Annotated in this window: 106 protein-coding genes (2 of these 106 running past the window's edge); 48 read left to right on the top strand and 58 right to left on the bottom strand. The window is 73.7% G+C overall.

Annotated elements, in window-relative coordinates; translation table 11 throughout:
- From AC07B0_RS23520 to AC07B0_RS23500, 5 genes are all read right to left on the bottom strand, one after another.
- Positions 1–497: the 5' portion of an SDR family NAD(P)-dependent oxidoreductase gene (locus AC07B0_RS23520; protein WP_356883613.1), read on the bottom strand. It extends 289 nt beyond the left edge of the window; 497 of the gene's 786 nt are visible here — the first part of the coding sequence; the start codon lies at positions 495–497; its stop codon lies beyond the left edge, outside the window.
- 10 nt (positions 498–507) lie between these two features.
- Complete coding sequence (locus AC07B0_RS23515; RefSeq protein WP_356883614.1) at positions 508–1,455, bottom strand: LLM class F420-dependent oxidoreductase; 948 nt, start codon at positions 1,453–1,455, stop codon at positions 508–510.
- Between the two features lie 428 nt (positions 1,456–1,883).
- Positions 1,884–2,711 (bottom strand): hypothetical protein, encoded by an 828-nt coding sequence (locus AC07B0_RS23510; protein ID WP_356883616.1) that lies wholly within the window; start codon positions 2,709–2,711, stop codon positions 1,884–1,886.
- A gap of 23 nt (positions 2,712–2,734) precedes the next feature.
- Entirely contained in the window at positions 2,735–4,078 is a 1,344-nt protein-coding gene (locus tag AC07B0_RS23505; RefSeq protein ID WP_478898854.1) for a sensor histidine kinase, read from the bottom strand.
- Positions 4,075–4,740: a response regulator transcription factor gene (locus AC07B0_RS23500; RefSeq protein ID WP_356883620.1), complete on the bottom strand. Its 666-nt coding sequence runs from the start codon at positions 4,738–4,740 to the stop codon at positions 4,075–4,077. Before AC07B0_RS23500 ends, AC07B0_RS23505 begins: the two co-directional genes overlap by 4 nt.
- Before the next feature lie 90 nt (positions 4,741–4,830).
- Here AC07B0_RS23500 and AC07B0_RS23495 point away from each other — a divergent pair, with 90 nt between their 5' ends.
- The 6 genes from AC07B0_RS23495 to AC07B0_RS23470 all read left to right on the top strand — a co-directional run bounded on the left by AC07B0_RS23495 (position 4,831) and on the right by AC07B0_RS23470 (position 9,815).
- Positions 4,831–5,334, top strand: coding sequence for a hypothetical protein (locus AC07B0_RS23495; protein WP_356883622.1), 504 nt, complete (start codon positions 4,831–4,833; stop codon positions 5,332–5,334).
- A complete protein-coding gene (locus AC07B0_RS23490; RefSeq protein ID WP_469383406.1) occupies positions 5,319–6,440 on the top strand; it encodes a peptidoglycan-binding protein in 1,122 nt (373 codons plus the stop codon). The genes AC07B0_RS23495 and AC07B0_RS23490 overlap by 16 nt, the downstream gene beginning before the upstream one ends.
- 65 nt (positions 6,441–6,505) lie before the next feature.
- Complete coding sequence (locus tag AC07B0_RS23485; protein WP_469383411.1) at positions 6,506–7,189, top strand: ABC transporter ATP-binding protein; 684 nt, start codon at positions 6,506–6,508, stop codon at positions 7,187–7,189.
- Between the two features lie 62 nt (positions 7,190–7,251).
- Complete coding sequence (locus tag AC07B0_RS23480; protein ID WP_478898853.1) at positions 7,252–8,499, top strand: ABC transporter permease; 1,248 nt, start codon at positions 7,252–7,254, stop codon at positions 8,497–8,499.
- Positions 8,500–8,713: 214 nt separating this feature from the next.
- Entirely contained in the window at positions 8,714–8,857 is a 144-nt protein-coding gene (locus tag AC07B0_RS23475) for a hypothetical protein (RefSeq protein ID WP_478898870.1), read from the top strand.
- 514 nt (positions 8,858–9,371) lie between these two features.
- Positions 9,372–9,815, top strand: a complete 444-nt coding sequence (locus AC07B0_RS23470; RefSeq protein WP_478898852.1) for an NUDIX hydrolase — start codon at positions 9,372–9,374, stop codon at positions 9,813–9,815.
- 38 nt (positions 9,816–9,853) lie between these two features.
- Here AC07B0_RS23470 and AC07B0_RS23465 read toward each other — a convergent pair whose 3' ends face one another.
- Both AC07B0_RS23465 and AC07B0_RS23460 read right to left on the bottom strand, forming a co-directional pair.
- On the bottom strand, positions 9,854–10,696 hold the full coding sequence (locus AC07B0_RS23465; protein WP_356883094.1) for a trypsin-like serine peptidase: 843 nt from the start codon (positions 10,694–10,696) through the stop codon (positions 9,854–9,856).
- Between the two features lie 288 nt (positions 10,697–10,984).
- Positions 10,985–12,211 carry an amidohydrolase family protein gene (locus AC07B0_RS23460; RefSeq protein ID WP_478898851.1) on the bottom strand — a complete coding sequence of 409 codons (1,227 nt, stop codon included), beginning with the start codon at positions 12,209–12,211 and terminating at the stop codon, positions 10,985–10,987.
- A gap of 132 nt (positions 12,212–12,343) precedes the next feature.
- On the opposite strand from AC07B0_RS23460, the gene afsR reads away from it, so the two are divergent.
- The 3 genes from afsR (at position 12,344) to AC07B0_RS23445 (ending at position 16,831) form a co-directional block, all read left to right on the top strand.
- On the top strand, positions 12,344–15,463 hold the full coding sequence (gene afsR, locus AC07B0_RS23455; RefSeq protein WP_356883098.1) for an SARP-family global regulator AfsR: 3,120 nt from the start codon (positions 12,344–12,346) through the stop codon (positions 15,461–15,463).
- Between the two features lie 183 nt (positions 15,464–15,646).
- On the top strand, positions 15,647–15,835 hold the full coding sequence (locus AC07B0_RS23450) for a hypothetical protein (protein ID WP_356883100.1): 189 nt from the start codon (positions 15,647–15,649) through the stop codon (positions 15,833–15,835).
- A gap of 267 nt (positions 15,836–16,102) precedes the next feature.
- On the top strand, positions 16,103–16,831 hold the full coding sequence (locus AC07B0_RS23445) for a class I SAM-dependent DNA methyltransferase (protein WP_478898850.1): 729 nt from the start codon (positions 16,103–16,105) through the stop codon (positions 16,829–16,831).
- On the opposite strand, the gene AC07B0_RS23440 is transcribed toward AC07B0_RS23445, so the two are convergent.
- Together AC07B0_RS23440 and AC07B0_RS23435 are read right to left on the bottom strand one after the other, a co-directional pair.
- The gene (locus AC07B0_RS23440) at positions 16,832–18,778 is read right to left on the bottom strand and encodes an exo-alpha-sialidase (protein ID WP_478898849.1); all 1,947 of its coding nucleotides are present in this window, start codon (positions 18,776–18,778) and stop codon (positions 16,832–16,834) included.
- Between the two features lie 34 nt (positions 18,779–18,812).
- Entirely contained in the window at positions 18,813–20,492 is a 1,680-nt protein-coding gene (locus AC07B0_RS23435) for a FadD3 family acyl-CoA ligase (protein WP_356883106.1), read from the bottom strand.
- 95 nt (positions 20,493–20,587) lie between these two features.
- Between AC07B0_RS23435 and AC07B0_RS23430 the strand changes: the two genes are divergently transcribed.
- The 5 genes from AC07B0_RS23430 to AC07B0_RS23410 all read left to right on the top strand — a co-directional run bounded on the left by AC07B0_RS23430 (position 20,588) and on the right by AC07B0_RS23410 (position 24,375).
- Complete coding sequence (locus AC07B0_RS23430; RefSeq protein ID WP_356883108.1) at positions 20,588–21,739, top strand: lipid-transfer protein; 1,152 nt, start codon at positions 20,588–20,590, stop codon at positions 21,737–21,739.
- 10 nt (positions 21,740–21,749) lie between these two features.
- Positions 21,750–22,238, top strand: a complete 489-nt coding sequence (locus AC07B0_RS23425; protein WP_469380713.1) for a Zn-ribbon domain-containing OB-fold protein — start codon at positions 21,750–21,752, stop codon at positions 22,236–22,238.
- Positions 22,235–23,011: an enoyl-CoA hydratase/isomerase family protein gene (locus AC07B0_RS23420; RefSeq protein ID WP_356883112.1), complete on the top strand. Its 777-nt coding sequence runs from the start codon at positions 22,235–22,237 to the stop codon at positions 23,009–23,011. Before AC07B0_RS23425 ends, AC07B0_RS23420 begins: the two co-directional genes overlap by 4 nt.
- A gap of 258 nt (positions 23,012–23,269) precedes the next feature.
- Positions 23,270–23,713 carry an SRPBCC family protein gene (locus tag AC07B0_RS23415; RefSeq protein WP_478898848.1) on the top strand — a complete coding sequence of 148 codons (444 nt, stop codon included), beginning with the start codon at positions 23,270–23,272 and terminating at the stop codon, positions 23,711–23,713.
- A 104-nt stretch (positions 23,714–23,817) separates the two neighbouring features.
- Positions 23,818–24,375 (top strand): hypothetical protein, encoded by a 558-nt coding sequence (locus tag AC07B0_RS23410; RefSeq protein WP_356883116.1) that lies wholly within the window; start codon positions 23,818–23,820, stop codon positions 24,373–24,375.
- Positions 24,376–24,515: 140 nt separating this feature from the next.
- Here the strand turns inward: AC07B0_RS23410 and AC07B0_RS23405 are convergent, their stop codons facing one another.
- The 3 genes from AC07B0_RS23405 to AC07B0_RS23395 form a co-directional block, all read right to left on the bottom strand.
- On the bottom strand, positions 24,516–25,010 hold the full coding sequence (locus AC07B0_RS23405; RefSeq protein ID WP_356883118.1) for a peptidylprolyl isomerase: 495 nt from the start codon (positions 25,008–25,010) through the stop codon (positions 24,516–24,518).
- Between the two features lie 69 nt (positions 25,011–25,079).
- The gene (gene afsK, locus AC07B0_RS23400) at positions 25,080–27,488 is read right to left on the bottom strand and encodes a protein serine/threonine kinase AfsK (protein WP_478863616.1); all 2,409 of its coding nucleotides are present in this window, start codon (positions 27,486–27,488) and stop codon (positions 25,080–25,082) included.
- A gap of 253 nt (positions 27,489–27,741) precedes the next feature.
- Positions 27,742–28,569: a VOC family protein gene (locus AC07B0_RS23395; protein WP_478898847.1), complete on the bottom strand. Its 828-nt coding sequence runs from the start codon at positions 28,567–28,569 to the stop codon at positions 27,742–27,744.
- Positions 28,570–28,968: 399 nt separating this feature from the next.
- Here AC07B0_RS23395 and AC07B0_RS23390 point away from each other — a divergent pair, with 399 nt between their 5' ends.
- Positions 28,969–29,616: a TetR family transcriptional regulator gene (locus AC07B0_RS23390; RefSeq protein WP_053681170.1), complete on the top strand. Its 648-nt coding sequence runs from the start codon at positions 28,969–28,971 to the stop codon at positions 29,614–29,616.
- A gap of 48 nt (positions 29,617–29,664) precedes the next feature.
- Here AC07B0_RS23390 and AC07B0_RS23385 read toward each other — a convergent pair whose 3' ends face one another.
- From AC07B0_RS23385 to AC07B0_RS23375, 3 genes are all read right to left on the bottom strand, one after another.
- Positions 29,665–30,150: a nitroreductase family deazaflavin-dependent oxidoreductase gene (locus tag AC07B0_RS23385; RefSeq protein WP_356883124.1), complete on the bottom strand. Its 486-nt coding sequence runs from the start codon at positions 30,148–30,150 to the stop codon at positions 29,665–29,667.
- Positions 30,150–31,565: an acyl-CoA dehydrogenase family protein gene (locus AC07B0_RS23380; RefSeq protein ID WP_478898846.1), complete on the bottom strand. Its 1,416-nt coding sequence runs from the start codon at positions 31,563–31,565 to the stop codon at positions 30,150–30,152. The genes AC07B0_RS23385 and AC07B0_RS23380 overlap by 1 nt, the downstream gene beginning before the upstream one ends.
- Before the next feature lie 139 nt (positions 31,566–31,704).
- The gene (locus AC07B0_RS23375) at positions 31,705–31,947 is read right to left on the bottom strand and encodes a hypothetical protein (protein WP_478898845.1); all 243 of its coding nucleotides are present in this window, start codon (positions 31,945–31,947) and stop codon (positions 31,705–31,707) included.
- 166 nt (positions 31,948–32,113) lie between these two features.
- Here AC07B0_RS23375 and AC07B0_RS23370 point away from each other — a divergent pair, with 166 nt between their 5' ends.
- Positions 32,114–33,319, top strand: coding sequence for a thiolase C-terminal domain-containing protein (locus AC07B0_RS23370; RefSeq protein ID WP_467295025.1), 1,206 nt, complete (start codon positions 32,114–32,116; stop codon positions 33,317–33,319).
- Positions 33,320–33,715: 396 nt separating this feature from the next.
- Here the strand turns inward: AC07B0_RS23370 and AC07B0_RS23365 are convergent, their stop codons facing one another.
- Positions 33,716–33,970 carry a hypothetical protein gene (locus AC07B0_RS23365; RefSeq protein WP_478898869.1) on the bottom strand — a complete coding sequence of 85 codons (255 nt, stop codon included), beginning with the start codon at positions 33,968–33,970 and terminating at the stop codon, positions 33,716–33,718.
- Here AC07B0_RS23365 and cyaB point away from each other — a divergent pair.
- The 4 genes from cyaB (at position 33,969) to AC07B0_RS23345 (ending at position 37,502) form a co-directional block, all read left to right on the top strand.
- A complete protein-coding gene (gene cyaB, locus AC07B0_RS23360; protein ID WP_469380706.1) occupies positions 33,969–34,532 on the top strand; it encodes a class IV adenylate cyclase in 564 nt (187 codons plus the stop codon). The two genes, AC07B0_RS23365 and cyaB, sit on opposite strands and share 2 nt — an antisense overlap.
- A 74-nt stretch (positions 34,533–34,606) precedes the next feature.
- Positions 34,607–34,966 (top strand): hypothetical protein, encoded by a 360-nt coding sequence (locus AC07B0_RS23355; RefSeq protein ID WP_469380704.1) that lies wholly within the window; start codon positions 34,607–34,609, stop codon positions 34,964–34,966.
- 443 nt (positions 34,967–35,409) lie between these two features.
- On the top strand, positions 35,410–36,072 hold the full coding sequence (locus AC07B0_RS23350; protein ID WP_356883140.1) for a pyridoxine/pyridoxamine 5'-phosphate oxidase: 663 nt from the start codon (positions 35,410–35,412) through the stop codon (positions 36,070–36,072).
- Between the two features lie 41 nt (positions 36,073–36,113).
- Positions 36,114–37,502, top strand: coding sequence for a tetratricopeptide repeat protein (locus AC07B0_RS23345; protein WP_478898844.1), 1,389 nt, complete (start codon positions 36,114–36,116; stop codon positions 37,500–37,502).
- On the opposite strand, the gene AC07B0_RS23340 is transcribed toward AC07B0_RS23345, so the two are convergent.
- The 3 genes from AC07B0_RS23340 to AC07B0_RS23330 form a co-directional block, all read right to left on the bottom strand.
- Positions 37,478–37,960, bottom strand: coding sequence for a Zn-ribbon domain-containing OB-fold protein (locus AC07B0_RS23340; protein WP_478898843.1), 483 nt, complete (start codon positions 37,958–37,960; stop codon positions 37,478–37,480). The two genes, AC07B0_RS23345 and AC07B0_RS23340, sit on opposite strands and share 25 nt — an antisense overlap.
- Positions 37,961–38,082: 122 nt before the next feature.
- The gene (locus AC07B0_RS23335) at positions 38,083–38,535 is read right to left on the bottom strand and encodes a DoxX family membrane protein (RefSeq protein WP_478898842.1); all 453 of its coding nucleotides are present in this window, start codon (positions 38,533–38,535) and stop codon (positions 38,083–38,085) included.
- Positions 38,536–38,726: 191 nt separating this feature from the next.
- On the bottom strand, positions 38,727–39,497 hold the full coding sequence (locus AC07B0_RS23330; RefSeq protein ID WP_356883146.1) for a maleate cis-trans isomerase family protein: 771 nt from the start codon (positions 39,495–39,497) through the stop codon (positions 38,727–38,729).
- A 129-nt stretch (positions 39,498–39,626) separates the two neighbouring features.
- Here AC07B0_RS23330 and AC07B0_RS23325 point away from each other — a divergent pair, with 129 nt between their 5' ends.
- The 4 genes from AC07B0_RS23325 (at position 39,627) to AC07B0_RS23310 (ending at position 45,358) form a co-directional block, all read left to right on the top strand.
- Complete coding sequence (locus AC07B0_RS23325; protein ID WP_356883148.1) at positions 39,627–40,490, top strand: hypothetical protein; 864 nt, start codon at positions 39,627–39,629, stop codon at positions 40,488–40,490.
- A 91-nt stretch (positions 40,491–40,581) separates the two neighbouring features.
- A complete protein-coding gene (locus AC07B0_RS23320) occupies positions 40,582–41,745 on the top strand; it encodes a flavin-containing monooxygenase (RefSeq protein ID WP_356883150.1) in 1,164 nt (387 codons plus the stop codon).
- Positions 41,746–41,915: 170 nt separating this feature from the next.
- Complete coding sequence (locus tag AC07B0_RS23315; RefSeq protein WP_356883152.1) at positions 41,916–44,150, top strand: acetate--CoA ligase family protein; 2,235 nt, start codon at positions 41,916–41,918, stop codon at positions 44,148–44,150.
- Positions 44,151–44,548: 398 nt separating this feature from the next.
- Positions 44,549–45,358, top strand: coding sequence for an enoyl-CoA hydratase/isomerase family protein (locus tag AC07B0_RS23310; protein ID WP_469380693.1), 810 nt, complete (start codon positions 44,549–44,551; stop codon positions 45,356–45,358).
- A 90-nt stretch (positions 45,359–45,448) separates the two neighbouring features.
- On the opposite strand, the gene AC07B0_RS23305 is transcribed toward AC07B0_RS23310, so the two are convergent.
- Positions 45,449–46,231, bottom strand: coding sequence for a VOC family protein (locus AC07B0_RS23305; protein ID WP_356875756.1), 783 nt, complete (start codon positions 46,229–46,231; stop codon positions 45,449–45,451).
- Between the two features lie 135 nt (positions 46,232–46,366).
- Positions 46,367–47,335, bottom strand: a complete 969-nt coding sequence (locus tag AC07B0_RS23300; RefSeq protein ID WP_478898841.1) for a hypothetical protein — start codon at positions 47,333–47,335, stop codon at positions 46,367–46,369.
- A 101-nt stretch (positions 47,336–47,436) separates the two neighbouring features.
- Here AC07B0_RS23300 and AC07B0_RS23295 point away from each other — a divergent pair, with 101 nt between their 5' ends.
- Positions 47,437–48,042, top strand: a complete 606-nt coding sequence (locus AC07B0_RS23295) for a flavin reductase family protein (RefSeq protein WP_467296650.1) — start codon at positions 47,437–47,439, stop codon at positions 48,040–48,042.
- A gap of 64 nt (positions 48,043–48,106) precedes the next feature.
- On the opposite strand, the gene AC07B0_RS23290 is transcribed toward AC07B0_RS23295, so the two are convergent.
- Genes AC07B0_RS23290 through AC07B0_RS23280 form a run of 3 tightly spaced genes read right to left on the bottom strand, consistent with a single transcriptional unit; the run spans position 48,107 to position 51,338 of the window.
- Positions 48,107–49,174: a Zn-dependent alcohol dehydrogenase gene (locus AC07B0_RS23290; RefSeq protein ID WP_469380689.1), complete on the bottom strand. Its 1,068-nt coding sequence runs from the start codon at positions 49,172–49,174 to the stop codon at positions 48,107–48,109.
- Positions 49,171–50,370: an acyl-CoA dehydrogenase family protein gene (locus AC07B0_RS23285; protein ID WP_356875762.1), complete on the bottom strand. Its 1,200-nt coding sequence runs from the start codon at positions 50,368–50,370 to the stop codon at positions 49,171–49,173. Before AC07B0_RS23285 ends, AC07B0_RS23290 begins: the two co-directional genes overlap by 4 nt.
- 56 nt (positions 50,371–50,426) lie before the next feature.
- Positions 50,427–51,338 (bottom strand): SDR family NAD(P)-dependent oxidoreductase, encoded by a 912-nt coding sequence (locus tag AC07B0_RS23280; protein ID WP_467296615.1) that lies wholly within the window; start codon positions 51,336–51,338, stop codon positions 50,427–50,429.
- Between the two features lie 110 nt (positions 51,339–51,448).
- Between AC07B0_RS23280 and AC07B0_RS23275 the strand changes: the two genes are divergently transcribed.
- Together AC07B0_RS23275 and AC07B0_RS23270 are read left to right on the top strand one after the other, a co-directional pair.
- On the top strand, positions 51,449–52,375 hold the full coding sequence (locus tag AC07B0_RS23275; RefSeq protein WP_478898840.1) for a cyclase family protein: 927 nt from the start codon (positions 51,449–51,451) through the stop codon (positions 52,373–52,375).
- Between the two features lie 330 nt (positions 52,376–52,705).
- Entirely contained in the window at positions 52,706–53,287 is a 582-nt protein-coding gene (locus AC07B0_RS23270; RefSeq protein ID WP_469380686.1) for a hypothetical protein, read from the top strand.
- Between the two features lie 45 nt (positions 53,288–53,332).
- On the opposite strand, the gene AC07B0_RS23265 is transcribed toward AC07B0_RS23270, so the two are convergent.
- The 8 genes from AC07B0_RS23265 to AC07B0_RS23230 form a co-directional block, all read right to left on the bottom strand.
- Positions 53,333–54,559, bottom strand: coding sequence for a cytochrome P450 family protein (locus tag AC07B0_RS23265; RefSeq protein WP_478898839.1), 1,227 nt, complete (start codon positions 54,557–54,559; stop codon positions 53,333–53,335).
- Positions 54,549–55,610, bottom strand: coding sequence for a cytochrome P450 (locus tag AC07B0_RS23260; protein WP_478898838.1), 1,062 nt, complete (start codon positions 55,608–55,610; stop codon positions 54,549–54,551). Before AC07B0_RS23260 ends, AC07B0_RS23265 begins: the two co-directional genes overlap by 11 nt.
- A gap of 104 nt (positions 55,611–55,714) precedes the next feature.
- On the bottom strand, positions 55,715–55,789 hold the full coding sequence (locus AC07B0_RS23255; protein WP_467296648.1) for a tryptorubin family RiPP precursor: 75 nt from the start codon (positions 55,787–55,789) through the stop codon (positions 55,715–55,717).
- Positions 55,790–56,038: 249 nt separating this feature from the next.
- Positions 56,039–56,464: a hypothetical protein gene (locus AC07B0_RS23250; RefSeq protein WP_469380680.1), complete on the bottom strand. Its 426-nt coding sequence runs from the start codon at positions 56,462–56,464 to the stop codon at positions 56,039–56,041.
- Positions 56,465–56,666: 202 nt separating this feature from the next.
- Complete coding sequence (locus AC07B0_RS23245) at positions 56,667–57,116, bottom strand: ATP-binding protein (RefSeq protein WP_356875776.1); 450 nt, start codon at positions 57,114–57,116, stop codon at positions 56,667–56,669.
- A gap of 327 nt (positions 57,117–57,443) precedes the next feature.
- Positions 57,444–58,454 carry an acyl-CoA dehydrogenase family protein gene (locus AC07B0_RS23240; protein WP_478898837.1) on the bottom strand — a complete coding sequence of 337 codons (1,011 nt, stop codon included), beginning with the start codon at positions 58,452–58,454 and terminating at the stop codon, positions 57,444–57,446.
- A 6-nt stretch (positions 58,455–58,460) separates the two neighbouring features.
- Entirely contained in the window at positions 58,461–59,615 is a 1,155-nt protein-coding gene (locus tag AC07B0_RS23235; protein ID WP_356875780.1) for an acyl-CoA dehydrogenase, read from the bottom strand.
- On the bottom strand, positions 59,615–60,823 hold the full coding sequence (locus AC07B0_RS23230; protein ID WP_356875782.1) for an amidohydrolase family protein: 1,209 nt from the start codon (positions 60,821–60,823) through the stop codon (positions 59,615–59,617). The genes AC07B0_RS23235 and AC07B0_RS23230 overlap by 1 nt, the downstream gene beginning before the upstream one ends.
- Positions 60,824–60,962: 139 nt before the next feature.
- Between AC07B0_RS23230 and AC07B0_RS23225 the strand changes: the two genes are divergently transcribed.
- On the top strand, positions 60,963–62,510 hold the full coding sequence (locus AC07B0_RS23225) for a class I adenylate-forming enzyme family protein (protein ID WP_478898836.1): 1,548 nt from the start codon (positions 60,963–60,965) through the stop codon (positions 62,508–62,510).
- Between the two features lie 67 nt (positions 62,511–62,577).
- Here the strand turns inward: AC07B0_RS23225 and AC07B0_RS23220 are convergent, their stop codons facing one another.
- Entirely contained in the window at positions 62,578–63,093 is a 516-nt protein-coding gene (locus AC07B0_RS23220) for an EF-hand domain-containing protein (RefSeq protein ID WP_356875786.1), read from the bottom strand.
- Positions 63,094–63,398: 305 nt separating this feature from the next.
- On the opposite strand from AC07B0_RS23220, the gene AC07B0_RS23215 reads away from it, so the two are divergent.
- Together AC07B0_RS23215 and AC07B0_RS23210 are read left to right on the top strand one after the other, a co-directional pair.
- Positions 63,399–63,974 carry a sigma-70 family RNA polymerase sigma factor gene (locus tag AC07B0_RS23215; protein WP_356875788.1) on the top strand — a complete coding sequence of 192 codons (576 nt, stop codon included), beginning with the start codon at positions 63,399–63,401 and terminating at the stop codon, positions 63,972–63,974.
- Positions 63,971–65,230 carry a maleylpyruvate isomerase N-terminal domain-containing protein gene (locus tag AC07B0_RS23210; RefSeq protein WP_478898835.1) on the top strand — a complete coding sequence of 420 codons (1,260 nt, stop codon included), beginning with the start codon at positions 63,971–63,973 and terminating at the stop codon, positions 65,228–65,230. The genes AC07B0_RS23215 and AC07B0_RS23210 overlap by 4 nt, the downstream gene beginning before the upstream one ends.
- A gap of 66 nt (positions 65,231–65,296) precedes the next feature.
- Here AC07B0_RS23210 and purU read toward each other — a convergent pair whose 3' ends face one another.
- Both purU and AC07B0_RS23200 read right to left on the bottom strand, forming a co-directional pair.
- Complete coding sequence (purU, locus tag AC07B0_RS23205; protein ID WP_356875792.1) at positions 65,297–66,172, bottom strand: formyltetrahydrofolate deformylase; 876 nt, start codon at positions 66,170–66,172, stop codon at positions 65,297–65,299.
- 14 nt (positions 66,173–66,186) lie between these two features.
- On the bottom strand, positions 66,187–66,633 hold the full coding sequence (locus tag AC07B0_RS23200) for an SCO4402 family protein (RefSeq protein ID WP_356875994.1): 447 nt from the start codon (positions 66,631–66,633) through the stop codon (positions 66,187–66,189).
- A 252-nt stretch (positions 66,634–66,885) separates the two neighbouring features.
- On the opposite strand from AC07B0_RS23200, the gene AC07B0_RS23195 reads away from it, so the two are divergent.
- On the top strand, positions 66,886–68,256 hold the full coding sequence (locus tag AC07B0_RS23195; protein WP_478898834.1) for an ABC transporter substrate-binding protein: 1,371 nt from the start codon (positions 66,886–66,888) through the stop codon (positions 68,254–68,256).
- A gap of 211 nt (positions 68,257–68,467) precedes the next feature.
- On the opposite strand, the gene AC07B0_RS23190 is transcribed toward AC07B0_RS23195, so the two are convergent.
- From AC07B0_RS23190 to AC07B0_RS23180, 3 genes are all read right to left on the bottom strand, one after another.
- On the bottom strand, positions 68,468–68,899 hold the full coding sequence (locus AC07B0_RS23190; protein ID WP_467296595.1) for a hypothetical protein: 432 nt from the start codon (positions 68,897–68,899) through the stop codon (positions 68,468–68,470).
- Positions 68,896–70,467 (bottom strand): hypothetical protein, encoded by a 1,572-nt coding sequence (locus AC07B0_RS23185; RefSeq protein ID WP_478898833.1) that lies wholly within the window; start codon positions 70,465–70,467, stop codon positions 68,896–68,898. Before AC07B0_RS23185 ends, AC07B0_RS23190 begins: the two co-directional genes overlap by 4 nt.
- An 82-nt stretch (positions 70,468–70,549) precedes the next feature.
- A complete protein-coding gene (locus AC07B0_RS23180; protein ID WP_356875800.1) occupies positions 70,550–71,932 on the bottom strand; it encodes an NsdA family TPR-like regulatory protein in 1,383 nt (460 codons plus the stop codon).
- Between the two features lie 214 nt (positions 71,933–72,146).
- On the opposite strand from AC07B0_RS23180, the gene AC07B0_RS23175 reads away from it, so the two are divergent.
- From AC07B0_RS23175 to AC07B0_RS23165, 3 genes are all read left to right on the top strand, one after another.
- On the top strand, positions 72,147–72,833 hold the full coding sequence (locus AC07B0_RS23175) for a bifunctional DNA primase/polymerase (RefSeq protein ID WP_356875802.1): 687 nt from the start codon (positions 72,147–72,149) through the stop codon (positions 72,831–72,833).
- Between the two features lie 133 nt (positions 72,834–72,966).
- Positions 72,967–73,794 carry an ABC transporter ATP-binding protein gene (locus tag AC07B0_RS23170; RefSeq protein WP_356875804.1) on the top strand — a complete coding sequence of 276 codons (828 nt, stop codon included), beginning with the start codon at positions 72,967–72,969 and terminating at the stop codon, positions 73,792–73,794.
- Positions 73,791–75,401: a transporter gene (locus AC07B0_RS23165; protein ID WP_356875806.1), complete on the top strand. Its 1,611-nt coding sequence runs from the start codon at positions 73,791–73,793 to the stop codon at positions 75,399–75,401. Before AC07B0_RS23170 ends, AC07B0_RS23165 begins: the two co-directional genes overlap by 4 nt.
- Positions 75,402–75,467: 66 nt before the next feature.
- Here the strand turns inward: AC07B0_RS23165 and AC07B0_RS23160 are convergent, their stop codons facing one another.
- The 5 genes from AC07B0_RS23160 to AC07B0_RS23140 form a co-directional block, all read right to left on the bottom strand.
- A complete protein-coding gene (locus tag AC07B0_RS23160) occupies positions 75,468–76,745 on the bottom strand; it encodes a transglycosylase family protein (protein WP_478898832.1) in 1,278 nt (425 codons plus the stop codon).
- 112 nt (positions 76,746–76,857) lie between these two features.
- A complete protein-coding gene (locus AC07B0_RS23155) occupies positions 76,858–78,501 on the bottom strand; it encodes a CHAP domain-containing protein (RefSeq protein ID WP_478898831.1) in 1,644 nt (547 codons plus the stop codon).
- 268 nt (positions 78,502–78,769) lie between these two features.
- Positions 78,770–78,979, bottom strand: a complete 210-nt coding sequence (locus AC07B0_RS23150) for a hypothetical protein (RefSeq protein WP_478898830.1) — start codon at positions 78,977–78,979, stop codon at positions 78,770–78,772.
- Positions 78,980–79,206: 227 nt separating this feature from the next.
- Entirely contained in the window at positions 79,207–79,335 is a 129-nt protein-coding gene (locus AC07B0_RS23145; protein ID WP_469380657.1) for a hypothetical protein, read from the bottom strand.
- 145 nt (positions 79,336–79,480) lie between these two features.
- Positions 79,481–79,840: a hypothetical protein gene (locus tag AC07B0_RS23140; RefSeq protein WP_356875816.1), complete on the bottom strand. Its 360-nt coding sequence runs from the start codon at positions 79,838–79,840 to the stop codon at positions 79,481–79,483.
- Between the two features lie 155 nt (positions 79,841–79,995).
- Between AC07B0_RS23140 and AC07B0_RS23135 the strand changes: the two genes are divergently transcribed.
- Entirely contained in the window at positions 79,996–80,991 is a 996-nt protein-coding gene (locus tag AC07B0_RS23135; RefSeq protein WP_467296580.1) for a helix-turn-helix transcriptional regulator, read from the top strand.
- 182 nt (positions 80,992–81,173) lie between these two features.
- Here AC07B0_RS23135 and AC07B0_RS23130 read toward each other — a convergent pair whose 3' ends face one another.
- Positions 81,174–82,046, bottom strand: coding sequence for an alpha/beta fold hydrolase (locus tag AC07B0_RS23130; RefSeq protein WP_356875820.1), 873 nt, complete (start codon positions 82,044–82,046; stop codon positions 81,174–81,176).
- A gap of 274 nt (positions 82,047–82,320) precedes the next feature.
- Positions 82,321–83,013, bottom strand: a complete 693-nt coding sequence (locus AC07B0_RS23125) for an iron-dependent transcriptional repressor DtxR (RefSeq protein ID WP_356875822.1) — start codon at positions 83,011–83,013, stop codon at positions 82,321–82,323.
- A 232-nt stretch (positions 83,014–83,245) separates the two neighbouring features.
- Between AC07B0_RS23125 and AC07B0_RS23120 the strand changes: the two genes are divergently transcribed.
- Together AC07B0_RS23120 and AC07B0_RS23115 are read left to right on the top strand one after the other, a co-directional pair.
- Positions 83,246–84,001, top strand: a complete 756-nt coding sequence (locus AC07B0_RS23120; RefSeq protein WP_478866695.1) for an SIS domain-containing protein — start codon at positions 83,246–83,248, stop codon at positions 83,999–84,001.
- Positions 84,002–84,148: 147 nt separating this feature from the next.
- Positions 84,149–85,393: a serine hydrolase domain-containing protein gene (locus tag AC07B0_RS23115; protein ID WP_478898829.1), complete on the top strand. Its 1,245-nt coding sequence runs from the start codon at positions 84,149–84,151 to the stop codon at positions 85,391–85,393.
- A gap of 18 nt (positions 85,394–85,411) precedes the next feature.
- Here the strand turns inward: AC07B0_RS23115 and AC07B0_RS23110 are convergent, their stop codons facing one another.
- The 3 genes from AC07B0_RS23110 to pdxH form a co-directional block, all read right to left on the bottom strand.
- Positions 85,412–86,743 carry a PAS domain-containing protein gene (locus AC07B0_RS23110; RefSeq protein ID WP_467296573.1) on the bottom strand — a complete coding sequence of 444 codons (1,332 nt, stop codon included), beginning with the start codon at positions 86,741–86,743 and terminating at the stop codon, positions 85,412–85,414.
- 143 nt (positions 86,744–86,886) lie between these two features.
- The gene (locus AC07B0_RS23105) at positions 86,887–87,492 is read right to left on the bottom strand and encodes a PH domain-containing protein (protein ID WP_478898828.1); all 606 of its coding nucleotides are present in this window, start codon (positions 87,490–87,492) and stop codon (positions 86,887–86,889) included.
- A gap of 423 nt (positions 87,493–87,915) precedes the next feature.
- Positions 87,916–88,539, bottom strand: coding sequence for a pyridoxamine 5'-phosphate oxidase (pdxH, locus tag AC07B0_RS23100; protein WP_356875997.1), 624 nt, complete (start codon positions 88,537–88,539; stop codon positions 87,916–87,918).
- 238 nt (positions 88,540–88,777) lie between these two features.
- On the opposite strand from pdxH, the gene AC07B0_RS23095 reads away from it, so the two are divergent.
- Positions 88,778–89,884: a citrate synthase 2 gene (locus AC07B0_RS23095; RefSeq protein ID WP_356875833.1), complete on the top strand. Its 1,107-nt coding sequence runs from the start codon at positions 88,778–88,780 to the stop codon at positions 89,882–89,884.
- A 147-nt stretch (positions 89,885–90,031) separates the two neighbouring features.
- Here AC07B0_RS23095 and AC07B0_RS23090 read toward each other — a convergent pair whose 3' ends face one another.
- From AC07B0_RS23090 to AC07B0_RS23060, 7 genes are all read right to left on the bottom strand, one after another.
- A complete protein-coding gene (locus AC07B0_RS23090) occupies positions 90,032–90,619 on the bottom strand; it encodes a TetR/AcrR family transcriptional regulator (protein ID WP_356875835.1) in 588 nt (195 codons plus the stop codon).
- The gene (locus AC07B0_RS23085) at positions 90,607–91,347 is read right to left on the bottom strand and encodes an enoyl-CoA hydratase family protein (protein ID WP_478898827.1); all 741 of its coding nucleotides are present in this window, start codon (positions 91,345–91,347) and stop codon (positions 90,607–90,609) included. The genes AC07B0_RS23090 and AC07B0_RS23085 overlap by 13 nt, the downstream gene beginning before the upstream one ends.
- Before the next feature lie 209 nt (positions 91,348–91,556).
- Positions 91,557–92,717, bottom strand: coding sequence for an acyl-CoA dehydrogenase family protein (locus tag AC07B0_RS23080; protein WP_478898826.1), 1,161 nt, complete (start codon positions 92,715–92,717; stop codon positions 91,557–91,559).
- A complete protein-coding gene (locus AC07B0_RS23075) occupies positions 92,714–94,633 on the bottom strand; it encodes an acetyl/propionyl/methylcrotonyl-CoA carboxylase subunit alpha (protein WP_478898825.1) in 1,920 nt (639 codons plus the stop codon). Before AC07B0_RS23075 ends, AC07B0_RS23080 begins: the two co-directional genes overlap by 4 nt.
- Before the next feature lie 8 nt (positions 94,634–94,641).
- Positions 94,642–96,240, bottom strand: a complete 1,599-nt coding sequence (locus AC07B0_RS23070) for an acyl-CoA carboxylase subunit beta (protein WP_467296560.1) — start codon at positions 96,238–96,240, stop codon at positions 94,642–94,644.
- Complete coding sequence (locus AC07B0_RS23065; protein WP_478898868.1) at positions 96,237–97,904, bottom strand: acyclic terpene utilization AtuA family protein; 1,668 nt, start codon at positions 97,902–97,904, stop codon at positions 96,237–96,239. Before AC07B0_RS23065 ends, AC07B0_RS23070 begins: the two co-directional genes overlap by 4 nt.
- Positions 97,905–97,963: 59 nt before the next feature.
- Positions 97,964–98,791 carry a TIGR03084 family metal-binding protein gene (locus AC07B0_RS23060; RefSeq protein WP_478898824.1) on the bottom strand — a complete coding sequence of 276 codons (828 nt, stop codon included), beginning with the start codon at positions 98,789–98,791 and terminating at the stop codon, positions 97,964–97,966.
- Positions 98,792–99,060: 269 nt separating this feature from the next.
- Here AC07B0_RS23060 and AC07B0_RS23055 point away from each other — a divergent pair, with 269 nt between their 5' ends.
- The 7 genes from AC07B0_RS23055 (at position 99,061) to AC07B0_RS23025 (ending at position 104,980) form a co-directional block, all read left to right on the top strand.
- Positions 99,061–99,687, top strand: a complete 627-nt coding sequence (locus AC07B0_RS23055; protein ID WP_478898823.1) for a Crp/Fnr family transcriptional regulator — start codon at positions 99,061–99,063, stop codon at positions 99,685–99,687.
- 140 nt (positions 99,688–99,827) lie between these two features.
- Positions 99,828–100,655, top strand: coding sequence for a hypothetical protein (locus tag AC07B0_RS23050; protein ID WP_478898822.1), 828 nt, complete (start codon positions 99,828–99,830; stop codon positions 100,653–100,655).
- Positions 100,652–100,891, top strand: coding sequence for a hypothetical protein (locus AC07B0_RS23045; RefSeq protein ID WP_478898821.1), 240 nt, complete (start codon positions 100,652–100,654; stop codon positions 100,889–100,891). Before AC07B0_RS23050 ends, AC07B0_RS23045 begins: the two co-directional genes overlap by 4 nt.
- Positions 100,882–101,634 (top strand): hypothetical protein, encoded by a 753-nt coding sequence (locus tag AC07B0_RS23040; RefSeq protein ID WP_478898820.1) that lies wholly within the window; start codon positions 100,882–100,884, stop codon positions 101,632–101,634. The genes AC07B0_RS23045 and AC07B0_RS23040 overlap by 10 nt, the downstream gene beginning before the upstream one ends.
- On the top strand, positions 101,631–101,921 hold the full coding sequence (locus AC07B0_RS23035; RefSeq protein WP_478898819.1) for a helix-turn-helix domain-containing protein: 291 nt from the start codon (positions 101,631–101,633) through the stop codon (positions 101,919–101,921). Before AC07B0_RS23040 ends, AC07B0_RS23035 begins: the two co-directional genes overlap by 4 nt.
- Complete coding sequence (locus AC07B0_RS23030; protein ID WP_478898818.1) at positions 101,918–103,060, top strand: hypothetical protein; 1,143 nt, start codon at positions 101,918–101,920, stop codon at positions 103,058–103,060. The genes AC07B0_RS23035 and AC07B0_RS23030 overlap by 4 nt, the downstream gene beginning before the upstream one ends.
- 291 nt (positions 103,061–103,351) lie before the next feature.
- On the top strand, positions 103,352–104,980 hold the full coding sequence (locus AC07B0_RS23025; RefSeq protein ID WP_478898817.1) for an alpha/beta fold hydrolase: 1,629 nt from the start codon (positions 103,352–103,354) through the stop codon (positions 104,978–104,980).
- Between the two features lie 33 nt (positions 104,981–105,013).
- Here the strand turns inward: AC07B0_RS23025 and AC07B0_RS23020 are convergent, their stop codons facing one another.
- The 3 genes from AC07B0_RS23020 to AC07B0_RS23010 form a co-directional block, all read right to left on the bottom strand.
- The gene (locus AC07B0_RS23020; RefSeq protein ID WP_356875851.1) at positions 105,014–105,373 is read right to left on the bottom strand and encodes an iron chaperone; all 360 of its coding nucleotides are present in this window, start codon (positions 105,371–105,373) and stop codon (positions 105,014–105,016) included.
- Complete coding sequence (locus AC07B0_RS23015; RefSeq protein WP_478898816.1) at positions 105,373–106,398, bottom strand: EamA family transporter; 1,026 nt, start codon at positions 106,396–106,398, stop codon at positions 105,373–105,375. The genes AC07B0_RS23020 and AC07B0_RS23015 overlap by 1 nt, the downstream gene beginning before the upstream one ends.
- Positions 106,399–106,541: 143 nt before the next feature.
- Entirely contained in the window at positions 106,542–109,409 is a 2,868-nt protein-coding gene (locus tag AC07B0_RS23010) for an FAD-binding and (Fe-S)-binding domain-containing protein (protein ID WP_478898815.1), read from the bottom strand.
- Between AC07B0_RS23010 and serC the strand changes: the two genes are divergently transcribed.
- The 3 genes from serC to AC07B0_RS22995 form a co-directional block, all read left to right on the top strand.
- Positions 109,381–110,499, top strand: coding sequence for a phosphoserine transaminase (serC, locus tag AC07B0_RS23005; RefSeq protein WP_467296548.1), 1,119 nt, complete (start codon positions 109,381–109,383; stop codon positions 110,497–110,499). The two genes, AC07B0_RS23010 and serC, sit on opposite strands and share 29 nt — an antisense overlap.
- Before the next feature lie 315 nt (positions 110,500–110,814).
- Complete coding sequence (locus AC07B0_RS23000) at positions 110,815–111,645, top strand: hypothetical protein (protein ID WP_478898814.1); 831 nt, start codon at positions 110,815–110,817, stop codon at positions 111,643–111,645.
- Positions 111,638–112,100, top strand: the 5' portion of a protein-coding gene (locus tag AC07B0_RS22995) for a class F sortase (protein WP_469380629.1). Its footprint extends 170 nt past the window's final position; the window shows 463 of its 633 coding nt (coding positions 1–463); the start codon lies at positions 111,638–111,640; its stop codon lies beyond the right edge, outside the window. The genes AC07B0_RS23000 and AC07B0_RS22995 overlap by 8 nt, the downstream gene beginning before the upstream one ends.

The raw sequence follows: 112,100 nt of genomic DNA, 5'->3' as shown, positions 1-112,100 counted from the left end.
ACCCGGGTCAGCCCGAGGATCGCCGCCTTGGTCGCCGCGTACGTGCCGACGTACGCCATGCCCGTCAGACCCGTGTACGAGGAGGTGTTGACGATGGTGCCCCCGCCGGCCGCCTCGATCTCGGGGGCGACCGTCTTGATGCCGAGGAAGGCCCCGACCTGGTTCACCTGGACCACCTGCTGGAACTCCTCCAGCGGGGTCGCGGTCAGCTCGTTGAAGCGCAGGATCCCCGCGTTGTTGACCAGGCCGCTCACCGGCCCGAAGGCCTCCCCCGCCGCGGCGACGGCGGCCGCCCAGTCCTCCTCGCGGCTCACGTCCAGGCGTACGTACCGCGCCCGGTCCTCGCCGATCTCCTTGGCGACGGCGGCCCCCTGCTCGTCCAGCACGTCACCCAGCAGCACCTTGGCGCCCTCGGCGGCGAAGAGGCGCGCCTCCTGCTCGCCCTGGCCGCGCGCCGCACCGGTGATGATGACGACGCGCCCGTCCAGCTTGCCCATGCGTACGCCCCTAGTCGTTGAGGAGCGGGGCCACCTCGGCCCCGAAAGCGGTGATCTGGTCCACGAGTTCGTCACGGTCGCGGCTGCGGAAGCGGACCTGGATCTGGTCGACGCCGAGCGCCGCGTACTCCCGGAGGGACTCGGCGAGCGCCTCCGCCTTGCCGGTCAGGGCGCGGCGGCCGGTGTCCCACGCGGGCTCCCCGACGTACAGCGCCTCGGTGATCGCGCCGACCTCCAGGGGACCGGTGACCCCGGCCGCCGCCCTCAGTTCGCGGATCCGGGCGACCTGCGCGGGGATCTTCTCCCGCGGATCGCCCTGCGGCAGCCAGCCGTCACCGCGCACGGCCGCCCGGCGCACCGCGGCCGGCGAGGAGCCGCCGATCCAGACGGGGATCCTCGCCTGGGCGGGCCGGGGCAGCTGGCCGAGGTCCCGGAAGGCGAACCGCTCGCCCGCGAACTCCGGGTACTCCTCGGGGCCCAGGGCGGCCCGCAACGCGTCCAGGGTCTCGTCGAGGACGGCGCCGCGGCGCTCGAAGTCGACGCCGAGGACCTCGAACTCCTCCTGGACGTGCCCGGCCCCGACCCCGAGGATCAGGCGGCCCCCGGAGAGGTGGTCGAGCGTCGCGTACTGCTTGGCGGTGACCAGCGGGTGGCGCAGGCCGACGATCGCGACGTGGCTCAGGAGGCGTACGCGTTCGGTGATCCCGGCGAGGAAGGCCAGGGTGGCCACCGGGTCGTACCAGACGGTGCTCATGGGTCCGGCGAGGCGACGCGGGACGGCGACGTGGTCGCAGGTGGCGACGTACGCGAAACCGGACCGGTCCGCGGCGCGGGCCACCTCGGCGAGGTCGGCCGCACCGGCGGACGCCTCCCAGGGTTCTGCGTAGATGGTGCTCTGCGACTGGATCGGGAGCTGCATCCCGTACACCAGCCGGCCTTCCGGAAACACGCGTGTCATGCGGGGCCCGCCTCGCCTTCGTCCGCCGGACGGGCCTGGCGGCCGGTCCCGTGGGTGCACTTCGTGGGTGCGCTTCGTGGGTGCGGGGGCCATCGTCGTAGCTGACGGTTCGTCAGGCAAGGGGGCGGACGGCACCGGCGGACGGGCGGGGGTGGGGGTGGGGCGGGTGCGGCGGGGCGGGGGTGCGGCGGGGCGGGGGTGCGGCGGGGCGGGGGTGCGCCGGGGCGGGGGTGCGCCGGGGCGGGGGTGCGCCGGGCGGGGAGCCCGGGGCTCCCGTCACGGGAGCCGGGTCACCGCCCGCCTGCGCGCCGACCGGGGTCCGCCGCCGGGCGGGGCGGCGGGGTGCGCCCCGGTGTGGCGCCGGGGACCGACGGGGCGGCCGTCGCCGACGCCCGGGCGGGTGGGCTTGCCAGCCTGGTGACGCCGGGTCAGAAGCCTGCGGGGCCCATCGCGATGACCGGCTTCGCCGCCGGGTCCAAGGTGGTCAGCAGCCTCTCCATCGCCTCCTTCGGGACGCCGACGCAGCCCTGGGAGGGGCCGTCGTGGTCCACGTGGAGCCAGATGTTGCCGCCCTTGTCCTCGCCGTCCGGCTTGGCCGGGTCGAGGGGGGACACGCCCTGCCGGCGGTTGAAGTCGATCGCCACGACGTAGTCGAAGGAACCCGCCAGGGACTCGCCGTTCACGCCCCGGCCCGAGGCCACGAAGGCCGCGTCCCGGTCGTACGGCAGCCGGGTGCCGGCCGGCGCGGCCAGCAGACCGCCCGCGTCGGTGAGGGAGAACACGCCCTGCGGGGAGGTCAGGTCACCGTACGTGCGCTCGGTGGACCAGCCCTTTGCCCCGTTGCGGCCCGCCCACTGCGCGGCCCGCGTCCAGTCCGCGCCCGGCGCGGTGCGCGTGTACAGGGCGACGTCCGACTCCGAGGAGTCCTTGGCCCTGCCCGTGACCAGCACCAGCTGGCGCGAGTCCGCGGGGATCCGCGCCCGCGTCGCCTCGCTGAGGCCCGGCGGCAGCCCCTGGAGGGGGTCGGTGCGCTGCACCCCGCGCGCGGCACGGTCCGGGAGGGCCTGCGGGCGGGCGTCCGTGCGGGTCTGCGGGACGGGCGCGCCGGGCGGCTCCTGGAGGGCGTACAGCCAGCCGGCCCCGAAGGCCAGCAGCCCCAGGAACGCGGCGACGGTGACGGCCCGCTGCGCGCGTCCCTCGGAACGCGGACGCGTACGGCTGCGGGACCGGGAGCGGGTCCGGGCGTGCTTGCTCATTGAACCGACCGTACATCAGGTGATCATCGGTCCCGCCGAACGCCCGCCCTCCCGGGCCCCGGTGCCGCCGGAAAGCGGACCCGTACCGTCAGCCCGCCGTCCGGCGCCGGATTGGCCTCGGCGAGCAGCTCCGCACCGTGCGCCCGCGCGATCGAGGCGACGATCGACAGACCCAGGCCGGCGCCCTCACCTGCCGTGTGGCGGCGTTCCGCCCGACGGCGGAACGGCTCCAGGAGGCGCGGGACGTCCGCGGGCGCGATCGCCGGGCCGGTGTTGGACACCGTCAGCACCCCGTCGGCGGAGGTCGCCACGGACACCCGGCCGCCCGCACGGTTGTGACGTACGGCATTGGCGAGCAGGTTGCGGACCAGATGGCCCAGCAGGGTCCCGTCACCGCTCACCGTGAGCGGCGCGAGGTCCCGTACGACGGTCAGGCCGGACGGGGCGCCGGAGCCGGCTCCGGGCGGGGCGCCGGGGTGGGCGGCCGGATCGGCGGCGGGGTGGCCGGTCGGATCGGCAGCGGAATGGCCCGCCGGCGGAGTGGCGCCCTCCGGGAGGGCAGCCGTCAGTTCCGCCGCCGTCAGCGCCGTCAGGTCCACCGGCTCCGCCGACTCCAGGCCCTCCTCGGAGACCGCCAGCAGCAGCAGTGACTCGATGAGGTGCTCGCTGGAATCGGCCACCGCGATCAGCCGCTCCCGGATCCGCGCCACCTTCTGCGGCTCCGGATCCCCCGCCAGCCCGATCTCGGCGGCCGCCCGCTGCACCGCGACGGGCGTCCGCAGCTCGTGCGCGGCGTTCGCGGCGAACCGGCGCTGCGCCGCGACCAGGCCCTCCATCCGGTCGAGCATCCCGTCGAAGGTGTCGGCCAGCCGCTTCAGCTCACCGGGCGGGGCCTCGAGCCCGATCCGCTCGTGCAGGTTGGCCCCCGACAGCCGGCGCGCCTTCTCGGTGATCACCCCGACCGGGCGCAGGACGCGGCCCGCCATCCACCAGGCCAGCCACACCGACAGCACCGCGAACAGGGCCAGGGCGATGAGGGACACCAGCGTCAGCTCGTGCAGTGCCGCCCGCTCGACGGCCTGGGACAGGTTCTTGGTGACCGCCCACTGCGCGAGCTGCTCGTCGGTCGGGGCCACGCCGGGCGGCAGCTTCTGGGCCGGTACGAAGACCTTCTGGCCCGGAGCCACCTCCCCGTCGTCGATCCGCATCCCGGGCATCACGGTCGTGACCGCCCCGCTGACCCGCGTGCCGAGGCCCTTGCGCAGCAGGACGTTGACCAGCGCGACCAGACCGCCGCCCGCCAGGAGCAGCAGCGCGCCGTAGAGCGCGGTGAGACGGGCGCGCTCGGAATGGAGCACCGCTCTCATCGTGGACCGGTGATCCGGTAGCCCGCGCCCGGGACGGTCTCGATCAGCGGCGGCTCGCCCAGCTTGGCGCGCAGCTTGCTGAGGGTGACCCGGACGGCGTTGGTGCTGTAGCCGGTGCCCTCCTCCCACACCTGCTCGATCAGGTCGTCGCTGCTCAGCACCGCGCCCCCGGCGCGCAGCAGCGCCTCCAGCACGGCGAACTCCTTGCGCGAGAGGGCCAGGCGGTGGCCGTCGCGGGTCGCGGAGCGGCGTGCCGTGTCGAGGGCGATCCCGGCGCGTTCCAGTACGGGCGGCAGCGCCGGGTGCGCGCGCCGGCCGAGCGCCAGGACGCGGGCGAGGAGCTCGTCGTAGGCGAACGGCTTGGTGAGGTAGTCGTCGGCGCCCAGGCCCAGGCCCTCCACCCGGTCGCGGACGGTCCCGGAGGCGGTGAGCATGAGCACCCGGGTCAGCAGCCGCTCGCGCACCACCTGGCGGCACACCTCGTCGCCGTGCAGGCCGGGCAGGTCGCGGTCGAGTACGAGGACGTCGTACTCCCCCAGCCGCAGGCGGCGCAGCGCCTCCAGCCCGTCGCCGGCCTCGTCGACGGCCAGCGCGTCGCGGCGCAGGCCCTCGGCGATCATCTCCCGGAGGAACTCCTCGTCCTCCACCACCAGAACTCGCATGCCGTCCTCTCTACAGGAGGACCGCATTTCGCCGTTGTAAGCGGACTGCGAGAGAGAAGCGAAATCCCGGTTTCCCGCACGCTCGGGCCCATGAAGCGATCCCTGACCATGACCACGGCCGCCGTCCTGACCGGCCTGACCCTCTTCGTCACCGCGTGCACGAACAGCGGCGCGTCCGACGGGAGCGACGGGAAGAAGGACGGGGCCACGGGCGGCTCCGCGAGCGGCGGCGGCAACGGCGGCGCCGACGCGGACGCGGCCGTGAAGATGCGCCAGTGCCTGCGCGAGCACGGCATAGACGCGCCCGACCCCAAGCCCGGCCAGAACCCGAACGGGATGACCGTCGGCGGCGGCGCCGATCCGCAGAAGATGGAAGAGGCCATGAAGGCCTGCGGCATGCGCACCCCCGGCTCCGGCGAGGAGCCGACGCAGGAGCAGAAGGACAAGGAACTGCGCTGGGTCCAGTGCATGCGCAAGAACGGCGTGGACCTCAAGGACCCCGAGTACCACGGCGGCATGAAGAGCGGCATCGAGGTTCCCCAGGGGCAGGAGAAGGCCTTCGAGGAGGCCCAGAAGAAGTGCGAAGCGGCCTGATGGCCCGCCGCGGCACGTGGCTGACGGGCACCCTGGTGGCCGTCCTGGCCGTCTCGGGCGGCGGCTACGCCGTCCTCGACCGGCCCCCGCGGGACGGCGACCGGCAGGAGCGCACCGACGGCATGCCCCCGGCGACGGCACCGGTGCAGCGCGGCGACCTCAGCGCGGGCCTCCAGGTGGAGGGCACCCTCGGCTACGCGCAGGAACGCAAGCTGGCCGCGCCGGGCCCGGGGGTCCTCACCTGGACCGCCTCCGAGGGCGCGGCGGTCGAGCGGGACGGAAAGCTGTACGAGGTCAACGGGAAGCCGGTGCGGCTGATGTACGGGGCCGTGCCCATGTACCGGCCGCTGAAGGCCGGCGACAAGGGCGAGGACGTCAAACAGCTGAAGCGGAACCTGGTGGCCCTCGGCTACGGGACCGGTCTCGACACCTCGGACGGCACTTTCACCGCTGGGACGACGGCTGCGGTGAAGCGCTGGCAGAAGGCCCACAAGGCGCAGGAGACGGGCGAGGTCGCGAAGGAGGACATCGCCTTCGCCACCGGACCGCAGCGGGTCAAACGGAACGACTCGGCCGTCGGTGACGAGCCGGGGCCGGGCAAGCCGGTGCTGACCGTCACCGGCACCGAACGCATCGCCCGCTTCCAGCTGGACGCGGCGAAGGCGGACGCGGCGCGGACCGGCGACCAGGTGACCGTACGGCTGCCCGGCGGCGGCAGCGCCACCGGGAAGATCGACGCGGTGGGCGGCACGGCCGGCCAGGACGACCCGAACGGCGGCTCCGGAGGCGGGGGCGGTGGTGGCGGAGGCGGCGACAAGAAGGCGAAGGTCGAGGTCAGCGTCGTCTTCGACAGCCCCGGCGACGTCAAGGGCCCCGACCAGTCCCCGGTGTCGGTGCGGCTGACCGGCGAGACCCGCAAGGGCGTCCTGTCCGTACCGGTCAACGCGCTCCTGGCGCTGCCCGGCGGAGGCTTCGGCGTCCAGGTCGTCGAGGACGGCCGGACCCGCGACGTCAAGGTCGAGCTCGGCATGTTCGGCAACGGCCGGGTCGAGGTGACCGGCGACTCCCTCAAGGAGGGCATGCGGGTGGGGGTCCCGAAGCTGTGACGGCCGACCAGACCACGGAACTCCACACCGTCCCCGCCGAACGCGCCCGCCACGCCCGCCCCGTCGTGGAACTGGCCGGGGTGACCAAGGAATACCCCGGCGGGGTCACGGCCCTGCGCGGGATCGACCTGACCGTCATGAACGGTGAACTCCTCGCCCTCGTCGGCCCGTCCGGCTCCGGCAAGTCCACCCTGCTGCACATCGTCGGCACCCTCGACCGGCCGACCGCCGGCCGCGTCGCCATCGCCGGCCACGACATCGCGGCCCTGTCCGACCGCGCCCTGTCGGCGCTGCGCTCCCGCCACGTCGGCTTCGTCTTCCAGTCGTTCCACCTGGTGCCGGGCCTGAGCGCCCTGGCGAACGTCGCCGAGGGACTGCTCTACTCCGGGCTCTCCCGCGCCGAACGCGGCCGCCGCGCGGCGGCGGCCCTGGAGCGGGTCGGACTCGGCGACCGCACGGACCACCGGCCGCACGAGCTGTCCGGCGGGCAGAAGCAGCGCGTGGCCATCGCCCGCGCCGTCGCCGGCCGGCCCGACCTGCTGCTGGCCGACGAACCGACCGGCGCCCTGGACACGGCGTCCGGCCGGTCGGTGATGGAGCTGCTGCGCGAACTCAACGAGGACGGGGCCACCATCGCCGTGATCACCCACGACAACGAGATCGCCGCGAGCCTGCCCCGGCAGGTCCGCATCCGCGACGGCGAGATAGTGGCCGACCTGCGGAACCCGTCCGGGACGGAGGCCGCGTGATGGGGCCGGTGGGGCCGGGGGAACCGGTGGGGTCGGGGGACGCTGTGGGAGCGGGGGACGCTGTGGGAGCGGCCGCACCGGGCGTCCCCGGTACGAGGACCCGCGCGCGCCGGCGCGCCGGCCGGCTCACCCCGCCCCGGCTCACCCCGCGCGACGTGCTGCACGCCGGGTCGGCGGGGCTGCGCTCCCGGCCGATGCGGGTGTTCCTGTCGGCGCTCGGCATCGCGATCGGCATCGCGACGATGATCGCGGTGGTCGGGATCTCCTCGTCCAGCCAGGCGAAGCTGCTCCGGGAACTCGACAAGCTGGGCACGAACATGCTGGTCGCCACCCCCGGCCAGTCCATGTTCTCGGGGCAGGACACGAAGCTCCCCGAGGACGCCCCCGGCATGATCGCCCGGATCGACGGGGTCCGGTCGGTCGGGACGACCGGCGACGTGGCACAGTCCGTACGCCGCACGGAGAACATCCCGGAGGCGGAGACCGGCGGCATCGTCGTCAAGGCCGCCAAGGACGACCTGCTGGGCACCCTGCGCGCCCGCGTGGCCCGGGGCGCCTGGCTCAACGACGCCACCGGCCGCTACCCGTCAGTGGTCCTCGGGCACGTCTCGGCGCAGCGGCTGGGCATCACGGAGCCGGGCCAGCAGGTCTTCATCGGCGGCCGCTACTTCACGGTGGTCGGCATCCTCGAACCGGTGCCGCTGGCACCCGAGATCGAGCGTTCGGCGCTCGTCGGCTGGTCGGCGGCGCGGGAACTGCTGGGCTTCGACGGCCACCCGACGGCGGTGTACGAACGCTCGGCGGACGACCGGGTCGCGCAGGTCCGCGCCCTCATGGCGCAGACGGCCAACCCGAAGACCCCGAGCGCGGTGTCGGTGACCGACCCCTCCGCCGCCCTCCAGGCGAAGGCCGCCACCGAGGGTGCCTTCAGCACCCTCCTGCTCGGCCTGGGCGGGATCGCCCTCCTGGTCGGCGGCGTCGGCGTCGCCAACACCATGATCATCTCGGTGCTGGAACGCCGCCACGAGATCGGCCTGCGCCGCTCCCTCGGCGCCACGAAGGGGCAGATCCGCATCCAGTTCGTCACCGAATCCCTGCTCCTGTCCGGCCTCGGCGGACTCGCGGGCATCGCCCTCGGCGCCGCAGCCACCGCGGTCTACGCCCGGGCCGGCGACCTCCCCTGGGTGGTCCCCCTCTGGGCCGTCACGGGCGGCTTCGCGGCCACCCTGGGCATAGGCACCCTGGCCGGCCTCTACCCAGCCGTCCGCGCGGCCCGCCTGTCCCCCACCCTGGCCCTACAGGCGGCCTAGCCCGAACCCTGGCCCGAACCTGCCTCTACGGCGGGCCGGGGCCGGGGGTGGGCGGTACCCACTCGGTGGGGTCGGGTGTGTGTCGGGGGCTGCCCGTCAGTCCACTGTCCTTCCGTTTCGGTCCGGTCCCTCAAGGGCGCTCACTTCGTTCGCGTCGCTTCGCGATGGCCTTCGGCCACCCTTGACCGACCGGCATCGCCTCCTGCGCCGCCGCGTGCGAGATGTTGCTTCCGGAGTCGAGGGTGAGAACATCTCGGACTCGCCCGCCCGCGAGCACTGGATCGAGATCGCCTACATCCGGGGCGCCTCCGGCCGCGAATTCACCACCGCCGTCCGCAACATCGAATCCACTGGCTGACGCGTCCCTCCACACGTTCAGGACCTCTTACCAGCCCCGGACGGTCGTCGGACGCTAAGCCGAGAGGAGCGCGTAGCGATCTGACGCGCCTGCCCGCTCCCCAGGACGTCCTGGTCGTCATTTCGGGCGGGTAGGCGGCGGTCTGGTCCCGGAAGGGGCCGCGAGGGGGCCGTGTGCCCGGTCGGGCGACCCCCGGCCCCTCGCCTCTTCGCTGACGGAACCTTTGAGGCTTGAGTTCCCCCCTGCCCTCCTTCGGGGGCTTCCCGGCAGTCTTTGGCATTTCGTTTCGGGCCGGTCGGTCAAGGGTGGCCGAAGGCCATCGCGAAGCGACGCGAACGAAGTGAGCGCCCTTGAGGGACCGGACCGAAACGGAAGGACAGTGGACTGACGGGCAGCCCCCGACACACACCCGACCCCACCGAGTGGGTACCGCCCAACCCCCGACCCCGACCAGCCCCCCACCCCCACCAGCCCCGCACCCCTGCCCCGCCCGCCTGTGCCGTCGTACGCTGAGATGATGAGAACTCCGCGTCAGGCAGCCAGGATTGTCGTGCTCTCCCCCAGCGGGTCGGTGTTCCTGTTCCGGGAGAACAACAGCGAAGTCGGCATCCACTGGCTGCCGCCGGGCGGCGGGATCGATCCCGGTGAGACCCCCGAGGAGTGCGTGCGGCGCGAGCTGCGCGAGGAGACCGGGTGGACCGACCTGGAGCCCGAGCGGCTGCTGTGCACGTGGGAGCACGACTTCACCCACCAGGGCGTGCCGGTCCGTCAGCACGAGCACATCTACGTCACCACCGGCCCCGCGCGCGAACCCAGGCTCGAAGCCCCCGGCATCCACTGGCAGTGGGTCTCCCCGGAGCGGCTGGCCACGCTCGGCGAACCGCTCTGGCCGCCGCGCCTGCCGGACCTGCTCTCCGGCCGCCCGGCGGAGCCGGTGCACCTGGGATTGCTGGCGTAGGCGGGCGGGCCGGGCCGCACGGGCCGGCCCGGGGAGGTTCAGCGCTTCGCGGTGGCCTTCGCGTAGAGCTGGGCCGCGTAGTCGCCGAGGACCGTGCTCGTGGAGACGTCGTCGGTGTCGCCGCCCGTCAGAATGCCGATGATCTTGCCGTCGCGGCCGATCCAGGCGCTGCCGCTCGTGCCGCCCGGGAAGTCGGCGCAGTCGAAGCGCTGTTCCGTCGGGCTGAGCCGGACGGAGAGGGACGTGCAGGTGCGGGGGACCTTGCGGTCGGCGGGGTAGCCCGTCACCGTGACCTCCTCGCCGGCGCGGCCGGAGGTGTCCAGGGGGGCTGCGCCGGTGACGTCCTCGATCGTGCGGCCCTTGTCGTCGGGGGCGAGGCGGGCGAAGGCGAGGTCGTAGTCGTCGTCCGTGTCCTCGGCCCAGCGGTCGTCCTCGAAGACCTGCTCGATCTTCCACGTGCCGTACGGGGCAACGCCGTTCGCGTACGCGGGTGCGAAGACGGCGCCGCCCGCGCTGTCGCGCTGCACCCCGGCGAGCAGGCAGTGGCCGGCGGTGACGATGAGGTTCTTGCCGGGGCTCTGGACGACCGTCGCGGTGCAGAAGTGGTCGCCGTCGAGGCCGCCGGTGAAGAGGGCGCCGGTGAAGGCGGCGGGCCCGCCGGGCTTGGGCGTCACGGGAGTCGGCGGCGGGGTCGACAGCTGCGGTTTCGACGCTTGCGATCGCGACGGGCCGGTGGGAGCGGACGAGGGTGCGGCGGCCTTGGCCCGTGCGGGCGCGGCCGCTTCGGGTGGCGGCGCCAGCTCGGCCACCGCCGCGGAGGCGCCCAGCGCCGCCGCGGCACACAGAACCGCCGTGATGACGGACCGCTTGTCCACCGCCATGATCCCTCCCCGCTTTGCCCCGGCGAAGCATGCCTCGTGGGCGGGGCGGGGTGCAAGATCCGGATCCGTAGGGTGGCTCGATTCACGCCGGTCCGCCGTTCCGGCGGGGCCCGCCCGCCGGTGACGGCGGCACTGACCAGCACTTCCGGCTCCCCCGCGCCGCGCACGCCCGGCACCCGGCCCGGCACCCCCGCCCCGCACCCCGCCCCGCACCCCGCCCCGATGGAGCGGCCCGCCGCCGCGGGCCCCGCCGCACCCGGCCCCGGCAAGGTCCGGAAGGGGCGGGGCCTAAGCCCCCGGCCCCGCCCACAGCCCGTCCGGGGTCAGCCCGAGCAGGTCGATGGCGTTGCCGCGCACGATGCGGTCCACGACGTCCGGGGCGAGGTGGCCCATCTGGGCCTCGCCGACCTCGCGGGACTTCGGCCAGGTGGAGTCCGAGTGGGGGTAGTCGGTCTCGTAGAGGACGTTCCCGGCTCCGATGGAGTCCAGGTTCCTCAGGCCGAACGCGTCGTCGAAGAAGCAGCCGAAGACGTGTTCGGCGAACAGTTCGGACGGCGGGCGCAGCACCTTGTCGGCGATGCCGCCCCAGCCGCGGTTCTCCTCCCAGACCACGTCGGCGCGTTCCAGGATGTAGGGGATCCAGCCGATCTGGCCTTCGGCGTACATGATCCTGAGGTTGGGGAAGCGTTCGAACTTGCCGCTCATCAGCCAGTCGACCATCGAGAAGCAGCAGTTGGCGAAGGTGATGGTGGAGCCGACGGCCGGCGGGGCGTCCGCCGAGGTGGACGGCATGCGCGAGGAGGAGCCGATGTGCATGGCGATGACCGTGCCGGTCTCGTTGCACGCCTCCAGGAAAGGGTCCCAGTCGTCGGTGTGGATCGACGGGAGGCCCAGGTGCGGGGGGATCTCGGAGAAGGCGACGGCGCGGACGCCGCGGGCCGCGTTGCGGCGGACTTCGACGGCGGCGAGGCGGGCGTCCCACAGGGGGATGAGGGTGAGGGGGATGAGGCGGCCGCGGGCGTCGGGGCCGCACCACTCCTCCACCATCCAGTCGTTGTAGGCCCGTACGCCGAGGAGTCCCAGCTCGCGGTCCTTGGCCTCGGTGAAGGTCTGGCCGCAGAAGCGGGGGAAGGTCGGGAAGCACAGCGCCGACTGGACGTGGTTGACGTCCATGTCCGCGAGGCGTTCGGGAACCGAGAAGGACCCGGGGCGCATCTGCTCGTAGGTGATGACTTCCAGTTTGATCTCGTCACGGTCGTACCCGACGGCGGTGTCGAGCCGGGTGAGCGGCCGGTGCAGGTCCTCGTACACCCACCAGTCGCCTATCGGGCCGTCGTCGCCGGGGGCTCCCATGACGGGGGCGAACTTGCCGCCGAGGAAGGTCATTTCCTTGAGGGGGGCGCGGACGATCCGGGGGCCGGTGTCGCGGTACCTGGACGGGAGCCTGTCCCGCCAGACGTGCGGGGGCTCCACCGTGTGGTCGTCCACCGAGATGATCTTCGGGAAGGTCTCCATGCCTCCCACCGTAGCGCTGATCTGACGAACCGTCAGCTAGTTGGAAGCGGATCGGTCCCTGGCGGACTGACGTGTACGCGCGAGACAGGGCAGACTGGCCCTCAAACCGACGGAAGGCAGGGGGGACGACAGATGGACGGCATACCGGCCATCCCGCACCAGCGGAACCACCCCGAGGCAGCCCGGACGGCCTCCACCCCGGCCGGAACCCCCGCACCCACCACCCCCGCGCCCCCACCGGTACCCATGCCCTCACCCGCATCCCCACCCTCACCCGCGCCCCCGTCCGCGCCCGCCGCGCGCCCCGAAACCGCCCCCGCCCCCGCCCCCGGCGGCAACCGGTTCGCCGTACTCGGCCCCGTCCGGGCCTGGCGCGGCGGCGAGGCCCTGCCCTCCGGCAGCCCCCAGCAGCGCGCCCTGCTCACCGCACTGCTGCTGCGCGACGGCCGCACCGCGACCGCGCCCGAGCTGATCGACGCGATCTGGGGCGAGGACCCCCCGCAGCAGGCCCTCGCCACCATCCGTACGTACGCCTCCCGCCTGCGCAAGGTCCTCGACCCCGGGCTGCTCGTCACCGACGCCGGCGGCTACGCGATCCGCCTGCGCCACCCCGAGGCCCTCGACCTGTGCGTCGCCCGCGCCCTGGCCGCCGACGCCGACCGGGCCCGCTGCGCCGGCGACCGCGCCCTCGCCCGGACCCTGCTCGCCCGGGCCCTGGACCTGTGGGACGGCGAACCCCTCGCCGGGGTCCCTGGCCCGCACGCCGACACCGAACGGACCCGGCTCGCCGAATGGCGCCTCCAGCTGCTGGAGACCCGCCTCGACCTGGACCTGGAGGTCGGACACCACGCCGAGGCCGTCTCCGAGCTCACCGCCCTCACCGCCGCCCACCCGCTGCGGGAGCGGCTGCGCGAACTGCTGATGCTGGCCCTCTACCGCAGCGGACGGCAGGCCGAGGCCCTGGCCGTGTACGCCGACACCCGCCGGCTCCTCGCCGACGAACTCGGCGTCGACCCCCGCCCCGAGCTCTCCGACCTCCAGCAGCGGATCCTGCGCGCCGACACCGAGCTCGCCCGCGCCGAGGACCCGGCACCGGCCGCCGCGCCCGTCCCCGTCAGGCCCGCCCAATTGCCCGCCACCGTGCCGGACTTCACCGGCCGGACCCCCTTCGTCAGCGAGCTCGGCGACATCCTGGCCGGGGCCGGGGGCCGGGTCATGGCCGTGTCCGCGCTGGCCGGAATAGGCGGCGTCGGCAAGACCACCCTCGCCGTGCACGTCGCCCACGCCGCCCGGCCCCACTTCCCCGACGGGCAGCTCTACATCGACCTCCAGGGCACCGAGCCCCGCCCCGCCGAGCCCGAAGCCGTCCTCGGCTCCTTCCTGCGCGCGCTCGGCACCCCCGACAGCTCCATCCCCGACTCCCCCGCCGACCGGGCCGCGCTCTACCGCTCCCTCCTCGACGGCCGCCGCGTCCTCGTGCTGCTCGACAACGCCCGCGACGCCGCCCAGGTCCGCCCCCTGCTGCCGGGCACCGGGGGCTGCGCCGCCCTCGTCACCAGCCGGGTCCGGATGTCGGGCCTCGCCGGGGCCCATCTCGTCGACCTCGACGTGATGAGCCCCGATGAGGCCCTACAGCTGTTCACCCGGATCGTCGGCGCCGAACGCGTGGGCGCCGAACGCAAGGCCGCCCTCGACGTCGTCTGCGCCTGCGGCTTCCTGCCGCTCGCCATCCGCATCGCCGCCTCCCGGCTCGCCGCCCGCCGCACCTGGACCGTCTCCGTCCTCGCCGCCAAACTCGCCGACGAACGCCGCCGCCTCGACGAGCTCCAGGCCGGCGACCTCGCCGTCAAGGCCACCTTCGAGCTGGGCTACGGCCAGCTGGAGCCAGCCCAGCAGCGCGCCTTCCGCCTCCTCGGCCTCGCCGACGGCCCCGACATCTCCCTGCGCGCCGCGGCCGCCGTCCTCGACCTGCCCGAGCACGACACCGAGGACCTCCTGGAGGCCTTAGTGGACTGCTCCCTGCTCGAATCCGCCGCGCCCGGCCGCTACCGCTTCCACGATCTCGTACGCCTCTACGCCCGGGCGTGCGCCGACCGCGACGAACAGCCGCCCGGCGGCCGCGACGCCGCCCTCGACCGGCTCCTCGACTTCTACCTCGCCACCGCCTCCCGGGTGTACGCGCTGGAGCGCCCCGGTGACCGGCTCCCCGCCCACCTCTCCGCGACCCGCCACCCCGGCCTCGTCCTGACCGAGCCCCGGGCCGCCCTGGACTGGCTGTTCGCCGAGGCCGACCCGCTGCTGGCCTGCGTCCGGCAGGCCGCCGTACGGTCCGCCGCGCTCACCGACGACGGGCGCACCGACGCCCTGCGCCGGGCCGTGGACCTGCTGTGGGCGGCCAAGGACCTCGCCGAGTCCGGCGCCAACTCCAAGCAGTACGAGTCGTCCGCCCTGACCCTGCGCGAGGCCGCCCGGGCCGCGAAGGACCCGCGGGCCGAGGGCCGCGCCCGCACCACCCTCACCATGGTCCACCTGGTCGCGGGCCGGTTCACCGAGGCCGACGACGAGGCCCGCCAGGCCATGGACCTGGCCCGCGAGGCCGAGGACCCGCTGCCGAGCTGCTGGGCTCCCAACGACCGCGGGATCATCGCGCTCTACCAGGGGCGGCACACCGACGGCGAGCGCTACCTGCTGGAGGCCATCGAGAACTTCCGCGCCGACGGGAACCTCATCGGCGAGGCCAGCGCCCTGTGCAACCTCTCCCGCATCCACGTCGAACTGGGCCGCCTGCCCAGCGCCATCGACCTCGCCGAGCGGGGCATCGCGGTCTACGACCGGATGGGCCTGACCCTGCGCCTGGCCAACGGCCGCTACGCGCTGGGCATCGCGCTCACCCAGGCGGGACGGCTGGCCGAGGCGCTGGCGCAGCTGGGCGAGGCGCTGTCCCTGTTCCACGACAACCGGCAGCCGCTGTGGGAGGGCGTGACGCACTTCCGGCTCGCCGAGGCGCACCTGGCCGCGGCTCGGCCCACCCTGGCCGCCAAGCACGCCGAGCAGGCGATCGCGCTGCGCGGGATCGGCGGGGAGTGGCGGCGGGCGACGGTGCTGACCGTGCTGGGCAAGGCGCTGCGGTCCCTGGGCCAGGCGGACCGGGCGCGGGCGTGCTGGCGGGACGCGGAGACCGTGTTCGCCCAGCTGGGTTCCGCCGAACTGGCCGAAGTACGGACGTTGCTGGCGTCCGAGATCGCCGCCTGAACGGCGCTGAGCGGGGCCTTCGTCCGGATGGACGGCGCGTTCATCGTTCGTTTATCGCCGCGCGGCACGATAGGTGCATCGACCCGGAGCGTCGGGGGGCACCCGGGTCGACGTTGGAGGACCACCCGTTCGGCGGCCACGGGGGAATCGCCGAACGGGCCCGACCCACCATCAGGAGACCCGATGACGACGAACGAGAACACGTCGCCGCTCGAAGGTGACATCAGACCGCTCGACAACCACGCGTCCGGCACCGAGATCAAGCCGCCGGTTCCGCCGGTGGAACCGCCGGCCGACCCGGCGCAGGCCGGGCAGACCGCGGGCGAGGACATCGTGACGCTGGACAACCACGCGTCCGGCCCGCGCCCGTAGCCCGACCGCACGACCGCACGACGGCACGACAGCACGACGTACGGGGGAACGTACGTACGGGGGACAGCACGGGGAGCGTACGGGGGAAACGTACGGGGGCTCCCCACGGGGGAACGGCGGCCGCGGTGGCCAGGAGGGGGACCACCGCGGCCGCCGCACGCCCACGTCCGGACAGCGGGGACGGATACCAGGGGCCGGATGGCAGGGGCCGGACAGCGGGGCCGGACAGCGGGGCCGGACGCGGGGGCCGGACACTAGGCTGGGGGCGTGTTCACCTCACAGGGCCCGAGCCTGGGCGAGCTGGCCGTCCAGGCCCTCTCCTCCGTCGAGCGCGGCTACGACCTCCTCGCGCCCAAGTTCGACCACACCCCCTTCCGCACGCCCGACCGGATGCTCGACGCCGTCGAGGAGGCCCTGGCCCAGCACGAGGGCTCCTTCGGCTCCGGGCTGGACGTCTGCTGCGGCACCGGCGCCGGCCTGCCGATGCTGCGCCGCCTCTGCCGGGACCGGGTCACCGGCGTGGACCTCAGCGCGGGCATGCTGGCCGAGGCCGCGCGGGAACACCCCGACGGGGTGGACCTCGTACGGGCCGACGCGCTGGCGCTCCCGCCGTCCCTGACCGGCTCCTACGACCTGGCGGTCAGCTTCGGCGCGTTCGGGCACTTCCTCCCCTCCGAGCGGCCCGCCCTCTTCTCCGGCGTGCACCGCGCCCTGCGCCCCGGCGGTGTCTTCGCCTTCCCGGTCGGCGCCCCGGTCCCGCCCACGTCACCGGTGTGGTGGGCGGTCGCGGGCTTCGACGCGGCGATGCGCGTGCGCAATGCCGTGTGGCGGCCGCCGTTCGTCATGTACTACCGCACGTTCCCGCTCGGCCCGGTCCGCGCGGACCTGACGGCCGCCGGGTTCACGGTCGGGACGGTCCCGCTGGAGCACTTCGGGCGGCGGCCCGACGGCAGCCCGCGCTGGCGCCTGGTCCTGGCCCGGCGGGCCGCCGCCTGATCACCAGATCCGGTCGAAGGTGAGCCGGACCCGCTCCTGGTCGGTGACGTCGCTGCCGCTGCGCAGCCGCGCCCGGTCGTTGTCGGACAGGGCCCGCCCGTAGATCCGTACGTCGTCCAGTGCGCCCGCGTAGAAGGCCTTCTGGTCGGGCTGCGTGCCGAGGTGGATGGTGAAGGCGCCGGTGGGCCGGAAGTCGAGCCGGCCGGGGGGCTGTTCGGTGACCGCGGGGTCGCCGCCGTCGACGGTGAGCTGGAGGCGGCCGCCCTCGCGCTGGAACACCACGTGGTGCCAGGCGTCGTCGTCCACGGGGCGCCGGGAGGCGACGGTGACGGGTCCGGTCCCGCCGTCGAGGGTGCCTTCGAGGCGGCCGGTCGCCGGGTCGGTCTCGATGCGGAACTGTTTGGTGCCGGATCCCTGGCCGTAGCCCCAGACGAGCGGCTGCCGGGCGCCGCTCTCGCGGTCCTGGCCGCGGGTCTTGTACTTCACCCAGGCGGCCACGGCGAAGTCCCCCTCACCGAGGCGTAGTTCGTCGGGGCAGTCGATGAGGCGCAGGAAGTCGTCCTTGCCGTCGAAGCGCATGGTCTTGCCGCCGTCGGGCCGGTTGCCGAGCCGGGGGGCGCCGTGGACGACGGCGTGGTTGCGGTGGGGGGTGGCGTCGGTGGTGCGGCGCGGCGTGAGGTCTTCGGTGGCGGCGGCCAGGGCTTCGGGGGTGAAGGAGGTGAACTTGACGTAGCCGTGCGGGGTGCCGTTGGCGGTCTCGTAGAGCATGCCGATCCGGCCGTCCGGCAGGACGGACATGTCGGAGTAGCCGGCCCGTTCGCGCAGGACGACGGCTCCGCCGGCGGACCAGGTGCGGCCCTGGTCCGTGGAGGTGCGTACGGCGAGGGTCCAGCGGTCGGAGAACTCGGCGCCGGGCCGGCTGGGCGCGGAGAGCAGGAGGGGGCCGCCGGGGAGCTGGAGGAGCGAGCCGGAGGCGGGCGGGGCGGTGAGTCCGGTGACGGGGGTGAAGCCGGGTGCGGGGAAGCCGGGTGCGGCGGCGTCGTCGACGAGCGCGGCCACGCGGTGGTCGGGGGTGCCGCAGGTGGCGGTGGAGCGGGCGTTGACGTAGATCCGGCCGTCGGGGAGCTGGGTGAGGGCGGGCTCGTTGGGGGCGGGCGTGCCTTCAGGGGCTCCCCAGCGTGCGCCCGGCTGCCAGGTGAGGCCGCCGTCGTCGCTGTAGAGGAGCTGGGCGCCGGATTCGTTCGACTCGGTGCGGTAGTCGGCGCTGACGACCATGCGGCCGGGCTGGTCGGGGCGGGTCGGGGTGAGCTGGATGCCGTGGCCGGGGCCGACGGAGATCCACGCCCAGTCGGGGCCCTTGAGGTGGGGCTGCGGGTTGGGTTCGCCGCTCCAGGTGGCGCCGTCGTCGCCGCTGTGGGCCAGGCGCAGTTCGCGGGGGCCGCGGACGCGGTTGCCGGCGGCGTCGGGGGCCCAGGTGCTGTAGGCGTGGAGGAGGGAGATCCGGCCGGAGGCGGAGTCGACGACGGGGACGGGGTTTCCGTAGGCGCCGGGGTCTCCGGCGCCGCGGACGACCTCCATCGGGCCCCAGGTGCGGCCGTTGTCGGAGGAGCGCTTCATGACGAGGTCGATGTCGCCGATGTCGTCGCAGCCGGAGGTGCGGGCCTCGGCGATGGCGAGGAGCAGGCCGTCCTTGGTGGTGGTGAGGGTGGGGATGCGGTAGCAGTCGTAGCCCTCGGTGAAGGCGCTGAAGGGCGCGGAGAGGGCGGCGGTCAGACCGGGCCTGCGCTGCGCCGCGGGGCCGTCGTCGCCGTCCGCGCCGGGGGGCGCGCCGGGCAGGAGGACGGCGGCCGCGACGGCCAGTGCCGCGGCGGCGGCCGCCGCGGCACCGATCGCGACCCGGACCCGGGGCCCCCGGAGGAATCGGACGGCTGTTTGGTGCGAGCTCACCCGTGCAGGCTAACGCGGGTGGTGGCGGGGCCGGTCAGGCGTGCTGCCGGCGTGCCCTGAGTTCGGTCTTCAGGACCTTGCCGCCGGCGTTGCGCGGCAGCTCGGGGACGAACTCCACGGCCCTGGGAACCTTGTAGTTGGCCATCTCCCGGCGGGACCAGGCGATCAGGTCGTCGGCGGTGAGGGTGGAGCCGGGGCGGCGGACTGCGTAGGCCTTGCCGACTTCGCCGAGCCGGGCGTCGGGGACTCCGATGACGGCGACGTCGGCGATGTCCGGATGGAGGCCGAGGAGTTGCTCGATCTCGGCGGGGTAGGCGTTGAACCCGCCGACGATGAACATGTCCTTGATCCGGTCGGTGATGCGCAGGTTGCCGTCCGCGTCGAGGACCCCGACGTCGCCGGTGCGCAGCCAGCCTTCGGGGGTGATGGCGCGGCCGGTGCCCTCCGGGTCCTCGAAGTAGCCGCGCATGACGTGGTGGCCGCGTACCCACACCTCGCCGGCGGTGCCGGGCGGCTGGGGCGCGCCTTCGGGTCCGGCGATGCGGACCTCGGTGCCGGGGATGGCGCGGCCGGAGGTTTCGGAGACGACCTCGGGCCGGTCGCCGCGGCGGCACATGGTGACGATGCCGCTGGCCTCGGAGAGTCCGTAGGCGGTCAGGACGGTGGCGATGCGCAGTTCGGCGCGGAGCCGTTCGACGAGCTGGAGGGGGACGACGGCCGCGCCGGTGACGACCAGGCGCAGGGCGGACAGGTCGTGGTGGTCGCGCTGCGGGTGGTCGAGGAGCGACTGGTGGAGGGTGGGCGGTCCGGGGAGTACGGAGATCTTCTCGGCGGCGACGTTGGCGAGGACGGTGTCCACGTTGAAGACGGGCTGGGGGACCATCGTGGCGCCGCGCATCAGGCAGGCGATGATCCCGGCCTTGTAGCCGAAGGTGTGGAAGAAGGGGTTCACGATGAGGTAGCGGTCGCCCTCGCGGAGTCCGGCGAGCTCGCTCCACACGTCGTAGCAGCGCAGGGTCTGGGCATGGGTGATGACGGCGCCCTTGGGGCTGCCCGTGGTGCCCGAGGTGAAGATGATGTCGGAGGGGGCGTCGGGGCGCAGGGAGTCGGCGCGTTCGCGGACCCGGGCGGCGGGTACGGTGTCGCCGCCGGTGAGGAAGTCCTTCCAGGTGCGGAAGGACTCGGGGGCGTCCTCGGCGAGGACGACGACCTGTTCCAGGTGGGGCAGTCCGGGGAGCGGTCCGGTGCCGGGGCCTTCGGCTGCGGCGCGGCGCAGGGAGGCCACGTAGGAGGTGCCGAGGAAGGTGCCGGTGACGAACAGCAGGCGGGCGCGGCTGCGCTGGAGGACGTACGCCGCTTCCGCGCCCTTGAAGCGGGTGTTGAGGGGGACGAGGACCGCGCCGGCGGAGACGGCTCCGAGCGCGGAGACGATCCACTCCAGGGTGTTGGGTGCCCAGACGGCGACCCGGTCGCCGGGTTCGACGCCGGCGGCGAGGCAGGCGGCGGCGGCGCGTTCGACGCGTTCGCCGAGCTGCGCGTAGCTGACGCGGATCCGGCCGTCGACGACGGCCTCGTGGCCGGGGTACCGGGCGGCGGCGTCCCGTACGAGTCCGGCGACGCTGCCCCAGCGGAGGTCCCCGCGGCCGTACAGCGCGTCTCCCGGATCGTTCCCGGATCCGTCCGTGCCCCTGTGCTCGTGTCCGCCCTCGTCCATCGCGCGCCCTCCCTGCGATCCCCATAGCTGACTATCCGTCAGATTAGCTGTAGCCTTCGCGGCTGTCAGTACTGGCGCACCCCCCGGAGGTGGCGATGGCGGCAACGCTCAAGGACGCTACGGCAATCGTCGGCATCGGCCAGACCGCCTTTGCCAAACGACTGCCCGGCTCCGAGAAGGAACTGGCGTGCCGGGCCATATTGGCGGCACTGTCCGACGCCGGCATAGACCCCGGAGAGGTCGACGGGTTCGCCTCCTACACCATGGAGGAGACCGACGAGGTCGAGGTCGCCAAGGCCGTCGGCGCCGGCGACGTCACCTTCTTCTCCAAGGTCGGCTACGGCGGCGGCGGATCCTGCGCCACCGTCGGCCACCTCGCCGCCGCCGTCGCCACCGGCCAGGCCACCGTCGGCGTCGCCTGGCGCTCCCGCAAACGCGGCTCCGGCCCCCGCCCCTGGAAGAACACCGCCGTCCAGCTGCCCACCCCCGGCCAGTGGACCCGCCCCTTCGGACTGCTGCGCCCCGCCGACGAGATCGGCATGCTGGCCCGCCGCTACATGCACGAGTACGGGGCCACCCGCGACCACCTCTTCAACGTCGCCATGGCCTGCCGCAACCGGGCCAACGAGAACCCGGCCGCCATGATGTACGAGCGTCCGCTGACCCGGGAGATGTACATGACCTCCCGCATGATCAGCGACCCGCTGTGCCTCTTCGACAACTGCCTGGAGACCGACGGCGCCCTGGCCTGCGTGATCGTCTCCGCCGAACGGGCTCGGGACTGCCGCCAGAAACCCGTCTACGTCCACTCCGTCGCCCAGGGCCTGCCCGCCCAGCACCACGGGATGGTCAACTACTGGAACGACGACCCGCTGTCCGGGCCCGCGTGGACCGCCGCCCGACACCTGTGGAAGCAGGCCGACTTCGGCCCCCAGGACGTGGACGTCGCGCAGATCTACGACGCCTTCACCCCCCTCATCCCGCTCTCCCTGGAGGGCTACGGCTTCTGCGGACGCGGCGAGGGCGCCGCCTTCACCGAGGGCGGTGCCCTGGAGATGGGCGGCCGGCTGCCGATCAACACCGGCGGCGGCGGCCTCTCGGAGGCCTACGTGCACGGCTTCAACCTGATCAACGAGGGCGTCAAACAGCTGCGCGGCACCTCCACCGCCCAGGTGCCGGACGCCGCGACCTGCCTGGTGACGGCGGGCGAGGGTGTCCCCACGTCCGCGATCCTGCTGCGAGCCTGAGGAGCCGACCATGACCTCCACCAGCCCTGCCCCCACCAGCCCTGCCCCCGCCGGCCCCGGACCCGCCGACGCGCTCCTGCTGCCCGTTCCCGACGAGGACGGCGCCCCCTTCTGGGAGTACGCCGCCCGCGGCGAACTCCGCGTCCAGGCCTGCGCCGCCTGCGGCCGGCTGCGCTTCCCGCCCCGCCCCTGCTGCCCGCACTGCCGGTCGTTCGACAGCGAGTGGCGCCTGATGAGCGGGCGCGGCCGGATCTGGTCCTACGTACGGCCCCACCCGCCCCTGCTGCCCGCGTACGCCGCGCAGGCCCCGTACAACGTCATCCTCGTCGAACTCGCCGAGGAGCCGCTGATCCGGCTGGCCGGGAACCTGGTGACCACCCCCGACGCCCCGCTCGACTCCGTCGACCCGGCGCGGCTGCGCATCGGGGCCCGGGTGCAGGTGGTGTTCACCGAGACGGGCGGGATGGCCGTGCCGCGCTGGATCCTGGAGAAGCCGTGACGCCCCGGGTCGAGCGGGACGGGGACACCGGGGTCGTCGTGGTCACCCTCGACCGGGAGCACCGGCACAACGCCGTCGACCTGGAGACCGCGGCCGCGCTGACGGCGCTGTGGCGGGAGCTGCGCCACGACGGACGGGTGCGGGCGGTGGTGCTGACCGGTGCGGGCAGCGCCGCCTTCTGCACCGGTATCGACCGGTCGGCGCAGGTGCCGCAGCCGGCCTCCCCGTACTCGGTCGACGACCCGCTGATCGCGATCGGCCCGAAGACCTGCGACCTGTGGAAGCCGGTGATCGCCGCCGTCAACGGCATGGCCTGCGGCGGCGCGTTCTACCTGCTCGGCGAGTCGGAGTTCATCGTCTCCGCCACCACCGCCACCTTCTTCGACCCGCACACGACCTACGGGATGGTCAGCGCCTACGAGGCCGTCTACATGGCCCAGCGGATGCCCTTCGGGGAGGTCGCCCGGATGTCGCTGATGGGCACGGCGGAACGGCTCTCCGCGCGGCGCGCCCACGAGATCGGCCTGGTCTCGGAGCTCGCCGAGCCCGCGGAGCTGCTGGAGGCGGCCCTGCGTCCGGCGCGGACGCTGGCCGGTTTCCCGACGGAGGCCGTACAGGGCACCGTGCGGGCCCTGTGGTCCGCGAAGCGGGCCGCGCTCCAGCAGGCCCTGGACCAGGCCCCGGCGCTGATCGGCCTGGGCAACCTGCCGCCGGAGCGGCAGGCGGAACTGTTCGGCTCCCGGGCGCCGGGAGCGGAGTACCGCCTGCGCTGAGCGGCCGGGGTGGACGAAGGCGGACGGGGGCGGAGGGGGGCCGGAGGGGGCGGACGGGGGCGCCCGACGTATCGGCATTCGCCACCCCGCGGCCGGAACGCACCCTTCCGTTCTCTCTGCCACCAGCGAAGACTCCCCCTCAGCCGGTCCGCACGGGCCGAAACCGTGGTTGCATCCCGTGACCGAACCCGGCGGCCAGCCGCACCCCACCCGCGTCCCTTCGGTGAGCACCGACCCACCACGAGGAGCACGGCACCAGTGCGCACCATCGCCACCGAGATCAGCATCGACGCGACGCCCGAAGAGGTCTGGGCGACCCTGACCGACCTCCCCCGCTACTGCACATGGAACCCGTTCATCCGCCAGGCGGCGGGCGAGGTGGTCCCGGGCGGACGGCTGGACCTGACGATGTACTCGGAGTCCGGGAAGCCGACGGTCTTCCGCCCGACCGTCCTCGTGGTCAACCCGGCCGTCGAGTTCCGCTGGGTCGGCCGGTTCCTCGTCCGCGGCCTGTTCGACGGCGAGCACTACTTCCGGCTGGCCGAAGGCCCGAACCGCACCACGCGCCTGGAGCACGGCGAGCGGTTCAGCGGTCTGCTGGTCCCCTTCCTCGGCAAGGTGCTCGCGGGGACCTCCCGCAACTTCACGGCGATGAACGACGCCCTCCGCACCCGCGCCGAATCGGCCCGGACGAAGTCCTGACCCACCCCCCGAGACCCCCGGCCCCCGCCCGCCCCGTCCGGCGTGCGGGGGCCGGGCCCCCGGCGTAGCGTGCCGATCATGACGCCTCTCCCGGAAGGCCGGGCATGATCCGCAACGTACTCGGTTCACTGATGGGTCTGGCCGGCGCGGCAGCAGCCCTGTGGAGCCCCTTCCGCGCCTGGTACGACGGCCGGCAGGGCCGCGACTACCGCGTCGAGGAGCTGTTCTCCGGCTCGGGCATCACCGCCGACCGGGCCGCGCTGCTCGGCTCGCTCCTGCTGCCGTTCCTGTGCGCCGCCGTCCTCGTACTGGCCGCGGCGGTCCTGCGGTCGCGGCTGCTGATGGCGGTCGCCGGGATCCTGGTCCTCGGCTTCGCGGTGCTGTGGATGGTCCGCCAGGGCCAGGCCGTCGGCAGCCTGTCGGTCGGCGGTGACGGGCAGGGGCTCGGGGACGGCGTCGCGAACGCCTTCGGCGGCGGCGCGCTCATCCTGCTCGGCGCCCTCGTGATGCGTGGCCGGCCGCGCCGCGACCGGCGCCCGCTGCCCCGCGACACGGGCGGCCCCGACGCCCCCACGACCTGGGAGAACCGGCCCGTCACCCCGCAGACCGAACCCTGGCACCCGGACGAGCGCCCGGAGCCGCGCCCCGGCGAACGCCCGTAGGGCGCCCCGCAGGGCGGGTCGTCGCGTCCGGGTCATCGCGTCCGGGTCATCGCGTCCGGGTCATCGCGTCCGGCCCGTCCCGGAAACGGCGGCGGCCCCGGACCCCCCGGAGGGGGCGGGGCCGACCGGCACGGCGGGGATCAGGCGGCGACGACGCCCGAGGCCGCGATCTCGACCTTGGCCTTCGGGGCACCGGACTGCGAGCCCAGGGACTCGATCTGGTCGACGAGCTCCTTGCCCTCGACGACCTCGCCGAAGACGACGTGCTTGCCGTCGAGCCAGGAGGTGACGACGGTGGTGATGAAGAACTGCGAGCCGTTGGTGTTGCGGCCGGCGTTCGCCATCGACAGCAGGTACGGGCGGTCGTGCTTCAGGTCGAAGTTCTCGTCGGCGAACTTCTCGCCGAAGATGCTCTTGCCGCCGGTGCCGTTGTGGTTGGTGAAGTCACCACCCTGCAGCATGAACTGCGGGATGATCCGGTGGAAGCCCGAGCCGGCGTAGCCGAAGCCGTTCTGGCCGGTGGCCAGCTCGCGGAAGTTCCGCGCGGTCTCCGGAACGACCTTGTCGAACAGCTCGAAGACGATGCGGCCCGCGGGCTTGTCGTTGATGTTGATGTCGAAGTAAACGTTGCTCATGGGGTCCATCCTGTCACTCCCGGTGCCGTGGGGCAGCTGGAGGGGCCGCAGCCCCGCCGTCCGCGCAGGTCATCCGCCCGTACGGGTGCCCGTGCCCTTGGCGGCGTCCAGGGCGTAGACGCACCGGTCCTTGCTGCACGCGTACACCACGCCCGCCTCCGCGACCGGGGCGCCCGTGATCTCCCCGCCGGTGGCGAGCTTCCAGCGGAGCTGGCCGCCCGCCGCGTCCAGGGTGTACAGGCAGTGGTCCGCCGAACCGAAGTGCACCCGGCCGTCCGCGACCGCCGGCGAACCGGTGATCTCCCCGCCCGCCGCGAACCGCCACTTCGGGGTGCCGGTGACCGCGTCGAGCGTGTACAGGGCACTGCCCGCACCCAGGTGGACGTTGCCGTTGGCCACGATCACCGCGTCCCCCGAGGGCCGCGGCTCGGTGGCGATGCGCCAGCGGTCCTTGCCCGTGGCCGCGTCCAGGGCGTAGACCGTGCCCAGGTAGTCGGCGAGGTAGACGCCGCCGCCCGTGACCGCCGCGCCCGGGGCGAACGCCGGGGGCGCCAGGAACACCGCCGGAGCCTCGAAGTGCCAGCGGACCCGGCCCGAGGCCCGGTCCACCGACAGGACGCGGGTACCCGCGGCCACGTACACGTTGCCGTCCGCGGCCGGGGTGACACGGACCGGGACGTTGCCGCAGGAGGCCGCGTCCCCGACCGGGTACGACCAGGCCTCCTGACCGGAACGGGCGTCCAGCGCCCGCAGCCGGGCGTCCTGCCACACGTACACGGTGCCCTCGTGCAGGACGGGCGCCGCCTCCGGGGTCTCGAAGTCGCTCTGCGCCCCGGTCAGCTCCCACAGCTTCTGGCCGTTCGACGCCTCCCAGCCCTGGACGCCGCCCCCGCGCGTGGCGGTGATCACGGTGCCCCGGTCGGCGCGCAGCGCGTACACCCAGGCGTCGGTGGACAGCCGCCACCGCTCGGAGCCGTCGGTCGCGTCCAGCGCGTACAGGGAGGGCCCGTCGGAGGCGTGGATGCGCCCGTCGGACACCGCCATGGACCAGGCGACGTCCCGCGTCTTGAACTGGCGGCGGCCGCTGCCGACGTCCAGGGCGTGCACCTCGAACGACGTGACGTACAGCAGGGCGCCCGCGACGGTCGGGGTGCCCCAGACCTCGTTGGACATGCGGAAGCGCCACGGCCGCCAGCGGCCGCTGTCCGGCGACGGGCCCGGGCCCGGCACCGTCCCGACGGACGAAGGCGACGGACCGCCGACGGCGGACACCCCGGAGGGCGCCGGGGAACCCCCGGGCGGGCGGACCCAGCCGGTCGCCGAATGCCCCGCCGCGGGCCCGGCCGGAGCCGCTGCCGTCGCCCGCGGGCCGGGCCCGATCGGCACCGGCGACGCACCGAGCCGCACGGGCGCACCGGGCAGCGACGGCACCGGCGGCCGGTCCGGACGCGGCGGCGCGGCCTGCCCGGTCCGCGGGTCCACCCACGGGTCGGCGGCGCCGCGCGGACGGCGGTGCGTGGCCGCCCCGGACGCCGGCCCGGCGGCCGGACCGCGGGCCGGGACGACGGGCGCGGCCGGCGTACGGTGCCCCGCGCGCCGGGCCTCGATCATCGCGACGGCCCGCTCCGGCAGCCACGCCGAGGCCGTCCCGCTCTCGTCGCCGCCCTCGAAGAGGTGCGGTGCCAGCTGCGCCTGGAGGTCGGCCGGGGTCGGCCGCTGGGTGGCGTCCATCTGCATGCACGACTCGATCAGCGGCCGCAGTTCCTCCGGCAGCCCCTCCAGGTTGGGCCCCTCGCGCAGCAGCATGAACACCGTCTCGACCGGGTTGGCACCGTGGTACGGCGGGTGCCCGGTCGCGGCGAAGACGAGGGTCGAACCGAGCGAGAAGACGTCGCTGGCGCCCTTGACGCTGCGCGAGTCCTTCGCCTGCTCCGGCGACATGTACGCGGGCGTGCCGACGGCGACGTTCGTCATGGTCAGACGGGTGTTGGAGACCCCGCTCGCGATACCGAAGTCGATCACGCGGGGGCCGTCCTCGACGACGAGCACGTTCGACGGCTTCAAGTCGCGGTGGACCAGGCCGGCACCGTGGATCGACTGGAGCGCCTCCGCGATTCCGGCGGCGAGCCAGCGCACGGCCTGCGCGGGCATCGGCCCGCACTCGTTGACGATCTCCTCCAGGGAGGGCGCCGGAACGTACGCCGTGGCCAGCCACGGCACGGCGGCACGCGGATCGGCGTCGACGACGGCCGCGGTGTAGAAACCGGAGACCGCGCGCGCCGCCTCCACCTCGCGGGTGAACCGCACCCGGAAGAGCTGGTCCTCGGCGAGCTCGGTGCGCACCGTCTTGATCGCGACCCGCCGCCCGGACGCCGACCGCGCGAGATAGACCAGCCCCATGCCGCCGGCGCCGAGCCGTCCCAGCACCTCGAAGGGGCCGATCCGTCTCGGGTCGTGCTGCGTCAGCTGCTCCACCACTCGCCTCCACACCTCCCCGTACGGGTCCACGCCGGACCCGCTCATCCCACCAGAACGCACCGGCGCGCACCGGCCGGGCGGTCGGTACGCGTCAGCACGCGCGTCAGTACGCGCACCGGCACGGCGGTCTGCCCGTGCGGCGTCCCTCGCGGGACGGCGCCCCGCCCGCGGGCACCGGCCCGCCGGGGCGGCGTCCCACTCCGTGCAGCGTCTCACCCCGGGCAGCGCCAGGAGTCGCGCAAACCCGATTCTGTCAGGCCCGCGCCTGGTCCGGCCCCGGCTCCGCGTGGGCTTTCACACGTGGCTCCGACAGGAGGGCGAAGACGGCCCCCTGATTGTCGGCGACGACCGCGATCCGGCCGTACGGCGTGTCGAAGGGATCGGCGGTGACCCGCCCGCCGAGCCGCTGCACCGTCACGACGCTCTGGTCGCAGTCCGGGACGGCGAAGTAGACGAGGAAGTGCGCGGGCATGATCTCCGGGAAGGCGTCGGTGATCGGGCTGCGGCCCAGCACCGCGGTGTCGGTGCCGGCGACGCTGCCGGGCGGCGACCACACGCGGTACTCGACGCCGCTCGCGGGGTCGTCCTGGTCCTGCGGCACGTAGCCGAAGACGTGGGCGTAGAACACGTCCACGGAGTCCCGGGCCCGCGTGTACACCTCCGCCCAGCAGTACGTGTACGGCTCCTGCTGGGCGTCGAAGCCGTGGTGGGTGCCGGGCTGCCACAGGCCGAAGACGGCCCCGCCGGGGTCGGCGGCCATCGCAGCGGTCCCGTACGGGCCCACGGGCTGCGGATCCATGACCATCTGGCCGCCGGCGGCGCGGATGCGGGCGGCGCAGGCGTAGGCGTCGGAGGTGTACAGGTACACGCCCCAGACGGTGGGCATGCGGCCGTCGGGCTTGGGGGCGAGGGCCGCGACGTTGCGGCCGCGGCTGTAAGCCTGCGTGTAGTGGCCGTACGCGGCCCCCGCGTCGTCCCCGAAGGTCCACCCGAAGAGCTCACCGTAGAAGCGCTTGCCCGCCTCGACGTCGGGGAGCGAGGCGTCGACCCAGCAGGGCGAGCCTTCCGCGAATGCGGCCATGAGCCGGGTCCTTCCGTCGTGCGGGGCGTACGGGGTGTACGGGGTGTACGGGGTGCGCGGGCACTGGGTTTATGGTGGTCTGCGGCGTTTTCCGGTCTCGCGTGCCGGCTTCGCGTTCCGGCCTCGTGTTCCGGCCTCGTGGACATCGTGCGGATCGAGGCGGTTCACACCTCTCCGCAATGATCCGCCCGAAAAGTTGTCCACAGCCTGTTCATAAGACTATTCGGGGGATACGCCACGGTACGTGCGCGGTCACACCCCCGCCGGGGCCGGGCCGCCCCCGGCCGGAATCCGCCCCCGGAGCCCGCGCGGGGCCGCTCCCCCGCAGGCCCGGGGGGCCGTAGCCCCATTTGCAGGCGGCCGAATAGCGCGCCGATCCCCCCTCGGTAAGCTGACGGCATGACAGGACAAGTACGCACCGTCGACGGGCGTGTCGCCGGCCGGCGCGGCCAGGCGACGCGGCAGAAGCTGCTCGACTGCCTCAGCGAGATGCTCAGCTCCTCGCCGTACCGCGACGTCAAGGTGATCGACGTCGCGCGCAAGGCCGGCACCTCCCCCGCGACCTTCTACCAGTACTTCCCGGACGTCGAAGGCGCCGTCCTGGAGATCGCCGAGCAAATGGCCACCGAGGGCGCGCAGTTGACGGCGCTCGTCGAAGGCCGCAACTGGGTCGGCAAGGCCGGCTGGGCGGCCGCCGAGGAACTCGTCGAGGGCTTCCTGGAGTTCTGGCGGCGCAACGACGCGATCCTGCGGGTCGTCGACCTCGGCGCGGCCGAGGGCGACAAGCGGTTCTACAAGATCCGCATGAAGATCCTGAACTCCGTCACCAACTCCCTCACGGAGTCGATGAAGGAGCTCCAGGCCAAGGGCAAGGTCGACAAGGACCTCAGCCCGGCGGCGATGGCCGGCTCGCTGGTGGCGATGCTCGCCGCGGTCGCCTCGCACCAGAAGGGCTTCCAGACCTGGGGCGTCAAGCAGGCCGAGCTCAAGCCGAACCTGGCGCTGCTCGTCCACCTGGGCATCACCGGCAAGAAGCCCACCAAGTGACGGCGGACCCCTTCCCGGGGTCCGCCGGTCCCGTCCCGCCTGCTGCCGTCAGCGCCGTTCCAGGCGGAACAGCCTGATCTCCCGCTCGATGCGCGCCTGGTACGTCGCGTACGGCGGCCAGAACTTCAGTACCGCCTGCCACGCCTCCGCGCGCTCCGCCCCCTCCAGCAGCCGGGCCCGCACGGCGATGTCCCGCCCCTGCCAGCTCACGTCCGCGTCCGGATGCCTGAGCAGGTTCCCGGTCCAGGCCGGGTGGCCGGGGCGGCCGAAGTTGGATCCGATCAGCAGCCAGCTCGTACCTCCGTCCTCCGGCATGCACGCGAGCGGCGTGGTGCGCGGTTCGCCGCTCTTCGCGCCCTTCGCGGTGAGGATCACCCCGGGCAGCATCCGGGCACTGAGCAGCACCTTGCCCCGGGTCAGCCGGTGGACCGTCTTGTCCATCGCGGGGATGAAGTGCGGTGCGAGCTTGGCGAACAGCACGGTCGAGGAGACCTTCTGCATCAGCTTGACGCCGACGCCCTGGGCCACAGCCATCAGACGGCCGCCTTCACTGGTTCCGTAGGGGACTGCGCGGGGGGTGCGGCGGGTGTGGTGGGTGCGGGGGGTGTGACGGGTGCGGTGGGGCCGGTGGCTTCGGGGTCGGCGGCCGCGGGGTGCGGGGCGAACAGGCCGGAGCGGTGTGCGGCGTGTGCCCGCAGCCGGTGGACGGGGCCGAAGAGCAGTTCGTCGGCGGCCGCCCGCTTGAAGTAGAGGTGCGCCTCGTGCTCCCAGGTGAAGCCGATCCCACCGTGCAGCTGGATGGCCTCCCCCGACGTCACCCGCAGGGCCTCCAGCGCCTGGGCGAGGGCGAGGGGGCCCTGCTCCGGGTCCCAGGCGGCGTAGTAGGCGGCCGACCGGGCCGCCTGGAGGTGTACGTACAGGTCGGCGAGCCGGTGCTTGACGGCCTGGAAGGATCCGACGGCCCGGCCGAACTGTTCGCGCCGGCGGACGTGGTCCACCGTGCGGTCGAGGGCCCGGGCCGCCGCGCCGACCGCTTCGGCGGCCAGGACCGCGGCGGCCGTACGCCCTGTCGCGGCGAGGGCGGACAGGACGGCGGCGGCGGTTCCCCCGGCCGCGCCCTCGCCCTTCCCGTTGCCTCCGCCCATCCCGTTGCCCTCGCCGTGCCCGTTGCCTTCGGCGTGCCCGTTGCCTTCGGCGTGCCCGTTGCCTTCGCCGCGGCCGCCTTCGTCTTCGCCCAGGAGCTCGGCCGGTACGTCGCGCAGCTGGACGCGGCCCTGCGGGCGGGTCTCGTCGAGGGTGGCCTGCCGGGACCGTACGAGGCCGGGCGCGTCCTCCCGTACCAGGAACAGCAGGGTCCGGCCGCGGGCGAAGCCGCCGGTGTGCGCCGCGACGAGGAGCAGGCCCGCGCTGTGCCCGTCCAGTACCTGGGCGACTTCCCCGTACAGCCGCCACCCGCCGGCGGCACCGGCGTCGGCGCGGGCCTGCACCCCGCCGGCGCGACCGCCGCCGGCCCAGTCGCCGGGGGTGTTGTCGCCGGTCAGCGCGAGGGCCGTGGCCAGGGCGGGCCCGGGTACGGCGAGGGCGGCGCCCAGCTCGCCGGAGGCCAGCGCGGGCAGCAGCGCGGACCGCTGGGCGGCGGTGCCGAGGGCGGTGACCAGCGGGGCGACGAGTACGGCGGTGGCCAGCAGCGGCGAGGGCAGCAGGGCCCGCCCGGTCTCCTCGCAGGCCAGCGCCAGGTCGGCGGGGGTGCAGCCCACGCCCCCGTACTCCTCGGCGATGGCGATGCCCGGCAGGCCGAGCTGGTGGGCGAGCTGCTGCCACAGCTCGCGGTCGTGTCCGGCGGCGGTGCGGACGGCGGCCTTGACCTCGTCCGGGCCGCAGCGTTTGCCCAGGATCTCGCGCAGGGTGCGGCGCATCTCGTCCTGCTCCGCGGTGAAGGCGGCGTCCATCGTCGGGCTCCTCCCCGTATCTGACGGGTCGTCATGTTAGGGCGGCGGCGCCGAGATGCACAGGGGCGGGGGACGGGGGGTTCAGGGCAGGGAGACGGGGGCTGGGGGGCGGAGGGGGCGGGCCGCCCGCGGCGAGGGGTCAGCCACGGCCCCGCGCGCGGGCCACCACGGCGGCGGCGAGGAGGCCGCAGCCGGCGCAGGTCATGAGGGCGTAGCCGAGGACCTCGTGACCGTCGGGGATGACGTACCGCAGGAACCCCAGGAACCTGACGAACCCGAACCATTCGTGCAGCAGCCCGGAGACGCCCGCCACGAGCAGGACACCACCGAGCGCACCGAACCCGTTCCCGGGCCGGGCGTTCGCGGAGGGTGAGGAAGTCATCCCCCGACGGTAAGGGGGAGGGGTGCGGCCCGCATCGGCCTTCCGTCGCGGGGGGCAGCGACGAAAGAGAACAACGGGCGGGGCGTGGGGGTGGGGAGGGGGAGCAGGAGGGAGAGAGGGTGTCCCCCACTAGCGTCTGACGTACCGTCAGATATACCGTCGCCCCATGCCTGGACCGTCTGGACAGCCTCGCCCCCTCCCCTCCCCCACGCCCCGCCGCCGGGTCGCGGTCGTCGGCGTCGCCCTCTCCGACTGCGGCCGGGTCGACGGCCCGACCCCGTACGCCCTGCACGCCCAAGCCGCCCGCAGGGCCCTCGCCGACTCCGGCCTGGACCGCTCCGTCATCGACGGCTTCGCCTCGGCCGGCCTCGGCACCCTCGCACCGGTCGAGGTCGCCGAGTACCTCGGCCTGCGCCCCACCTGGGTCGACTCCACCTCCGTCGGCGGCTCCACCTGGGAGGTCATGGCCGCCCACGCCGCCGACGCCATCGCCGCCGGTCACGCGAACGCCGTACTCCTCGTCTACGGATCCACCGCCCGCGCCGACATCAAGGCCCGCCGCCGCACCTCGAACCTCTCCTTCGGAGCCCGGGGACCGCTCCAGTTCGAGGTCCCGTACGGGCACACGCTGATCTCCAAGTACGCCATGGCCGCCCGCCGCCACATGCACGAGTACGGGACGACCCTGGAACAGCTCGCCTCGGTGGCCGTGCAGGCCCGCGCGAACGCGGCGACCAACCCCGACGCGATGTTCCGCACCCCACTGACCGTCGACGAGGTCCTCGGCTCCGAGATGATCGCGGACCCCTTCACGAAGCTGCACTGCTGCATCCGCTCGGACGGCGGCTGCGCGGTGCTCCTGGCCGCGGAGGACTACGTACCGGACACGGCGAAGGCCCCGGTCTGGGTGCTGGGCGCGGGGACCTCCGTCTCGCACACCACGATGTCGGAGTGGGAGGACTTCACCGTCTCCCCCGCGGCCGTCTCCGGACGCATCGCCTTCGAACGCGCCGGGCTCACCCCGGCCGACGTGGACCTCGCCGAGATCTACGACGCATTCACCTACATGACCCTGGTGACCCTCGAAGACCTCGGGTTCTGCGCCAAGGGCGAGGGCGGGGCCTTCGTGGAGAAGGGCCGCCTGCTGCGGGAGGGGGAACTCCCGGTCAACACCGACGGCGGCGGCCTGTCGGCCTGCCACCCCGGGATGCGCGGACTGTTCCTGCTGGTCGAAGCCGTACGCCAACTCCGCGGCGAAGCCGGCCCGGGCCAGGTCACCAAACCCGGCAACCGCCTCCCGGAGGTAGCCCTCGCCTCGGGCACAGGAGGCTGGTTCTGCTCCTCGGGAACCCTGATCCTGGGGCGGGGGTAAGCCGGGGGTATGGGGCGGGGTCCCGCTGGTCCGCATCAGGGAGGGTTTGGCGGTTTCCCGTCAGTCTCATCGTCTCTCCGGGCTGGACCGGTCCCTCAAGGGCGCTCCCTGCGGTCGCGTCGCTACGCGATGGCCTACGGCCACCCTTGACCGACCGCCCCACCCCGGAAAGCCGAAGACAGCCGGGAACCCCCCAAAAGAACGGTCACGGGGACGGATAAACAGGAGCGGCCCCGTCAGCGATGAGCCGAGGGGCCGGGGGCCGGCCGACCGGGCACACGGCCCCCTCGCGCCCCCTTCCGGGACCACACCCACTCCCTACCCACCCGAAATGACGACCAGAACGTCCTGGGGTGCCGTCAGGCGCGCGTCAGATCGCTACGCGCTCCTCTCGGCTCAGCGTCCGACGAACGTCTGGGGCTGATGCCCGGCAGCCTCTACGTTGGCGACCGCAGTGCTGAACTCACGCCCGGACGCGCCCCGGATATAAGCCAGTTCCACCCAGCGCTCCACTCCCGTATCCGAGACGTTCTCGTTGACCACGGCCATCAGCTCCCCCTCGGCGCCGGACGCGACATCGCGCACGCGACGCCGCAGGAGCCGGTGGGGCAGAGAGTGCCGAACGTACGGTTTGAGAGGGGACGGGCGGATGATCGAAGCGGAGCTCAAGGCGCGGGTGCACGCGCCGGAGGAGACGTTGCGACGGCTCGACGAGCGAGCCGTGGGGCGGGCCGAGGTGTACCAGGACACCTACTACGACACGGCGGACGGGGCCTTGGGAGCCCGGGACGAAGAGCTTCGGGTGCGGACCGTGCACGGGGAGGACGAAACCCGCACGGTCCTCACGTACAAAGGCGCACGGGTGGACGAGGAGTCCGGGTCGAAGCCGGAGCACGAGACCCGTGTAGAGGATGCCCAAGCCGTACACGCCATGCTGTGCGGCCTTGGGTACGTACCGGCGGTCGCCTTCGAGAAGCGGTGCAGGAACTACGTCTTCCAAGCACGAGGCCGGAAGATGCTCGCCACTCTGGTCCGCGTTCCCGAGGTGGACGGCACGTTCCTGGAACTGGAGACCCTGGTCGCCGAGAAGGACGTGGCCGGTGCCCTTGACGACGTCCGCGAGGTCCTCGCCGAGCTCGGCATCGGTGCGGAAGACCTGACGCGCGAGCAGTACACCGACGCCGTGAGGGCCCGTCGCGAAAGCCGGCACTGAATGCTGTGGTGACCGCATCGGGAACCCGCCGAAATCCTGGTGCCCGTGAGCGAGCCGCTCGGGAGAATGCGTCCATGACTCTTCTCGTGCACACGTTCGTCTACGACGCCGACGGCGGTCACGACCTCCTGGAGGATCCCGAGTACGGCGACACCCTGGCAGGGTTCGAGAGCACACGGACCCGGCTGTGGGGGTCCGAGGCGATACGGGCCCTGGGGGCCCGGTTCTTTCCGCGCCTCGACGGCTGTGACCTCCGCGTGGAGCGCGAGGAACTCGATGACTTCCTCGCCGAGTGCGAGGCCCTCCGCCCCCACCTCGGCCACCTGGCCGAACAGGGCGGTTATGACGCCGACTACGTCACCCAGCGCTTCGGCAACATCGTCACCGCCGCTCTGCGGGCCAAGGCCGTGGACGGAGGCATCCTCGTCTGGTGACAACCCCAGACGGCCCGCAGACGCTATGCCGAGAGGAGCGCGTAGCGATCTGACGCGCCTGACGGCTCCGCAGGTCGTTGTGGTCGTCATTTCGGGTGGGTAGGCGGCGGTCTGGTCCCGGAAGGGGCCGCGAGGGGGCCGTGTGCCCGGTCGGCCGACCCCCGGCCCCTCGGCTCATCGCTGACGGGGCCGCTCCTGTTTATCCGTCCCCGTGACCGTTCTTTTGGGGGGTTCCCGTCGGTCTTCGGCTTTCCGGGGTGGGGCGGTCGGTCAAGGGTGGCCGAAGGCCATCGCGTAGCGACGCGAACGAAGTGAGCGCCCTTGAGGGACCGGTCCACCCCGGAGAGACGATGAGACTGACGGGAAACCACCAAACCCTCCCTGATACGGACCAGCTAGAACCCCGCCCCCCGACCCCGACCCCACCCCCCTAGCCTGTCGGCATGACCAGCGACTTCCACGAGGCCCTGCACTCCCTGCGGGTGTGGGACACCCCGCTTCCCTCCTTCGACACCGCGTCCGCGCCGGGCGAGCCCCTGCCCCTGTTCCGGGAGTGGTTCGTGCACGCCGCCGGGGCGGGGCAGCCGGAGCCGCACACGATGAGCCTGGCCACGGTGGACGCCGAGGGCCGGCCCGACGTACGGACGCTGATGCTGCACGAGGCCGACGGGCGGGGCTGGCACTTCGCCTCGCACGCCACCAGTGCCAAGGGCCGTCAGCTGGCGGCCCACCCGGACGCGGCGCTCGGCTTCTACTGGCCGTTGGTGGGCCGGCAGGTCCGGGTCCGCGGCCGGGTCACCGCCTGCGGGCCCGAGGAGAGCCGGGCGGACCTCGCGGTCCGCTCGCGCGGGGCGCTGGCCGCGGCGCTCACGGGACGGCAGAGCGAGGTGCTGGAGTCGCCGCGGCAGCTGGTCGAGGCTTCGGAGCGGGCGTGGGAGCGGGCCGGTACGGAGCCGGACGCTCCCGCACCGACCTGGACCCGGTACGTCCTGGCCCCGGCGGAGGTGGAGTTCTTCCAGGGCGACGCCGCCCGCCGCCACACCCGACTGCGCTACCGGCGGGCCGCCGACGGTACGGGCTGGGTGCGCGAGCTGCTCTGGCCGTAGCCGCCTCCCGCCCGTGCCGCCCCCGGCTCTAGGGTCGCCCCGTGGACCCCACCGAACTCGCCACCACCCCGGCCACCCCGCTCGACCCCGCCGAACTCGACCGCCGGGCCCGCGTGGAGGCCGGCTGCGTACCCCCGCACCTGGTCACGTACCTCCTCGACCACGGTCACGCCCGCACGGTGCACGAACTCGCCCGGGACGGGGAGTGGTTCTGCGCCCGCGCCCTGGCGCGGGCCCTCGCCGACGAGGACCGGCAGGAGGAGGCCCTGGAGGTCCTGGACCCGTACGTCGCGACGGGCTGGTGGACGGCGGTCGACGAGGCCGCCGCACTGCTCGGCGCGTGGCGTCGCGTCGAGGAGGCCCTGGACCTCGTGCGCCCGTACGCGGAGGCCGGGGAGCGCTCCGCGCTCCGGGAGTTCGCGCTGCTGCTCGGCCGCGCCGGGCGGGGCGGGGAGGCGTACGAGCTGCTGCGCCATCACGTCGCGGACTGGTACCTCGCCGGGCCGCTGGTGGAGGTGAGCGCCGGGCTGGGCCGGGACGAGGAGGTGGCGGCGCTGCTGGCCGCCCGCATCGCGCCGGACCGGGCCTGCGCCCGCTGCGGCACCACGGAGTGCGGTGCCCGGTACGTCGAGCCGCACAACGCGGTGGCGCTGCTGGCCTCCGTGCGCGAGCGGCAGGGCAGGACGGACGAGGCGTTCGAGCTGTTGCGCACGCACGGGGCCGCGCACGTCAACTGCCGTGACCCGCTGGCCGAGATGCTGGCGCGGCACGACCGGATGGAGGAGCTGCGCGCCTGCGCGGCGGCCGCGTCCGGCGGGAACGCGGCGCGCTTCCTGGCCGGGCTGCTGGAGGAGCGCGGGGACGTCGCGGGCGCGGTCGGGGTGTACCGGCCGCTCGCGGAGGCCGGTTCGCCGCACGCGGCGGTGGGGCTGGCGGAGCTGCTGGCCCGGCACGGCCGGGGTGACGAAGCGATCGGGGTACTGGTGGCGCTGCCCGCCGCGCGGGGCGGTCACGAGGACTGGGTGCTGGACCCGCTGTGCGCGCTGTACGTCGCCCGGGGCCGGGCCGAGGAGGGGCTGGCCCACTTCGCCGGCATCGTGGACCCGCCCGGCTGCGAGGAGTGGGACCTGCTGCGGATGCGGGCCACGCTCCTCGCCGCCCTCGGCCGTGTGGACGAGGCCGTGGCGGAGCTCCGCGCGCACCCGGAGGGCGGAAGTGCGTACGCGGCGGAGGCGGTGGCAGGGCTGCTGGCCGGGGCCGGACGGGTGGCGGAGGCCGTCGCGGTCCTGGACCCGGAACGCCCGGACGACCGGCAGCCCCTCGCGGAACTCCTCCTGGAGCTGGGCCGTGTCGGGGAGGCCGTGGCCGTACTGAGGCGGCCGCTGCCGGCCCTCCGGCCGATCGCCTACAGCGAGACCCCGCCCTGGTAGCCGCCCTCGGCGTCGTCCCGTCCCCGGCCTGCCCCAGAGCTGTCCCCGGTGGCCGCCGCAGGGGCGAAGACCGGTACCCGTACGGACTCGGACGCCTCCCGGAAGGTGACGCGCAGGGGCATGCCGATGCGGAGGTCCTCGTGGGCGCAGTCGACCACCTCGGTCATCATCCGGGGTCCTTCCGCGAGGTCGACGACGGCGGCGACGTACGGGACGCGGGTGCCGAAGGGCGGGAGGTCGTTGCGGTGGATCACCGACCAGGTGTAGAGGGTGGCGCGGCCGGTCGCCTCCCGCCAGGTCACCCGGTCCTCGCCGGCCCAGCAGAAGGGGCAGAACTCGCGCGGGTAGTGGTGGGGGCGCCCGCAGTCGGCGCAGTGGCGCAGCAGGAGGCGTCCGTCGGCGGCGGCGTCCCAGTAGGGGCGGGTGAAGTCGTCCGCCTCGGGCAAGTCGTAGCGCACGGCAGGCGCGGAGGGCGCGACGGGCGCGGAGGCCGCAACGGGCGCGGAAGGCGCTGAAGACGCAGCGGGCACGCGATTCGTGGCATCCACGGGATTCACAGGATGCGCGGGATTCACGGGATTCACAGGAAGAGTCCGATCGACGCGTCGAGGGACCAGGCCTGCCAGCTCATGGCGAAGAGGGCGACGAGCGAGATGAGCGCCATCATCGCGTTCTGGCCCTGCTCGGCCCAGTCGTGGATCATCAGGACGAGGTAGAGCAGGTTCAGCAGCAGTCCGCCCGCGAGCGCCACCGGGGTCAGGAAGCCGAGTACGAGGCCGAGTCCCAGGGCGAGTTCGGCGTAGACGACGACGTACGCCATCAGCCGGGGGCGGGGCTGGACGACCTTCTCGAAGCCGGTCTTGACGAACGGCCAGCGGTGTTTGCCGGCGACGTCGGCGGCCCAGGCGATGCCGGTGCCGCGTTCGAACCAGCCCTTCTTGTCCTTGTGCCGCCAGCTCTCCAGCCACCACAGGCCGAGGCCTATCCGGAGCACGGCGAGCCATTCGGCTCCACTGAGCCAGATGGTCTGCATCGGCAGCCCTCCACCCCTCACCCATCCACCCGATCTGACGGTACGTCAGTTCAGCGGATCGGCGCCGATCGCGCAAGGCCTCCGACGGCAAGGCTCCGGACGACCGGCCGGGGCCCCGGACGGCCAGGAGCCCGCCGACACCCCGGACACCCCCGACACCCCCGACACCCCCCAACCCCCACCACGCCCCCCTACCCGCCCCCGAACAGCCTCCCGTACCCGGAGATCCCCTCGGGGGAAGCTCCCGCCGCCCTCAGAGCCGCCCACAGCAGGACCTGGTTGGCGGTCAGGACCGGGCGGCCGAGGGTGGTCTCCAGCGCGTCGATCGCCCCGACCGCCCGGAAGCCGTTGCCGCCGATCACGACCGCGTCGGCGGTGTCCGGCAGCCGTGCGGCGACCCAGTCGTGCAGGGCCCGCGGCCCGATCAGGCCCTGCCCGCCGGGCAGGGCGCACGGGGCGGCGTACGGGACCTCGAACCCGGCCTCCTCGTAGTAGCCCCGGCCCAGGTCGTTCAGGGTGGTGTCGAACCAGGGCGGGTCGACGAGCCCGATCCGCGCGGCCCCGAGCACGCGCAGCGCCTCGACGACGGCGGCGCAGGTGGCGACGACCGGCAGCCCGTGGGCGCGTTCCCCGAGCCGGGCCAGCATGTGGGCCTCGCCACGCGCGCCGATGACGTAGGCGGAGCTGGTGAAGGCGTAGGCGATCGCCGCCACCGGGGCGGCGGCGAGGAGTTCGGCGGCGGCGTCCACGTGCGGAGGTTCGGCGAAGGCACGTACGGGGGCGAGCGGGATCGTCGGGTCCATCGCCCCGCCCGCGCCCATGGCGGCGAACCGCACCCGGGCGGCGTGCAGGCCCACCGCGGGCGGGGCCATGGCGCGCAGCTCCGATTCGGGGCCGACGTCGGCGTGGGGGGTGAGGATGCCGAGGCGGACGCGCACGTCCCACCCGTCGGGCTGCCACATCGCGCGCTCCTCCCAGGTTCCCTTCGCGGGCGGGGCCACCACCACTCACGGGGTCACCGCCTCCCCACTGTGACAGCGGCACAGCGCCCCGGCGGGAGGCAACGCCGACCGGTCGGGCAGAGTACGGCCATGCGGCATCGGGCGGAGGAGTGGTTCGACGGGGTGTGGGGCGCGGCCGCCCTCGTGCGGGTACTGGCGGGCGGGGAGGACGGCGGGCCGCTGGAGCGGCGGCCGCTGCTCGGCCGCGTGGAGTCGGCCGGGGATCTGGCGGAGCTGCGGGCCCTGTCGACGACGGGCACGCACACCGGTGACCTGTGCCGCTGCCACGGCAGCGTGACGTTCGCCCTCCACGACGCCGATGGCGGGCTGCTGGGCCGGGCGAGCCTGCACGGTACGGACGGCGTGCTGTGGGAGGGGGGCCGCTTCGGCGGGCTCCTCGAAGCGGCCGATCCGGTCGGGCTCTCGCTGTTCCTGGCCCGGTACGGGGCCGCCCGGCGGCTCGCGGGCCTGGCCACCCGGCTCGCGTACGCCCTCGGGCTGCGCGAGGGGCGGCCCCAGTTCCGGGAGGCGGGCCACGGACCGCACGGGGCACGGCTGCTGGAGACCAGGGGCGTGCCCCGGGTGCTGCGGCCCGCGCTGGCGCAGGTCTCGGGGCACGACTGCGCCGGGCTGGACGGGGCGCGGGTCGCGGAGCTGCGCGGGCTGCTGGCTGCGGCGGAGCCGGACGAGGGGCGTCGCGCGGTGGCGCTGCTGGGCTGGCTGGGCGCTCTGCCGGAGCCCATGGAGGCGGAGTACGGGGAGGGCGTGCTGGTGCGCGCGCTGCTGGCGGGCCTCGACCCGGTCGCGGCGGCGTGGTGCGCCGGCCGGCCCGCCGGGCCGCGGGCGGCCCTGGGCCTGCTGCGATGGGCGGGCCACGCGGAGGCGACGGCGCCGGACGCGGCCGAACTCGTCGCGCTCGTGGAGCCGGTCCTGCGGGGGGCGTTTCCGGCGTAGCGGGTGAAGACGGTCGCCCGTGATCGTTCCGCAATCGATTCACTCCTTGTCCGAGACCCATCAACTCTGAGTGTCGATACGCTCACCCCTCATGCCCGAGCAGCCCGACATGAGCACCCAGCCCCGCCCCGTGTACGTGATCGGCGCCGGTCCCGGTGGCCTCGCCGTCGCCGCCGCACTGCGCGCCCGCGGGGTGCGCGCCGTGGTCGTCGAGAAGTCCGACGCGGTGGGCGCCTCCTGGCGGGGCCACTACGAGCGGCTGCGCCTGCACACCACCCGGCGCCTGTCCGCGCTGCCCGGCCTCGCGATACCGCGCCGGTTCGGGCGCTGGGTCGCACGCGCCGACGTGGTGCGGTACCTGGAGAAGTACGCCGAGTTCCACGAGCTGGAGCTGGTGACGGGCGTCGAGGTGACCCGGATCGAACGCGCCGACGACGGCGAGGGCTGGACGCTGCACGCCAGCGGCGGCCGGCTGCTGGCGGCCGGGGCGGTGGTCGTGGCCACCGGCTTCAACCACACCCCGGCGCTCCCCGACTGGCCCGGCCGGGACGGGTACACCGGGGAGCTGCTGCACGCCGCCGCGTACCGCGAGCCGGGGCCCTACGCCGGGCGGGACGTGCTGGTCGTCGGCGTCGGCAACACCGGCACCGAGATCGCCGTGGACCTCGCCGACGGCGGGGCGGCCCGGGTGCGGCTGGCGGTGCGCACGCCCCCGCACGTGCTGCGGCGCTCGACGGCGGGCTGGCCGGCCCAGCGCACGGGGATCCTCGTACGGAGGCTGCCCGTGCGGCTCGTGGACCGGCTGGCGGCGCTCGTCGCGAAGGCCTCCGTACCGGACCTGTCGGCGTACGGGCTGCCGCGCCCCGCGACCGGCCTGTACAGCAGGGTCAGGGAGGGGGCGATCCCGGTGCAGGACGTCGGCCTGATCGACGCGGTGCGCGGGGGACGGGTGGAGCCGGTCGGGGCGGTGGTGTCCTTCGACGGGGCCGAGGTGGTGCTCGCCGACGGGTCGCGGATCACCCCGGACGCGGTGATCGCGGCGACCGGCTACCGGCGCGGCCTGGAGGGCCTGGTCGGGGACCTGGAGGTGCTCGACGGGCGGGGGCGGCCGGTCGTCCACGGCGGGCGCTGCCCGGAGGGTGCTCCGGGGCTGTACTTCACCGGGTACACGAACCCGATCAGCGGCATGCTGCGCGAACTGGCCCTGGACGCCGAGAAGATCGCCAAGGCGGTGGCCCGGCGTACTCGGCGGTAGGCCGAAACCGCTCTGGACCTCACTCGAACGGATCTGCCACCGTTCAGGCACACCACCTCCACCACCTTTTCCTGCGCAGGCCTGTTCCTGACGGCGCGTCAGTTCAGTAATCTGACTACGCGTCAGCTATGGATTCCATCGAGGTTCATCGAGCAGGAGCGGGCGGAACGATGCTTGGATCTACTCACGGCACCCTCACCACCGACTTCCGCGCACGAGTCGAGGCCTGCGGGGAAACCCCCAGGACGGCCGTCCACTCCACGGCCGCGCCCTCCGCCGAGGACGCGGCCGCCCTGGACGTCAGCGGACGGCCCCTGCACTCCGATGTGCCCGACCTGGACCGGTTCTTCCGGCCCGAGTCCGTGGCCGTCATCGGCGCCTCCGACGCCGACGGCAGACCGAACACCGGCATCACCCGCCAGCTCATGGCCTGGGCGGAACGCGTCGGCGCCCGCGTCCACCCCGTGCACCCGACCCGTACGAGCGTCTTCGGACTGCCCTGCGTCGCGTCGGTCGCCGACCTGCCCGAACAGGTCGACCTCGCGGTCCTCCTCGTGGCCGACCCGCTCCCCGTCGTGGAGGAACTCGCCGAAGCCAAGGTGAAGTTCGCGGTCGCCTTCGCGTCCGGATTCGCGGAGACCGGCGAGGCCGGCGCCGCCGCCCAGGCCCGCCTCGCCGCCGCCGTACAGCGCTCCGGCCTGCGCCTCCTCGGCCCGAACACCAACCTCAACGCCTTCGAGGAGTTCCGCGAGGACCTCGACGGCCCCGCCATCGCCCTCATCACCCAGTCCGGCCACCAGGGCCGGCCCGTCTACACCCTCCAGGAACTCGGCATCCGGCTCTCCCACTGGGCGCCCACGGGCAACGAGGCCGACCTGGAGACCTCCGACTTCATCTCCTACTTCGCCGAGCAGCCCGAGGTCGGGGCCATCGCCTGCTACGTCGAAGGCCTCAAGGACGGCCGCTCCTTCCTCCTGGCCGCCGACCGCGCCGCCCGCAACGGCGTCCCCGTCGTCGCCGTCAAGGTCGGCCGCACCGAGACCGGCGCCCGGATGGCCGCCTCCCACACCGGGAAGCTCACCGGTGCCGACACCGTCGTCGACGCCGCCATGCGGCAGTTCGGGGTCATCCGCGTCGACGGGCTCGACGAACTCCAGGACACCGCCGCCCTCCTCGCCCGGGCCCGCCCGCCCCGGGCCGACGGGGTCGTCGTCTACTCCATCTCCGGCGGCACCGGCGCCCACTTCTCCGACCTGGCCACCGAGGCGGGCCTCACCCTGCCCACCCTCTCCCCGGCCAAGCAGGACGAACTCCACCAGTGGATCCCGCCCTACCTCGGCGTCTCCAACCCCGTCGACAACGGCGGCCACCCCGTCGGCGACTGGCGCGGCCGCAAGATCATCGACGCGATCCTCGCGGACCCCTCCGTCGGCGTCCTCATCTGTCCCATCACCGGCCCCTTCCCCCCGATGAGCGACAAGCTCGCCCAGGACCTCGTGGACGCGGCCGAACACACCGACAAGCTCGTCTGCGTGATCTGGGGCTCCCCGGTCGGCACCGAAGAGGCCTACCGCACCACCCTCCTCGGCTCCTCCCGCGTGGCCACCTTCCGCACCTTCGGCAACTGCATCACCGCCGTACGCGCCTACCTCGGCCACCACCGCTTCACCGCGGCCTACCGCTCCCCCTTCGACGAAGCCCCCCGCACCCCCTCCCCCTCGTACCGCAAGGCCCAGGCCCTGATGCGGCCCGGCCAGCAGCTCAGCGAACACTCCGCGAAACAGCTCCTGCGCGCCTACGGCATCCGCGTACCCCGCGAACAGCTGGTCACCAGCGCGGCCGCCGCCGTCCGGGCGGCCGGGCTGGTGGGCTACCCGGTCGTCATGAAGGCCTCCGGCCCGCAGCTCGCCCACAAGACGGAACTCGGCCTGGTCAAGGTCGCCCTCACCTCGGCGAGCCAGATCCGCGACGCCTACCGCGAACTCACCGACATAGCCCGCTACGAAAACGTCCCGCTCGACGGCGTCCTGGTCTGCCAGATGGTCGAACGCGGCGTCGAGATGGTCGTCGGCGTCACCCAGGACGACCTCTTCGGCCCCACCGTCACGGTCGGCCTCGGCGGCGTCCTCGTGGAGGTGCTCCGGGACGCGGCCGTCCGCGTACCGCCGTTCGGCGAGGACCAGGCCCGGGCGATGCTCACCGAACTGCGCGGGCACCCCCTCCTGGAGGGCGTACGCGGCGCACCCCCGGCCGACGTCGACGCCCTCGTCGAAGTGATCCTCCGCGTCCAGCGGATGGCGCTCGAACTCGGCGACGAACTCTCGGAACTGGACATCAACCCCCTGATGGTCCTCCCCCGCGGCCAGGGGGCGGTAGCCCTGGACGCCCTGGCCATCTGCCGCTGACCCGGCCGGAAACGGCTCCGCACCACGAACACCGGCGGGGCCAGATCAGGGCCGGGGCCAGTGGCCGGAACCGTCCCGGGCCGGGGGCGGGGGCGGGGTGGGGGGTCGGCCGGGGCTAAAACGTGATGTGTTGGCGCCCTGCCCCGCCCGCCAAAGCACTCCGGACAAGGCGCCATAAATCATGCCCGCCCCGGACGACCCGCCCCCCCCCCCCCGCCCCGCCGGCCCCCCCCCGCCCGCCCCCCCCCCCCCCGCCCCCCCCCCCCCGCCCCCCCCGGCGCCCCCGCGCGGGCCCCCCCCCCCCCCCCCCCCCCCGGCCCACCCGCAGCCGCAGCCGCCCCGCCCCGCCCCGCCCCGCCCCGAACCCCCAACGCCCCCCGACAGGAGCCCCCGCGCCCATGACACCCGCCACCCCCTCGGACGAGGTACTGCACCGCATCGAGAGCAGCGTCTCCTGGATCACCCTCAACCGCCCCGACGCCATGAACGCCGTCACCTGGGACCAGCGCGAACGCGTCATCGCGCTGCTCACCGAGGCCTCCGCCGACCCCGCCGTCCGCGCCGTCGTCGTCACCGCCACCGGCAAGGGCTTCTGCGCCGGCGCCGACCTCCGCAGCACCGGCCCCACCGCCGGAGGCGACCGCATCGCCGGCGACGTCACCCGCATGATCCGCCTCGGCGCCCAACGCCTGATCACGGCGGTCCTGGACTGCGAGAAACCCGTCATCGCCGCCGTCAACGGCACCGCCGCCGGCATCGGCGCCCACCTCGCCCTCGCCTGCGACCTCGTCATCGCCTCCGAATCGGCCCGCTTCATCGAGGTGTTCGTCCGCCGCGGCCTCGTCCCCGACGGCGGCGGCGCGTACCTCCTCCCCCGCCTCCTCGGCCCGCAGAAGGCCAAGGAGCTGCTGTTCTTCGGCGACGCCGTCCCCGCGGCGGACGCCGCCCGCCTCGGCCTGGTCAACAAGGTCGTCCCGGCCGAGGACCTGGAGGCGACGGCCCGCGCCTGGGCGGAGCGGCTCGCCCAGGGCCCGACCCGCGCCCTCGCCCTCACGAAGCAGCTGGTCAACGCCTCCCTGGACGGAGACCGGGCCTCCGCGCTGGCCGCCGAGGCCACCGCCCAGGAGCTGAACATGACCACCGCCGACGCGAACGAGGGCGTGGCGAGCTTCGTGGAACGCCGCACCCCCAAATACCTGGGCCGCTAACCGCACCCGCACCCGCACCCGCACCCGCACCCGCACCCGCACCCGCACCCGCAAAGCGACCCCACCCCACCCCCCACCCACAAGCCCCCCTCACATCCGCGGATCGGGCTTCAGCAGCGCGAACACCGCCCCCGCCGGATCGGCGACCCAGCCGATCCGCCCCACCTCCGGGACGTCCGCGGCCGGCATGAGCACCGCCCCGCCCGCCCCCCGCACCGACGCGACGGTGGCGTCGACGTCCGCCACGTGGAAGTACGGCACCCACCGCGCCTCCTCCCCGCCGCCCTCGCCCAGCGGCGCGACCCCGCCGAAAGAGCCGTCCTCCTGATCGCCGTCGGCGGTGCTCAGTACCCGGTACGTCATCCCCGGCGCCTGCATCTCGGCGCTCCGCCACCCGAACAGCCCGGCGTAGAAGCCGATGGCCGCGACCGGGTCGGGTACGTGCAGTTCCGCCCACACGAGGGTGTTCTCGGCGGAGGCGATGCCGAACCCGGCGGTCTTCCCCGGCTGCCAGCAGGCGAACTCCGCGCCCTGCGGGTCGGTGAACTGACCGAGCCAGCCCTCGCCCATGACGTCCATGGGCTCCATCCGCACGACACCGCCCCCGTCCCGCACGGCCTCCGCGGTGGCGCGGATGTCCGGGGTCATGAAGTGCAGCATCCACGCGGACGACGCCCCTTCCTCGGTGAGCGGCCCGAGCGCGGCGACGGTCTTCCCGTCCACCTGGAAGAAGCCGTACCCGCCGGCTTCGGGCCCGGCGGAGACGAACCGCCACCCGAAGACGGCTTCGTAGAAGACGGCGGCCGCCGCGGTGTCGGGGCTGCCGAGGTCGAGCCAGTTGGGCGAGCCGGTACGGAAGTCGGTGCCGAGCATGGGTTCCTCCCTGAGGTACGTCGCTACACGGTCCCGGGCCACGATGCCCCCGCCCGGCGGAGCGACCCGGCACGAGCCGCCCCGTACGCCCCCGGTTCACCCGGACGCCCGAGCCCGGCCCCTCGGCCCGGCCCCTCAGCCCCCGCCCTCCCTCCGGAGGACCTTCCGCACCCCGGCGTCCGGATCCCCGAGCAGCGCGAACAGTTCGGGCCGCCGGGTCGTGCCCGCGATCCGCCAGGCGGGTGCGGAGTCCGCGCAGGGGCTGACGTCGAGCCAGACCCCGTCCCGGTGCGCCGGCTCGGCGGGGGCCCCGGCCGGCGCTGCCGCCTCGGGGTCGAACGTCCACGTCCCGGCGCCCGTGCAGTACGCCACCCCGCCGTCCGGGCCCGTCACGGGCAGCCCCTCGGCACGCGCCGTGCCGTCCGGCCGGAGCACCAGGCGGGCCCCGTCGCCGGTCCACTCCCCGGCGTACTGGGACGGCGCGAGGCGGGGCGGCCGGTACTCCGGCAGGAGCCCGGCCCGGTCCGCCGCGAGCCCGCCGCCGAGGAGCAGCAGCCCGGCCCCGGTCACGGCCGCGGCCCGGACCACCGTGCCCCACGGCCGGACGTCACGGGTACGGGCGTACCGGGCTGCGGCCACCGGGAGCAGTCCGGTGCCCGCCACCCACGCCCAGGTGGCCCCGTAGGGCAGGTCGTACCACCAGCGGCCGGCGGCGGCGTAGAGCGCGGCGAGTGCGATCGTCAGCAGGGCGGCCCAGACGCCGCCCGGTACCCGGCTCCGGCGGCCCAGGGCGTGCGCGGGGCCCGCCACGGGCAGGGCGAACAGGGCCGTGTGGAGGAGGCCGAGTACGGGGAGCAGGACCGGCGCGATGACGAGGAGCCAGGAGACGAGGGTGGTTCCGAAGGCCCCCTCGCCGTGTTCGGGGCCGTACTCGTCCGTGATGCCGGCCAGGACGAAGGCGCCCGCCCCCAGCAGGAGGAGCTGCCCGGCGGCCGTGGCCGCCGCGGCGGGGAGCTCTCTGGCCCACACCGTGGCCGTCGGGCCGTCCGTTCCGTCGTTGCCCATGGCTCCGCCCCCGCCCACCGATTTTTTGAACAAGTTCAAGCAATCGGCACCCTACCCCCCGGCCGCCGGGCCCGCGCGCACGGCCCTTCCCATCTGACGGGCCGTCAGGTTCAATCGGTGGGGTGATGGGACACGCAGGGATGGCGGCCACCGTCGTCCGATACCTCAGGTCAGCCGGCGCCCCCGCATCCGCGGCCCCGGAGTCCGTCGACGCTCTGCCCCGGCCCGACCTGCGGGCCGTCGGCAGGGACGAGCGCGCGCCCGTCAGCCCCGCCGAGTTCCGGGCCGTCCTCGGCCGGTTCGCCAGCGGGGTCACGGTCATCACCGCGCCGCCCGGCGAGGGCGGGGACGGCCCGGCGGGCTTCGCCTGCCAGTCCTTCGCCTCGCTCTCCCTCGACCCGCCCCTGGTCACCTTCATGGTGGCCCGTACGTCGACCACCTGGCCGCGGATCGCCCGCGCCGGGGTGTTCTGCGTCAACATCCTGGGCGCCGAGCAGGGCGGGCTGTGCCGGGCCTTCGCCGTCAGCGGCGCCGACAAGTTCGCCGGGGTCGCCCACCGCCCGGCGCCGGTCACCGGATCGCCGCAGCTCGACGACGTGCCCGCCTGGATCGACTGCCGGATCCACGCCGTCCACACCGGCGGGGACCACCTCATCGTCGTCGGCCGCGTCGCGGCCATGGGCGCCGACGGCGAGGGCGACCCGCTGCTCTTCCACCAGGGCCGCTTCGGCCGCTTCACCCCCTGACCTCGGGCACCGCGCGCCCGGTCCCGCCGCCTCCGCGAAGGGTGCGGCGGGACCGGAGCCCGTGTCAGAAGGTGAGCACTCCGCGCGCGACCCGCCCGTGGTGGGCGTCGTCCGCCGCCTTGGCGAAGTCCTCGACCGGGTAGACCTCCGTCACCAGCTCGTCGAGCAGCAGCCGGCCCTGCCGGTACAGCTCGGCGTACAGCGCGATGTCGCGCTGCGGGCGGGAGGACCCGTACCGGCAGCCCATGATCGTCTTGTCGAGGTACATGGACGAGACGAGGAACGACGCCTCCTCCTTGAAGCCCGGCACCCCGAGCAGGACGGCCTGCCCGTGCCGGTCCAGGAGGTCGACGGCCTGGCGGATCAGCTTCACGCTGCCCACGCACTCGAAGGCGTGGTCCGCGCCCGTCGGCAGGATCTCGCGCACGGCCGCCGAGGAGTCCGCCACCGCCGAGGCGTCGATGAAGTGGGTGGCCCCGAACCGCCGGGCCACCGCCTCCTTCGCCGGGTTCGCGTCCACCGCGACGATCGTCGTGGCCCCGGCGATCCGCGCGCCCTGGAGGACGTTCAGCCCGATCCCGCCGGTGCCGATGACGACGACCGTCTCGCCCCGGTCCACCTTCGCCCGGTTCAGGACGGCCCCGACGCCCGTCAGCACCCCGCAGCCGATGAGCGCGGCCGAGGTCAGCGGCACGTCCTCGGGGATCTTCACCGCCTGGACGGCCTTGACGATCGTCCGCTCCGCGAACGCCGAGTTCGAGGCGAACTGGAACAGCGGCTTCCCGCCCCGGGAGAAGGGCTGCCCGGGCATGCCGATCGCCTTGCGGCACATCGTCGGCCGGCCGCGGTCGCAGTCCGCGCACGCCCCGCAGTTGGCGAGCGTGGACAGCGAGACGTGGTCGCCCGGAGCCACGTGCGTGACCCCCGCGCCGACCGCCTCGACCACCCCCGCGCCCTCGTGCCCGAGCACCACCGGCGGGGGGAACGGGATCGTCCCGTCGATCACCGACAGGTCGCTGTGGCACAGCCCGGCCGCCTTGACGGCGACGAGCACCTCCCCCGGCCCGGGATCGCGGATCTCCAGGTCGTCGACCACCTGGGCCTGCTTGCCGTCGAACACGACGCCTCTCACCTGGGCTCCTTAGGCAGGCCGAGCACGCGCTCGGCGATGATGTTCCGCTGGATCTCGTCCGAGCCGCCGTAGATCGTGTCGGCCCGGGTGAACAGGAAGAGCCGCTGCCCCTCGTCGAGTCCCCGCTCGTAGGGGACCTCCCGCGACCACGGCCGCGGCCCCGCCGTCGCCTCCGCGCCCCGTACGGCGACCGCCAGCTCGCCGAGCCGCCGGTGCCAGCCGCCCCACAGCAGCTTGGCCACGCTCGGCGCGCCCGGATCCCCGGCGGAGCCGAGCGTGCGCAGGGCGTTCCACCGCATGGTGCGCAGCTCGGCCCACTGCCGTACGAGGCGTTCGCGCAGGACCGGGTCCGGTGGGCCGGAGGCGGCGTGGGCGGCGAGGACGCGTTCCAGTTCGGCGGCGAAGCCGATCTGCTGGACGAGGGTGGAGACGCCGCGTTCCAGGGCGAGCAGGCCCATGGCGACGGTCCAGCCGTTGCCCTCCCCGCCGACGGTCTCCGCCGCCACCGCCCCGTCGAAGAAGACCTCGTTGAACTCGGCGGTGCCCGACATCTGCCGGATCGGGCGGACCTCGATGCGGCCGGGCTGGTCCATGGGGACCAGCAGGAACGACAGTCCCCGGTGGCGGCGGGAGCCGGCCTCGGTGCGGGCGAGGACGAAGCACCAGTCGGCGTCCTGGGCGAGGGAGGTCCAGATCTTCTGCCCGGTGACGCGCAGCAGCCCGTCCGCCGGGTCGCGCACGGCGGCCGTGCGGACGCCGGCCAGGTCCGATCCGGCGTCCGGTTCGCTGTAGCCCTGGCACCACAGCTCCTCGCCGCGGGCGATGCCGGGCAGGTACCGGGCCTGCTGTTCGGGGGTGCCGTGGGCGATCAGGGTCGGGGCGAGGAGGTTCTCGCCGATGTGGCCGACGCGGCCGGGGGCGCGCAGCGCCGCGTACTCCTCCGCCCAGACGACCTGGCCGGTGAGGGAGAGCCGCTGCTGTCCGTACGTGCCGTCGGGGACGTCCCAGCCCTGGCCGATCCAGCCGCCGCGGCCCAGTTCCGCTTCCCAGGCCCGGCGTTGCGCGGTGCCCTCGTGTTCGCTGCCGGGTCCGCCGAGGCCGCGGAGGTCCGCGTACGGGCCGGTGAGGTGGTCGGTGAGCCAGGCGCGGGCGCGGCCGCGCAGTTCCTCGTCGCCGGCTCCGAAGCCGAAGTCCATGCGGTCTCCCCTGTCGGGCGTCTGTCGGGCGTCGGGGCGTTCAGGGGCGGGTGGGGTCAGGCATTGGGGCGGTCCTTGGCGGCGGCGGCCTTCGCCATGGCCTCCAGTTGCGCGAGCATCGGCATCGGGTCGGTGCCGACGGTGCCGGGCAGGAAGTCGGCGATCTTCTCGGGGGTCCAGGCGCCTTCGGCGTACCCGGCGCGCAGTTCGCGCGGCTGGGCCCAGACGGCGATCTTCGGGCCGGCGATCGTGTAGACCTGGCCGGTGATGTTCTCGGCCCGGGCCCGTTCGCTGAGCAGGTAGGTGACGAGGGCGGCGACGTCCTCGGGCTCGCCGATCTCCTTGAGTTCCATCGGGACGTTCGCGGACATCCGGGTGCGGGCGACGGGGGCGACGGCGTTGGCGGTGACCCCGTACTTGTTGAGGCCGAGGGCCGCGCTGCGGACGAGGGAGATGATCCCGCCCTTGGCGGCGCTGTAGTTGGCCTGGGCGACGGAGCCCTGGTGGTTGCCGCTGGTGAAGCCGATGAGCGTGCCCGTGCCCTGTTTGCGCATGACGGCGGAGGCGGCGCGGAAGACGGTGAAGGTGCCCTTGAGGTGGGTGGCGACGACCGGGTCCCATTCCTCCTCGGACATGTTGAAGAGCATGCGCTCGCGCAGGATCCCGGCGACGCAGACGACGCCGTCGATGCGCCCGTACCGGGCGAGGGCGGTGTCGACGATGCGCTGGCCGCCCGCCATGGTGGAGATGTCGTCGGCGACGGCGACGGCCTCCCCGCCGGCGGCGGTGATCTCCTTCACCACCGAGGCGGCGACCTCGCTGGTGGGTTCGCCGCCCTCGATGCCGACGCCGTAGTCGTTGACGACGACCCGGGCGCCCTCGGCGGCCGCCGCGAGTGCCACGGCCCGTCCGATGCCCCGGCCGGCGCCGGTGACGGCGACGACCTTTCCTGCCAAGAAGTTCCCCATGCCGGCCCCTTCCCGCGTTTTCTGACGGACCGTTAGATTCTAGGGGCAGCCCGACGCACCAGCACAAGACCCGGTTGCCCCTCGCCTTTCACAAGGAGCTGATGAGGCCCATGTCCCTGCCCCCGGAGTTCCACGACATCGCCAAGAGCGTCAACAACTGGGGCCGTTGGGGCGCCGACGACGAGATCGGCACGCTGAACCTGATCACCGACGGGGTCGTCCGGGCCGCGGCCGCCGAGATCCGCACGGGCCGCCGGATCCCGCTCGCGCTCCCGCTCAAGGAGGACGGCGTCCAGGCGGGCATGATCCCGGGCCGGATCAACCCGCTGCACACCATGGTCCAGATCAACCAGGAGATCTTCGGCCCGGGCACGGTGGCCTGTAGCGACGACGCCGTGACGATGGGACTCCAGTCCGCCACGCACTGGGACGCGCTGACCCACGTCTCGCACTCGGGGAAGATCTACAACGGCCGCCCCGCCTCCTCCATCACCGCGCACGCGCGCTCCGAGTTCAGCGGCATCGACAAGGCCCGGCACATCGTCTCGCGGGGCGTCCTGCTGGACGTGGCGCGGGCGAAGGGCGTGGACTGGCTGGAGGGGGGTCACGCGGTGACCCCCGAGGACCTGGCGGAGGCGGAGGAGTTCGGCGGGGTCACCGTCCGCGCCGGCGACGTCGTCCTCGTCCGCACCGGCCAGATCCAGGTCTACCTGGCGGGCGACAAGCACGGCTACGGCTTCCCCTCGCCCGGCCTGTCCGTCCGCACCCCGCAGTGGTTCCACGCCCGCGACGTGGCGGCCGTCGCCAACGACACCCTGACCTTCGAGATCTTCCCCCCGGAGATCGAGAACCTGTGGCTGCCGGTGCACGCCCTCGACCTGGTCGAGATGGGCATGCACCAGGGCCAGAACTGGAACCTGGAGGAGTTGTCCACAGCCTGTGCGGAAGAGTCCCGCTACTCCTTCCTGCTCTCCGCGATGCCCGAACCCTTCGTCGGCGGCACCGGCACCCCGGTCGCCCCGGTGGCCGTCCTCTGACCCACCCCCGCGACGACCGCCCACGATGCCCGGTTTGCGCCACGGGACCGGCGGCGAGCCCGCGAGGGGGCCGGCGGGCGGGGGAACCCGGGCCCGGCAAGGGGAGCGGGGCCGGGCCGGCGGGCGTACGACGCTCCGGGCGGCGGGCGGGCGGGTCACGGGCGGGGTTCCTGGGGCGGGGGACCCCCTGAGGTATGCACACAAGAGCCCCATGGAGGCTGATTCCGCCCTTCAAGACCAGTGGTGACCTTCGAAAGGATGGGTTGCGCGTCTCCAGGCCACCGCTACGAGCGGGTGGCTTCCGGACCGCCGAATCAGAGGGGTTCCACCATGTCACCGCGCAAGATCCTGGCGATGATGACCGCGACCGCGGCCCTGATCGCAGGCCCCGTCCTGACCGCCCACGCCTCCGCTTCCACCTCGGCCCCCGACTCCGTGACCGCCACCGACACCGCCTCCGCCACCGCCCGGTCCGTCTACGCCGCGCAGGCGCGCGGGGCGGGGCTGACCGCCCCGCAAGCGGCCCGGCTCCAGCAGCAGGTGGACGCCGTCCTCGCCAAGGACCCGGCGGCCCGCCAGGTCTCCGCGAACCGGCTCACCACCGCCGGCGGCACCCTGACCCTCGCCGCCCCGGGCCGGCCGGAGGCCCGCGACCTGGCCGCCCCCGACACGGCGCTGGCCTGCGGGAACGGCCACCTGTGCATCACGGACGGCCGGGGCGACACCTACGACTTCTACAGGTGCGGGTACTACGACTTCTGGGGCATCGGCGACGGCACCTTCAACAACAACCAGACCCCGGGCACGCGGGCCCGGTTCTACAACGAGAACGGCAGCGAACGCTGGTCGAACGTCGCCAAGGACACCGGCACCGCCTCCTGGACCCCCGTCTACCACATCCGCCCCTGCTGACCCCCTGAGCAACGGCCCAGCCGCACAACGGCCGGGTCGGCGCAGTCAGCGCAGCAGCACCGGCAGGCTGCGCGGCCCGCGGTGGCGGGGGTTGCTCCGCCACCGCGGGCCCACCGCGGGGTCCGCCGGCCGCAGGTCCGGGTAGCGGCGCAGCAGCGCGTCGAAGGCGATGCGGGCCTGGAGGCGGGCCAGGGGCGCGCCGAGGCAGTGGTGGATGCCGTGTCCGAAGGCGAGGTGGCCGCCCGCGTCTGGGCGGGCCGGGTCGAACCGGTCCGGCGCCGCGAAGACGGCCGGGTCCCGGTTGGCCGCGAGCAGGCCGATCTGTACGAAGTCGCCGGCCGGGACGGTGACTCCGCCGATCGTCACGGCCTCGGCGGCGTAGCGCGTCGTGGCGACGGCGAACGGGCTTTCGTGGCGCAGCACTTCCTCGAGGAGCGGGCCGGTTCCGGCGGGGTCGGCGCGTACGGCCGCGAGCCGGCCGGGGTGGGTGAGCAGGGCGTGGACGCCGTTCGCGATCAGGTTGGCGGTGGTCTGGTGCCCGGCGACCACCAGGAGGAACGCCATGGAGGTGATCTCCTGCTCGCCGAGCCGGTCGTCCGCCCCGTCGTGGACGTGGACCAGCGCGGACAGCAGGTCGTCGCCGGGGTGGGCGCGTTTGTGCGCGACCAGGTCGCGGATGTGGCCGGCCATCGCCACGGCCGTCTGCGGTGACACCTCCCCGTCGCCCTCCTCCCCGGACAGCTGGGCGGCCCAGGCGCCGAGGACCTCCTCCGTTCCGCCGGTGGCCCCGAGCAGGTCGAAGACCACGGCGAGCGGGAGCGGGATCGCGAACCCGCCGACGAGGTCCACCGCCTCCCCGGGTGCGCCGCGCCGCTCCAGCCCGTCCAGCAGCCGTTCGACGTGGCCCTCGATCACCGGCCGCAGTCCGGCCACCCGCCGCGCGGTGAAGGCCCGTTGGACCAGTCCGCGCAGCCGGGTGTGCCGGGGCGGGTCGGAGTTGAGCATGTGCGAGGTCAGGGCCCGCCCGGGCCCGTCGCCCCCGCCCCGGCGGGCGGCGTACGCCTCGGTGGCGGCGTTCTTGTGGAGGCGGGGGTCGGTGAGGGCGGCCCGGCAGTCGGCGTGCCCGGTCACCATCCAGCCCTCCAGGGGGACCTCGCCGGGGATCAGCACCCGGTGTACGCCGCCGCGCTCGCGCCAGTTCCGGTACGCGGGGTGCGGGTCCTGGAAGAACCCCTCGGGCACGGCCTCGGGGGGCGGTGCCTCAGCCGGCACGGCGACACCCTCCGGGCACGAGCCGCACGTCCGCCACCCCCAGGAGCCCGACCTGCGGCACCTTCGCCCTGCGCTGGGCCGGGTCCACCTCCAGTCCGGCGCCGCGCACCAGGTCCAGCAGCAGCTCCGCCAGCGGCATCACCATGTGCCGGCCCCAGCAGCGCTCGGAGGAGTGCCCGAAGGGGAGGTAGCCGGGCGCGGTCTCGGGGTCGAGGTGGTCCCACCGTTCGGGCAGGAACACGTCCGGGTCGTCCCACAGCGCGGGGTCCCGGTGGGAGAGCAGCGGCAGGACGAGCACGTCGTCCCCGGGGCCGATCCGCGCGTCGAGGGCCGGGTACTCGGGCGAGGCGAGGCGCAGGATGTTCCAGGACGGCGGCAGCATCCGGGCGGACTCGTGGATGAGGTTGCGGTTCGGGACGGCGTCGTCGAAGGGCGCGCCGAGCCAGAGGGCGTTGGCGACGAGGGTGGACACGGTGAAGCAGACCGGGGCCGCCGTCCTGCGGTACATCCCCATGGCGTGCCGGCGGTCCTGGTAGCCGTCGGCTTCTTCCAGCAGTGCGGAAATTCCGCTGGGCTTCCCGCCGGTCCGCCCGCGTCGGGGAATTGCCGCGCCGGCCGCGATGACGGACCAGGTGAGCAGCGGTGTGAGTTCGAGATTCCGGCTCATGAGAATGCGGAGCCGTCGCGGGTCGCTTCCGAGAATGAGGTCGCGCAGGAAGTAATGGCCGGTGTGCGGCCAGGATCCGGCGAGTTCCACGTCCTTCGGGAGGGGCTTCTCCAGTGCCTCCCGTACGTCGCGGCCTATGAGGCGCATGAGCGCGGCGGCCTCGCCGCGCTCGATGGAGCGGCCGTGCAGCGGCTTGAAGGTGGGCCGTTCGGTCTCGGTGGCCCGGCGGGCGGCGAGGATCCGGTCGGACAGCCCGGGGCCGGCGACGCCGATGGTGTCGGGCTCCAGCCGGAAGGCGTCCTTGCCGGTGTGCTCGCGCAGCAGGGCGGCCAGCCGGGGCGCGAACTCGGTGGTGCGCACGGCCGGCAGGGAGGTGAGGGACATGCGGGAACTCCGATGGGGGCGACCGGTGGAGGGGGCCCGGCCGGCGCGGTTCCGGGCCGTCGGCGCCGCCCCGGCCGCGCGCGGGCCGGGGCGGCCGTGCCGGTCTAGTACCAGATGTACCAGGCGCTCTTCTTGAGGCTCTGCCGACCGGAAACAGCGTGACGGATGGCGAAAAGCATCTTCATCGCGGTACCCCTTCCCTCTGTATGGCTCGTGGCCGTATTACGGGTCGCGGAGCGGCGTCGAATTCCGCCCTTCCGGTGGGAAGAGTCGTCCGGCGGCGCCCCGTTGAGAATGCGCGGCCACCATAGACATGCAACTCGCCTTGGATCAATGGGTGTTGAATCTTTATGTCTCGATCTCCAAAGCCCTTTCCGGCCACGGCCTATGCGTTCCGGCCGGGCCGGCCGCGTACGGCCCGTCCCGGGTCAGGGGAGCCGGATGGCCCCGGCGGCGTCGAGGACGATCGGCTCCGGGTCGGGGTCCTCGTAGAAGCGCAGGCTGCCGACCGGGCCGGCGGGGCCCGGGACGTGCGGGGCCAGGGCGGCGAGGAAGCCCTCCACGTCCGGCCGGATCTCCGCGTGGATCTCCTGCCGGGCGGTGAGCCGCCAGCCGTCCGGGGTGCGGGTCAGGTCGGCGTGGCAGGTCCCGCCGACCCGGTACGCCGGGCCGCGCCCCTGGAGCACGTTGACGGCGTACGCCCCTTCCGGCCCCTCGTCCCAGTCATCGGACGCGTCGGCGTACGCGTCGCCGTCGGGCTCCGGCGTCAGGTGGCGGGCGACGAGGTCGAGCACCCACTGCGGGGTGGCGGCGTCGAGGTCGAGGGCGAGTTCCAGGGCGTAAAGGTCGGCCATGGGCCCGATCGTACGGCGCGGCCCGCGCGGCGCAGGGGCCGGGAACCTGCGGGTGGCGGCGTGCCTCCGTGCACGCCCCGAGCGCGGCACGGCAGCCGCCACCCCGCGACCCGCACTCGTCAAGGCTGGACCCTTGGCGTCCCCTCGCGACGAATCGCTCACCACAAGGGTGATCAACCCGTGACGAACCGTCAACACCTCGTTAGAGGTACACGCGCGGTTCCCGGTGGCGGGCAAAGTTTTCGCCGGGTCCGGCCTCGCGCGGCTCCGCCCGGTCGATCTCGCACCAGATCCGCTTGCCCGCGCCCTCGCGCTGCCAGCCCCACCGGTCCGCCAGCCCGTCCACGAGCTCCAGCCCGCGCCCGCCCGTGTCGTCCCCGGCGGCCTGCCGCCGGGCCGGCGCCCGGTCGCTCGCGTCGGCCACCTCGACCCGCACCCCGGGGCCCCCGAACAGCATCCGCAGCACGGCCGGACAGCCCGTGTGCACGACCGCGTTCGTGACCAGCTCGGAGATCAGCAGGATCAGCGTCTCGGCGAGCGGCTCGTCGTCCCCTATCCCGGACCCCGCCAGCCTGGACCGCGCCCACCGGCGCGCCCGGCCCACCTCGGCGGGGTCCGGTCCTACCTCCAGCTGTACCTGAAGCACCTGCACCGCTCACACCATCCGAACCGGCGGACACTTCGCCTCGCGACGGGATGGGATCACCGACCGTGATCCCCGTGCTGTGCAGCATGGTTGACATACAGTCACCACAACAAGCGCTTCGGGCATATTCCAGCGCGAAGAAGTAGGCGTGGTGCATACTGTGCGACGCTCGCGCCGCTCAACCGCTCGCATTCGTGGGAGCGTACCGGAGCCCACCCCTGCCTCCGGCCCGGATCGGGGTGGGCGTAGGACACAAACCGATATCAACTCTCCGTAATCGGACATGCGTCCCGCCCTGTCCCTCCCGTGCCTTCTCGTCACAGCGAGCGACCGCTACGGCCCGGGGACGAGCGGCCCCGCACCGGACGGCCCCGCTTCCGGCAGCCCCCCGCCGGACGGTCCCGCATCCGACGGCGCCCCCTCCAGGAGGTCCGCGGCGAGGAGTTCCTCCGCCTGCGCCGCCGTCCGCCACTGCCGCGCCCTCACCCAGGCCCGCTTCAGGTGGAGGTGGACGTCCGCCTCCCAGGTGAAGCCCATGCCGCCGTGCACCTGGAGGCAGTCGCGGGCGTTCGCCACGGCCGCCTCGTCCGCGAGCAGCTTGGCCGCGGCGATCTCCGCCGGCGCGCCACCGGCGGACTCCGCCGTCACCGCGGCCGCGTACACCGCCGTACGGGCCAGCTCGGCCCGGACCAGCATCTGCGCGCACAGGTGCTTGACGGCCTGGAAGGCGCCGATCGGCTGTCCGAACTGTTCCCGTCCGCCCGCGTACCGCACGGCCAGCTCCAGCGTCTCCAGCGCGCTGCCCGCCTGGAGCGCCGCCGTGAGGAGCGCTCCCGCGTCGCGGTACCCGTCGGTCCCCGCCGCCGGGACGGCCCGCGCGGGAACCCGGTGCAGCGGGGTCAGCGGGTCCGCCGAGCGCACCGCCTCGCCGGCCGAGAGGGTGGCCGGGGCGCCGGGCGCGCCCAGGACCGCGTCCGACTCCGCCAGGTACGTCACGAGGCCCCCGCCGAGGTCGTGCGCGGTGACCACGGCGGTTCCGTCGGCCGCTCCCGGGACCGTCCCGGCGGCCAGGTGCGTGGCCACGAGCGGGCCCGGCAGCAGGACCCGCCCGGCCTCCTCGAAGACGAGGACCGCCTCGGGGAGGCCGAGGCCGACCCCGCCCCGCGCCTCGGGGAGCCGCAGCGCGAAGAGGCCGGCCTCGCCGAGCTCCCGCCACAGCGCCCGGTCGAGGACCGGTCCGCCGTCCGCGGCGGCCCGCAGCCGCTCCCTCCCGTACCGTCCGGCTAGGAGCTCGCGCACCCCCGCCCGCAGGTCCCGCTGGTCCTCGGTCGGCTGGAAGTCCACGGCCGTTCACCGCCCCTTCGGCAGGCCGAGGATCCGCTCGGCGACGATGTTCCGCTGGATCTGGGAGGTGCCCGCCGCGATCGTGTACGAGAGGGAGGAGAGCCGCTCCAGGACCCACTCCTCCTCCAGGACGAGGGAGTCCGCGCCCAGCACCTCGGCGGCGAGGTCGTAGAGCTCCTGGCGGGCGTGGGAGTACGCCAGCTTGAAGACGCTTCCGCCGGTGCCGGGGACGCCGCCCGAGCGCTGCGCCTCGCTGACGTTCCACTGCGTGAGCCGCCACAGCGCCCCGAACTCCCCGTACAGCCTCCCGAGCCGGCGCCGGAGCACGGGGTCGTCCCAGCGGCCGTTCGCGCGCGCGGCGCGGGCGAGCTCGCCCAGGGTGCGGCGGCAGGCGACGACCTCGCCGACGAAGGCGGTGCCCCGCTCGAAGGACAGGGTGACCATGGTGACGCGCCAGCCGTCGTTCTCGGCGCCGACCCGGTTGCCGACGGGGACGCGGACCTCGTCGAGGAACATCTCCGCGAACTCGGCGGATCCGGCGAGGGTGCGCAGCGGCCGTACGGTGACGCCGGGGGCGTCCATCGGCATGGCCAGCCAGGAGATGCCGCGGTGTTTGGGGGCGGCCGGGTCGGTCCGTACGAGCAGCTCGCACCAGTCGGCGATCTCGGCGTGCGAGGTCCAGATCTTCGAGCCGGTGACGACGTACGCGTCGCCGTCGCGGACGGCCCGGGTGCGCAGGGCGGCGAGGTCGGATCCGGCGTCGGGTTCGCTGAAGCCCTGGCACCAGACCTCGTCGCCGCGCAGGACGGGCGGCAGCCAGCGGGCCCGCTGTTCGGCGGTGCCCTCGGCGGCGATGGTGGGGCCGGCGTGGAGGAGCCCGACGAAGTTCGCGCCGACGTAGGGGGCGCCGGCGCGTTCGGTCTCCTCCAGGAAGATCAGGTGCTGGGTGGGGGTGGCTCCGCGTCCGCCGGCGTCGACGGGCCAGTGCAGGCCCGCGTAGCCGGCGTCGTGGAGGCGCCGCTGCCAGCCGAGGTCGTGGGCGCGGCGGGCGGGCCAGTCGTCCGGGGAGGGTTTGGGGGGCAGGTCGGGCAGCGTCTTGGCAAGCCATTCGCGCAGGCGGGCCCGGAAGTCCCGTTCCTCTTCGGTGTAGGTCAGGTCCATCAGCGGGCTGCCCGGCGGTCCTGGTCGAGGGGGAGGCCGAGCATGCGGATGGCGTTGCCGCGCATGAGCTTGTAGACGGTCTCCTCGTCGAGGCCGCGGACGTGGTCGAGGGCGACTTCCTTGGTGTGCGGGAACGTCGAGTCGACGTGGGGGTAGTCGGTCTCGAAGGTGGCGTTGTCGCGGCCGACGACGTCGAGCGAGGCGATGCCGTGCTTGTCCCGGAAGAAGCAGCAGTACATCTGCCGGTAGTAGTACGTGGACGGCGGCTCGGGGATCAGGTCCTTGACGCCGCCCCAGGCGCGGTGCTCGCGCCAGACGTCGTCGGCGCGTTCGAGGGCGTAGGGGATCCAGCCCATCTGGCCTTCGCTGTAGGCCAGTTTGAGCGTCGGGAACTTCACCAGGACGCCGCTGAACAGGAAGTCCATCATCGAGGCCATGGCGTTGTTGAAGCTGAGGGAGGCCTGGACGGCGGGCGGGGCGTCGGGGGAGGCGGCGGGCATCTGGGAGCTGGACCCGATGTGCATGTTGACGACGGTGCCGGTCTCCTGGCAGGCGGCGAAGAAGGGGTCCCAGTAGCCGGAGTGGATGGAGGGGAGCCCGAGGTAGGTGGGGATCTCGGAGAAGGTGACCGCGCGGACGCCGCGGGCGGCGTTGCGGTGGATCTCGGCGACGGCGAGGCCGATGTCCCAGAGGGGGATGATGCACAGCGGGATGAGCCGGCCGCCGCTGTCGCCGCACCACTCCTCGACCATCCAGTCGTTGTAGGCGCGCACGCAGGCGAGGGCGACCTCCTTGTCGTGGGCCTCGGCGAAGGTCTGGCCGCAGAAGCGGGGGAAGGTGGGGAAGCACAGGGAGGCCTCGACGTGGTTGAGGTCCATGTCGGCGAGGCGCGCCTTGGGGTCCCAGCAGCCGCGGCGCATCTCGTCGCGGGTGATGCCCTCCAGGGTCATGTCGTCGCGGTCGAAGCCGACGGCGGCGATGTTGCGCTTGTACGGGAACTTCAGGTCCTCGTAGATCCACCAGTCGGTCGGGGGGCCGTCGGGGTCCATGGTGATGACGTACTTGCCGCCGGTGTACTCCAGCTCGCCGATGCCGGCGGTGAGGGGCCGGGGTCCGCGGTCGCGGTACTTGGCGGGCAGCCAGACGTCGAAGAGGTGGGCGGGCTCGATCACGTGGTCGTCGACGCTGATGATCCGAGGCAGTTCCATTCGGTCTCCCCAATCGCCCAATCTGATGGATCGTCAGAAACAAGCTAGCCCCGCCACCTCTGGACCGGCAAGCGTCGGCGCCCTACGCTCTCCGCCAGATCTGACCATCCGTCAGGAATGAACCCCAGGGAGGTCCCGGATGACGGACACCGCGACGGAACTGAGCCGGTCCCGGACCCTGTGGGAGCTGGTCGACCGCCGGGCCGCGCTCACCCCCGGCGCCCCCGTGCTCATCGAGGCCGCCGACCGCCCCGCCGACGACCGCACCCTCACCTTCGGCGCCCTGCGCGACCGCGCCGAACGCGTCGCCGCGGGCCTGTACTCCATGGGGGTGCGCCCCGGCACGGTCGTCGCCTGGCAGCTGCCCACCCGCATCGAAACGGTGCTGCTGTCCCTCGCCCTGGCCCGGATCGGCGCCGTCCAGTCGCCCGTCATCCCCTTCTACCGGGACCGCGAGGTCGGCTTCGCGCTGCGCGAGTCCAAGGCGGATTTCTTCGCCGTGCCCGGCGTCTGGCGCGGCTTCGACCACACCGCGCTGGCCGCCCGCCTCGGCGCCCGCGGGGTCTTCGAGGCCTACGACCGCCTCCCGGACGACGACCCGGCCGTCCTGCCCCCGCCGCCCGTCGACGGCACCTCCGTACGCTGGATCTACTGGACCTCGGGCACCACCTCCGACCCCAAGGGCGTCCTGCACACCGACCGCTCCCTGATCGCCGGCGGCTCCTGCCTCGCGGACGCCCTGCGCCTGACCCCGGCCGACGTCGGCTCGATGGCCTTCCCCTTCGCGCACATAGCCGGGCCGGACTACACGGTGATGCTGCTGCTGTACGGGTTCCCGGCGGTGCTGTTCGAGAAGTTCGCGATGCCGGACGCCCTCGACGGCTACCGCCGCCACCGCGTCACCGTCGCCGGCGGCTCCACCGCCTTCTACTCGATGTTCCTCGCCGAACAGCGCAAGGACCCCGGCACGAAGCTCATCCCCAGCCTGCGGCTCCTCGCGGGCGGCGGCGCCCCCAAACCCCCCGAGATCTACCACGCGGTGGTCCGCGAACTGGGGTGCCAGCTCACCCACGGCTACGGCATGACCGAGGTCCCCATGATCACCATGGGGGCGCCGGACGACACCCCGGAGAACCTCGCCACCACCGAGGGCCGCCCGCCGGCGGGCATGTCCATCCGCATCACCGGACCCGACGGCGCCCTCCTGCCCGCCGGCACGGACGGCGAGGTCCGGCTGCGCGGCGAAGCCGTCTGCCAGGGCTACCTGGGGCGCGAGGACACCGCCGGGGTCTTCGACGCCGACGGCTACCTGATCACCGGCGACCTCGGCCACCTCACCGCCGACGGCCACCTGGTCCTCACCGGCCGCAGCAAGGACGTCATCATCCGCAAGGGCGAGAACATCTCGGCGAAGGAGATCGAGGACCTCCTCCACGCCCTCCCCGCCGTCGGCGACGTCGCCGTCATCGGACTGCCGGACCCCGAACGCGGCGAGCGCGTCTGCGCCGTCGTCGAACAGCCGCCGGGCGCGGCTCCGCTGACCCTCCCCCAGCTGACCGCCCACCTGCGTTCCCAGGGGCTCGCCCCCCACAAACTGCCCGAGCAGCTGGAACTGGTCGACGCGCTCCCCCGCAACGACGCCCTGCGCAAGGTCCTCAAGTACCAACTGCGCGAGCGCTACGCGTGACCCCCGAGGAGGTCACGCGAGCGCCGGTCCGTCGGCTCGCCCGGCGACGGCCGCCGGGCGACACGGTCTAGGCGTCCGGGTCCACCCCGCAGTAGCCCGCGAAGGCCCGCAGGATCTCGTCCTCGGAGATGCGGCCGTCGCCGTCCGCGTCGAGGGCCGACGCGACCTGGCCGGCCAGCTCGGCCGGGGTCCCGAGGACGCGCAGGACGCGGGCCGCGGCCTCCGGGGTGGGACCCGCGCCGTCCTCGTCCGCGACCGCGATCACCGCGGCGAGGAACGGCCGGGCGATCTCCGCGAACCGGTCCGGGCTGTCCCGCAGCCGCTTCGCGGCGCCGGTGACGAACTCCTCGCGGGACACCCGCTGGTCCCCGTCGACGTCGGCGATCCCGGCCATGCCCTGCCAGAACGCCTCGGCGCCGTTGAAGACGGCCTGGCCCTTGTCCGACCGTGCGGTGGTGCCGAATTCGGCCAGCACTGCCTTCGCGGCCGTACTGAAGTCCTCCCGGTCGATGTAGCCGGACCCGTCCTGGTCGAAGGTGGCGAATCGGGCGGCAATCTTGCGCTCGTATTCTGCGCTGTCCATATGCGGCGTTCCGCCTTCACGTGTGCGATGGGGTGCAGTTCAAGACAAGGCAGGAGCGTAAGCCCTCGGTGGCCTGAGCGTTAAGCGAAGCGGTCAAGCAGGTGGCCGCATCGAACCCGCGCACGGGGAGCGCGGCGGGGCGCGTATGCGTGTGCCAGCGCGGGGTAGGTGTCACGCCGGCACGGACGGCGGGCCGGTCGACGGCGTAGCACGGTCCACCCTTCCGGGGCGGGCTTCCGCCAAAACAGGCGCGCTCCGGCAGGTGCGCACTACATTCGACGGGTCGACACACGGCAGGGGGCCTCATGGCGAAGGACGTTCCACCGCGCTGGGACCGACGCATGCAGCAACGCCTCGCCCGCGGAGAGGCGGCGGCGCTCGGAGAGCTGTACGACCGGTTCGCCTCCCTCGTGCACAGCCTCGCGCACCGGGTGCTGGGCGACGAGGTCGCGGCCGACCGCATCACCCGCGAGGTCTTCGGCTACATCTGGGAGAACCCGGACGCCTACGACCCGAAACAGGGCTCCATGCGGTCCTGGGTCGCCCGGATCACCCAGGGCCAGGCCGTGGCCCGGCTGCGGCAGGCCGAGCTCGGCCGCGGCTCCCGGGAGGAGCTGGAGCAGAAGGTCCGCAGCGCCAACGCGGCAGCCCGCGCCGACTACATCGTCACCTCCATGCCCGCCCCGCTGCGGGCCGCCCTGGAACTGGCCTACTTCAAACGCCGCGACTACCGGCAGGCCGCCGCCGACCTGCAGATCAGCGAGGACGAGGCGCGGCGCCGGCTGCGGCTCGGCCTCCAGCTGCTGTCGACCGCCAACGTCCTCCCCCGGGAGGACACCGCCCCGCCCTGCGGCTCACGCGAATACGGAACGCCCCGATGACCGGCCCCTCCGAAGAGCTCCCCGACGACGCCTACGAGCGCCCGGCGGGCGGTCCGGCCCGGATACCCGGCCCGCGCGCGGCGGGCGACGACCTGCGCCCGCCCCACCCGCTGCCGCAGCCGGCCGACGGTCCGCCGCCCGCGCCGCCCGCCCCCGCGCCCTCGCACGCCGTACTGAAGTCCCTGCTCGGGGCGTGGGCGCTCGCCGCCTGCTCCGCCGAGGAGACCCAGGCCGTCGAGGACCACCTCACCGAGTGCGCGCCCTGCGCCGAGGAGGCGCTGCGGCTGCGCGACGCGGTCGGGCTGCTGCACCCGGAGGAGAGCCTGGACCTCAAGCCGCTGCTGCGCTCGCGGGTGCTGGAGGACTGCCTGGGCAAGCGCCCGGCGCGGATCCCGGTGCCGGTGTGGGCGAACCCGTACGACACCGAGACGGCGCGGCTCGACGCGCTGCTGCGGGACTTCGGGGACTCCGAGTGGCACACGCCCGTGCGGCTGAAGTGGTTCGAGGAGGAGCAGCGGCGCTCCCGCCGGACGACGGTGGCGGGGGTGATCGGCCACCTGATGTCGGTGGACGGGCTCGTGGCGACCGCGCTCGGCCTCGACGACCCGCTGGGCCGGGACGCCCCGCCGGGCGATCCGGTGGGCCGCACCGAGCACTTCTGGAACTCCTCCCCGTACCCGGCCACCCGCCAGGTCCGCGAGCCGTGGCGGGAGCAGGGGCACACCCTGGTCCGTACGGTCTCCTTCGCGGGCCGGGGCGTCGCCGAACTGGCCGTGGACTACGGCGGGTTCGCGCTGCCCCTCGGGGACGCGTTCCTGGAGCGGGCCTTCGAGTGCTGGGTGCACGCCTGGGACATCGCGGAGGCGGTGGACTACCCGTACGAGCCGCCGTCGGGCCCGCACCTGTACGGGATGATCGACCTCGCGGCGCGGCTGCTGCCGGGCGCCCTGGCGGACCGGCGCCGCTCGGGGCTGGCGGGTCCGGCGCGCGGGCTGGTCGCGGCGGGCGCACCGGGGCGGACGCTGCACCTGGAGATCGAGGGCGCGGGCGGCGGTGGCTGGGACATCGCCCTGGACTCCCCCGCCGCGAAGCCCTCGCGGGAGCACACGGTGGCGGAGGTGGCGCTGGACGGCATCGAGTTCTGTCAGCTGGCCGCCGGGCACATCTCCCCGGAGGAGGCCGCCGTGGGCCAGACCGGCGACCGCGAGGCGATCCGCGACGTCCTGTTCGCCGCGGCCTCCCTCAGCCGGCTCTAGGGAGCGTCGTCGGCCCCGGGTCCCGGCCCGGGACCCGGGGAAGGCCGGGGGCCGCCCGGCCGGGGCTCAGGCGAAGACGACCGTGCGGGAGCCGTTCAGCAGGACGCGGTGCTCGCTGTGCCACTTCACCGCGCGGGCCAGCGCCTGGCACTCCACGTCGCGGCCGATGGCGACCAGCTGGTCCGGGGTCACCTCGTGGCCGACCCGCTCGACCTCCTGCTCGATGATCGGGCCCTCGTCGAGGTCGGCCGTCACGTAGTGGGCGGTCGCGCCGATCAGCTTCACGCCGCGCGCGTGCGCCTGGTGGTAGGGCTTGGCGCCCTTGAAGCTCGGCAGGAAGGAGTGGTGGATGTTGATGATCCGCCCGCTGAGCTCCTTGCACAGGGTGTCCGACAGCACCTGCATGTAGCGGGCGAGGACGACCAGCTCGACGTTCTGCGCGCGCACCAGCTCCAGCAGCTCCGCCTCGGCGGCCGCCTTCGTGTCCTTCGTCACCGGGATGTGCACGAACGGCACGTCGTACGAGCCGACCAGCTCCGCGAAGTCGGTGTGGTTCGAGACGACCGCCGCGATCTCCACCGGCAGCGCGCCGATCCGCGAACGGAACAGCAGGTCGTTCAGGCAGTGGCCGAACTTCGACACCATCAGCACGATCCGCATGCGCTCGTCGGAGCGGTGGATCTGCCATTCCATCCGGAAGGAGTCGCCGATCGCGGCGAAGCTGGCGCGCAGCTTCTCGACGGTCAGCGCCGGCTCGGCCTCGAAGTGCACCCGCATGAAGAACAGGCCGGTCTCCCGGTCTCCGAACTGCTGGCTGTCCACGATGTTGCAGCCGGTCATGAAGAGGTAACTCGACACGGCGTGCACGATGCCCTGCTTGTCGGGGCAGGACACGGTCAGGACGTACTGCTGGGGCTGTGCCTCGGGCTGCGGGTCGCTCATGACCGCATAGCCTTTCACACCAGGCGGGTGAGCATCCTCAGCACTTCCACGGAGCTGGGCCGCTCGTCCGGATCGTCCCCGTCCGAGGTGGCCATCCGTACGTGCGCCTCGCGGGCCGCCTGTACCGCCTCGGGCCACGCGGGGTGCTCCAGGTAGACGGAGACGGGCGCGTCCGGGCCGACCTGGTGCAGGATCCGCAGCACCCGCAGCACGGCGAGGTCGACGGCGGCCGCCTCCTGCGCGTCGCGGAAGATCGTGCCGACGTACTTGTCGGCGGACCAGCTGTCGAGCCAGGTGTCCTCGACGAGCCGGTACACGGCGTCGGTGACGTCCCCGTACCCTTCGGCACCGGCCAGCCAGACCTCTTCCTGGAACCGCGGGTCGGAAAGCATGTGCAGCGCCGAGCGCACGTTTCCGCGCCAGCGCCACCACGGCATGTCGTTGAGGGGCATGCCGCCCATGGTGGAGGAGCGGCCGCCGCGGCGGGAAGAGTTCTTCGAACCTTGGGCGAATGTCACGCTTTCGATCGTACGTTCCCCCTTGGCGCGATCTTGAAGCACCCGGGGCGGCCCGCGCCCGGCCCGGGTCCGGGTCGCGCCCGGCCCGCGTCCGGTCCGCGTCCGGCCGTGTCTCCCGGTAATTCACCTCCGCGTCACCGGATGTTATGTACACCTCACCACCGAGTTCCCCGTGGGGCGGAATGGTCGGTGGACATGACCAGACGGCGAAACCCAACCCCCTTCTCCCGGACCCTTCTTGCCGTGGCGACGGGCGCGTGTCTCACCGTCTCGTGCGGGGTGGTCCCCGGAGGGCCGGGGGGTTCCGGGGACACCCTCACCGTCATGACGTTCGCCCCCATCGACACCAAAGCGACCAACATGCCCGGAATGCCGGGCATGGCCAAGGCGTACGAGCGCTGGGTGAACGACAACGGCGGCATCAACGGCCGCAAGCTGCGGGTGCTGACCTGCAACGAGAAGAACACCCCGACGGGCGCCGCCGACTGCGCCCGCAAGGCCATCTCCGAGAAGGCCGTGGCCGTCGTCGGCTCCTACAGTCAGCACGGGCGCGCCTTCATGGCCCCGCTGGAGGCCGAGGGCATCCCCTTCATCGGCGGCTACGGGGTCTCCGCCGAAGAGTTCCAGAGCACCCTGTCCTACCCGGTCAACGGCGGCCAGCCCGTCCTGCTGGCCGGCGCCGGCCACCAGCTGGGCCGGGCCTGCGCCCAGGTGTCCCTGGTGCGTCCCGACACCCTCGCCGGGGACAGCATGCCGGTGCTGCTCAACGCCGGGCTGAAGGCCAACAAGATGCCGGAGGCCTCCGACATCCGGGCCGCCGAGGACTCCGCCGACCTCACGCCGCAGGCCCGCGAGGCCCTGTCCGGCTCCCCCGCACCCGCCCCGTCGGGCACCCCCTCCGGCACCCCGTCCGGCGGCGCCACCGCGAAGGACCCCAAGGAGAAGGCGGACAAGGGCGAGAAGGCGGAGGGCAAGGACAACCGGAACTGCGTGACCGCGGTCCTGGGCGAACGCACCGAGACCTTCTTCGACGCCTTCCGCCGCATCGACGGCCAGCACCGCAACCCGCAGATCTCCTCCGTCCTGGGCAGCGTCAGCCAGGCCCTGGTCGACCGCACCGGCGGCAAGGAGAGCCCCTTCGAGGGCGCGTACCTCACCAGCTGGTACCCGGTGTCCAGCGACCCGCTCTGGGCGCCGATGCGCAAGGTGATCTCCGAGCAGGCCTTCGGTGACGACAGCGTGGACCCCGACGACAGCGGGGCGCAGACCACCTGGATCGCGTACACGGTGCTGAACGAGGTCCTGAAGCGCTTCGAGGACGACGAGGCGGTCACGGCGCGCAAGGTCGCCCGGGCGCTGAACCAGTCCGAGAGCGTCGGGACCGGCGGCCTGACCCCCGACCTGAGCTGGCGCTACCAGGACATGCGCGCCGTCGCGGGCTTCCCGCGCCTGGTCAACGGGCGGGTCACCTTCCAGATCGTCCAGGCGGGCCGCCTCGTCGCCCAGCCCGGCGAACAGTCCCTGGACATGACCCCGACGCTCGAAGGGGCTCCCCGCTCCACCTGACGCGCGCCGGGTCAGCTCCCCTGGTGCCGGACCGGAACTAGGGCCTGTCGTCAAACTCCCGTCGTCGCCCGGAGGGCGGCCCTGCGGCGTCTGGTGCGTGCTCTCGGTGCGCCGGGCGGAAGCCCGCGTACTGGACGTACTTGGCTTTCGCCCGGTGCGGCGAGAGCGCGTGCCAGGCGTCGCGGGGCAGACGGGAGTTTGACGACAGGCCCTAGTACTCCTCGCGGGGGCGCTGGTGGCCGCCCGGCACCTCGGTGCCGTCGCGGAAGGTGACGGTGGCGAAGCAGGAGGAGGCCCAGATCTGGATGCGGTCCGGCTCGTGGGCGATCTCGAAGGGCCGGTCGTCCCAGGAGCCGTACGAGGTCACGAGGAAGGCCTCGCCGGGCCGGAGCCAGTAGTCCTGTCCGAAGGGCTCCAGCCACAGCTCCAGGAGCTCCGTCCCGCTGTTCTCGACCAGCATCGGGACGGGGTTCCCCAGGGTCCGGATGGCCTCCGCGCTGAAGTCCCCGTCGAGCCGGTCCATGTTCCGGCCCAGCGTCGCCGTGATCTTCGTCAGGTCCAGCGGCTCCGCCGCGTCCGGGCCCGGCCGGGGTTCCGCCGGCCGGGCGCCGAACAGCGCCTCCCATACGGCCCTTCGGCTCACAGCTGGGACTTGTCGCGCTGGGTGAGGGCGTACTTGGCCGCGATCCTGTTCCACAGGGTCGCGGCGGACTCCTTGGCTTTGGTCGCCTCGCCGCTGGAACGGTTGCCGTCGGCGGCGTTGTCGGTGGACCTCGCCTTGCCGTCCTTGCAGCCCTTGTCGTCCTTGTCGCCGCGGCCGCCGGTGTCCTCGTCCACGTCGTCGGCCCAGTCCGCGTAGCTGTTGTCGGCGTCCGCCGAGGCCTTCCAGGCCTTGTTGAGGGAGGCCGTGAGCTTCGCGTGGTCCGGGAGCTTGTCCACCTTGAGCTCCTGGAGCCGGGTGACCAGGCCCTCGCGCTGGCGGGCCGCGTCGCGCAGGTCCTGGGCCGCCTGGTCGAGGTTCTTGCAGGTCTTGATGTCCTCCACTGCCTTGATCACGGCGGCCCGGCTGTCGTTGCTGTCCGCGAGGAGCTTGTCGAGCTGGACGGCCTGCGGGCGGGCCGGGTCCACCGGCGCCGCACCGGCCGCGGAGGCGGCGGAACCGGCCGGCGCGGGGGCCGCAACCGCACCCGGGTCGTTGTTCTGGGCCTTCCCGTCGGCGAACAGCGAGCCGACGCCGAGTCCGGCCACGGCCAGCCCGATGACCCCGGCGGCGATGACCGCCGGCGGTATCCGGCGCGCGGTCGGCGCGGGCGGCGGAGGGGGCGGGGGCGCGTACTGCTGCTGCGGCTGCCCCGGCTGGGGCCGGCGCGGGGCGAACTGCTGCGCGGCGGCCGCGGGCGGGGGCGCCGCCCGGCGCGGCGCCGGACGCGCCACGGGCTCCTGGACGGGAGGCAGGTGCTGGGTGTGCCCGGCGGTGTCCGCGTCGCCGCGGAACAGCCCGTCGAAGCCCTCGGCGGCATTGGGCGCGGGGCCCGGCGGGACGGGCGGGATGTACTGGGTGGCGTCCTCGGCGGCGTGCGCGGGATGCGCCGGGGCGGCCGGGACCGGCGGAATGTACTGCGTCGCGTCCTCGCCCGGGTGCGCCGGGACGGGCGGGATGTACTGGGTGGCGGCCTCGCCGCCCTGAGCGGGGACGGGCGGTATGTACTGCGTCGCGTCCTCGCCGCCCTGCGCCGGGACCGGCGGGACGTACTGCGTCGCGTCCTCCGCCGGGTGGGCCGGGACGGGCGCGATGTACTGGGTGACCGCGTCGGGCAGCGGCGGGTAGCCGTAGCCGTGGGGCTGCCCCGGTCCCTCGAAGCCGGGGCCGACGACGTGGCCCTGCGGCGGGTGCGGTTCGTACGCCGGCTGCCCGTACGGCGGGGACGGGTACTCCTGCGGCTCGTGCCGCGCCCCCTGCCCGTGCGCGTCGCCCTGCCCGTACTGCTCCGGCTGCGGGTACGCGTAGGCGGGCGGCCCCCACGGCTCCCCGGCCCCCGGCGCCTGCTGCCCCTGCGGGCCTTGCGGGACCTGCGGGCCGTGCGGGACCTGCCCGGCGTACGGGTCGGCGTACTGGTCGGCGTACGGCTCCGGGTACGGCTGTTCCGGGTACCCCGAAGCCGGATCCGGCGTCCCGGGCTGGGGGACGCCCCCTTGTCCGTTCTGCGTCACCGGGACTCCTTCTGCCTTCTCCGACGTCTCCCGAAACTACGGCAGCCGTCGGGTCACGCTACCCGGTCCCTCCGCGCAGGTGTCAGGCCACCTGAACCTCCAGCCGCGCCGCGAACTCCCTGACGGCCGCTTCCTCCCGGTACGGCTCCAGTCGCACCCGGAAGTCCTCCAGGTACTCGGCGCCGCGGCGCGAGCGCAGCGTTTCCAGCAGCTCGGCCGCCTTCGTCGCGGTCTGGCAGGCCTGCTCCACCTCCCGCTGCTGGACCTGCGCGGCCGCCAGCAGCAGCAGTCCGATCGCCCGGCGGCGGGCCTTCGTCTCGGGCAGGGCCCGCAGCGCCTCCTCCGCACGCCGCGCCGCCGCGTCGGCCTGCCCCAGGTCCCGGTGGCAGTGCGCGAGCTCGTCCGCCAGGTACGCGTGCTCGAAGTGCCGGATCCAGACCGGGTCGTCCCCCGACTCCGGCTCCGCCCGCTCCAGCGCCGTGACCGCCCGCCCGGACAGCACCGCCGTCGACCGGGCGTCGCCCAGCAGCGCGTGCCCGCGCGCCTCGGCGGCGTAGAACATCGCCTCCACCCTCGGGGTGACCTGCCCGCGCGTGCCCTCCTGCGCGGCCCGGGCCAGCTGGGCGATCTCCCGCGGGTTGCCCAGCTCGGCGGCGAGGTGGCTCATCGACGCGGCGAGGACGTAGCCCCCGTACGCCCGGTCGCCCGCCGCCTGGGCCAGGCGCAGGGCCTGGATGTAGTAGCGCTGCGCCAGACCCGGCTGCCCGGTGTCCACGGCCATGTACCCGGCGAGTTCGGTGAGCCGGGCCACCGCCGCGAACAGCGCCCGCCCGACCGGCTCCCGGTAGGAGCCGCCGATCAGCCCGGACACCACGGAGTTGAGGTAGTGCACGACCACGGGCCGCACGTGCCCGCTGCCGAAGCGGTGGTCGAGTTCGGTGAGGGCCTGGGTGGTCGCCCGTACCGCCTCCACGTCCGACATGCCGACGCGGGCCCCGCCGCTGCGGGCCACCTGCGGGTCGGCGCCGGTGATCAGCCAGTCGCGGCTGGGCTCGACCAGCGCCGAAGCCGCCACGCTGGACCCGGACAGGAAGTCGCGGCGGCCGACGTCGCTGCGCCACAGCTCGCAGACCTGCTCGATGGCGCCGATGACGGTCGGGGAGAACTGCAGGCCGACGCCGGAGGCGAGGTTCTTGCCGTTGGCCATGCCGATCTCGTCGATGGTGACGGTCCGGCCGAGTTTGCGGCCCAGCGCCTCGGCGATGATGCCGGGAGCCCGGCCGCGGGGCTGCTGGCCGCGCAGCCAGCGGGCCACGGAGGTCTTGTCGTAGCGCAGGTCGAGGCCGTGTTCGGCCCCGCACATGTTGACCCGCCGGGCGAGCCCGGCATTGGAGCACCCGGCTTCCTGGATGAGCGCCTGCAGCCGTTCGTTCGGCTGGCGGGCGACGAGAGGCCTGGCTGCCATGAAAACCCCCTGAAGCCGCGGGTGATCGTTGGAATGATCACTTCCCGCCTGATGTGCGGAGAATCTTCCCCTCTGCCGCTTGTCGCTACCCAACGACAGCGCCCCGGCCTCCTACGCGCCCCCGCCCGTGCACCGGTGCGCCCCGTATGCAGGATCGATGCACCGTCCACCGGCTGGTTTACGCCCGTAACCCCCCGTGACCCCGGGAGTTGTGATGGGCGTGGAAGAGACCATCGGAGTCACGGAGACCGCGCCCATCCCCCAGCAGCGTGGAGATCAGCTGCTCGACCATGCCGTGCGGTACGTGGAAGAACGGCACTGGGACGTCTTCGCCGGTACGTGGCTGGAACACGGCGACGGCCGGGAACTGTGCTCCTGCGGCGCGGCGGACTGCCCCGCGCCCGGCGCCCATCCGGCGGTGAAGGACTGGGCGGCCCTGGCCTCGGGCAGCGCGGTGGGGGTCCGCCGGATCTGGGCGAAGCACCCCGCGGCGTCGATCCTGCTGCCGACCGGGCGGACGTTCGACGTGCTGGACGTCCCGGACTCCGCCGGCTTCCTGGCCCTGGCCCGGCTGGAGCGGATGCAGCGCACCCTCGGGCCGGTCACCCTGACCCCCGACCACCGCATGCTGTTCTTCGTACTGCCGGGCGCCGGGGCGAAGATGGCGGACCTGGTGCGCAAACTGGGCTGGCTGCCGCACGCGATCGACCTGGCCGCGCGCGGCGAGGGCGAGTACGTGGCCGCGCCGCCGACCCGCTACGGCGGCAAGGGGCCCGTGCAGTGGGCCCGCAAGCCCACGCCCGCGAACCGGTGGCTGCCCGACACCGAGGAGCTGATCGACGCCCTCGCGTACGCGTGCGGCAGCGAGGCCGCCGCCGCCCGCGGCCGCCGGGGGGCCTGAGGCCGGCCCGCTCCCCCGCCGCCCGTCCGCCGCCCGTCCTCAAGTTCATGACATAAGTAACTGCTCAGGCCTGCGCCCCTGCTCCTATGGTGAGAAAAGTACGACCACGGGGAACAGAACGAGAGGCAGGCGCATGCCGGACCAGGTTCATGCGGCAGGCGGCACGGGCGGAACGGACGGCGCGCGATCCGCGCCGCCCGCCGCCGTACGCGTAGAGGGACTGTGGAAGCGGTTCGGCGAGCAGATCGCCGTCGCGGGGATCGACCTGGAGCTGCCCGCGGGGCAGTTCATCGGTCTCGTCGGGCCGAACGGCGCCGGCAAGACGACCACGCTGTCGATGGTGACCGGACTGCTGCGCCCGGACGCGGGCCGGGTGGTCGTCGCCGGGCACGACGTGTGGGCCGACCCCGTCGAGGTGAAGTCCCGCATCGGCGTCCTGCCCGAGGGACTGCGGCTCTTCGAGCGGCTCTCCGGGCGCGAACTCCTCGGCTACATGGGCCGGCTGCGCGGACTGCCCGGCGAGGAGACCGACAAGCGGGCGACGCAGCTGCTGGAGGTCCTGGACCTCGCGGGCTCGCAGCACAAGCTGGTCGTGGACTACTCGACGGGCATGCGCAAGAAGATCGGTCTCGCCGCCGCACTGCTCCACAACCCCGAAGTCCTCTTCCTGGACGAGCCGTTCGAGGGCGTCGACCCGGTGTCCGCGCAGACCATCCGCGGGGTGCTGGAGCGCTACACCACCTCCGGGGCCACCGTCGTGTTCTCCTCCCACGTGATGGAGCTCGTCGAATCGCTCTGCGACTGGGTGGCCGTCATGGCGGGCGGGCAGATCCGCGCCGCCGGCCCGCTGGCCGACGTCCGGGGCGGCGCGCCCTCGCTTCAGAACGCCTTCCTCGAACTCGTCGGCGCCCACGACCGGGCCTCGGGCGACTCCCTCGACTGGCTCGGCGGCGCCCGATGAGCACCGCCCCCGCCGTCGCGGACGTGGCGCTGACCCCGCTGTTCGTCCGCCTCAAGCTGTCCCTGATGCGCAACGGGCTGAAGGGCTCCTCGAAGCGCAAGGCCGTCTGGATCGTCAGCCTCGTCTTCGCGCTCGTCGTCGCCGGCTTCGTCACGCTGGGCCTGGCCCTGCTGCGCGGCCACGCCCACGCGGGCACCGTCGTCGTACTGCTGGCCGCGATCCTCGCGCTCGGCTGGACGTTCATGCCGCTGTTCTTCCCGGCCGGCGACGAGACCCTGGACCCGAGCCGGCTCGTGATGCTGCCGCTGCGTCCCCGCCCCCTCGTACGGGCGCTCCTCGCGTCCTCGCTGGTCGGCATCGGGCCGCTGTTCACGCTGTGCCTGGCCGTCGGCTCGGTGGTGGCGGTGGCCCGCGGCGCGGCGGGCGCGGCGGCCGCCGTACTGGCCGTACCGCTGCTGCTCCTCGGCTGCGTGGCGCTCGCCCGCGCGGTGGCCACGGCGAACGTGCGGCTGCTGTCCAGCCGCAAGGGCCGTGACCTCGCGCTGCTCAGCGGTCTGCTGATCGCGGTCGGCGCGCAGGTCGCCAACTTCGCCAGCCAGCGCCTGTTCCAGTCGGGCGGCCTGACCCAGCTGGAGCCCGTCGAGGCGGTGGTGCGGTGGCTGCCGCCCGCCACGGCCGTCGGCATGGTCGACTCGGCGGGCAAGGGCGCCTACGGGGACGCCGCCGCGCAGCTCCTGATCACCCTCGCCGCGCTGGCCGCACTGCTGTGGTTCTGGGAGCGGACCCTGACCCGGCTGATGGTCACCCCGGACGGCTCGACCATCGCCGCGTCGAAGCCCCGCAAGGATCCGGGCGCGGGCGGCTCCTGGCCGCTGCTGCCGCAGGGCCGTACGGGCGCCGCGATGCAGCGGACCCTGCGCTACGTGGTGCGGGACCCGAAGACGAAGTCGGCCTGGGTGACGGCCCTGGCGATCGGGCTGATCGTGCCGGTCTTCAACGCCCTCCAGGGCGCCGGCTCCGTGTACCTCGCCTGCTTCGGCGCGGGGATGCTCGGCGTCCAGATGTACAACCAGTTCGGCCAGGACACCTCCGCCTTCTGGATGGTCGCCCAGACCATCGCGACCCCGCGCGACGCCTACCTGGAGCTGCGCGCCCGGGCCGGGGCGCTGGCCCTGGTGACCGTCCCGTACACCGCCGTCGTCACGGCGGTCACGGCCGGGCTGATCGGCGACTGGGGTGCGCTCCCGGCCGGTCTGGGGATGTCGCTGGCGCTCGTCGGGTCGATGCTGTGCACGGGCGCGCTGGCCTCGGCGCACTTCCCGTACTCCATTCCGACGGACGGCGCCTTCAAGAACGTCGCCCCGGGCCAGGGCGGGCTCGCCTGGATGGGCATCGGCCTCGGCATGCTCGCCTCGGCGCTGATCTGCGCGCCGGTGATCGCCCTGACGGTCTACCTGCACGTGGCCGACCACCACGACCTGACGTGGATCCTGCTCCCGCTGGGCGTCGGCTGGGGCGCCCTGGCCACCTGGGCGGGGCTGCGGCTGGCCGCTCCGGTGGTGGCGCGGAAGCTCCCGGAGATCCTGTACGCGGTCAGCAAGGGCTGAGCGTCCGAGCACGACGGGAAGGGCCGGTCCCCGGTGGGGGCCGGCCCTTCGCGCGTGCGGCGCGGGTCAGGCGGCGGTCGGCAGGGTGACGGTCGGGAGGGCCGCGGTGAGGGCGACCGGGACGCTGACCACGTCGTCGAAGCTGCGCTTGCCCTCACCGAACTCGGTGGCGCTCATCGCCCGCTTCTTGCCGCCCAGGACCTCCCAGACGGTGTTGCCGTCCTGCGAGAGCAGCATCGTGCCGTCCGCCGGGACCGCCTTGCCCTTGGCCGTGTTCAGCCAGGCACCCGGGACCTGCTCCAGCGGACGCTTGTCGTAACCCAGACCGGTGAAGTCCGCATAGGTCAGGGTCACGGCCTTGCCACCGGCCATCACGTACACCGTGGCGTCCGCGCCGGAGGCGTCCTTGACGACCGTGCCGTTGGGAACCTGCCGGGCCACGGTGGAGGACAGCCACTCGCCGGGGACGCCCATCAGGGACCGCTCGTTGTAGCCGTTGGCCGTCCACTCGGCGGCGGAGATGTGGACCGCGGAGCCGTTGACCATCAGGTAGCGCGACGGGTCCTGACCGTTCTGGTTCATCACCACGCGGCCGTTGCCCACGGTGCGCTGTGCCGCGCCGTGCAGCCAGGAGGTCGGAACGCCCAGGTCGGCCCGGATGTTGTAGCCGCCGGACGTCCAGTCGGCGGCGCCGATCTTGAGGGCGGCGCCGTCGACGACGACGTAGCGGTTGTTGCCGCCGGCCTGGTCGTGGACCACGGTGCCGGCCGGCGGGGAGCCCGGCAGGGCGTGGAACGCCGAGTCCTCGATCAGCACGATCTTTCCGAGGTCGTAGTGGTCGGGGCCGACGTCGGAGGCCGCGACGGGGATGCCCGCTCCGTCGATCATCACCTTGACGGAGGCGCCGTTCGGCGACTTGACGAGGGTGCCGGAGCCGAGCGAGGCGGGGTTCGGGTAGGTCGGGCCCGCCGGGTACGGGTCGGCGTGGTCGGCGCCGAGGTTGTACTTCGGCCCGCAGTGCGGCCAGGCCCTCTCGCCCTGCACGGCCAGGACCTTCTCGGCTATCCGGATCTGCTGTTCCTTGGTGGCGCGGTCGGCGCGGGAGGCGTACGACTGGCCGCCGAAGGCGTTCCAGGTCTGCTGCGAGAACTGGAGGCCGCCGAAGTAGGTGCCGGTCGGATCGACGGCCTTCCAGTTGTTGGTCGACTCGCAGGAGGCGACCTTGTCCCAGGTGGCGACGGACGCGGCCGAGGCGGGGCCGCTCGTCAGGAGCGGAACGGCGAGGGCGAGCAGGGCGGTCGCGGTGACGGCGATCGCGGACTTCCTGCGGACGGCGGAGCTCATGGCTGTGGGTTCCTCGGGGTGTCCGGGCGGGTGGCGGCGGGGGCGAGCCGCCCGGCTGGGGGTGCCGGGCGGCTCGGGGGGGGGTGGTGGTACTCGGGTGGCGCGCCGGGGCCTACGGGGCGGTGGGCGGGGTGACGGTCGGCAGGGCCGCGGTGAGGGCGACCGGGACGCTGACCACGTCGTCGAAGCTGCGCTTGCCCTCTCCGAACTCGGTGCCGCTCATCGCCCGCTTCTTGCCGCCCAGGACCTCCCAGACGGTGTTGCCGTCCTGCGAGAGCAGCATCGTGCCGTCCGCCGGAGCCGCCTTGCCCTTGGCCGTGTTCAGCCAGGCACCCGGGACCTGCTCCAGCGGACGCTTGTCGTAACCCAGACCGGTGAAGTCCGCATAGGTCAGGGTCACGGCCTTGCCACCGGCCATCACGTACACCGTGGCGTCCGCCCCCGAACCGTCCTTGACGACCGTGCCGTTGGGAACCTGCTTGGCGACGGACGAGGCGAGCCAGGTCCCCGGAACGCCCATCAGCGTGCGCTGGTCGTACCCGTTGGCCGTCCACTCGGCGCCCCCGATCGGGACCGCGGAGCCGTTGACCATCAGGTAGCGCGACGGGTCCTGCTCGTTCTGGTTCATCACCACGATGCCGTTGCCCGGGGTCTTGGCCGTGGCCGCCTTCAGCCACTCGCCGGGAACGCCCATCAGGGAGCGCTCGTTGTACCCCTCGGACGTCCACTCGGCGGCCGAGATGTGCAGCGCCGCCCCGTCGACGACCACGTAGCGGGACGGGTCCTTGCCCGTCTGGTCCATCACGACCAGGCCGGAGGCCATGTTGCGCTGCTTGGCGGCGTTCAGCCAGGCGGACGGGACGCCCATGTCGGGACGGACGTTGTAGCCGGCGGCGGTCCAGTCCGCGGCGCCGATCTTGAGGGCGGCGCCGTCGATGATGACGTAGCGGTCGGCTCCACCGGCCTGGTCGTGGACGACGGTCCCGGAGTTCGGGGCACTGGCCAGGGAACGGAAGGCGCTGTCGTCCACCACCACGATCTTGCTCAGGTCGTACTTGCCCGGGGCGACGTCGGACGCGGCCACCGGAACGCCGGCACCGTCGATCATCACCTTGACGTCAGGCCCGTTCGGGGACTTCACGAGGGTGCCGGCCGGCAGCGACGCGGGGCTCGGGTAGGTGGGGGTGTTGCTGCCGGCGGGCGAGATGTAGCCGCTGATCTTCTGGCCCCACGGGGACTTGCCGACCTGCCAGTTGGTGGTGGTGTTCGTGCTGACGTGGCCGGGGAACCCGCCCTGGTTGCCGCCGGTGATCGTGACGTTGTTGCCGTTGATGGCGGTGACGATGGCCACGTGGTCGTCGGAGTAGCCGCCGCCGTAGTTGTAGACCACGGCGTCGCCGACGTGCGGGGTGCTGGAGAGGGTGCCGTTCTTCTCGCCGTACGTGTAGAAGCTGAGGGCCATGTCGTTCAGCGTGGACAGGCCCTTGACGCCGTTGCGGGCCCAGACCCAGCCGGCGAAGTCGGCGCACCAGGCGTGGGTCCGCTGTCCGCCGCTACAGCTGCTGTTCTGGTTCGAACCGCCGACGTAACCACCGTGGGCGCAGGCTCCGTTGCCGTTCTCGGCGCGGGCCGTCGCGGCGATGTTCTCGCCGAGCGAGGCGGCGCTGGCCGGGCTGGCGACGACCATCGTGAACGCGGTCGCCGCGAGGGCGGAGGTGGAGGCCACACGGATGGCGATGGTCTTGAAGCGGGACATGGCGAAGCTCCTGAGGGCGTGACGGGACGTCTGTGAAGTGCTGCGGGGTGCCGCAGACGGGCCTGGGTGCAGGCCGGAAGTGATCGAGCGCGCCGAGGCGAAGGGACGGCTGCCCTGCAGGAGCAGCTGTCAGGCCGGCGGACGGGGCGCGGGGCGTGCGGGGGCACGGGGTCGCGCGAAGGCGCTGGTGGTGCGGAAGTTCGTGGTGGTGCGGGGGTTCCCGGTGGTGCCGGGGTGTCTGTGGCGGGGTGTCGGGCCCCGGGTGCGGCTACTCCCAGGCGGTGGTGTTCTTGCCGGTCGGAGCCGTCTCCCACGCCGTGGTGTTCTTGCCGGTCGGAGCCGTCTCCCAGGCCGTGGTGGCGGTGGTGACGCGGGTGTCGTCGGCGCCGGACTGGGCGGCCACGCCCAGCGTGAGGGTGGCGGCGGCCAGGGCGGAGACGGCGGCGATGCGGACGGCGACGGACTGGAATCGGGACATGGCGAAGCTCCTGGGGGCGTGTCGGGAAGTCTGGGGCGCCGCGGGATGCCGCGGGCGGGCCCTGGTGCGGGCCGGAGGAGATCGGGCGCGTCGCGGCCGGGACGGCTGTCCTGCAGGAGCAGCGGTCGGGGGCGGCGTACGGGAGGCCCGGAGGCGGGGCGGTGGAGCGGTGGTGCGGTGACGCGTTGTGGTGCGGGCTGCTGCGAGGCGGTGGGCCCCGGGGGCGGCTACTCCCAGGCGGTGGTGGCGGTGACGTGCGTCTCGCCGGCGGAGGCCTGGCCGACGAGGGCCGGGGTGAGGGCGGCGAGGGCGAGCGAGGTGACCGCGGCGGCCTTGACGATCGTGGTGCGAAGCATGGGGTGGTCCTTTTCCCGAGCTGGAACGAGTGGGTGTTCCGGTCTGGCGTCCCGCGGTGACGCTTCCTCCGGTGTTGCCCGCCGGGTGGTGTTCCCTGCTGGCACTCACTACTTTCGTCGCAGGTCAGGATGGGTGGAAGGGCTTTCAGGTGGACGGAAACGGTCCTGTCCCAATCCGGCCAGGGAGGCCGGAAGAGGCCTGGAGGAGCTGCTCGTAGTACGGCGTCACGAGGGGCACGCCGACGCGGGTCACCGTCCAGCCGCGCAGGGCCCGCACCTCCTCCAGCGCACGCCGGCAGAGGCTCTCCGTGCGGCGCTCCGCCTCGTCGAGGCCGTCCGCGAGGACGTACACCCCGACCACCGGATCCGGCAGGGCGCCGGGATGGGCCGACACGTGCTCCACCAGGTCCGCCGCACCGGGCAGGCCACGAATGAACTCGGCCGTGCTCGAAGGAAGCCGGATGTCGGGAGACGGCGCGCGGAGGGCCGCGTGGATCAGGTACATGAAGTCGACTCTTCCGGAAGCGGAAGCCCGAACAAAGTGATCAGAGTGGACACTTCGGGCCCTGGCCGGAAGCGTCCATAGGCTGGTTTCGGCCGATCACTGCGTGCGATGATCTGCGCACCTTGATCAATAAGGCACACACGGGGGGAACCGCTGTGCTAGCCACGCTTGGCCTCGATTCGACTGCCGAGGCCGTGTACCGCACCATGCTCGCTTGTCCGCGCGACGGGGTGAAGGCCCTCGCCGAACGTCTCGGCGTACCCGAGGACGACGTCCGGCGCAGCCTCGACACGCTCAGCGAACTGGCCTTGATCCGGCCTTCCTACGAGCGGGCCGGCGAACTGCGCGCGGTCTCGCCCGAGGTCGGCATGGAAATCCTGATGGCCCGCCAGCAGGCCGAACTCGCCGCGCAGCAGCTGCGCATCGAGGCCTCGCGGGCGGCCGCCGCGCAGCTCATCGCCGAGTACGCGGACCTCAGCCCGTCCGCCGAGAGCCCGGGCGTCGAGCAGCTGGTGGGGCTGGACGAGATCCGCTCCCGGATCGGCGGTCTGGCGCACGGGCTCCAGACGGAGCTGATGAGCTTCGCGCCGGGCGGCGGCCACCAGCCGCAGACGCTGGAGGCGTCGAAGCCGAACGACATGGCGTTGCTGGGGCGGGGGGTGCGGATGCGTTCGCTGTTCCAGGACAGCGTGCGCAACAGCCTGCCGACGGTGGCGTACGCGACGTGGCTGAGCGAGCTCGGGGGCGAGGTACGGACCGCGCCCGATCTGCCCACCCGGTTGATGATCTTCGACCGGACGACGGCGGTCATCCCGGTCAGCAGCGAGGACAGCGCGGCGGGTGCGGTGATCCTCACCGGACAGGGCACGCTGACGGCGCTGTGCGCGCTCTTCGAGAACGTCTGGTCGGGCGCGCAGCCCCTGGGCACGCCGCAGGGACGCGACGAGGGCACGCTCAGCGCCCAGGAGAGCACCGTGATCCGGCTGCTGGCGCAGGGCCTGACCGACGAGGCCATCGCCAAGCGACTGGCGGTCTCCCCGCGGACGGCGCGCCGCCTCGCGAACGGCCTGATGGAGCGTCTGGGTGCCGCCAGCCGATTCGAGTTCGGCGTCCGGGCGGTCCAGCGCGGCTGGCTCCCGAACACCCCGTAGCGGACCGCGGGCGGGCATGGCGGCGCTCCTGCTTCCTGGCGGTACGGGGACGTCGGCGGGGGCGCTCCGGCCGCCACCGTGCGCTCTGTCAGGGCGGGCGGGCACCGGCCGGAATACCCACAGTCCACACGAGCGCGCTCGCGTACCGCTGGAGCGCGCTCGCGCCTGCGTACGCCCGGGTGTCAGGGGGCGTCGGCGGTGACTCCCTCCAGGAACGGTTCCACGGCCGCGCGCCAGGCGTCCGGCTGGTCGTAGTGGAGGTAGTGGCCGGCGTCCGGGATCTCGGCGTACTGGCCCGCCGGGAGGACCCGGACCATCTCCTGGGCCTCCGCCCGGCCCAGTTCGCCGTCCAGGCCGCGCACGACCAGGGTGGGGCAGCGGACCTGGGCGAGCTCCTCCCAGTGGGCGTCGTGCACCCAGGTCTCCCGGGCCGTCAGCATCTGGCGGCGGGAGAAGAGCGGGCGCCAGCCGTCCGGCGCCTGGTGCATGACCTCGGCGAAGAAGGCGCCGCGGCCGGGGTCGGGGCGTTCCACGCGGGGGTCGTCCTCGCCGAACCAGCGGCGGGCGGCGTCCTGGGTGGGGAAGGGCAGCGGCCAGTGGCGGAACCATTCCTCCCACTCCTGCTGGGAGGCCTCGCCGAGGGCCGAGGCCCGCATGTCGCAGATGACGAGGGCCCGGACGAGTTCGGGGCGGCGCGCGGCGAGCTGCCAGGCGGTGAGGGCGCCCATGGAATGGCCGACGAGGATCACGGGGGCGAGGCCGAGCTGGTCGACGGCGGCTTCCGCGTCGGCGACGAAGGCCTCGCGGCCCAGGGGGGTCGAGAAGCCCGGCCCGGGCGAGGGGCGGGCGCTCTGGCCGTGGCCTCGCTGGTCCAGGGCCACGACGCGGTGGCGCTCGCCGAGCCAGCGGGCGGTTCCGGCCCAGTGCAGGGCGCGGCCCATCAGGCCGTGGAGTAACAGGACGGCCGGACGCAGAGGCTCCGCGGGCGGTTCGCGGAATTCCCAGGCGGCCAGGCGGACCCCGTCGGCCCCCGTCACATCGATGCGCTGTACCACCGCAGATGCACCCCCTTCGCTCCCGGCCAGACTATCGAACCCGCATTCGAAAACAGGCGTCTCGCCGACAACACCGCTCTTTCGAGTGACCTTGCTCAAGGATTGGCCGCCGCTGCCGATGGAGATCCTTTCAGCAGGGAGGCGGGCCGCTCGGGGAAGACGGTCCGAAGGGGATGACCTTGAGAGCTCGGGGCTCCAGGTCAGCAAGGGGAGGACCGGTCCCGGCGCCGCGAGGCGCCGGGACCACCCACTTCCGCTTGCTCCGCGGGATCCGTCAGCGCTTCGCCACGAACACGTGCGAGGCGGTCTCCTCGTCCAGCTCGGCGGCCTCGCCGCCACTGCCGACGAGCACCCCGCCCGGGGATTCCGTCACGCTCACCACGGAGCCGGGCTGTACGCCCGCCCGCCGCAGCGTGTACATCAGCTGGGCGTCGGTCTGGATCGGCTCGCCGATCCGGCGGACGACCACCGTCTTGCCCTCGCTGCCCGGGTCCAGCTCGGACAGGCTGACCATGCCGTCCTCCAGGAACGGATCGGCCTCCGCCTTCTCGCCCAGTTCCTCCAGGCCCGGGATCGGGTTCCCGTAGGGGGACTCGGTCGGGTGGCGCAGCAGCTCCAGTACGCGCCGCTCCACCGCCTCGCTCATGACGTGCTCCCAGCGGCAGGCCTCTGCGTGCACCTGCTCCCACTCCAGGCCGATGACGTCGACGAGGAGACACTCCGCGAGCCGGTGCTTGCGCATCACGCGGGTGGCGAGCTTGCGGCCCTCGTCGGTCAGCTCCAGGTGACGGTCGCTGGCCACCGCCACCAGACCGTCGCGCTCCATGCGCGCCACGGTCTGGCTGACCGTCGGACCGCTCTGGTCGAGCCTCTCGGCGATCCGGGCGCGCATGGGGACCACGCCTTCCTCTTCCAGCTCGAGGATGGTGCGGAGATACATCTCCGTGGTATCGATCAGTCCGGACATTCGTGCCCCTCGGATTGCGTGCGCTGGCCCTGCCCCCAATTCTGACGCATCGCGCCGACAACCGTCCCGCGCCGAGCGTCAAGGCATGTACGGGACATCTCAGGAGTCCTCCGGCGGGGCTTTGGTCCCGGGGATTGACGCTCGTATTGACACGCGCTTGGTCCAGACCGCACGGTGAGCGGCGGACACCGACGTACCCATCGCACCCCCACTTCGGAAGGGCCTTCGGCGTATGAGCGAGAGCAAGCTGGCCGGGCAGTTCTTCGACGCCGCCATCGGTCTGCTGGAGCGGGTGCGGGACGAGGAGGCCACGCGCATCAACGAGGCCGGGACCGTCATCGCCGAGGCCGTCGCCTCGGGGAACCGGCTCTTCGCCTTCGGCGCCGGACACTCCTCGCTGCCCGCCCAGGACGTGGTCTACCGGGCCGGCGGACTCGCCCTGATGAACTTCCTCGCCGTGCCCGGCACCGCCGGGGTCGACGTCATGCCCGCCACCCTGGGCAGCGCCCTGGAGCGGGTCGACGGCCTCGCCGGAGCGGTCCTCGACAGCAGCCCGGCCTCCGCCGGAGACGTCCTGGTGATCATCTCGCTGTCCGGGCGCAACGCGCTGCCGGTCGAGATGGCCATGAACGCCCGGGCGATCGGCCTCAAGGTCATCGGCGTGACCTCGCTGGCGTACGCGACCGGCACCCGGTCGCGGCACGTGTCGGGCACCTACCTCAAGGACCACTGCGACATCGTGCTCGACAGCAAGATCGCGGTGGGCGACGCCGAGCTGAGTCTCGACGGCATCGACGCCCCCTTCGCCCCGGCCTCCACGGTCGTGACCAGCGCGATCATGCAGGCCGTGATGGCGGCGGCGGCCGGCGAACTCGTCGCGCGCGGCGTCGAGCCCCCGCTGCTGCGCTCGGGCAACGTGGACGGCGGCCACGAGTGGAACGGCCGCGTGATGCAGGAGTACGGCGACCGGATCTTCTTCCGCCACTGACGCCGCCGGCGCCGCAGCTGAGGCCGTCGCCGACACCGCCGCTCGCCACCGGGCCCGCCCGTTCCGCTCGCCGGGGCGGATGCGCCTTCCTAGCATGGGGAAGTGGGCTCGGGGTCTCGGGGTTACGGCGAGCAGAGGTGACCGGGCATGACCTCCACGCATCCGGCGTTCCGGCGGCGGGCCCTGCCCGCCTGCGCCGCCGCGCTCCTGCTCGTCCTGGCCGGTGCCGGAACGGCCCCCGCCGCCCCCGCCTCCCCGGCCGCCGTGCCCGGTGCCGTCGTGGCGGCGGCCGCGCCCGGCCGCGCGGACCTGGACCCCGGGACCGTGGCCCGGCTCGACGCGGCGATCACCGCCGTGATGGAGAAGGCCGGCATCCCGGGCGTGAACGTCGGCGTGTGGATCCCGGGGCGCGGCGACTACGTCAGGTCCTTCGGCGTCGCGGACCGGCGCGACCGGACCCCGCTGAAGACGGACATGTACTCCCGGATCGGCAGCGTGACGAAGACCTTCACCGTCACCGGCGTCCTCCAGCTCGTGGACCGGGGCCTCGTCGGCCTGGACGACCCGATCGCGAAGTACGTCGACGGCGTCCCCGGCGGCGGGGGCATCACCGTGCGCCAGCTCGCGGCCATGCGCAGCGGGCTGTACGACTACACCTCCGACCCGAAGTTCCTCGACTCGCTGCGCGCCGACCCGCGGCGCTCCTACACCCCGCGCCAGTTGCTCGCGTACGCCTTCGCGCACCCGCCGGTGTTCGCGCCGGGCGCCGAATGGCAGTACAGCAACACCAACACGGTGCTGCTGGGGCTGCTGGTGGAGAAGGTGTCGGGGCAGCCGCTGGCCGGGTACCTGCGGGAGCACGTGTTCGCGCCGCTGGGGCTGGACTCCACCTCGCTGCCCGCCGGCAGCGCCTTCCCCGAGCCGCACGCGAGCGGCTACACCTCGTTCAGCCCGTCCGGCGCCGTCGTCGAGGCCACCGACTGGAACCCGTCCTGGGCGTGGGCCGCCGGAGCGGTCGTCTCGGACCTGGAGGACCTGCGCGCCTGGGTCCCGGCGCTGGTCGGCGGTCGGCTGCTGAAGCCGGCCACGCAGGCCGAGCGGCTGGAGCTGGGGCCCGTGGGGTACCCCGGCGTCTCGTACGGACTGGGGATCGCCGGGGTCAACGGCTGGCTCGGCCACAACGGCGAACTGCCCGGCTACGAGACCGTCGCCGCCGGGCTGCCCGGGAAGGACGGGAAGGACGGGGCCGTGCTGGTGGTGCTGATCAACTCCGACGTGGACCGCGGCGGCTCGCTCAGCACCCAGATCGGCCGGGCGGTGACCGAGATCGTCACCCCGGACCACGTGTGGACGCTGCCCTCCCCCACCCAGGTCGGCGAGAACCGGCACTGAGCCCGGCGTCCCGGCGGCTCACCCCGCGCCCGCCAGGTCCAGGTCGGCGGCGACGCGGGCCGCGACCTCCTCCGCGTACACGGCGTCCGCGCGCTCGAACGCCGGACGGGAGGGGCCGCGCAGGAACGTCAGCGCGCCCAGGGTCCGGCCCCGGCTGCGCAGCACCGTGCACAGCGCGTGCGCGGCCCCCGGCGGCCACTGGCGGGCCCGGGCCCAGTCCTCGTCCGGCCCGCCGCCCTGCCCGCCGCCCGGGGCGCTGGCCCGTACCGGGCCGATCCGGTCGAGGGCCTGGAGCGCCGGGTGGGCGCTCTCGTAGCGGACCGGGATGGCGCCCGGCCCCGGCAGCAGCAGGGCGAGGCCGGAGGGGGACACGGCCGAGCGGACGAGCCGCCTGCCCCGGTCCGGCCCGTCCGGGCCCTCCAGTACGTCCACCAGCGCGTGGTCCGCGAAGCCGGCCAGCGCGAAGTCCAGCCGGACCGCCGCGGCCTCGGCCGGGTCGGCGCATTCGGCGGCGGCCCGCCCCGCCCGGTGCAGCTGGTTGGCCCGGAACCGCAGCTGCCCGGTGTCCAGCTCGGCCTGCCGGGCCTCGGTGACGTCCTGGAACAGCCAGCCGACGCCGAGCGGTACGGGCTCCTCCGCGAGCGGCGAGGCCAGCCGCAGGAACCCGCTGCGCCAGCACCGTCGCCGCACGCCCTCGGGGGTGCGCACCGACACCCACAGTTCCAGCGGCGACGGCGGCGCCCCCTCGGCCAGGACGTGCTGGAGCGCGCCCTCCAGTTCCTCGACGCCCTGGACCAGCAGGTCCCCGAGGGGCCGGCCGAGCAGCGCGCTCCGGCCCGCCCCGAAGGCGCGGGCGGCGTGCGTGTTGACCACCGCGGGGCGCAGGTCGACGTCGACGAGGACGACGCCCCAGGAGGCGTCGTCCATCAGGGCCTCGCTGAGCGCGATGGAGCGTTCGAGGTCGATCTGGGCGTGGACCTCGCTGAAGGCGCAGTAGACGCCGGCGGGTTTCCCGTCGGCGCCCGGCACCCCGGCGGACTGGGTCCGTACGAGGATCCGTCCGCCGTCCTTGGTCAGCAGGGCGAACTCGTGGACGTGCCGGCCGGGCTGGTCCTGGGCGGACATGAGTCTGTCCTGGACGTCGTCCGCGTCGGCGGCGCGCACGGCCCAGCCCGCGAAGCCCTTGCGGCCCACGGCCTCGACGGCCGACCAGCCCAGGATCCGCTCGGCCTCGCGGTTCCAGTGGGTGATCACGCCGTCGGAGTCGAACGCGCACAAGGCGGCGTCCATCCCGTCCAGCAACGCTGCGAGCAGATCGTCGGCGGTCTCACCACGACCGGAAGCACTCACCTGGCACCCCCTGCAGGTGTTCGCGTGTGCGGCACGTCAGATCATTGAACTGGAACGTGACGCAGGCCACACCCACTTCCCGGAATCGTCCCGGAATGTCCTCGCCGCCGGCCGCCGGGCCGTCCCGGGTCCCGCCGGACCGTTCAGTCCCCGAGGGCGAGGAGCGCCATCCCGGCGACGAACAGCAGGCAGAGGGCCCCCCGGCCCCAGGTCTGGGCCGCCGCCCCGCGGCGCTCGCGGGCGACCTGCCGCCCGATCGCGCGCCGCGCTTCGGGATCGGGCGCCCAGTCCGGGCCGCGGAGCTCCCTCCAGACGGTCCGGATCAGGGCGACCTCGCGCGCGACGTCGACGTGGCCGTCGTCCACGCACACGAGCCGGAGCCGGCGCCCGGCGCGGTCGTGGGCGTACGCGAGGGCCGGGGGCCGGCCCTTCGCCGCGGCCGCACCCGGCCGGGATGCGGCCCGGATCTCCTGGACGTCCGCCCAGGCCAGCCGGCGGCTTCCGGTGAGGCGGCGGACCCGGATGCCGTCGCGGTCGAGGAGGGTCGAGCAGCGCCGGGAAGCCCACACCAGCCAGCCGAACAGGGCGAGGACCGGGGCCGCGATCAGCGGTTTCACGCCGGGGGCCACGTGTTCCATGGTCAGCACGGACAGCAGCACGCCGGGAGCGCCGATGCCGACGGCGGTGTACGCGCCGGTCATCCGCTCGGCCCGGACCCGGTAGTCGCGCGGCAGCAGCCCTGCGCCCATGACGCCCCTCCCCTGACGCGCCCCTCCCCCGATCCGGGAATGTCAGTGTAGGAAGCAACTCCCTTACGCGATAGGCACGTTGCAGGCCCCAAAAGACGGTCCGGTAAATAAGTTGAGGCCCCCGGAAAGCAGGCCTAGGCTCTGCATTACACGAGAAGGGAGGTGGTTCCCGAAATGTACGGAAACCGGACGCGTGAGGTGGCTGCGGGCTAACGGCCCGTCGTCGCACGCACCCAGTGCGGTGCCCGGCGGACCGCCAGGCGCCAATCCCAAGCAGTCACCCGACCCGCGGGCTCGCCGGTACGTCCGGCCGGCTCCTCTCACTGCAGGAGAGGAACCAGAGCCCGCGGGTCGCCTGCGTTCCCGCCCCCGCCCGAGGGCGCGGAGGACCCGGGGAGGCGGAGGACCCGGGGCCCGGCGGGCTCAGGGGCAGAGCCGCTCGACCCGCCACCGGTCGCCGTCCAGGACGTAGCGCAGCCGGTCGTGCAGGCGGTTCTCGTGCCCCTGCCAGAACTCCACCGCGTCGGGCACCACGCGCAGCCCGCCCCATTCCGGCGGCACCGGAACCTGCTCGCCCTCCGGGTAGCGCTCCGCGAGCTCCGCGTAACGGCGGTCCAGCTCCTCGCGGGAGCCGATCACCCGGGACTGCTCGCTGGCCCAGGCCCCCAGCTGGGAGCCGTGCGGCCGGGAGCGGAAGTAGGCGGCGGTCTCGTCGCGGCCGATGCGGGCGCAGGTGCCGGTGACGACGACCTGGCGGGCGATGGGGTGCCAGGGGAACAGCAGCGACACGTACGGGTTCGCGGCGAGCTCGACGCCCTTGCGGGAGCCGTAGTTCGTGAAGAAGACGAAGCCCCGCTCGTCGAACCGCTTCAGCAGCACCGTGCGGGTGCTGGGCCGCCCGTCGGCGGTCGCGGTGGCCACGACCATCGCGTTGGGTTCGAAGACGTGCGCGTCGGCGGCCTGCTGGAACCAGCGGGCGAACTGCTCCATCGGCCCGTCCGCGAGGCTCTCCTCCCGGACGATCTCGGAACGGTACTGCTTGCGCATGACGGCGGGGTCAAGGTCCTGATCGCTCACGCGGCCATCCTGCCGCAGGACGCCGGCCGGCGGTGTGCCGTATGTCACGCTTCCGCAGGCCATCCGGAACGGACAAAATCTTGGGGCCGGTCCGACGGTCCCCGTACGGGTGACCATCGGCCGTGCCGGGCATCAACGGGGATGACCGCGCCGGACCGCGAATCACGCCGGGAGCCGCGCGTGTTCGCACTATCTGAGGAGCCGCCTGATGTCCGATTTCGTACCCGGACTCGAAGGGGTCGTCGCGTTCGAGACCGAGATCGCCGAACCCGACAAGGAGGGCGGGTCGCTCCGCTACCGGGGGGTGGACATCGAAGACCTGGTCGGACACGTCTCCTTCGGGAACGTCTGGGGCCTGCTGGTCGACGGAGCGTTCAACCCGGGCCTGCCGGCCGCCGAGCCCTTCCCGATCCCCGTCCACTCGGGCGACATCCGCGTCGACGTGCAGTCCGCGCTCGCCATGCTCGCCCCCGTCTGGGGCCTGAAACCCCTCCTGGACATCGACGAGCGGACCGCGCGCGACGACCTGGCGCGGGCCGCGGTCATGGCGCTGTCCTACGTCGCCCAGTCCGCCCGCGGCCAGGGCCTGCCGATGGTGCCGCAGCGAGAGATCGACAAGGCGGAATCCGTCGTCGAGCGCTTCATGATCCGCTGGCGCGGAGAGCCCGACCCCAAGCACGTCAAGGCCGTCGACGCCTACTGGACGTCCGCCGCCGAGCACGGCATGAACGCCTCCACCTTCACGGCCCGCGTGATCGCCTCCACCGGCGCCGACGTCGCGGCGGCGCTGTCGGGCGCGGTCGGCGCGATGTCCGGGCCGCTGCACGGCGGGGCCCCGTCCCGCGTCCTCGGCATGATCGAGGAGATCGAGCGGACCGGCGACGCCGTGGCGTACGTGAAGAAGGCCCTGGACAAGGGCGAGCGGCTGATGGGCTTCGGGCACCGCGTGTACCGGGCCGAGGACCCCCGTGCGCGCGTGCTGCGCCGCACCGCCAAGGAACTGGACGCCCCGCGCTACGAGGTGGCCGCCGCGCTGGAGAAGGCCGCGCTGGAGGAGCTGCACGCGCGCCGCCCCGACCGGGTCCTCGCCACGAACGTCGAGTTCTGGGCCGCGATCATGCTGGACTTCGCGGAGGTCCCGGCGCACATGTTCACCTCGATGTTCAGCTGCGCCCGTACCGCCGGCTGGTCGGCGCACATCCTGGAGCAGAAGCGGACGGGCCGTCTGGTGCGGCCGTCGGCCCGCTACACCGGCCCGGGCCGGCGCGACCCGCGCGACATCGCGGGCTACGCCGACATCGCCGAGACGGCCTGACCGGGGGCACCGCAGGGTGGTGGGGGCGCCGCGTCCCGGGTGGGGCGCGGCGCCCTTTCGCGTGTGCGGGGGCCCTTTCACGGGGCCCTTTCACGGGGCCCTTTCGCGGGGGCCTTTCGCGCCTGCGCGCCTTCGCGGTGCGGCGGATCAGGTCAGCGTGGCTTCGACGATCCGGGACCACTGGGCGACGACCCGCGCGCGGCGGGCCGTGTCGTCGGTGAGGACGTTGGCCAGGCCCAGGCCCCGGGCCATGTCCAGGAGGCCCTGCACGGTCTCCCGTACGCCCGGGACGGACTCGTCGGCGCCGAGCAGTTCGACGGCGATGCGGTGCGTCTCGCGGCCGACGCGGGCTTCGAGGTCGGTCACCTGCGGGCGCAGCTGCTCCTCGTTGGAGGCGGCGACCCACAGCTGGAGGGCGGCGCGGAAGAGCGTGCCCGTGTACAGGTCGACGATGGCCTCGACCACCGCCGGGCGGGGGGCGGGGGCGGTGTGGAACAGCTCGCGCAGGGCGGTGGAGCGTTCCTCGGCGACGTGGGCGACGGCCGCCGTGAAGAGGGCTTCGCGGGTCGGGAAGTGGTGCTGGGCGGCGCCGCGCGAGACCCCGGCGCGTTCGGCGACGACCGCGACGGTGGAGCCGGCCCAGCCGTGTTCGGCGAGGCAGGAGACGGCCGCCTCCAGGAGGTGGCGGCGGGTGACCCGGCTGCGGGCCTGCTTGGGGCCGGTCACCGTGCCCATGACGGGTCCCGGCGTTCGAAGCGGGCGGTGATGCCCTCGCGGGCCTCGGCGGAGGCGAAGACGGCCGCGGACAGCTCCGTCAGGCGGGCGCCGTCCCGGTCGAGGGCCTCCCGCACCCCGGCGGTGACGAGGGCCTTGGTGGTGGCGAGGGCCTGGGGGGCGGCCTTGCGCAGGCCTTCGAGTACGGGGGCCAGGGCGGTGTCCACGTCGTCCTCGGCGTGCAGGGTGAGGAGGCCGATGCGGGTGGCCTCGGCGGGGCCGAAGGGCTCCGCGGTGAGGAAGTAGCGGGCGGCCGCGCGCGGGTCGAGGCGGGGCAGCAGGCTCGCGGAGATCACGGCGGGGGTGAGGCCGAGGTGGGTCTCGGTGAAGGCGTACGAGGACTGCGGCCCGGCGGCGGCGATGTCGCAGGCGCCGAGCAGGCCGAGGCCGCCGGCGCGGACGTGCCCGGTGACGCGGGCGACGACCGGCTTCGGGAGTCCGGCGGTCTCGCGCAGCAGGGCGAGGAAGTCCGCGGGGTCGCAGGGCGACTTCAGGTCGGCGCCCGCGCAGAAGGTGTTGCCGGTGTGGGTGAGCACCACGGCCCGCGTACCGGGGTCGGCGGCGGCGTCGGCGAGGGCGGTGCGGAGCTCCGTGACGAGCTGGGCGGAGAGCGCGTTGCGGTTGGCCGGGGAGTCCAGGGTGAGGGTGGTGAGGCCGTCGGCCCGGGCGGCTCGTACGGGTGGGGGCATTTCTCCTCCGGAGGGGGCGGGTACGGATGCCCTGGCCGGGCGGGGACGTACGGGCGGGGACGGGTGGGGTGCCGTCCGGGACGGGCGTGATGCACGGCGGTGATCCGCCTCTGAGTGTGCAAGCGGCAACGGGCGCCGACCCATCCCGTATTACATCCTGGACGGCACCCACCCCGTCCCCGCCCCCGGTCCGCGGGCGCGCGATGTGATCAGTACGACTTGGGCAGGCCCAGGGTCTGGTGGGAGACGAAGTTGAGGATCATCTCGCGGCTGACCGGGGCGATGCGGGAGACGCGGGCCGCGGTGATCAGGGAGGCCAGGCCGTATTCGCGGGTCAGGCCGTTGCCGCCCAGGGTGTGGACGGCCTGGTCCACGGCCTTGACGCAGGCTTCGGCCGCGGCGTACTTGGCCATGTTGGCGGCCTCGCCCGCGGCCATGTCGTCGCCGGTGTCGTAGAGGTGGGCGGCCTTCTGCATCATGAGGCGGGCCAGTTCCAGGTCGATGTGGGCGGCCGCGAGGGGGTGGGCGATGGCCTGGTGGCCACCGATGGGTTCCTTCCACACCTGGCGGGTCTTCGCGTAGTCGACGGCCTTGGCGAGGGCGTGGCGGCCCATGCCGATGGCGAAGGCGGCCGTCATGATCCGTTCGGGGTTGAGGCCCGCGAAGAGCTGGAGCAGGCCCGCGTCCTCGTCCCCGACGAGGGAGGAGGAGGGGAGGCGTACCTCGTCCAGGGTCAGCTCGAACTGTTTCTCCGCTGCCTGGAGTTCCATGTCGATGACGGTGCGGCCGAAGCCGGGGGTGTCGCGGGGCACGATGAACAGGCACGGCTTGAGGCGCCCGCTGCGGGCGTCTTCGGTACGGCCGACGATGAGGGTGGCGTCCGCGATGTCCACGCCGGAGATGAAGACCTTGCGGCCGGTGAGGATCCAGTCGTCGCCGTCGCGGCGGGCGGTGGTGGTGATGCGGTGGGAGTTGGAACCGGCGTCGGGCTCGGTGATGCCGAAGGCCATGGTCCGGGTGCCGTCCGCGAGGCCGGGGAGCCAGGAGCGCTTCTGGTCCTCGGTGCCGTAGCGGGCGATGACCGTGCCGCAGATGGCCGGTGAGACCACCATCATCAGGAGCGGGCAGCCCGCGGCCCCGAGTTCTTCGAGGACGATGGAGAGTTCGGCTATGCCGCCGCCTCCGCCGCCGTACTCCTCGGGGAGGTTGACCCCGAGGTAGCCGAGCTTCGCGGCGTCGGCCCACAGTTCGTCGGGGTGGCCGCCCTCGCGGGCGACGCGGGCGAGGTAGTCGCGGCCGTACTTCTGGCCGAGGGCGGCGACCGAGGCGCGCAGGGCCTTGTGCTCGTCGGATTCGATGGTGGGGCTCATGACTGCGGTTCCTCCTGGACTACGGCGAGCAGGGCGCCGAACTCGACCTGTCGGCCGGTCTCGGCGTGGAGCGCGGTGAGCGTGCCGGAGGCGGGGGCGAGGATGCGGTGCTCCATCTTCATGGCCTCCAGCCAGAGCAGGGGCTGCCCGGCGGTGACGGCGGAGCCGGGGGCGAGGCCCTCGGCGACGCGGACGACGGTGCCGGGCATGGGGGCGAGCAGGGAGCCCGGTTCGGTGCGGTCCTCGGGGGCGGGGAACCGGGGGACGGGCGCGAGGGTGTGCGCGCCGAGCGGGGAGTCGACGTGGACCTCTCCGGTGTTCGAATTTTGTTTCACGTGGAACTCGCGGCGGACCCCGCCGATTTCGAGCGTGACGCGGGAGGGTGTGGCGGCGAGGAGCCGGACGGCGGGGTGGTCCACGAGGACGCCGCCGTGGTCGTAGCGGGCCGTGTACTCGGTGCCGGCCACCGTGTAGCGGCGGGTCTGGGGCTGGGAGCGGACGTTGCGCCAGCCGCCGATGCGGCGGGCGAGGCGGGCGCCGGGGGCGGGGGCGGCCTCGGCGAGGGCCGCGGCGAGGACCGCGGGGGTGGGGTCCGGGGCGTCGGCGGTGAGGGCGGTGAGGTGGCGGGCGTAGAAGCCGGTGTCGGGCCGTCCGGCGGTGAACTCCGGGTGCCGCAGGGAGCGTACGAGGAGGTCCCGGTTGGTGGTCAGGCCGTGGACGCGGGCGCCGGCCAGGGCGTGGGCGAGGATGCGGACGGCCTCGGCGCGGGTCGGGGCGTGGGCGATGACCTTGGCCAGCATCGGGTCGTAGTGCACGCCGACCGTGTCCCCGTCGGCGAAGCCGGTGTCGACGCGGAGTCCGCCGGGGACGTCGAGGGTGTGCAGGACGCCGGTCTGGGGCCGCCAGTCCTGGGCCGGGTCCTCGGCGTAGAGCCGGGCCTCTACTGCGTGGCCGGTGGCCGGGGGCGGGGCCGGGGGCAGGGCGGCGCCCTCGGCGACGCGCAGCTGGAGGGCGACGAGGTCGAGGCCGAAGACGGCTTCGGTGACGGGGTGTTCCACCTGGAGGCGGGTGTTCATCTCCAGGAAGTACGGGCGGCCGTCGGCGGTGACGAGGAATTCGACGGTGCCCGCGCCCCGGTAGGAGACGGCGCGGGCCGCGGCGACGGCGGCCTCGTGGAGGGTGGTCCGCAGGGATGCGGGCAGGCCGGGGGCGGGGGCTTCCTCGATGACCTTCTGGTGGCGGCGCTGGAGGGAGCAGTCGCGGGTGCCGAGCGCCCAGACGGTGCCGTGGGCGTCGGCGAGGACCTGTACCTCGACGTGGCGGCCGCGTTCCACGTAGGGCTCGGCGAAGACCTCGCCGTCGCCGAAGGCGGAGAGGGCCTCGGCGGAGGCGGCGTCGAGGGACTCCTTGAGTGCGTCGAGGTCGCGCACGACGCGCATGCCGCGGCCTCCGCCGCCCGCCGCGGCCTTCAGGAGCAGGGGCAGGTCGGCGGGGGTGGCGGTGGCCGGGTCGACGGGTTCGAGGAGGGGGACCCCGGCGGCGCGCATGAGGTCCTTGGCCCGGGTCTTGGAGGCCATGGCCTCGATCGCCTCGGGGGGCGGCCCGATCCAGGTGAGGCCGGCCGCGCCGACCCGGCGGGCGAAGTCGGCGTTCTCGGAGAGGAAGCCGTAGCCGGGGTGGACGGCGTCGGCGCCGGCCGCGCGGGCGGCTTCGATCAGCAGGTCGGCGCGGAGGTAGGTGTCGGCGGGGGCGGCGCCGGGCAGCCGTACCGCCGCGTCGGCGGAGCGGACGTGCAGGGCGTCTGCGTCGGGGTCGGAGTGGACGGCGACGGTGGAGAGGCCGAGGGCGCGGGCCGTGCGGAAGATCCGGACGGCGATCTCGCCCCGGTTGGCGACGAGGAGGGAGGTGATGGTCATCTGCGGGCTCACATCCGGAAGACGCCGAAGCCGCCACGGGCGCCCTCGACGGGGGCGTTGTGGACGGCCGACAGGCACAGGCCGAGGACGGTGCGGGTGTCGCGGGGGTCGATGACCCCGTCGTCGTAGAGCCGCCCGGACAGGAACGTCGGCAGGGACTCGGACTCGATCTGCGCTTCCACGAAGGCGCGCATCCCGGCGTCCTGTTCCTCGTCGTACGGGAGGCCCTTGGCGGCGGCGGACTGGCGGGACACGATGGAGAGGACGCCCGCGAGCTGCTGGGGGCCCATGACGGCGGACTTGGCGCTGGGCCAGGCGAAGAGGAAGCGGGGCTCGTAGGCCCGTCCGCACATGCCGTAGTGGCCGGCGCCGTAGCTCGCGCCGATGAGGACGGACAGGTGCGGGACGCGGGAGTTGGAGACGGCGTTGATCATCATCGAGCCGTGTTTGACGATGCCGCCCTGCTCGTACTCCTTGCCGACCATGTAGCCGGTGGTGTTGTGGAGGAAGAGGAGCGGGATGTCGCGCTGGTTGGCGAGCTGGATGAACTGGGCCGCCTTCTGCGACTCCGCGCTGAACAGCACTCCTTGGGCGTTGGCGAGGATGCCGACCGGGTAGCCGTGGAGGGTGGCCCAGCCGGTGACCAGGCTGGGGCCGTAGAGGGGCTTGAACTCGTCGAAGTCGGAGGCGTCGACGATGCGGGCGATGACCTCGCGCGGGTCGAAGGGGGTCTTCAGGTCCGGCGGGACGATCCCGAGGAGTTCCTCCGGGTCGTGGAGGGGCTCGGCGGCGGCCGGCGGGTCCTGGTACGGCTTGCGGTGGTTGAGGCGGGCCACGATGCGGCGGGCCTGGCGGATCGCGTCGTACTCGTCGAGGGCGTAGTGGTCGGCGAGGCCGGAGGTGCGGGCGTGCATGTCGGCGCCGCCGAGGGACTCGTCGTCGCTCTCCTCGCCGGTGGCCATCTTGACCAGGGGCGGACCGCCGAGGAACACCTTCGAACGGTCCTTGATCATGATGGTGTGGTCGGACATTCCGGGGATGTACGCGCCGCCCGCGGTGGAGTTGCCGAAGACGACGGCGACGGTCGGGATGCCGTCGGCGGAGAGCCGGGTGAGATCGCGGAAGACGGCGCCGCCCGGGATGAAGATCTCCTTCTGGGAGGGCAGGTCCGCGCCGCCGGACTCGACGAGGCTGACGCAGGGCAGCCGGTTCTGGCGGGCGATCTCGTTGGCGCGCAGGGCCTTCTTCAGGGTCCAGGGGTTGCTGGCGCCGCCGCGGACGGTGGGGTCGTTGGCGGTGATCAGGCATTCGACGCCCTCGACGGTGCCGATGCCGGTGACCATGGAGGCTCCGACCGGGTAGTCGCTGCCCCAGGCGGCGAGCGGGGACAGCTCCAGGAAGGGGGTGTCCGGGTCGAGGAGCAGCTCGACGCGTTCGCGGGCCAGGAGTTTGCCGCGGTCGCGGTGGCGGGCCGTGTACTTGTCCCCGCCGCCGGCGAGGGCCTTGGCGTGTTCGGCGTTCAGGGCGTCGAGGCGTTCCAGGGCGGCGGTACGGGCTGCCGCGTGCTCGGGGGTGCGGGGGTCGACGGTGGTGCCGAGGCGGGTCATGGGCGGGTCCCCTCCGGGGTGGGCAGGAGGTGGGTCGGGATGTCGAGGCGGCGGGCCCGCAGCCATTCGCCGAGGGCCTTGGCCTGGGGGTCGAAGCGGTGGCCGGAGGCGACGCCGGCGCCGAGGATGCCGGGGACGGTGAAGTTCAGGGCCCGCAGGTGGGGTAGCTCGTGGCGGGTGACCGGGTGGGGTGCGGTCTCCGGGAGGAGGGCCTGGAGGGTGGCGGTGGTGAGGGTGGCGCGCAGCCACTGCCAGGCCTCGTCGGTCTCGACCCAGACGCCGATGTTGGCGTCGCCGCCCTTGTCGCCGCTGCGGGCCCCGGCCAGGAGGCCGAGGGGGGCGCGGGTGGTGGCGCCGCCGTCCGGTGCGCCGGGGGCCGGGGGCGCGGGTTCCGGGCTCCCGGGTTCGGGTTCCGGGGGCCGCGGGTCCGGGGTGTCCCGTACGGCGACGGGCGGGATGGGGAGGCGGGTGGCGTCCGGGAGGACGGCGGTGTGCGGGACCCAGGCGGCCGGGGTCGTGGAGGAGGCGAACACCCCGTACGGCTGGGCCGGTGCGGGCGGGGCCGTGACGTGGAAGCCGGGGTAGCTGCCGAGGGCGAGTTCCACGGCGGCCGAGGTGAGCGCGCGGCCGACCCGGTCGGGGGAGGAGTCGCGGACCACCAGGCGCAGCAGGGCGCTCGCGGTCTCCTCGGTGTCGGCGTCGTCGTGGTCGGTACGGGCGAGGGTCCAGGTGGCGGTGTCGACGTCGGCGAGGAGTTCCGCGAGCTGTGCGCGGACCAGGGCGGCCTTGGCGTCGATGTCCAGGCCGGTGAGGACGAAGACGATCTCGTTGCGCCAGCCGCCGATGCGGGTGACGCCCACCTTGAGGGTCGGCGGCGGGGCCTCGCCGCGGACCCCGCTGAGGCGTACCCGGTCGGGGCCGTCGGCGCCGAGGCGGACGGTGTCCAGGCGGGCCGTCACGTCGGGGCCGAGGTAGCGGACGCCCTGGGTCTCGTACAGGAGCTGGGCCGTGACGGTGCCCGGGGTGACCGCTCCGCCGGTGCCGGGGTGCTTGGTGACGACGGCCGAGCCGTCCTCGGAGATCTCGGCGAGGGGGAAGCCGGGGCGGCGGACGTCGTGGGCGGTGAAGAAGGAGTAGTTGCCGCCGGTGGCCTGGGTTCCGCATTCCAGGACGTGTCCGGCGACGACCGCTCCGGCCAGCCGGTCCCAGTCGTCGGGCGCCCAGTCGAACCACCAGGCGGCCGGGCCGCTGACCAGTGCCGCGTCCGTGACCCGGCCGGTGACGACGATGTCGGCGCCGGCCCGCAGGCAGGCGGTGATGCCGGCTCCGCCGAGGTAGGCGTTGGCGGTGAGCGCGCCCTCCTCGTAGGGCATCAGGTCGTCGCCCTCGACGTGGGCGACGGAGACGGGGATCCCCGCCCGGGCCGCGAGGTCGCGGACGGCGTCGGCGAGGCCCGCCGGGTTGAGTCCGCCCGCGTTCGCGACGATCCGCACGCCCCGTTCACGGGCCAGGGCGAGGGAGTCCTCCAGCTGGCGCAGGAACGTCTTGGCGTAGCCGAGTTCGGGGTGTTTCAGGCGGTCGCGGCCGAGGATCAGCATGGTGAGTTCGGCGAGGTAGTCGCCGGTCAGGACGTCGAGCGGGCCGCCGGTCAGCATGTCGCGCATCGCGGTGGCGCGGTCGCCGTAGAAGCCGGAGGCGTTGGCGATGCGCAGCGGGCGGCGGCTCACCGGGGGCCGTCCTGGGGGGCGTCCTGGGGGCCGTTCTGGGGGGCGCGGCCGGGGCCGGCGGGTCCGGCGAAGGCTTGGGCGATGTCCAGCCACCGGTCGGCGTCGGGGCCGGTGGCGGTCAGGGCGAGGTCGTCGCGGTGGGCGCGCTGGGTCACGAGCAGGCAGAAGTCGAGGGCCGGTCCCGTGACGCGCTGTCCGGCGTCGGGCGGGCCGTACGTCCAGGGGCCGCCGCCGTCGGGCGCGAGGAGTTCCACCCGGAACTCCGCCGCGGGCGCCGGCAGGCCGCGTACCGCGTACACGTAGTCGCGGGCCCGTACGCCGATCCGGGCGACGTGGCGCAGCCGGGCGGTCGGGGTGCGGAGTACGCCGAGGGCGTCGGCGACGTCCTGGCCGTGGGCCCAGGTCTCCATCAGGCGGGCGCCGGCCATGGAGTTGGCCTTCATCGGCGGCCCGTACCAGGGGAAGCGGGCGTCGGCCGGGGCGGCGGCGAGGGCTTCGTCGAGGGCGGCCCGCCCGTCCCGCCAGCGGGCGAGGAGCTCGGCGGGCGGGAGCGCGGCGCCCTCTGCCGCGCCCTCGTCGACGAAGCTGTCGGGGGCCTTGAGGGCCTCCTGCACGAGCTGTCCGAAGCCGTCGGGGTCGGTGAGGGAGAGCAGCGAGGCCCGGTCGGTCCAGTGCAGGTGGGCGATCTGGTGGGCGAGGGTCCAGCCGCTCGCGGGGGTGGGCCTCGCCCAGTCGACGGCGGGCAACTCCCCTACCAGGGAGTCCAGTTCACGCCCCTCCTCCCGGAGGTCGGCGAAGACGGCGACGGCGGACGGATCGGGCACGTTTGCGCTCCCCTGCTCGGCGTGAGGGGAAGCCTGGCACCCGCCAAAGAAACAATCAAGCACGCTTGCATGATTTTCTGAGGACCCGGACAACTTCACTACAGAACATCAACAGGTCTTCGCAGCAAGTGAATTGAGCCAGCGAACACCTTCCACAGTCAGCCTGGAGACAGCCTTCGCTCGTCCCGGTGATCCCCGGCATGGCCTCTGCCCGTCCCGGACATACCTCCCGTCGAGGGACCGGGGGTCCCAGGCACGGGGGGAACTCCATGATCGACAGCGCATGGGCGGGGTTGCTCGACGAAGGAGTCGAGCGGCTCTACGCGCCACGCACCCGGATGCTGCGCCAGGGAGATGACGGCACGCATCTCCTCGCTCTCACCAGCGGGATCGTACGGATCGTGCTGGGCAAGGCGGACGGTACGGACCTCTGGCTGGCCCACCGAGGACCTGGATCCCTGCTGGGTGAGATGTCCGTACTCAACGGTGGGGTACGCAACGCCCATGTGATCGCGGTCAGTCCGTGCACGACGGTCATGGTGCGATCCGATCGGTTCCTCCGTCGTTTCGAGCAGGGCCGGCTCGCCTCTGTGCTCTACCGCCAGCTGCTGGCGAAACAGCACGAACTCGACGTCGAGCAGGGTGAACAACGGGGCGTGCCCGTGAAGGTCAGGCTGGCCGTGTTCCTTCTCAGGCTCGCCGATTTTTCGGCTTCGCCGCACATCACCGGCTGGACTCATGCGGAACTCGCCAGGGCGGTGGGAGCTTCACCCGGCGCCGTCAAGCCCGTGTTGAAGGCTCTTCGGGCCGCGGGCGCGATCGACACCCGCCGCTGTCTGATCACTGTCACAGACTCGGCGGCTCTGCGCGCCCTGGCCGGAGCGGCCCGCGTCTGATCCACCACCCCGGAGTGTGCGACCACCGTCACACTCCGGGTGGTCAGTACTGCCCCTTGGCCCTGGGCGCATCCGCGCATGCTCGGAACCGGCCGCACTCGTGGCACACACCACCACTCGCCTCCTCCAGGAGATTCGCCATGCCCGCATCGTGGCTCGAAAGCAGTCCGCTGCCTCCGCACGTGGCCGTACTGGCCGTCGACGCCGTTGGTTTCACCCGTCTGCCGGCTTCGCTGCAGGCCTCCACCAGCGCACTGATCCAGGAACTCGTAGGGATCGGACTCGCGACGGCAGGACTCGGCGAACTGTGGGACACCCGGCGGTTTCCCTCGAACACCGGTGACGGGGTCGTGTTCGGCTTCGGTCCGCACCTCCTCCCCTACGTCCTCTGGCCTTTCTTCGACACGTTCGATGAAGTGCTCGGGCGACACAACGCCACCACGCCCGCATCTCGGATCCGCCTCCGCGCCGCCGTCCACGTGGGTCCGCTGCCCGACTCCGGCCTTCCCGGCGACGGCAACGGCACCGTACGCAACGACACCCACAGGCTGCTGGACTGCACTCCGCTCCGGAAGGCCCTTGAACGCACGACCGCGGAGGCCACCAACCTGGCGGCGGTCATTTCCCAGCGCGTCTACGAAGACGTGGTGCTGAGCGGATACACCGGACTGCACCCCGACCGCTGCACCCGGGTTGACGCCACTGTGCCGGACAAGGGTTTCTCCCAGCCCGCCTGGCTCTACGTGCCCCGGCCGTCCGGAGCCTTCCTGCACTACGAATCCCACCCGGCGGGACCGTCCCGACCTGCGGCAACCAGTCACAAGGGCGTGCCTGACCAGGACTCTCCCTCAGCACAAGTCCTCCCCCCGCAAGCATCCGGGAACTCGCAGCACGTGGGTACCGGTGTGGCCCTCGTGGGGAACGTGTCGGGTGACTTCCACTACGTCCCCGAGGCCCGGAAGCCGTGACCCAGCACGTGGCCCACGGTGTCGCCATCCACGGCGACATCGGCGGCGATCTCGTCTTCTACGGAACCGGCGACGTCTGGCCCAGGCCGTCCGGCAGTGTGCCGGACGGCCCGCTCTCGACAGGATGCCGCACCGAATTCGCGACAGCGCTGTATCGCCTTGCTCAGGCATGCCTGCAGGCATCGGAGGAGCTGTCGCGCGTGTTTCCCGACCGAGGAGCGAACCCATGGCAGTGATTCGTTTCAACCAACTCTTCGACACCATCGCGGAGCGCGTCACGGACACTTCGCAGGCGCCACTCATCCTGGAGGTGACCACCGCCGAGGGCCTTCTGAGGCTCACACCCCCGACGGCACGGAGCGTCCTGTACGGGCCCGATTCCAGCGAACCACTGCGCGGCGCCGTCTGGCGGCAGGCGGTACTGGCCGCCCAGGAGAAGGGGTCGGCGGGCGATGAGCCCTGGCAATTGCTCGCCGTGTGGCTGGCGCTCCCGGGCCTGTACCGCACGATCCGCACGGCGGCGTCGCGCTTCCGTACCGACCACTCCGACCTCCAGGCCGAGGCCGTGCTGACGCTCCTCGAAGCACTGGAAACGCTCCACCCGGACGGGCACGATCTGGGCGGAACGCTTCTGAAGGCCGCGAGCCGGCGGGTCTGGGCCCTGGCCTCCCAGTCCGCCAAGGAGAAGTGTGTGGCGGACCTCGCGGCGATCGCTGCTGCCCGCCTCGCCGACGTACCGGCCGCGGCGGACCTGCCTCCGGAAGACGCCTGGCAGCTGGACATCGAGCCGCCCGCTCTTCCCGACAGGCTCTGCGCACCGATCCGGTTCACCACCTCCGCCTCCAGGATCGAGGGACAGCGGCTTGGTGCGCTGGCGCAGCGGCTCGACCTGCGGCACATCGTCCACCGTGCCCGTCGGCCCGGTGAGGGAACGCTGATCGGAACCTTGTCCCTGCGACCGTCCGGAGCACGTCGATGAGCGAGCGCAAAGGCCCCCCGTTGTCGTTCGCGGAGGCCTTCGACCTTCCCCTGACCATGGATCTCCGCACGGCCGCAAGGGCGTTCGGAGTCTGCCCCGGCACCGCCTACAAGCAGATCCGCCTAGGCCGTTTCCCGTGCCCGGTGCTGCGCCTCGGCCGCCGGTACCGCATCCCCACGTCCTCGGTCCTGCGCGTCCTCGGGATCGAGGAAAGGCCCATCTACGCCGTCGACCTGGAGTCGGGTGCCGGCTACGCCACAGACCACGAAACGGAGCAGCGTCCATGAGCATCATGACCACGGCCGTCTCGGCCGCCCCGGCCGAACCCGGGCCCGGCCAGACCCCCGTTCTCGGCAAGTGCTTCGTCATCGGCCCCATCGGCGACAACCTGGCCGAACCCGGCAGCGCGGCGGCGAAGGCGTACGAGGACGCTCTCGACGTCTTCGAGAAGGTGATCAGGCCCGCGTGCGAACGCTTCGGCATCCACCCGGTCCGGGCTGACGAGATCGCCGATGCCGGGGAGATCACCGAGCAGATCTGCCATCACATCCTGAAGGACGATCTCGTCATCGCGGACGTCGGAGGCGGCAACCCCAACGTCATGTACGAACTGGGCCTGCGCCACATGACGGGCATGCCCACCATCCACATCGGGGAATACGGGCAGCTGCCGTTCGACATCGCCCCGATCCGTACGATCCGGTTCACCCGCACACGCAGTGGACTCGTCGACGCCCGCAGGAACCTGGAGAAGGCCCTCAAGGAAGGCATCGACAAGGGGTTCGGACTACTGACGCCCGCCAGGATCCACCGGGGTCTGCAGACCGTCGTCTCCGTACCGGAGGAAGACGGTGAACCGGATGGATCCACGGATGCGGAAGCTCCAGGGCTGATCGAGCGCTTCGTCGCGATCGAGGAGCAGATGGATGCGCTGACGGAGGACACGACCGCCATGACCGAGGCGCTCGTCCGCATCACCGAGGCGACCGAGGCGGCCGCACCGGAAATGGAGCGGGCCAACCAGCCGGGTTTCCCCCTCAAGGCCCGCATGCCGCTGCTCGTGAAGTACGCGTCATCGATCGGCGGCCCCGCAGCAGACCTGAAGGATGGTGCGAAGCGGTTCGCCGAACGGATGGTCGAGATCGACACCGCCGTGCATGCAGCGCTGAATTACCACCAGTCCACCCCGCCCGGCGAACGCAGTGAAGGGGAGAAGCAGTTCGTCAGCAGTCTCATCGGCACGGCCGAGGGGACCCGGCAGGCCATGGAAGGCATCACGGCGTTCGGAGCCGCGATCAATTCCATGATCGGCATGAGCCGGGAGCTACGCGGCCCGGGCAAGGACATCGCCAGCGCCCTCAAGCTCGTCAGCGGCGTCGTCGATCGCATCGACACCTGGGAAAGGCGTGCACTGGAGCTCGCCTAGAAGCTTCCGATGAGGCCTGGCCGTTGAACGGTCGGGCCTCACCGCGGCCGTGTGTTCTCGCCAAGCAGCACCGAAGCCCCCACCTCGCAACGAAGCCGAGGCGCGAGCCCGCCGCCAGCAAGGCGGCGCCCCACCGGCCTCCGCGTGGGATGGAGGGTTTCGGTCGAGGGGCCGGAAGTCCGCGGGGTGGTTGCGGTGACGCGTCGATACTGGACGTTCCGCTCCGGGACCCGAGCGTGCGCAGCCACATCCGAACACGTCCATGTCACTCGACGAAGAGGATGCACCGACGTGAACCGAGCCGCCCCGCCCACCTCGCCCGCGTACTCCCTCTACCCCGAACTCGACGCGGCCGCCCTCGGGTCCTTCGCCGCCGCCCTGGAGAGCGGTGACCCCTCCGGGCTGCCGCCCGCGCGGGCCGCCGAGGTGGAGGCCGTCCGGGCCGCCGCCGTCTTCAGCCGGGGCAAGGTGACCGGCGCGGGCGGGGTGCTGCTCGACGCCGCGCTGTGGCGGCACACCGGGTCCCGGCCGCGTCCGGTGGTGGTGATGCCCGCGCCGTGGACGAACCTGGGCTGGGTCGCGTACGCCGTGCGGGCCAGTGCCTTCGCGGCCCGCGGCTACGACGTCCTCGCCTACACGCCCCGCGGTTTCGGGGCCTCCGCCGGGCAGGCCGACATGGCGGGGCCGCTCGACGTCGCCGACGGCAGCCGGGCCCTGGACCACCTCCAGGAACGCACCGCCGGGCCCGTCACCAAGGCCGGGTTCCTCGGCACCTCCTACGGTTCCGGGATCGGCCTGCTCGTCGCCGCGCACGACACCCGCGTGGACGCGGTGGTGGCGTTCAGCACCTGGGGCGACCTCGGCGAGGCCCTCGTCGAGAACTCCACCCGGCACGTCGCCGCCGTCCAGGCCCTGCTCACGGCCGCGGCCCGGGCCCGGCTGAGCCCGACGACCGAGCGTGCCCTGGAGGACGTGCTGGCCCACCGCGACACCGAGGGCGTCCTGCGCTGGGCGGCGGAGCGTTCCCCCTTCTCGCACGTCAAGGAACTCAACCGGCGCCGGGTCCCGGTCTTCTTCTCCCACGCCTGGCACGAGACGCTCTTCCCGGCGAACCAGACCCTGAAGCTGTTCGACGAACTCAGCGGCCCCAAACGCATCGTCCTGTCCGCCGGCGACCACGCCGGCCCCGGCACCGGCGGCCTCCTCGGCCTCCCGGACCGGGTCTGGACGGACGCCCACCGCTGGTTCGACCACCACCTCCTGGGCCTCGAAAACGCCGAGGACGCGGGCCAGGTCGCCGCCGAGGTGATGTGGAGCGGAACCGTCGAGCACCGGCCGACCTGGGACGCCCTCACCCGGGAGGTACTCCGGCTGCACCTCACCGGCGGCGGGGAACTGGCCGAACTCCCCGAGGCCGGCTGGAGCGCCCGCGTGCTGTGCGGGGTCGACACCCCGGCGGCCGTCGCCCACGAGGTCGTGCGCTCCGGGTACGCGGAGATGGCGGGCCGCCCCCGGCTCTACCCGGCCGGCGACATCGACCGCGAGGTGGCCGCCGTCTGGGCCTGCGCCCCCGCCGGAGAGACGCTCCGGCTGCGCGGCGTCCCGCGCCTGCGCGTCACCTACCGGGCCGCGAACCCGGGCTCCAGCTTCGTCGCCCACCTCCTGGACCTGGCGCCCGACGGCTCGGCGCGCCTGATCACGCACGCCCCCTACAGCGACCTGGGCTCCGCCCCGGACAGCCTGATCAGCGCGGACATCGACCTCCAGGCCACCGCGTACGACGTCCCGCGCGGCCACCGCGTCCTGCTGGTCGTGGCCGGCCGCGACGCCTTCTACGCCGACGCCAACCTCCCCCGCGCCACGCTCGCCCTCACCTCCCCGGAGGCCACCCCGTCCTACCTGGAGCTCCTCCTGGGCTGACAAGCGGCGGCGCCCGGGCGGTTCAGCGGACGTTCAGCAGACCTGGCCCGGGCCCGTCGCGGCCGTGGCCCGCAGCAGGTCGCGGAGCAGGTCGAAGTCGATGCGGTCCGGGCGGCGGAAGCGCAGGCAGGCCTTGCCCATGTCGTGGCCGGCCAGGCGCTCGGCGAAGGCGTCCCGCACGTCGGTGCGCAGCAGGTAGAAGGAGACGTACTGCTTCTGGTTCGCCCAGGCGATCTCCCCGACGGGCTCGCCGGCGCGCACGTACGCGGGCATCCCGTACGCGATGACCTCCTCGAAGCCGGTCAGTTCCGTGCGGCACAGCTCCCGCAGCCGGGTCAGGGCGGCGCGGCGCGCGTCGGGGACGGCGGCGAGGTAGGCGTCGACGGGGTCCATCAGGCGGCCTCCGCCCGGCCCGCCTTCGCGGCCCGCTCGGCCGTGCCCGCCGTCCCTGCGGCCCCTGCCGTGCCTGCCTTCTTGCCGATCTGGGAGCGGACGGCGCCCATGCTGGCCGCGATGACGAGGGCGATGGCGAGGGCGTCCAGCGCCGACATGGCCTGGTTCAGGACGAGGAAGCCGGCGGTCGCCGCGATGGCGGGCTCCAGGCTCATCAGGATCGCGAAGGTCGGGGCGGGCAGCCTGCGCAGGGCCAGCAGTTCCAGGGTGTACGGGAGGACGGAGGACAGTACGGCCACGCCGAGGCCCAGGGCGAGCGTGCCGGGCACCAGGAGGGCGGAGCCGGACTCGATCACGCCCAGGGGCAGGGAGAGGACCGCGGCCACCGCCATGGCCAGCGCCAGCCCGTCGGCCTGCGGGAAGCGGCGGCCGGTCCGCGCGCTGAAGACGATGTACGCGGCCCACATCGCGCCCGCCCCGATCGCGAACGCGGCGCCCGCCGGGTCGAGGGAGCCGAACCCGAGGCCGCCCCCGCCGTGCCCGGAGAGCAGGACGACGCCGCCGAGGGCGAGGCCCGCCCACAGCAGGTTCACCAGCCGCCGCGAGACGATCACCGACAGGGCCAGCGGGCCGAGGACCTCCAGGGTCACGGCGGGGCCGAGCGGGATGCGGTCGATGGCCTGGTAGAAGAGGCCGTTCATGCCGGCCATGGCCACGCCGAAGGCGACGACCGTGCCCCAGTCGGAGCGGGTGTAGCCGCGCACCTTGGGCCGGCACAGGAGCAGCAGCACCAGCGCGGCGGCGGCCAGCCGCAGCGTGACCACGCCCGCCGCACCCGCCCTGGGCATGATCATGACCGCGAGGGCGGCCCCGAACTGCACCGAGATCCCGGCCGAGACCACCAGTGCCACCGGCCCGAACCGGGCACGGGCCGACCCCGGGGCGACGCCACCGGCGGGCACGGGTGTGGCGGGGGCGGCCGGGGTGGCGGGGGTGGTCGTCGGGGACGAGGAGGGTGCGGGCATGAATCCAGACTAAGGGGTACGTAAGGGCCGTGACGCGGTGTCCTTCCTTACACGCCCCGCACACGCCCGCCCACGCCCGCACGCGGCCCGGCTCCCCCGCACGCGCCCGCCCCGTGGCCCGGCTCCCCCGCACGGCCCGCGCCCTACAACGCCTCGGCGAGGAGTTCCGCCAGGTGGCGGGCCCGGCGGCCGGCCAGCTGGGCGATCTGGGTCCGGCAGGAGAACCCGTCGGCCAGGACGGCCGCGTCGGGCCCGGCCGCGCGCAGCGACGGCAGCAGCTGTTCCTCCGCGCACGCCACCGAGACGTCGTGGTGGCCGGGCTCGAAGCCGAAGTTGCCCGCCAGGCCGCAGCAGCCGCCGCTGAGCTCCCCGCCGAGCCCGGCCCGCTCCCGCAGCCGCCGGTCGGCGGCGTCGCCGAGGACGGCGTGCTGGTGGCAGTGGGTCTGCCCGGCAACCTTCCGGTCCAGGCGCGGCGGGGTCCAGTGCGGGGCGTACTCCTCCAGGGTCTCCGCGAAGGTGCGCACCGCCGCCGCGAGGCGCTCCGCGCGCGGGTCGCCGGGGAGCAGGGCGGGCAGGTCGGCGCGCAGGGCCGCCGCGCAGCTGGGTTCGAGGACCAGGACGGGGCCCCGTACCTCGCCGACGGCGTCGAGGGTGCGGCGCAGAACGGCGCGGGCCCGGTCCAGGCGGCCGGTGGAGGCGTGGGTGAGCCCGCAGCACACCCGGCCGCGCGGCACGGTGACGGTGAGCCCGGCCGCCTCCAGCACCCGCACGGCGGCCCGCCCGGCCTCGGGGGCGAGGTGCTCGGTGAAGGTGTCGGGCCACAGGGTCACGGTCACCGGCGGCCCCACCGCACTCCCCGCCTGAGCCGCGCCACCACGCGCCCCGCCACTGCCCCCGCCCCCGCCCCCGCGCCCCCGCCACCAGCGGGTGAACGGGACCCGCCCGATCGGGGGCAGGGGCCGCTCCCGGGTGAGTCCGGGCACGGGCAGGAGGCGGGCGGCCGCGTTGGCCAGGGGCGCCGCGCGCAGGGCCGCGATCAGCCGGAGCCAGCCCGGGAGCCCGCCCAGGAGGTAGTGGGAGAGGGGCCGGATCCGGCCCGCCCAGTGGCGGTGCAGGAACTCCGCCTTGTACGCGGCCATGTCCACGCCCACCGGGCAGTCGCTGCGGCAGCCCTTGCAGCCGAGGCACAGGTCCAGCGCCTCGGCGACCTCCGCCGAGCGCCAGCCGTCGGTGACGACCTCCCCGGCGAGCATCTCGTGCAGCAGCCGGGCCCGGCCGCGCGTGGAGTGCCGCTCCTCCCCGGTGACCCGGTAGGTCGGGCACATCACGCCCGGCCCGCCCGGCTCCGGCGTACGGCATTTCGCGACGCCGACGCACCGGGCGACCTCCCCCGCGAACGGGGTGTCCGGCAGTACGGCGAAGCGGAGGTTCTCGTCGAGGCGGGCGGGCCGCACCAGCGTCCCCGGGTTCATCCCGCCCGCCGGGTCCCACAGGTCCTTGTACGCGCCGAAGAGCCGGATCACCTCCGGGCCGTACATCCTCGGCAGCAGTTCGGCCCGGGCCTGCCCGTCCCCGTGCTCCCCCGACAGGGACCCGCCGTGGGCGGCGACCAGGTCGGCCAGTTCCTCCGAGAAGGCGCGGAAGCGGGCCACGCCGCCGGCGCTGACCAGGTCGAAGTCGATCCGGACGTGGACGCAGCCCTCCCCGAAGTGCCCGTACGGGGTGCCGCGCAGGCCGTGCTCCGCCAGCAGGGCGCGGAACTCCCGCAGGTACGCCCCGAGCCGGGCGGGCGGTACCGCGCAGTCCTCCCAGCCGGGCCAGGCCATCGTCCCGTCGGGCATCCGGGTGGCCGTGCCCGCCGCGTCCTCCCGGATCCGCCAGAGCGCCCGCTGCCCCGCCGGGTCGGTGACCAGCAGCGCGTCGAGGGCGTCGGCGCCGCGCAGCAGGGTGCGCGCGGCGCCCTCGTCGGGCATCTCCACGAACAGCCAGGCCCCGCCGCGGGGCAGCCCGGCGGCTCCGCGCACCAGGTCCTGGGCCATCCCCTCGACGGTGAGCGGCCGGTACGGGAGCAGTCCGGCGGCGGCGTCGGCGGCCGCGCCCTCGTCGGCGTACCCGAGGACGGCCAGGACGGGCGCGGGCGGGAGTTCCACGAGGCGCACCCGCGCCTGCGTCACCACGCCGAGGGTGCCCTCGCTCCCGCAGAAGGCGCGGGCGGCGCCGACGCCCCGCTCGGGCAGCAGCGCGTCGAGCGCGTAGCCGGAGATCCGCCGCGAGAAGGCCGTCTCGCCGAGGCCCGTACGGAGCACCGCGAGGTTCCCCGCGACCAGTTCGCGGAGCCCGTCGGGCGTGCCGGCCCAGCCGGTGCCGAGCCGGTGGGTGCCGCCGCCGTACGCGGCCACGGTCAGCGCGGTGACGTTGTCGGCGGTGGTGCCCCAGGCCACGGAGTGGGCGCCGCAGGCGTTGTTGCCGATCATCCCGCCGAGGGTGCAGCGGGAGTGCGTGGAGGGGTCGGGCCCGAAGGTCAGCCCGTACGGGCGGGCCGCGTCGCGGAGCCGGTCGAGGACGAGGCCCGGCTGGACGACGGCGGTCCTGGCCTCGGGGTCGAGGGAGACGAGGGCGTTCATGTGCCGGGTGAGGTCGAGGACGATCCCGGTGCCGGTCGCCTGCCCGGCGATGGAGGTGCCGCCGCCGCGCGGTACGACGGGTACCCCGGCGTCCGCGCAGATCCGCAGGGCGGCCGTCACGTCGTCGGCGTCGCGCGGGGTGACCACGCCCACCGGGACGCGCCGGTAGTTCGAGGCGTCCATGGTCACGAGCGCGCGGGCGGCGGCCCCGAAGTCGACCTCCCCGCGCAGGTTCTCCCGCAATGTCCGTTCGAGTTCCCCGGATGTCGTCACGGCGCCCACCCTGCCACCGCGCCGGGGTGTCTCATCCGCTGGACGCGCTTCCGGTCCCCGGTCCGGGACCCGATACGCTCCGCTCGTGGCTGAGATCCAGATTCCCGCTGACATCAAGCCCGCCGACGGACGCTTCGGCGCGGGCCCCTCCAAGGTGCGGACCGAGGCGCTGGACGCCCTCGCCGCCACCGGTACCTCCCTGCTCGGAACCTCCCACCGCCAGGCCCCGGTCAAGAACCTGGTCGGCTCGGTGCGCGAGGGCCTGCGGGACCTCTTCTCCCTTCCCGAGGGCTACGAGGTGATCCTGGGCAACGGCGGCTCCACCGCCTTCTGGGACATCGCGACCCACGGGCTGATCGAGCGGAAGTCCCAGCACCTGACCTTCGGCGAGTTCTCCTCCAAGTTCGCCAAGGCCGCGAAGCTCGCGCCGTGGCTGGACGAGCCGTCCGTGATCTCGTCCGAGCCGGGCACGCACCCCGAGCCGGTCGCCGAGGCGGGCGTGGACGTGTACGCGTACACGCACAACGAGACCTCGACGGGCGTCGCGGCGCCGGTCGAGCGGGTCGCGGGCGCCGACGCCGGTTCGCTCGTTCTGGTGGACGCGACCTCGGGCGCCGGCGGCCTGCCGGTGGACATCACCGAGACCGACGTCTACTACTTCGCCCCGCAGAAGTCCTTCGCCTCGGACGGCGGCCTGTGGCTGGCCGCGTTCTCCCCGGCGGCCCTGGAGCGCGCGGCCCGCGTGCACGCCTCCGGCCGGCACGTCCCGGAGTTCTTCTCGCTGCCGACGGCGATCGACAACTCGCTGAAGAACCAGACGTACAACACCCCCGCGCTGTCGACGCTGTTCCTGCTGGACCAGCAGCTGCGGTGGATGAACTCCCAGGGCGGCCTGGAGTTCACGACCGGCCGTACGGCGGCCAGCGCGCGCAACCTGTACGGCTGGGCCGAGGCCTCGAAGTACGCGAGCCCGTTCGTCCAGGACGCCGGCAAGCGCTCCGCCGTCATCGGCACGATCGACTTCTCGGACGACATCGACGCGGCGGCCGTCGCCAAGGTGCTGCGCGCGAACGGCATCGTGGACACCGAGCCCTACCGCAAGCTCGGCCGCAACCAGCTGCGCGTCGCGATGTTCCCGGCGATCGACCCGGCGGACGTGCAGGCGCTGACCGCGTGCATCGACTACGTGATCGAGCAGCTCTGACCGGTCGGGCCGACGCCCCTCACCCGCAGCATCCGGAACCCCCGTCGCCGTCGCAGGCGCCGGGGGTTCCGGCGTTCCCGCACGCCGCAACGCCCGCACGCACGCACGCCGGGACGCCGGGACCTTGGTCCCAAAAATCGGGGCAAAGAGCCCGTCAACGGATGATCCACACCCGCCTTCCGGCCTGCGCCTTTGCCTCCCGGGACCTTCGGCAGGGCCCGGTCCGGCCCGCGACGCCCCCTGCAACCAGGCGCACGGGATGTCCCTCATGTCTGGTGTGCCGGGAAAAAGCCCGGCCCGTTCAGGAGGAATCACATGCGCAAGGCACTCACCATCTCGGCGATCGCCCTCGCCTCGTCGATGGCCCTCGGCGGCGCCGCCACCGCTTTCGCCGCCGGCTCCCCGGCGTCCCCCGCTCCCTCGGCGAGCGCGAGCTCCACGCCCGAGCCCTCCCGCGCTTCCCTGTCGGTGCCCGCCTCCCCGGTCAAGCCGGGCGACTCCGTCACCCTGTCCATGGAGGTCCCGGACGGCTCGACGCACCTCTCCGTGTCCTCCGCGGCCCTCGTCGACGTCAAGATGACCGACGGCAGGGGTGTCAGCGCCAAGGTCGCCGACGTCAAGGACGGCAGCTACGGCGTCTCCCTCGTCGGCACCGGCCCCGACGGGAAGAAGATCCAGGCGAGCGCGCAGCTGCACGTAGAGGCGGGCTCCAAGCCCACCCCGGCGCCGTCCACCCTCCAGCTGTCCAAGGACTCCGGACACCCCGGCGACAAGATCACCGTCACGGTGAAGACCTCCGAAAAGGACGCCTCCGTCAAGTCCCTCGCCTTCGCGGGCGGCCAGGTGAACCTGAAGGGCGACGGCAAGGGCACCTTCACCGGCACCGCCACCGTCGCCCAGGACGTCAAGTCCGGCTACTACGCCGTCGACGCCTACGCGGGCGGCAAGAAGTTCGACACCGTGAAGTTCTCCACCGAGGCCAAGGGCACCCCGGACGTGAAGCCGGACGTCAAGCCGGACGTCAAGCCCCTCCAGCCGCTGCGCCCGAGCGAGCACAAGATCCCCAAGGGTTCCGTGAACACCGGCCAGGCCCCCGCCGGCCCCGTCACCGGCTCCGTCACCGGCTCCGAGACCGACCGTGGCTGACCGGACCCCCCGCCGCCCCTCCCGCCAGGACGGCCGCCGCGCACGCCGCACGGCCGCCCTGGCGGGGGCCTCGGCCCTCGCCGCCGTCCTCGCCACCGGCTGCTCCGCCGGCGCCGCGACGGCGAAGGACGCCCCCGCCCGCGCGACGGCGGCCTCCTCGCTGGCCCCGTCCGTACCGGACCGGATCAAGATCCCCGGCATCAAGGTCGACGCCCCCCTCGACACGGTCGGCCTGGACCCCCAGGGCGTCATGCGGGAGCCGGACTTCGCCAAGCCCGACGACGCGGCCTGGTACCGGCAGGGCCCCACCCCCGGGGAGCCCGGCGCCGCCGCGATCGTCGGCCACATGGACACCCCGCAGGCCCCGAAGGCCGTCTTCTTCAACCTCAGGGAACTGAAGAAGGACCAGCGGATCGAGGTCCACCGGACCGACGGCACCACCGCCGTCTTCGCCG

Source organism: Streptomyces sp. NPDC044704, assembly GCF_056433525.1.
The sequence above is the reverse complement of the archived record's forward strand: the minus strand, read 5'-3'. Positions and strand labels throughout refer to the sequence as shown.

Bases quoted from the DNA above. Each gene is read 5' to 3' on its own strand.
- AC07B0_RS23515 (WP_356883614.1), bottom strand. From the start codon at position 1,455: ATGACACGCGTGTTTCCGGAAGGCCGGCTGGTGTACGGGATGCAGCTC.
- AC07B0_RS23510 (WP_356883616.1), bottom strand. From the start codon at position 2,711: ATGAGCAAGCACGCCCGGACCCGCTCCCGGTCCCGCAGCCGTACGCGT.
- AC07B0_RS23505 (WP_478898854.1), bottom strand. From the start codon at position 4,078: ATGAGAGCGGTGCTCCATTCCGAGCGCGCCCGTCTCACCGCGCTCTAC.
- AC07B0_RS23500 (WP_356883620.1), bottom strand. From the start codon at position 4,740: ATGCGAGTTCTGGTGGTGGAGGACGAGGAGTTCCTCCGGGAGATGATC.
- AC07B0_RS23495 (WP_356883622.1), top strand. From the start codon at position 4,831: ATGAAGCGATCCCTGACCATGACCACGGCCGCCGTCCTGACCGGCCTG.
- AC07B0_RS23470 (WP_478898852.1), top strand. From the start codon at position 9,372: ATGATGAGAACTCCGCGTCAGGCAGCCAGGATTGTCGTGCTCTCCCCC.
- AC07B0_RS23465 (WP_356883094.1), bottom strand. From the start codon at position 10,696: ATGGCGGTGGACAAGCGGTCCGTCATCACGGCGGTTCTGTGTGCCGCG.
- AC07B0_RS23460 (WP_478898851.1), bottom strand. From the start codon at position 12,211: ATGGAGACCTTCCCGAAGATCATCTCGGTGGACGACCACACGGTGGAG.
- afsR (WP_356883098.1), top strand. From the start codon at position 12,344: ATGGACGGCATACCGGCCATCCCGCACCAGCGGAACCACCCCGAGGCA.
- AC07B0_RS23450 (WP_356883100.1), top strand. From the start codon at position 15,647: ATGACGACGAACGAGAACACGTCGCCGCTCGAAGGTGACATCAGACCG.
- AC07B0_RS23435 (WP_356883106.1), bottom strand. From the start codon at position 20,492: ATGGACGAGGGCGGACACGAGCACAGGGGCACGGACGGATCCGGGAAC.
- AC07B0_RS23430 (WP_356883108.1), top strand. From the start codon at position 20,588: ATGGCGGCAACGCTCAAGGACGCTACGGCAATCGTCGGCATCGGCCAG.
- AC07B0_RS23425 (WP_469380713.1), top strand. From the start codon at position 21,750: ATGACCTCCACCAGCCCTGCCCCCACCAGCCCTGCCCCCGCCGGCCCC.
- AC07B0_RS23410 (WP_356883116.1), top strand. From the start codon at position 23,818: ATGATCCGCAACGTACTCGGTTCACTGATGGGTCTGGCCGGCGCGGCA.
- AC07B0_RS23405 (WP_356883118.1), bottom strand. From the start codon at position 25,010: ATGAGCAACGTTTACTTCGACATCAACATCAACGACAAGCCCGCGGGC.
- AC07B0_RS23395 (WP_478898847.1), bottom strand. From the start codon at position 28,569: ATGGCCGCATTCGCGGAAGGCTCGCCCTGCTGGGTCGACGCCTCGCTC.
- AC07B0_RS23390 (WP_053681170.1), top strand. From the start codon at position 28,969: ATGACAGGACAAGTACGCACCGTCGACGGGCGTGTCGCCGGCCGGCGC.
- AC07B0_RS23385 (WP_356883124.1), bottom strand. From the start codon at position 30,150: ATGGCTGTGGCCCAGGGCGTCGGCGTCAAGCTGATGCAGAAGGTCTCC.
- AC07B0_RS23380 (WP_478898846.1), bottom strand. From the start codon at position 31,565: ATGGACGCCGCCTTCACCGCGGAGCAGGACGAGATGCGCCGCACCCTG.
- AC07B0_RS23375 (WP_478898845.1), bottom strand. From the start codon at position 31,947: ATGACTTCCTCACCCTCCGCGAACGCCCGGCCCGGGAACGGGTTCGGT.
- AC07B0_RS23370 (WP_467295025.1), top strand. From the start codon at position 32,114: ATGCCTGGACCGTCTGGACAGCCTCGCCCCCTCCCCTCCCCCACGCCC.
- cyaB (WP_469380706.1), top strand. From the start codon at position 33,969: ATGATCGAAGCGGAGCTCAAGGCGCGGGTGCACGCGCCGGAGGAGACG.
- AC07B0_RS23355 (WP_469380704.1), top strand. From the start codon at position 34,607: ATGACTCTTCTCGTGCACACGTTCGTCTACGACGCCGACGGCGGTCAC.
- AC07B0_RS23350 (WP_356883140.1), top strand. From the start codon at position 35,410: ATGACCAGCGACTTCCACGAGGCCCTGCACTCCCTGCGGGTGTGGGAC.
- AC07B0_RS23335 (WP_478898842.1), bottom strand. From the start codon at position 38,535: ATGCAGACCATCTGGCTCAGTGGAGCCGAATGGCTCGCCGTGCTCCGG.
- AC07B0_RS23330 (WP_356883146.1), bottom strand. From the start codon at position 39,497: ATGTGGCAGCCCGACGGGTGGGACGTGCGCGTCCGCCTCGGCATCCTC.
- AC07B0_RS23325 (WP_356883148.1), top strand. From the start codon at position 39,627: ATGCGGCATCGGGCGGAGGAGTGGTTCGACGGGGTGTGGGGCGCGGCC.
- AC07B0_RS23320 (WP_356883150.1), top strand. From the start codon at position 40,582: ATGCCCGAGCAGCCCGACATGAGCACCCAGCCCCGCCCCGTGTACGTG.
- AC07B0_RS23315 (WP_356883152.1), top strand. From the start codon at position 41,916: ATGCTTGGATCTACTCACGGCACCCTCACCACCGACTTCCGCGCACGA.
- AC07B0_RS23310 (WP_469380693.1), top strand. From the start codon at position 44,549: ATGACACCCGCCACCCCCTCGGACGAGGTACTGCACCGCATCGAGAGC.
- AC07B0_RS23305 (WP_356875756.1), bottom strand. From the start codon at position 46,231: ATGCTCGGCACCGACTTCCGTACCGGCTCGCCCAACTGGCTCGACCTC.
- AC07B0_RS23295 (WP_467296650.1), top strand. From the start codon at position 47,437: ATGGCGGCCACCGTCGTCCGATACCTCAGGTCAGCCGGCGCCCCCGCA.
- AC07B0_RS23285 (WP_356875762.1), bottom strand. From the start codon at position 50,370: ATGGACTTCGGCTTCGGAGCCGGCGACGAGGAACTGCGCGGCCGCGCC.
- AC07B0_RS23280 (WP_467296615.1), bottom strand. From the start codon at position 51,338: ATGGGGAACTTCTTGGCAGGAAAGGTCGTCGCCGTCACCGGCGCCGGC.
- AC07B0_RS23275 (WP_478898840.1), top strand. From the start codon at position 51,449: ATGTCCCTGCCCCCGGAGTTCCACGACATCGCCAAGAGCGTCAACAAC.
- AC07B0_RS23270 (WP_469380686.1), top strand. From the start codon at position 52,706: ATGTCACCGCGCAAGATCCTGGCGATGATGACCGCGACCGCGGCCCTG.
- AC07B0_RS23260 (WP_478898838.1), bottom strand. From the start codon at position 55,610: ATGTCCCTCACCTCCCTGCCGGCCGTGCGCACCACCGAGTTCGCGCCC.
- AC07B0_RS23250 (WP_469380680.1), bottom strand. From the start codon at position 56,464: ATGGCCGACCTTTACGCCCTGGAACTCGCCCTCGACCTCGACGCCGCC.
- AC07B0_RS23235 (WP_356875780.1), bottom strand. From the start codon at position 59,615: ATGGACCTGACCTACACCGAAGAGGAACGGGACTTCCGGGCCCGCCTG.
- AC07B0_RS23230 (WP_356875782.1), bottom strand. From the start codon at position 60,823: ATGGAACTGCCTCGGATCATCAGCGTCGACGACCACGTGATCGAGCCC.
- AC07B0_RS23225 (WP_478898836.1), top strand. From the start codon at position 60,963: ATGACGGACACCGCGACGGAACTGAGCCGGTCCCGGACCCTGTGGGAG.
- AC07B0_RS23220 (WP_356875786.1), bottom strand. From the start codon at position 63,093: ATGGACAGCGCAGAATACGAGCGCAAGATTGCCGCCCGATTCGCCACC.
- AC07B0_RS23215 (WP_356875788.1), top strand. From the start codon at position 63,399: ATGGCGAAGGACGTTCCACCGCGCTGGGACCGACGCATGCAGCAACGC.
- AC07B0_RS23210 (WP_478898835.1), top strand. From the start codon at position 63,971: ATGACCGGCCCCTCCGAAGAGCTCCCCGACGACGCCTACGAGCGCCCG.
- purU (WP_356875792.1), bottom strand. From the start codon at position 66,172: ATGAGCGACCCGCAGCCCGAGGCACAGCCCCAGCAGTACGTCCTGACC.
- AC07B0_RS23200 (WP_356875994.1), bottom strand. From the start codon at position 66,633: ATGGGCGGCATGCCCCTCAACGACATGCCGTGGTGGCGCTGGCGCGGA.
- AC07B0_RS23195 (WP_478898834.1), top strand. From the start codon at position 66,886: ATGACCAGACGGCGAAACCCAACCCCCTTCTCCCGGACCCTTCTTGCC.
- AC07B0_RS23180 (WP_356875800.1), bottom strand. From the start codon at position 71,932: ATGGCAGCCAGGCCTCTCGTCGCCCGCCAGCCGAACGAACGGCTGCAG.
- AC07B0_RS23175 (WP_356875802.1), top strand. From the start codon at position 72,147: ATGGGCGTGGAAGAGACCATCGGAGTCACGGAGACCGCGCCCATCCCC.
- AC07B0_RS23170 (WP_356875804.1), top strand. From the start codon at position 72,967: ATGCCGGACCAGGTTCATGCGGCAGGCGGCACGGGCGGAACGGACGGC.
- AC07B0_RS23165 (WP_356875806.1), top strand. From the start codon at position 73,791: ATGAGCACCGCCCCCGCCGTCGCGGACGTGGCGCTGACCCCGCTGTTC.
- AC07B0_RS23160 (WP_478898832.1), bottom strand. From the start codon at position 76,745: ATGAGCTCCGCCGTCCGCAGGAAGTCCGCGATCGCCGTCACCGCGACC.
- AC07B0_RS23155 (WP_478898831.1), bottom strand. From the start codon at position 78,501: ATGTCCCGCTTCAAGACCATCGCCATCCGTGTGGCCTCCACCTCCGCC.
- AC07B0_RS23150 (WP_478898830.1), bottom strand. From the start codon at position 78,979: ATGTCCCGATTCCAGTCCGTCGCCGTCCGCATCGCCGCCGTCTCCGCC.
- AC07B0_RS23145 (WP_469380657.1), bottom strand. From the start codon at position 79,335: ATGCTTCGCACCACGATCGTCAAGGCCGCCGCGGTCACCTCGCTCGCC.
- AC07B0_RS23140 (WP_356875816.1), bottom strand. From the start codon at position 79,840: ATGTACCTGATCCACGCGGCCCTCCGCGCGCCGTCTCCCGACATCCGG.
- AC07B0_RS23125 (WP_356875822.1), bottom strand. From the start codon at position 83,013: ATGTCCGGACTGATCGATACCACGGAGATGTATCTCCGCACCATCCTC.
- AC07B0_RS23120 (WP_478866695.1), top strand. From the start codon at position 83,246: ATGAGCGAGAGCAAGCTGGCCGGGCAGTTCTTCGACGCCGCCATCGGT.
- AC07B0_RS23115 (WP_478898829.1), top strand. From the start codon at position 84,149: ATGACCTCCACGCATCCGGCGTTCCGGCGGCGGGCCCTGCCCGCCTGC.
- AC07B0_RS23105 (WP_478898828.1), bottom strand. From the start codon at position 87,492: ATGGGCGCAGGGCTGCTGCCGCGCGACTACCGGGTCCGGGCCGAGCGG.
- pdxH (WP_356875997.1), bottom strand. From the start codon at position 88,539: ATGCGCAAGCAGTACCGTTCCGAGATCGTCCGGGAGGAGAGCCTCGCG.
- AC07B0_RS23095 (WP_356875833.1), top strand. From the start codon at position 88,778: ATGTCCGATTTCGTACCCGGACTCGAAGGGGTCGTCGCGTTCGAGACC.
- AC07B0_RS23090 (WP_356875835.1), bottom strand. From the start codon at position 90,619: ATGGGCACGGTGACCGGCCCCAAGCAGGCCCGCAGCCGGGTCACCCGC.
- AC07B0_RS23085 (WP_478898827.1), bottom strand. From the start codon at position 91,347: ATGCCCCCACCCGTACGAGCCGCCCGGGCCGACGGCCTCACCACCCTC.
- AC07B0_RS23080 (WP_478898826.1), bottom strand. From the start codon at position 92,717: ATGAGCCCCACCATCGAATCCGACGAGCACAAGGCCCTGCGCGCCTCG.
- AC07B0_RS23075 (WP_478898825.1), bottom strand. From the start codon at position 94,633: ATGACCATCACCTCCCTCCTCGTCGCCAACCGGGGCGAGATCGCCGTC.
- AC07B0_RS23070 (WP_467296560.1), bottom strand. From the start codon at position 96,240: ATGACCCGCCTCGGCACCACCGTCGACCCCCGCACCCCCGAGCACGCG.
- AC07B0_RS23065 (WP_478898868.1), bottom strand. From the start codon at position 97,904: ATGCGCGACATGCTGACCGGCGGCCCGCTCGACGTCCTGACCGGCGAC.
- AC07B0_RS23055 (WP_478898823.1), top strand. From the start codon at position 99,061: ATGATCGACAGCGCATGGGCGGGGTTGCTCGACGAAGGAGTCGAGCGG.
- AC07B0_RS23050 (WP_478898822.1), top strand. From the start codon at position 99,828: ATGCCCGCATCGTGGCTCGAAAGCAGTCCGCTGCCTCCGCACGTGGCC.
- AC07B0_RS23040 (WP_478898820.1), top strand. From the start codon at position 100,882: ATGGCAGTGATTCGTTTCAACCAACTCTTCGACACCATCGCGGAGCGC.
- AC07B0_RS23035 (WP_478898819.1), top strand. From the start codon at position 101,631: ATGAGCGAGCGCAAAGGCCCCCCGTTGTCGTTCGCGGAGGCCTTCGAC.
- AC07B0_RS23030 (WP_478898818.1), top strand. From the start codon at position 101,918: ATGAGCATCATGACCACGGCCGTCTCGGCCGCCCCGGCCGAACCCGGG.
- AC07B0_RS23020 (WP_356875851.1), bottom strand. From the start codon at position 105,373: ATGGACCCCGTCGACGCCTACCTCGCCGCCGTCCCCGACGCGCGCCGC.
- AC07B0_RS23015 (WP_478898816.1), bottom strand. From the start codon at position 106,398: ATGCCCGCACCCTCCTCGTCCCCGACGACCACCCCCGCCACCCCGGCC.
- AC07B0_RS23010 (WP_478898815.1), bottom strand. From the start codon at position 109,409: ATGTCAGCGGGAATCTGGATCTCAGCCACGAGCGGAGCGTATCGGGTC.
- AC07B0_RS23000 (WP_478898814.1), top strand. From the start codon at position 110,815: ATGCGCAAGGCACTCACCATCTCGGCGATCGCCCTCGCCTCGTCGATG.